The sequence below is a fragment of the Pseudomonas sp. ML2-2023-3 genome, from assembly GCF_037055275.1.
Taxonomy (GTDB): domain Bacteria; phylum Pseudomonadota; class Gammaproteobacteria; order Pseudomonadales; family Pseudomonadaceae; genus Aquipseudomonas.
Genome location: NZ_CP146343.1, coordinates 4,205,672 through 4,318,817, shown reverse-complemented (window position 1 = coordinate 4,318,817; position 113,146 = coordinate 4,205,672). Strand labels below are relative to the sequence as shown.

Below are 113,146 nucleotides of genomic sequence, written 5' to 3'. Positions count from 1 at the left end.
GGTCAAGTAATCCCGGATCTCGAAACCTGTGGGAGCGGGCTTGCTCGCGAGGGCATCACTGCGGTCATCCAGACAAACCGCGTCGCCTGCATCGCGAGCAAGCCCGCTCCCACAACAGCAGCGCAAACGCCGCATCAGATTTACAGATTGCCGTTGGGCTCCAGCGGCAACTCCAGCGTGGCAATAAACCCACCATCCGGATGATTGCCCAGCACCAGGCGCCCGCCATGACGTTCCGCAGCACGGCGTGCAATGGCCAGTCCCAGCCCGTGCCCGGCGGCCGTCTGGCCAGGCGCGCGGAAGAACGGTTCGCCCAGTTGTGCCAAGTGCTCCTCGGCGACCCCGGGCCCGTGGTCGCGTACCTTGATAGTGATGTGCTCGCCCTCGCGCGCCGCACTCAACTCGATCGGCTGACCGGGCGGGTTGAAACGTTGCGCATTGCGCAGCAGGTTATCCACCGCCCGCTCGATCATGGTTGGCCAGCCATTGAGGCTCAAATCCGGCTCGGCAAGCAATTGCACGGCTTGCTCGGGGGCCGCCATCGACGCATCCTTTTGCACCGCGGCGAGCAGGGCATTGAGCTCCACGTGCTCTGCGCTGGCCTGGTCGGCATCAACCCGGGCCAGGGTGAGAATCTCACTGATCAACGATTCAAGCCGATCGCATTCGCGGGTCAGCCGTGGCCACAGTTTTTCCCGCTCCTCAGGTCCGGCGCGCTCGGCCAGTGCCAGGGCGATTTTAAGGCGGGCCAGTGGCGAGCGCAGCTCGTGGGACACGTCGCGCAGCAACTGGCGCTGACTGCCGATCAAACTTTGCAGGCGGGCGCCCATGCGGTTGAAGTCGGTGGCCAGTACGCCAAACTCATCGCGGCGCGAGGCCAGTCGCGCCAGGCTGTTCTGCTGGTAGGTGGTTTGCCCCAGATCATGCACTGCAACTCGCAGGCGGCTCAGCGGCCGGGTGATGGAGAGGGTGACCATCAGGCTGAACAGGGTCAGTACCACCAGGGCAATCCCCAGGGCACTCAGCGGCCAGATCAGGCTCTGGCGATGCCAGGCATCCAGTTCCGGGTGTGGAATGCGATAAATCAGCAGGTAGGTTTCGGCGGTTTTTGGGCTGGTGTATTCGACCGTCAGGCGGCGCCAGGGCAACTGCTCTTCGCCCGGATGCTGGCGAGCTTCCCAGGCCGCTGCCCGGCGAGGGAACGTGCCGCGAACCACGGGGTCGCCACTTTCGTTAAGTACCTGCACGTCGATGTGATAGCGACGTTTACGCTTTTCGAGGAAGTCTTGGGCGGCGTCGGCGCCCTGGGTTTCGTAGCGCTCAGTCCATTGTTGCGCCAGGTTGGCGATCCCTGGGTGGCGGGAAAGAATCCACGCGTCCTGATTGAGCATGTGCCCCATCAGGATCGAAAGCCCTGCGACCAAGGCAATCGCCAGCCAAAAGCTGGCAAGAATGCGCCAAAACAGTGATCGCACGGTAATTCCTCGCGGGTAATGGGTTAAAACGAGTAAAGCCCAACGGCCAAAGGCCGTTGGGCTTCATGTGCGCGTGGATTATTGCGCTTTAGGAGCTTGCTGTGCTTTCCATTCCTTGAACTGCTTCCACTCAGCCTGGCGCTCGGTGCGTTTCTGTTGCATCTCGTCGAAGCGTTTTTGCTGATCAGGCTTGAGCAAGGCACGGATATCGCTCTGGGTCTTGTCGTGCTTGGCCTTTATCTCGTCTTTCAGTGCTTTTTGATCAGCGGCTGGAAGTTTTTCCAGGTACTTCTCGACCAACTGCTTGCGGTCATGCATTTGCTCGCCCATCAACTTGCCAATCTGCTGGCGTTGTTCGCGGCTCAGGTCCAGTTGGCTGTAAGGGGCTTCGCCGCGACCGTGGTGCTCGCCACCGTGACGTGGGCCCATTGAGCCGTCGCCACCAGGCATGGCCATTGCGACGGTTGGCAGTGCTGCAGCAAACATCAAAGCAATTAGAGTCTTACGCATGGTGTGTCTCCTTCGATTACGTTCCGGTGAATCCGGATGCGCCCAGTTTAGGGAGATCAAGGTCAAGCGCTGTCAGCCCTGCGTAAAGCTTTGGTAAAGACGGTTTTGCGGGGTATTTACATACGCTCCCGGCAAAAAGGGGTTATGCGCTGTAAAAGTAACCACGGCTGCGCAGCGCCACAATACGGGGGCTGCCGTCGGGGTGGGGGCCAATCTTCTTGCGCAGGTTGCTGATGTGCATGTCCAGGCTGCGGTCGTACAGGGTCAGCTTGCGGCCCAGGGCAATCTGCGCCAGTTCCTGCTTGTCCAGCGGCTCGCCCGGTTGACGCAGCAGGGCTTCAAGAATCCGGCTTTCAGACACGGTCAGCGTGATGTCGCGCTGGTCGATCGTGACCACGCCGCGCATGGGGCTGAAGCACAAATCCCCCAGCTCCATCTGGCTGGATACCGCTGCCGGGTGGCTGCGGCGCAATACAGCGCGCAGGCGGGCAGTCAGTTCCCGGGGGTCGCAGGGTTTGGCCAGGTAGTCATCGGCGCCCAGTTCGAGCCCCAGAATGCGGTCCAGGGGTTCGCCACGGGCTGAAAGCATCAGCACCGGCAAGTCCGGATGATCGCTGCGCAGTTGTTTGAGCAGCTCAAGGCCACTGCCATCTGGAAGCATGACATCCAGCACCACGGCATCGGGGCTGGACTCGTTCAACGCCTTGCGGGCGGTTGAACCGTCATGGCAAGCGCGAACCTGGAAGCCTTCCTGGCTCAGCCAACTGACGAGAAGCTCACACAGCTCCTCGTCATCATCTATCAGTAACAGGTCGCTCATGACTTACTCGATTTAACCAGTGCCGACGTTGTCTACGTCGGCTACCGGCAAAGATACCCCAGGGAGGCGGGTTACGGCAGGACTTGCTTGAACGGCTTGACGATGACACTGGCATACACGCCAGCAGCAACGAAGGGATCAGCCTCGGCCCAGGCCTGGGCGATGGTCAGGGATTCGAACTCGGCCACGATCAGGCTGCCGCTGAAGCCGGCAGCGCCCGGATCATTGCTGTCGATGGCCGGATGAGGGCCGGCCAGCACCATGCGACCTTGCGCGTTAAGCTGTTGCAAGCGCTCAAGGTGCGCAGGGCGGGCAGCCAGGCGAGCTTCAAGCGAGTTGGCGACGTCTGTTGCAATGATGGCGTAGAGCATGTCAGTCCTTGGTCTTGGGGGTGGTTGGATCGGTGTCATGCAGATGGCGCGACAGGTAGATGCCTTGGCCGATCAGGAACAGCACGGTCATGCCCAGGCTGCCGAACACTTTAAAGTCGACCCAGAAGCTTTGATAGGTGAACGCAACGTAGAGGTTGGCCGCGCCGCAAAACAGGAAGAATGCGATCCAGGCCAGGTTCAGGCGTGTCCATACCGCGTCGGGCAGGGTCAGTACATGACCCATCATGCGTTTGATCAGCAGTTTGTCGCCGATAAAATGGCTACCGGCAAACACCAGTGCAAACAGCCAGTTCACCACCGGCGCTTTCCACTTGAGGAAGGTTTCGCTGTGGAAGGCGAGGGTCAGGCTGCCGAACACCAGGCAGGCTATCAGGGTCAGCCATTGGCTTTTTTCAAGTTTGCGCTGTTTAAAAAACAGAATTCCGTACACCACCAGCGAACTGGCAATCAGCATCGCCGTAGCGCTGTAAATACCCCCGACCGACAGGCTGTGCCCACCGATTTCGATGATGCGTGGGTCGGTTTTGTAAACGATGAAAAACAGTAGCAGCGGGATGAAGTCGATGAATTGTTTCACAGTGGCAGCCAGAAGCAGGATGTGGCGGCATAATAACAAACATCAATGACAGCGAAAGTGTCAGCTAGAGGTTATTAAATCCCCGTGGAAATTGACTTGCATTGCCATAGCACAGCTTCCGATGGCGCCCTGGCGCCTGCGGTACTGGTCGCGCGTGCGTTCGAGAAAGGTGTGCGAGTCCTGGCCCTGACCGATCACGACACACTTGAAGGTCTGGACGAAGCCCGCACAGCGGCGCAGGCGCTGAACATGACCTTGATCAACGGCGTCGAATTGTCGTGTACCTGGGGCGGGGCCACGATTCATGTGCTCGGCTACGGTTTTGATGTCAATGCCCCGGCGTTGGTCGAGGCCATTGCCAAACTGCATGAGGGTCGCTGGCTGCGGGCCGAGGAGATCAGTCGCAAACTGGCGCTCAAGGGCATGCCCGGCGCACTTGAAGGCGCGCGGGCCATCCAGCAAGGGCTGGGTGACAGCGGTAATGCCCCGGCCCGTCCGCACTTTGCCGATTTTCTGGTCGAGGCCGGGTACGTCAAGGATCGCGCCGAAGCCTTTCGCAAGTGGCTGGGGGCGGGCAAGCTGGGCGACGTCAAACTGCATTGGCCGACCCTTGAAGACACGGTCGCCACCCTGCGTGCAGCCGGGGCCTGGGTAAGCCTGGCGCACCCGTCGCACTACGATTTCACCCGCAGCAAGCGCCGACGTCTGATTGGCGACTATATTCAAGCTGGGGGTCACGCTATTGAAGTGGTCAACGGGTATCAGCCAGCCGATCAGGTAGGCAGCCTGGCGATCCTTGCGCGTGAGTTCGGTCTGCTGGTCAGTGCCGGCAGTGATTTTCATGGTCCGGGAGGTTGGTCCGAGATTGGCGAGTACCGCCCGGTCCCGGAAGATCTGCCGCCATTGTGGTGTCGATTCAAATATGAACAGCCCACTGCTAACGTCTGAACAGGTAAACACTGTGAGTCAATTTTTCCAGATTCATCCGGAAAACCCTCAAGCGCGCCTGATCAAGCAGGCCGTCGAGATCATCAAAAAGGGTGGGGTGGTGATTTATCCCACCGATTCGTCCTATGCCGTGGGTTGCCAGATGGGCGACAAGGGTGCGATCGAGCGGATCAAGCGCTTGCGTAACCTGGACGACAAGCACAACTTCACCCTGATGTGCTGCGATCTTTCCCAGCTGGGGCTGTTCGCCAAGGTCGATACCGGCACGTTCCGTTTGCTCAAGGCCCACACGCCGGGGCCTTACACCTTCATTCTCAACGCCACCCGCGAAGTGCCGCGCCTGCTGCTGCATCCCAAGCGACGTACTATCGGCCTGCGGGTGCCGAGCCACCCGATTGCGCTGGCGCTGCTTGAAGAGCTGGGCGAGCCGCTGATGAGCGTGACGCTGATTTTGCCGGGCGAAAGCGAGCCGATGGAAGATCCGTACGAGATTCGCAATGCCCTGGAAAAACAGGTCGACCTGATTATCGATGGCGGTTTTGGCGGCAACAAGGCCTCGACCGTGATCAGCCTGGTCGACAGCGGTGATCCCGAGATTGTCCGTGTGGGTTGCGGCGATCCTGAACCGTTTATGGTCGAGGCCTGATGTCTGACGTTCAAGCTCCTGAGGCGGTAGAGGCCCAGGCCGGTGTCCAGCAAGAACTCTCGCTCGCTATGGTCTATGGCCAGGCGGTCATCGAAATGCCGCAAGACCTGTACATCCCTCCGGATGCGCTGGAGGTGTTCCTCGATGCCTTTGAAGGCCCGCTCGACCTGCTGCTGTACCTGATCCGCAAGCAAAACATCGATATCCTCGACATTCCGGTGGCAGAAATCACCCGCCAGTACATGGGTTATGTCGAGCTGATGAAAACCGTGCGCCTGGAGTTGGCCGCCGAGTACCTGGTGATGGCCGCCATGCTGGCCGAGATCAAGTCCCGCATGCTGTTGCCTCGCTCGGTCGAAATCGAAGAGGACGAGGGCGACCCCCGTGCCGAACTGATTCGCCGCTTGCAGCAATACGAGCGTTTCAAGGCTGCCGCTGAAGGGATTGAAGGGTTGAGCCGGGTAGGGCGCGAGGTGTTTGTGCCCAAACTCGATGCCCCTGAAGCCCGGGCCCGCAAGCTGGTGCCGGATGTGGCGCTGGAAGAGTTGCTGATGTCCATGGCTGAAGTGTTGCGCCGAACCGACATGTTTGAAAGCCATCAGGTCAGCCGTGAGGCCCTGTCGACCCGCGAACGCATGAGCGACGTGCTCGAACGCCTCAAGGGCGGCGGCTTTGTGCCTTTTGTCGAGCTGTTTACTGCCGAAGAAGGCAAGTTGGGCGTGGTCGTGACGTTTATGGCCGTGCTTGAACTGGTCAAGGAGTCGCTGGTCGAGCTGGTGCAAAATGAACCCTTCGCGCCGATCCATGTGCGGGCAAGAGCCGAATAAAGAGCTGAAACCATGAATTTGACTGAACCCCGCGAGCTTGCCTCCTTGCTTGAGGCCTTTCTGTTGGCCTCGGGAAAGTCGCAAAGCCTTGAGCGCCTGTTTGAACTGTTTGAAGAAGGTGAGCGTCCGGAACCGCCTGTATTCAGGAAGGCCCTGGAACTGCTGCGCAAATCCTGCGATGGCCGAGCGTTTGAACTCAAGGAAGTTGCCTCGGGCTATCGCCTGCAGATTCGAGAAAAGTACTCGCCGTGGGTCGGGCGTTTGTGGGAAGAGCGCCCGCAGCGCTACTCGCGAGCCATGCTTGAAACCATGGCGCTGATTGCCTATCGCCAGCCCATCACGCGGGGCGAGATTGAAGACGTGCGAGGTGTGGCGGTTAACAGCCACATCGTCAAAACCCTGCTTGAGCGAGAGTGGATCCGCGTGGTGGGCTATCGCGACGTGCCGGGCAAGCCTGCGATGTTCGCAACCACCAAGGGTTTTCTCGATCACTTCAACCTCAAGAGCCTCGACGAACTGCCGCCGCTGGCCGAGTTGCGCGAGCTTGAGCCTGATCCGATCCTCGATTTCGACGACGCTCCGGTGCCTGCGCACCTTCAGGCCCTGGCCGACGAAAGCGCCGAGCCGGAAGAGCCCAAGGATGAAACCAGCTTCCGTACCCTGCTGACGGAACTGGACTCGATGGAAGAAGGTCTCAAGACCGACTTTGACGATTTGCTGCGCGACGCTGTGCCCGTCGATGTTCCGGAGCCGGAAGCAGAGGTAGCGGTAGCGGTAGCGGTAGCGGTAGCGGTAGCGGTAGAGGTCGAAGTAGAGGTAGAGGTGCAACCACAACCGGCGCAACCCTCTGCGGCCGAGCTGGCCCGCGAGCGATTGCGCGCTGCCGTTGCGGCCCTTGAGCAGCGATCGGCCTTGAGCGATGAAGAGCGTGAGGCTCAGGCACTGGCTGAAGCCATCGAGCAGGAGCGCCGCGAGCAGCAAGATTGACAAATCTTTGTAGTCGCTGCCGAAGGCTGCGATCGAGCCCGCAGGGGTCGTGCTTTTTAAAACGAAGGTACTGCGGCAGCCTTCGGCAGCGACTACACATAAGTGGGAGGGCAGTAATGACTTCACCCAAAGACCCCTGCATCGGCGTCTGCAAATTTACCGATGACATCTGCATCGGTTGCGGGCGCACCAAGCGTGAAATCAAGGCCTGGAAGAAACCCGGCAAAGACGAAAAGCGTGCAGTACTGGCGGAGTCGGCGCTGCGTTTGCTGGCGTTTGAGGCCACCGGTCGGCGGAAAAAGAAGTAAGTCGACCACTTCGTGACTAGCCTTTGATGCGCAATGGCCAACATCAGCGTATGATTCGCGACCCTTTGGCGCTCGATAGAGCCCCAAGGCCCATTTTTAACACTTCAGGCGTTCGCCTGAATTGACACACCGGGAGGTGCCCAGATGAGTGATCTAGACCCTAAAGACAGCCAGGAAATTGGCCCAGCAGGCGAAAAACTGCAAAAAGTCCTCGCCCGTATTGGCGTTGGCTCGCGTCGCGACGTAGAGAGTTGGATCAGCCAGGGCCGTATCAAGGTCAATGGCAAGGATGCAACCCTGGGTCTGCGCGTAGACCTGCACGACGCCATCTCCATCGATGGCAAGGTGATCAAGCGTGAAGAGGCAGCCGAATCGGTTCGCCGCGTGATCATGTACAACAAACCCGACGGCGAAATCTGCACCCGTGACGACCCTGAAGGCCGTCCGACCGTGTTCGACAAACTGCCGCGTCCAAAAGAAGGCCGCTGGATCAACATCGGCCGCCTGGACATCAACACCACCGGCTTGCTGATGTTCACCACCGACGGTGAGCTGGCCAACCGCCTGATGCACCCTTCCTACGAAATGGACCGTGAATACGCGGTACGTGTACGTGGCGAAGTGGATGACGAGATGATCGAGCGCCTCAAGGCCGGCGTTGTGCTGGAAGACGGCCCTGCGCGTTTCACCGACATCAAGCAGGCTCCGGGCGGCGAAGGTTTCAACCATTGGTACCACTGCGTAGTGATGGAAGGCCGTAACCGTGAAGTACGTCGCCTGTGGGAATCCCAGGGCCTGGTGGTCAGCCGCCTGAAGCGCGTGCGTTTCGGTCCGGTGTTCCTCAACTCCGACCTGCCGATGGGTCGCTGGCGCGAAATGAGCCAGTTTGAGGTTGATATCCTCAGTGCTGAAGTTGGCCTCACGCCGGTTGCCATGCCGCAGATGAACGCCAAGAGCAAAGACAAGCTGGAGCGTATGCAGCGTAAATCCTCGCGCCCTGTGGCTCGTGGTGATCGTGTTGCCCGCGTTCTGCGTCCGGCCGAAGGTGCCCCGTTGGCTCCGCGTCCAGCCCGTCAGCCACACATCGAAGGCGAGCGCCCGGCGCGTCCTGCCCGCGATGAGGCTGCTCGTCCGGCACGCAAGCCGGCAGGTCGCACTGACCGCGTACCTGCGGGTCGTGGTGCGCCGGTTGCCGAGCGTCCGAGCGAAGTCAACAAGCGTCCAACCAAGCCAAGCCGTTCAGGCCCCAAGCTGGTTGACGATGCACCGTCGGGCAAGCGTCGTGGCGCTCCGGCCGGTTCCGGCCAGCGTCCAGGCTTTGGCCGTCGCAAGCCGCAGTAAGCGTTAAGCGCTGTACAAAAAACGCCAGCCCCTCGGGGTTGGCGTTTTTTTATGCCTGAAAAAAGCCTTCGGCAGGTGCAGCAGGCAATAAATTAGGTGGAAAATAATCGTTACAGCTCGTCAACAAATTCATACGAATTCAGCCACTTACCGCCATTAAACCGCTGAAATTACTTCGCTGTAATGAAAATTTGCCGAGTTTTATAGAATTAGGACACTTCCTACATAGATTGCGGCTTGTTTCGTCTTGCTATCGGCTGTGTGATGGGATCTTGCCTACGTGCGGGTGTACAATGCGCCGCGTTTTAACTGTGACTCAATTGCGTACCCGCGCATTTTGCCAAGGCTGCACGCCTTGAAAATTCCGCAATGCCACAAGCGTTGCGGGTTCGATTCCGTCACAGATAAAAACAAACAGGTGACGCATGACTCGTGAAACAACCTTGGATTCCTGGCGCCTGCGCTGGGGTTTGATTTGTGTTGTAGACCCTTCGATCACTGCCTCTGGTGCTCAAGCTACAACGCACTGAATCACATCAAACCTTGTGTGGGACCTTTTCAATGAGTGGAAATACCTCGCATTCGGGCGAGCTTAAACGCGGCCTGAAAAATCGTCATATTCAGCTGATCGCCCTCGGTGGCGCGATTGGTACTGGCCTGTTCCTCGGTTCGGCCGGGGTGCTGAAGTCAGCCGGTCCATCGATGATTCTGGGCTATGCGATCTGCGGCTTCATTGCCTTCATGATCATGCGCCAGCTCGGCGAAATGATCGTCGAAGAACCGGTCGCCGGTTCTTTCAGTCACTTTGCCCATAAGTACTGGGGTGGTTTTGCCGGCTTCATGTCGGGCTGGAACTGCTGGGTGCTCTACATTCTGGTGGGCATGTCGGAACTGACCGCCGTCGGCAAGTACGTGCACTACTGGTGGCCGGAAATCCCGACCTGGGCCTCGGCAGCAGCCTTCTTTGTCCTGATCAACCTCATCAACCTGACCAACGTCAAAGTGTTTGGCGAGGCCGAGTTCTGGTTCGCGATCATCAAGGTCGTGGCGATCGTCGGCATGATCGCCCTTGGCAGCTACCTGCTGGTCAGCGGCAGTGGCGGTCCTCAGGCATCGGTCAGCAACTTGTGGGAGCACGGCGGCTTTTTCCCGAACGGGACGACCGGTCTGATCATGGCCATGGCCTTTATCATGTTCTCCTTCGGCGGTCTGGAAATGCTCGGTTTCACCGCAGCAGAAGCCGACAAGCCGCGCACCGTGATCCCCAAGGCGATCAATCAGGTGATCTACCGCATCCTGATTTTCTACATCGGTGCCCTGGTGGTTCTGCTGTCGTTGACCCCGTGGGACTCGTTGCTTGAAACCCTCAACGCCGGTGGCGACAGCTACAGCAGCAGCCCGTTCGTGCAAGTGTTCTCGATGCTGGGCAGCAACACGGCGGCCCATATCCTCAACTTTGTGGTCCTGACCGCAGCGTTGTCGGTGTACAACAGCGGCACCTACTGCAACAGCCGCATGCTGTTGGGTATGGCTCAGCAGGGTGACGCACCCAAAGTGCTGGCCAAAATCGACAAGCGCGGTGTGCCGGTCAACTCGATCCTGGCTTCGGCTGCCGTCACGGTGATTGCGGTCCTGCTCAACTACCTGATGCCACACGATGCGCTGGAACTGCTGATGTCCCTGGTAGTGGCCACCCTGGTGATCAACTGGGCGATGATCAGCTTCTCCCACGTCAAGTTCCGCCAGCACATGGACAAAACGGCGCAAGTCCCGCTGTTCAAGGCCTTGTGGTATCCATACGGCAACTACATCTGCCTGGCATTTGTAGCGTTCATTCTGGTGATCATGTTGTTGATCCCGGGGATTCGCGTGTCGGTGTATGCGATTCCGGTGTGGGTGGTCTTTATGTGGGTGTGCTACCTGATCAAAAACAAGCGCGCGGTGCAGGCATCGGCTGCGGCTTACAGCTCTGCCAAATAAGCTGAGCGGTTAATCCGACAAACCCGGCCATTGCGCCGGGTTTGTTGTTTGTGGGGTATCCTGCACGCCCCGAAGACGGACCCATTTTTGATGCTGGTGATTTCCAATAACGTGCACATCCCCGATGCCGAGATCGAACTGACGGCAATTCGCGCCCAGGGTGCGGGCGGGCAGAACGTCAACAAGGTGTCGAGCGCCATGCATTTGCGCTTCGATATACCCAACTCGTCGTTGCCGCCGTTTTACAAGGAGCGGCTGCTGGCGCTGCGCGACAGTCGGATCACCAGTGATGGCGTGCTGATCATCAAGGCTCAGCAATACCGCACCCAGGAACAAAACCGGGCGGATGCGCTGGAGCGTCTGGTGGAGTTGATCGTCAGTGCGACCAAGGTGGAGAAAAAGCGCCGTCCGACCAAGCCGACCCTGGGTTCGAAGAAGCGTCGCCTGGAATCAAAGACCAAGCGTGGCAGCATCAAGGCAGGGCGGGGCAAAGTAGATTTCTGAAGGGGTCAGGCTCGGGCTCTCTGAGCCTGGCGATACAGATAAACACTCAGCAGCAATCCACTGAACGCTGCCAGTGCCGCGAACAAGAAGATCGAAGCAAAGCCAAAACCTGCCGCCACAGCGCCCACCAGCGGGCCGGTAATGCCCAGTGACAGATCGATGAACAGCGAGTACGCGCCCACGGCCGCACCGCGGCTGGAGGCGGGCACCAGGTTGACGGCTTCAACCCCCAGCGCCGGGAACACCAGCGAGAAGCCGAAACCGCTCAGGGCCGCGCCCGCCAGTGCCAGTTGCGGGTTCGGTGCCAGCCACAGCAACAGCAGGCCCAGGGTCTCGACGCTCAGGCAGGCAATCGCCACCCGAAAACCGCCGATCCTGTTGATAAAATTGCCGAACACCAGGCGTGCACCGATAAAGCTTGCACCGAACAGGCTAAGGCACAGCACCGCGTTTTCCCAGTTATTGGTCGCGTAGTAAAGGGTGATGAAGGTCGCAATGGTGCCAAAGCCGATCGAGCCCAATGCCAGCCCGGCCCCGTGGGGGAACACGCGCCCCAGGACATGCAGGAACGGCAGTCGCACACCGCTGACGATGGGTGCTGCCCGCTTGGGCCATGCCAGCAGCAAGCCCACCAGCGCCAGCAATATAATGCTTACGCCCATGCTCCACATGCCCAAGTGCCCGACCATCACCACGCCTAATGGCGCGCCAATGGCAATGGCCCCGTAACTGGCGATGCCGTTCCAGGAAATCACCTTGGCGGTGTTGGCCGCGCCGACCCGGCCAATGCCCCAGCCGATGGAGCCTGAGCCCACCAGGCTTTCGGCGCTGCCCAATACCAGGCGTCCGACCAGCAGGCTGGCAAGGCTAAGCGCCGGCATCGCGGTCAGCCAGCTGGAAGCCAGCATGAAGACGCCGCTCAGGCCGCAGCCCGCCAGGCCGTACATCACGGCGCGCTTGCTGCCCAGGTTGTCGATGATGCGGCTGGCGTAGGGGCGGCTCAGCAACGTGGCCAGATATTGCACACTGATCACCAGCCCGGCGATGACGGTGCCATAGCCCAGGTGGTTGTGTACGTATCCGGGCAGCACGGCCAGCGGAATGCCGATATTCAAATAGCCAATAAAGGTGAACAGAACGATGGAGACCACTTGCAGGGTGATCGCCATAGGACGCTGTGTTTCAGGCATGGGGTAGGGGTCCTGCGGGGTGCGGTTGACGCAGATTACAATGGTGCAACCAATTGTGTCGCGATTAAAGCGGCCAAGGCGTTTTCCTGGGTGCCGAAACGCTTGAGCAAGGTTGCTTGCTTCTCGGGGCTGAGACGCTCCCAGAGGTCGATCATTTTTTCGGCGGTGCCGATCAGGACGCTGGCTTGGGTTTCGCTGAAAGTGTCAGTCACGCTTGAATCCGGAATAGGGGGGTGGAGCGATTGTGTCAGACGGTATGAAAAACAAGATGCTTTTCGCACCGTCTGATTGTGAGCCGTCAGTCTTCGCTGTCGGCCTGGAGGCTTTCTGAGGCCTCATCCAGAGCGCTTATTTCGCCACTGGTGTGTTGCGGGACTGGCTGCTCGGTTTCGTGCAGGCTTGGGAAGGGGAGGTTTGGGATCTCGTGCATCGTCGCGCTCCTCGCAAGGTGTGTTTTAAGTAGCTTGCTAAGGATACAGGACAGAGTGTGACAATTTGTCTTTTTATTGCGTCTGGGGGGAATTGTATCGAAATTTCATCTGGCGGCGTAAGAACCCTGTAGTCGCTGCCGAAGGCTGCGTGAAGGCTGCGGTGAGCTCGAGACAACGGGTTGCTCCGCAACCCTTCGCAGCCTTCGGCAGCGACTACAGGTACAGGATCAGTACAAAATCAACGGGTACAAACCTGCGCAATCGCCTTGGCCAGCAGGCTCAGGCGGGTGCCGTCGACGCCGGCCATGTTGGCGCGGCCAGAACCGACCATGTAGACGCTGTGTTTCTCGCGCAACAACTGGACTTGTTCCTGAGTCAGGCCGGTGTAGGAAAACATTCCGCGTTGCTCATTGATGTGAGCGAAGTGTTCGGCCAGCCCGAATGGCGCCAGTGCTTCCACAAGCCCGCTGCGCAAGTGCGCGATGCGGCTGCGCATGGCTTCCACTTCGTCGATCCACAGGTTTTTAAGCGCTGCATCGCCGAGGATGGTTGCGACCACCGCCGCACCATGATCCGGCGGGTTGGACCACAGGTTGCGCGCCAGGTAGGCCAGCTGGCTGCGGATATCCGTCAGCTTTTCGGCATCATTGGCACACACGATCAAGGCGCCAACCCGCTCGCGGTACAGGCCGAAGTTCTTCGAGCATGAACTGGTGATCAGCACTTCCGGCAATTCGCTGACGAACAGGCGAGTTGACCAGGCATCTTCCTGCAGGCCGTCACCGAAGCCCTGGTAAGCGAAGTCGATCAGCGGCAGCAGTTCGCGACGGCGTACCACCTCCAGCACCTGCAGCCAGTCAGCCTGGGACAGGTCGAAACCGGTCGGGTTGTGGCAGCAGGCGTGAAGCAGAACCACATCGCCTTTTGGCGCGTGTTCCAGTGCCTGAAGCATCGCCGCGACGTTGAGCTTGTTGTCACGGCCCACATACGGGTAGTGGCTGATCTTCAGCCCGGCAGCGGCAAAGATGGTTTCATGGATCGGCCATGTCGGATCGCTCAGCCAGATGCCCCGGCCCGGCAGGCATTGCGCGATGAAGTCGGCGCTCAGGCGCAGCGCGCCGGTGCCGCCCGGGGTTTGGGTGGCTCCCGCACGTTTGCCCGCCAGCAGCGGCGAGCCCTCACCCAGTACCAGCTCGCTGATCAATTGCCCAAAACGGCTGTCGCCATGACCGCCGATATAGGTTTTGGTCAGCTGCTGATCGACCAGGCGCTGTTCGGCTTTCTTGACCGACTGCAAGATCGGCGTCAGGCCATTGGCGTCCTTGTAGACGCCCACGCCCAGGTCGAACTTGTCCGGGTTGCTGTCTTGCTGATAGGCGTCCATCAAACCGAGAATCGGGTCGCCCGGTACCCGACCTATGGCGTCGAAGTGCATTATTTGCGGCCTTCAGCGGTTTTGGCGACTTCGTCAGTGCGTGCGGCCATGATGAAATCGTTGCGGTGCAGGCCCTTGATCGAGTGGCTCCACCAGGTCACGGTCACCGAGCCCCACTCGGTCAGCAGGCCAGGGTGATGGCCTTCGGCTTCTGCGATTTCGCCCACGGCATTGGTGAAGGCCAGTGCGAACTTGAAGTTCTTGAACAGAAAGACCTTTTCCAGCTGCATGATGCCGTCGCGAACTTCGATGTTCCAATCCGGAATTTGCTTGATCAGTACCGGCAGTTCTTCGTCGCTGACCTGTGGAGCATCGGCGCGGCAGGCTTCGCAGTGGGCTTGGTTCAGTGCGTTCATGGTGGATTCCTGAATTCAGTTTTTATTGATATGTAAAAAGACGTGTTATGCCGCTTTCGGTTTAGGCGCAAATTTGGGCGCATGCAGGCCCATTGTCATGCCTTTTTCGACCATGCCCATGATGTCTTCGTGGGCCAGATCAAACAGACGCTTCAAGTCCGGCAGGACAAAATACAGCGGCTGCAAAATATCGATGCGATACGGCGTGCGCATGGCTTCCAGCGGATCGAAGGCCTGATGTTCCGGTTCTGACGACAGGCTGTAAACCGTTTCTTTGGGCGACGAAAGAATCCCGCCGCCATAAATGCGTTTGCCTTCCGGGGTGTCCACCAGGCCAAACTCGATGGTCATCCAGTACAGCCGGGCCAGATACACCCGTTGTTCCTTGCTCGCTTGCAGCCCCAGCTTGCCGTAGGTGTGGGTGAACTCGGCAAACCACGGGTTGGTGAGCAGCGGGCAGTGGCCGAAAATCTCGTGGAAAATGTCTGGCTCTTGAAGGTAATCCAGCTCTTCAGGGGTGCGAATGAAGGTCGCTACCGGGAACTGCTTATTGGCCAGCAATTCAAAGAAGGTCTGGAAGGGGATCAGTGCGGGAACGCGGGCAACTTGCCAGCCAGTGGTGGCACCCAGTACCTGATTGATTTCGCTCAGTTGCGGGATGCGATCGTGGGGCAGGCCCAGCTTTTCGATGCCTTGCATGTACTCTGGGCAGGCGCGGCCTTCCAGCAGTTTGAGCTGACGGGTGATCAGCGTATTCCACACCGCGTGTTCGGCAGGTGTGTAGTCGATAAAGCCATTGGCATCCGGCTCACGGGCGACGTATTTCGTTTGCTTCATGGGGCTCTCCGCAAGGAAATCGTTTTTATTATTCGGTGTTGTTGCGATGCCTTAGTGATACCCCAAGTGATTGCTCCGTGCAGCTAGCCTAAAGCCAGTAATGCTGGGATGATGGCGATTATTCGTAAAGTATTCGTTACGATGTGAGAGTTTGGCTGTCATTGCTCAGTTTTAAACAGCGCAACTGTCACAAAATCGTGACGATGAAATGCCTGCCAGCGCATTAAATATCCCCAAATATGGGAGCGGGCTTGTTCGCGATTGCAGCCATGAGGTGTACCCGCCAGATCGCGGTGCCTGAATCGCGAGCAAGCCCGCTCCCACCTTTGATCTTCATTTTCAGGAACTGCCGAGCCATCCCCATGCGTATCAAAGTCCACTGCCAAAACCGGATTGGCATCCTTCGCGACATCCTTAACCTGTTGGTCGCCTACGGCATCAACGTGAAGCGGGGGGAGGTCGGGGGCGATCAGGGCAACGCGATTTATCTGTACTGCCCCAATCTGATCAACCTGCAGTTCCAGGCCCTGCGTCCGAAGTTTGAAACCATCGCCGGAGTGTTCGGAGTCAAGCGCGTAGGTTTGATGCCCAGTGAGCGCAGGCATATGGAGCTCAATGCCTTGCTCGGGGCCCTGGAGTTTCCGGTGCTGTCCATTGACATGGGAGGCTGCATCGTCGCCGCCAACCGTGCGGCTGCGCAGTTGCTGGGGGTACGGGTCGACGAGGTGCCGGGCATTTCCCTGTCCCGTTATGCCGAAGACTTCGACCTGCCCGAGCTGGTGCGGGTCAACAAGTCGCGGATCAACGGCTTGCGGGTCAAGATCAAGGGGCTTGTATACCTGGCTGACATTGCGCCCTTGCAACTGGAGCACGATGAAAGCGAAGCGATGGCCGGTGCCGTCTTGACCCTGCACCGTGCCGACCGCGTGGGCGAGCAAATCTACAACGTGCGCAAACAGGAGTTGCGAGGCTTCGACAGTATTTTCCAAAGCTCCAAAGTCATGGCTGCCGTGGTGCGTGAAGCCCGGCGCATGGCGCCACTGGACGCGCCTCTCTTGATAGAAGGCGAAACCGGCACCGGCAAAGAGCTGCTGGCGCGCGCCTGCCACCTGGCCAGCCCCCGTGGGCAGTCGCCACTGATGGCGCTCAACTGTGCCGGGCTGCCCGAGTCGATGGCTGAAACCGAGCTGTTCGGGTATGGGCCGGGGGCATTTGAAGGCGCACGGGCCGAAGGCAAGCTCGGCCTGCTTGAGCTGACAGCAGGCGGTACGTTGTTTCTTGATGGTGTAGGCGAGATGAGTCCGCGCTTGCAGGTCAAACTGCTGCGCTTTTTGCAGGATGGCTGCTTTCGGCGTGTGGGCAGTGATGAAGAGGTGTATCTGGATGTGCGGGTAATGTGCGCCACCCAGGTCGACCTGTCCGAGCTGTGCGCCCGCGGGGAGTTTCGCCAGGACCTCTACCATCGGCTCAACGTGCTGTCCCTGCATATTCCGCCGCTGCGCGATTGCCTTGATGGGCTGGAGCCTCTGGTCGAGCACTTCCTGGATCAGGCCAGCCGGCAGATTGGTTGTTCGCTGCCGCGTCTGGCGCCTGCCGCAATGGACCGCTTGAGCCACTACCACTGGCCCGGCAATGTGCGTCAATTGGAGAACGTGCTGTTCCAGGCGGTTTCGCTGTGTGATGGCGGCGTGGTCAAGGCCGAGCATATTCGCCTGCCGGACTACGGCGTGCGCCAGCCGCTGGGCGAGTTCTCGCTGGAAGGCGGGTTGGACCACATTGTCGGTCGTTTCGAAAAGGCGGTGCTGGAGCAACTGTATTCCGAGCACCCCAGCAGCCGATTGCTGGGCAAGCGACTGGGGGTTTCCCACACCACCATCGCCAACAAGCTGCGTGAGTACGACATCATCAAGCCGGGCTAGTGTGTGAGGTGTCGCCTTGGGGAGTGCTCGGTAACTAGCCCTTGAAACTTCCCGCCACGCCCTTTGCCTGATCCAGCCAGCCTTTGGTTGGCTCGGCCTGGGGTGTTTGTGTTTGCAGCGCTTGTTCCAGCAGGTTGTTGGCTTCAAGTGCTTGCGCGGCCTTGAGGATCGCAATCAAATTATCCGTAGTGGCGGTTTTTTCGGTCAGTGCAGGTGGCACGGGCAGCGCCTGGGCCGCTTTCACTGCGTCGCCGGTGTTTTTGGTAAAGGCGCATACGGTTTCTATGTTTTCGATCATCGGCAGTGACAGGCGGGTCACGGTGTCAAACGCACTGATAAACGGGAACTCCACCTTGCCGCGAAGCACCGGGTGCCCAGGCTTGGCAGAATCAGCCCCACCAGATAACGCGGGTTCTGGCGCCTGATCGTCAGGCCGACACTGGCCACCGCCAGGGCCACGCCCACCACACGCCCAACGTTCACCAGCAGCGACAGTTCGTTGTTGGATTGAGTGTCGAAGAAGATCCCGCGGTACCGAAAGTAGTCGCTAAACACCTCCCGCTCGTTCAAGGCCGCGTTCATGAACCAGGCGCGGGAATCATGCACATGCTCGTCAAACAGGCCCACGATCGCCCAGGCTTTGTCGTTCACCGGCTTGCCGTTGGCGCCGAACAGCAGGGCGTAATTTTCTTCACCGGCCTGGCGCAGCTTGGCATAGTGCTCGGCCTCATCCTGGCCGTTGGTCATATACACCAGCCCGCCCACCAGGGTGTTGGCGAGGGTGCCAAAGCTGATCATCTCGCTCAAGGTCAGGTTCCACTCCGGCACGTAGTCGCGCCGAAAGTCGGCCATGGCGTTGCTCAACTGGCGGTAATCCAGGTTGGGCTCGAACACTTTGCTGGTGTTGAACGAGGCGGCAGGTTGGGTGCCGGTGCGCTTTTCATAAGCCTCTTTTGTGGCTTGATGTTTTTTTTGCGACGCCAGCTCGGCGTCGGACCAGACCGGCGCTTTAGAGCCGGCGCGCAGGGCGGCATCTTCTTCGAGCTGCATGGCGTGCAGGGCCTCGAACGCGTCGACTTCGTCGCCGTTCATATCGCTCGTGGGGCCGTTTTGCAGCACCCGCCGATTGAGACTCGTCCACTTGATCCAGTTCATGGCGTAACGGCTGATGCGCCAACCGGTAATCACCCCGGCCTCGCGGGCCATGACCTCTTCCAGCGGGCCGTTGTCCATATTGTCGAGCCAGGTGTTGAAACGTTCGATCAGGGTGGGGTCGACGTCGTATTCTCGGGCTGTTGATCCGGCCATAACTAACCACGGCCATCGTACTTCCAACTCAGCGCCTAGTGCCGACTGCGGGGCCTGCAATGGCGCCCCAACCTTGTACGCCTCGCTGTACATATGATGCAGGGCAATTTGCGATAACACCTCATGGCCACCTGCTGCAGCTTTGCCCTGATCGCCGGGCGGGTAGCCGCCGCCAACGTCGGAGTGCATGCCGGGGTAGATATATTCCGTGGTGCCGTTGCGATAGGTGGACAGGCAGTTCGGGTCATCCGGATCGGCCTGGCGCCGGATCGAGTCCAGGGGAAAGCAACTGCGCTGCTCGTGGGCTGCCACCATATGCACGCAGCGCTCCAGAAATTCTTCGGAGTCGGACAGGCGCAGGGTGCCGTCGGCCCAGCCCATGTGGCCTGCGGCAAATGGCGCCAGATAGGGGATACCCACTGAGGCCACAGTGTCGAACAGCCCCATGAACACAATCTTGATCGGCAGTCCGGCAAACAGGTAGCAAGTGGTGCCTTCCACTTCGACCTTGGTCAGGGCTTCCAGCCAGTTGGCAAATGCCCGCGCCTGGGCGGCGCCCCGTGAAAAGCCGTACACGAACAGGCGTATGGTCTTGATGGTCGGGATGGTCTTGCCGGCATGAGCGGCGTCGATCTGGGCTTTGAGTTCGGCCAGGGGCTGGGCCAACACTTCCTTGCGGCGGGTATAGCTGTTTTTGAAGACCGAAGCTGCGAGCATATCTTCGGTGAGACTGGTGCCCATTTTTTGTACCAGAGCGTAGCTTTCCGACATGGTCGGCGGCTTTTGATGGCACGCTTTTTTCAGCGCATCTATCAAACGGGTCAGCCCCCAGTTGATCCGGTTCTCTCCGCCTGTCGACATCGTCAAACCTTGGCTATCTGGTTTGAATTCGCCTATTTCCTTGAACTCGGTGCCAACGCCTTGCATGTAATAGGCATAGAAGCCTTCATTCTCAGACGTTTCCTTGTCATCCCTGCCTAAACTTGCGTGATACAGGCGTGCCACATTGGTAGTGGTCGAAGGCAAAGCCAGGCTGTCTGTTGGTTCATGGTTGTTGGTGCCGTCAAAGCAAAGGGTGATCGTCACGATTTGCATACAGGGCCGGCCCGCGTAAGCCCATCCGGCTGCATGAGCAGCGTCCATTGCTTGTTGTTCGAACGGGTCGAAGGCTTGCTGTTGCTTTCGATAATTGAAAAGCACATCTCCCGGTGTTTGGGGTAAAAGCCCGCCCATTTTGAAGTCGGGGGTCAGGCTGAGAAATTCGCCAGTGGATCTTTTAGGGCGCGGCGTCATGGTTTCGGACATGTGGCAGGCTCCTGCATTTTTTGAGGGTAATGAAACGGATAATCCGGCAGGCCGGGATAGGTCGCTCCAGCCGATACCGCGACCTGGTTACACGGCAAGAAATGCACGTTCACAAGTCCCAGATCTTCATACGGCGCAACAGCGGCAACAGCGCGATGGCGGGTGTAGTGGGTTTCGTGCTCATCCATACGTTTTCGCCACCCATCAGAAAACATCGGCTCAGGCCATCTTCCGTAGGCATACGGATCAGGGTCTTTTTCCCACTCGACCACTACGGTCAAGCCGGGGTGCCATTTCACGGGAAGCGTGGCGCAGCAGTTCTGTTTGCCGCCGCCGCCATAGGGGCTGATATTGGGCCCGCCATTACGATTGACCGAAAACCGGTTGATCGCCGCCGAGGTATGGCTATATCCCTCGATTGGCGCACCCAGTCGGTCAGGCAGGGAGTCGGCACAGCCCTGTAGCGCAATCCCGGCGATAAACATCACCAGCAGTGAGCGAGTCATGGTTTCGGACATGTGGCGGGCTCCTGCATTTTTTGAGGGAAGTTAAATGGGTAACCTGGCTGGCCGGGGAGAGCTGCAACTGCTGATACAGCCACCTGATTACAGGGCAGAAAATGCACATCTATTGCCCCCAGCTCTTCATACGGAGCCACTGCGACAACGGCGCGATGGCGGGTGTATTGAGCTTCGTGCTCTTGAGCGGCCTTGGACCAGGCATCGGAATAGCGGGGCTTGGGCCAGTCGGCATATGCATGTGGATTAGGGTCTTTCACCCACTCGACCACCACGGTCAAACCGGGGTGCCATTTCACGGGAAGCGTGGCGCAGCAGTTCTGTTTGGCGCCGCCGCCATAGGGGCTGATGTTGGGCCCGCCATTGCCATTGACCGAAAACCGGTTGATCGCCGCCGAGGTATGGCTATAGCCCTCGATTGGCGCGCCCAGTCGGTCAGGCAAGGCGTCGGCACAGCCCTGTAGCAAGAGGGCGCTGATTGATATCAAAAGATGCAAGCGGTTCATGAGTGGGTCTTGTCTCTTGTCAGGCTTATTGAAAGAACAGCGCCCAGTGCAATGCCAGTGGGTGTTTGCCAAGTGTCTTTGAAGTATCAGTGAGATTATTAAGATGCCCGCGAGCGCGGCTGAAGTTCGGGCGTCTTGTAACTATCAAGTCTGATGTCGATAAAATCAATGCTCTTTGGGCTGTTGATATAAGTTTGCCAATGCAGGGGGGTGAAGTGTTTAAACAAATAAACGAAACTTATAAAAGTGCGCAAGAAGTTGCGCAGTACTGTTCGGTTTCTTGTCTTTTAGTCGGCAGATAACTGTTCGCCAGTTTGTTCTTGTAATAAGTGTGCAACTTATTGCGCACTGGTTAATACCGAGCGTTTGCGTGAATTGTCGGCGCCAGGGTTGTCAGAGGCAGGTTGGGGGCAAGAGATGCGCAAGGCTTTGCGGTTTTTGCCTCGTCAGCGACACGTTTCTGGCCATGCATTGCCGCAACCGGCATAACCCCGCCGTTTTCATCCCGCTGATCTTGCCCCGCACCGCACCCCATCTCCTCGCAAACCCGCGCCGCACGGCGTCAAAAAATAGTTGGTGCGCAAATTGCTTTAACCACGGCAGTACAGCGGTGGGCGGCAAGCGTCCGTCAGACAGAGGAAAGACTGTGGACAAGTACCTATATGTGGCAATGACCGGCGCCAGTCAGAACGCTCTGGCGCAAAAGGCCCATGCCAACAATTTGGCGAACATCTCGACCAACGGTTTTCAGCGTGACCTGGAACAGGCCCGTTCGATGCCGGTGTTCGGTGACAGCTTTCCTGCGCGTGCCTTTGCCTTGAGCGAACGCCCCGCGACCGACTTCACTCCCGGCGCTCTGGTTGAAACAGGGCGGGATCTGGATGTGGCCGTGTCCGGCGATGGCTGGCTGGCCGTGCAGGCACCCGACGGCAGTGAAGCCTATGTGCGTACCGCGAGCATGAATGTGGATGCCCTGGGCATTCTGCGTGCTGGCAACGGGATGCCGATCATGGGCAACGGCGGGCCGATCGCGGTGCCGCCCCAGCAACAGATCGAAGTCGGCCAGGATGGCACCATCAGCATTCGTGCCCAGGGCGAAGGCCCACGGGTGATGGCGCAAGTGGACCGCATCAAGCTGGTCCAGCCAGACCTGAAAACCATGAGCAAGGGCCTGGACGGCCTTATCCACACCAACGACGGCCAACCGGCGCCAGCCGATGCCAACGTGCAGGTGGTCTCGGGGTTTCTGGAGGCGAGCAACGTCAATGCCGTCGATGAAATGACCTCGGTGCTGGCTCTGTCCAAGCAGTTCGAACTGCACATCAAAATGATGAACACCGCCAAAGAAGACGACCAGGCCATGACTCGGGTCTTGTCCATCAGCTAATTACTTGAACGCAGCGCCGAAAAACCGGCGCGCGAGGAGAGCACCATGCTTCCGGCACTGTGGGTTGCAAAAACAGGTTTGGCTGCACAAGACACCAACCTGACCACCATTTCCAACAACCTGGCCAACGTTTCGACCACCGGTTTCAAACGTGATCGCGCCGAGTTCCAGGACTTGCTCTACCAGATCAAGCGCCAGCCAGGTGCCCAGTCGACCCAGGACAGCGAACTGCCGTCGGGGCTGCAAGTGGGGACCGGGGTGCGCATCGTAGGCACGCAGAAAAACTTCTCCGCCGGTAGCCTGCAGACCACCGACCAGCCGCTGGACATGGCAATCAATGGCCGTGGTTTCTTCCAGATCATGCAGCCCGACGGGACCACGGCCTACAGCCGTGACGGTACTTTCCACCTGGATGCCAACGGCCAGATCGTCACCGCCAGCGGCTTTGCCCTGGAACCGGCGATTGTGGTGCCCGCCGATGCCCAGACCTTCACCGTCGGCCAGGACGGCACCGTGTCGGTGACCATCGCCGGCAACCCGGCCGCCCAGGTGATCGGCAACGTGCAGACCGCCGACTTTATCAACCCGGCCGGTTTGCAGTCCCAGGGCGGTAACCTGTTCCTGGAAACCGCGTCCAGCGGCGCGCCGCAAATTGGTACCCCCGGCCTCAACGGCTTCGGTTTGACCATGCAGAGCATGCTTGAGACTTCGAACGTCAGCACTGTGGAAGAGATGGTCAACATGATCACCACCCAGCGCGCCTACGAGATGAACTCGAAAGTGATCTCCACGGCTGACCAGATGTTGTCGTTCGTCACGCAAAACCTGTAATTACGTGAAATAGCGGGAGAGCTCATGAAGCGCTTGTTTTCTGTTCTGGCACTGGGCGCCATTACCTTTGTGGCCGGTTGCGTCAGTCCGCCGCCGCGGGCCAACGATCCGTACTACGCGCCGGTCCTGCCGCGCACGCCGCTGCCGGCTGCGGCCAATAACGGTTCGATTTACCAGGCTGGCTTCGAGCAGAACCTGTACAGCGACCGCAAGGCGTTCCGCATTGGCGACATCATTACCATCACCCTGAACGAGCGGACGCAGGCGAGCAAAAACGCCAACTCGGCCATCGGTAAAAACAGCAACACCAGTATTGGCCTGACTTCGTTGTTTGGCAGCGGTCTGACCACCAACAACCCCCTGGGCAGTGGTGATCTGAGCCTCAATGCCGGTTACAGCGGCAGCCGTGCCACCAAGGGCGACAGTAAGGCCGGGCAGGGCAACAGCCTCACCGGCTCCGTCACTGTGACCGTGGCCGACGTATTGCCCAACGGCATCATCGCCGTGCGCGGCGAGAAGTGGATGACCCTGAACACGGGTGACGAACTGGTGCGCATTGCTGGCCTGGTGCGCGCCGATGACATCTCCACCGACAACACCGTGTCTTCGACCCGCGTGGCCGATGCGCGCATTACCTATTCGGGGACCGGCTCGTTTGCCGATGCGAGTCAGCCAGGCTGGTTTGACCGATTCTTCCTTAGCCCGCTGTTTCCCTTTTAGTGATGAACTTCACCATGCCCAACCTCAAGCATCTGCTGGCAGCCGTGTTGCTGTTGTCGACCTCCCTGGGCGTGCACGCCGAACGGTTGAAAGACATCGCCAGCATTTCTGGCGTGCGCTCCAACCAATTGATTGGTTACGGCCTGGTGGTCGGGTTGAATGGCACGGGCGACCAGACCACGCAAACCCCGTTCACCCTGCAAACCTTCAACAATATGCTGTCCCAGTTCGGCATCAAAGTGCCGCCAGGCTCGGGCAATGTGCAGCTTAAAAACGTTGCAGCGGTGTCCATCAGTGCCGACTTGCCAGCATTTGCCAAGCCGGGGCAGGTGATCGATATCACCGTTTCATCCATCGGCAACTCCAAAAGCCTGCGCGGCGGTACGCTGTTGCTGACGCCGCTCAAGGGGATTGATGGCAACGTGTATGCGGTCGCCCAGGGCAACCTGGTGGTGGGCGGTTTTGATGCAGAAGGCCGTGACGGCTCGAAGATCACCGTCAACGTTCCGTCGGCCGGGCGCATTCCGGGCGGGGCCTCGGTGGAGCGTGCGGTGCCCAGTGGCTTCAACCAGGGCAACAGCCTGACCCTGAACCTCAACCGTTCGGACTTCACCACGGCCAAGCGCGTAGTGGACAAGATCAACGACCTGCTCGGCCCGGGTGTGGCGCAGGCGATTGATGGCGGCTCGATCCGTGTGACCGCGCCGCTGGACCCAAGCCAGCGGGTTGATTACCTGTCGATCCTGGAAAACCTCGAAGTCGATCCGGGGCAGGCGGTGGCCAAGGTCATCATCAACTCGCGCACCGGCACTATCGTGATCGGCCAGAACGTCAAGGTATCGCCTGCCGCCGTGACCCACGGCAGCCTGACCGTCACCATTACCGAAGACCCGATTGTCAGCCAGCCCGGGCCGCTGTCCAACGGCGAAACCGCTGTGGTGCCGCGCTCGCGCCTCAATGCCCAGCAGGAAGCCAAGCCGATGTTCAAGTTCGGCCCGGGCACCACCCTGGACGAGATCGTACGGGCGGTGAACCAGGTCGGCGCGGCGCCAGGGGACTTGATGGCGATTCTCGAAGCACTGAAACAGGCCGGCGCCTTGCAAGCCGACCTGATCGTGATCTGAGGCCGACATCATGGACATGCGTAAGAGCGGGGTGGTCAGTGGCAGCGATTCGGGAGCGTTTACCGACCTTAATCGGCTGAACAACCTGAAGGTCGGCGACCGTGAAAGCGATGCCAACATGCGCAAGGTGGCGCAGGAATTCGAGTCGCTGTTCCTGAATGAAATGCTCAAGTCCATGCGCTCGGCCAATGAAGTGCTGGGCAAGGACAACCCGCTCAATACCCCTGCGGCCAAGCAGTATCAGGAAATGTACGACCAGCAACTGTCGGTGACCTTGTCCCGCCAGGGCGGCGGTATCGGTCTGGCTGACGTGTTGATGCGCCAGATGTCGAAAAACAAATCCGCCGTGCCGGGGGAGGCTGCGGCGACCACGGCACTGACCGCCGAAGTCAAAACCCCGACGGCCACCGCCACCGGCGACAGCCCGTTTGTTCGTAGCAGTGGCCAGCGTCCGTTGTGGGCTTCGCGGGTCACCCTCGCGCCGGATGCGGCGGCCGGCGGGCACAAAAATGACATGGCCATGCTCAATCAGCGGCGCCTGGCGTTGCCCACCAAGCTGACCGACCGCTTGTTGGCCGGGATCGTACCTTCGGCCGACCCTGCGCGCTCAACCCTCAATACGGGCGCCGTGCCGGGCCGCACTTCGCCGGGGCTGGACGCGGTGCTCAAGGGCGGTCGCCAGCCGATGCTCAGCGCCAGTGGCGCACAAGGGCGGATGCAGATTTACGGGCGTGCCGTGGCGCAGCCGCCACTGGCCCCGGCCAAGCAGGCGTTCAGCTCCCCCGATGCGTTCGTCGCGACGATGCTGCCGATGGCGCAGCAGGCCGCCGACCGTATTGGTGTCGATCCGCTGTATCTGGTGGCGCAAGCGGCACTGGAAACCGGCTGGGGCAAGTCGGTGATGCGCCAGCAGGACGGCAGCAGCAGCCATAACCTGTTCGGCATCAAGGCCACCGGCAACTGGCAGGGGGCGCAAGCGCGGGCCATCACCAGTGAGTTCAAGGGCGGGCAGATGGTCAAGGAGACGGCGGACTTCCGCTCCTACGGTTCCTATCAGGACAGCTTCCACGATCTGGTCACGCTGTTGCAGAGCAACAATCGTTATAAAGAAGTGCTCAATGCGGCCGATAAACCGGAGCAGTTTGTACGTGAGTTGCAGAAGGCCGGTTACGCAACCGACCCTGAATACGCGAGCAAGATTTCTCAGATAGCCAAGCAAATGAAAACCTACCAGAGCTACGCCTCGACGGGTTCTCTCACGAATTTATAAGGTTTGAACCATGGCGAGTTTGATCAACATCGGGATGTCGGGGCTGAACGCCAGCCAGGGCGCATTGGCCACCGTGGGCAACAACATTGCCAACGCCAATACCTCGGGCTATTCGCGTCAGCAAATTGTCCAGGGCAGTGGCGCCTCGCAACAGGTGGGCGGGGTGTTTATCGGCACCGGCACCACCCTGGCCGACGTGCGCCGCGTGTACAACGCCTACCTCGACGCCCAGTTGCAAACCACCACCTCGCTCAATGGCGATGCCCAGGCGTATCTGGATCAGATCGGCACGGTCGACAAGCTGCTGTCGGATAAAAACACCGGGGTTTCGGCCGCACTCAGCAGCTTTTTCAGCTCGCTGCAAACCTCCGCCGCGGCCCCCGGTGATGTGTCCGCTCGCCAGTTGCTGCTGACCAGCGCGCAAACCCTGAGCAACCGTTTCAACTCGATTTCGTCCCAGCTCAATCAGCAGAACGAAGGCATCAACAGCCAGCTGGACACCCTGACCTCGATGGTCAACCAGCACACGGCAACCATTGCTTCGCTGAACAAGCAGATCGCCCAGGCCACCACCGGTGGCAATACGCCGAACAACCTGCTGGATGCGCGCAACGAAGCGGTGCGCACGCTCAACGAGCTGGTGGGCGTTACGGTTCAGGAACACGACAACGTTTACGACATTACCCTGGGCACCGGGCAGGCGCTGGTGCAAGGCTCCACCTCCAATACCCTTTCGGCGGTGCCGGGCCAGGTCGATAAAAGCCAGTACAGCATCCAGATCAATTACCAGCAGTCCAGCTCCGATGTGACCTCGGTGCTCAGTGGCGGCAAGATCGGCGGCCTGCTGCGCTATCGCGACGATGTGCTTGCACCGGCGATCAACGATTTGGGGCGCACGGCAATAGTGGTGGCCGATGCCATCAACCAGCAGTTGGGCCAGGGCCTGGATGCCAACGGCGAGTTTGGTTCGTCGCTGTTCACTAACATCAACAGCGAAAAGGCCATCACCCAGCGCAGCCTGGCGGCGACGGGCAACAGCGTCGGCTCAAGCAACCTGAACGTGAGCATCAGCGACAGCAGCCAGCTGACGGCTTACGACTACAAGGTGACATTCACTAGTGCCACCGAATACACGATCCAGCGTTCTGACGGCCAGGATGCCAAGGGCCCGTTCAAGCTTGGTGACAAGCAGGTGATTGACGGTTTTACCCTTCAGCTCCCGAAGGACGGTGCGGTCGCGGCGGGCGACACTTTCAAAGTCAGCCCCACCCGCAGCGGCGCGAGCAATATCGGTGTGCAAATGACCGATGCCAATAAGTTGGCGTTCGCCGGGCCCTTGGTGGCGGGGGCGGGCGGCTCCAACACCGGTACCGGGGCGGTGGGCGGTCTGAACCTGTCATCGGCGCTGGATATTTACAGCGGCACAAACCTGGGCCAGTCCCAGATCGAAGCCGCGATGCCGGTGCGTATTGTCTTTGATGGTGTGAATGGCGATGGCGCCCATGCTTACCGGGTGCTGAACGAAAAAGGCGAAAAAATCAGCGACGGCACCTATGTGCCGGGCCAGGACAACGCGGTCACTATCAAGGTGCCAGTCACCAACGCTGATGGCAGCGTGACCGATGTCAGCTTCGATGCAACCCTCAGCGGCTCGCCGGGCAAGGGCGACAGCTTCGATATCCAGTTCAACAAGGACGGCAAGGCCGACAACCGCAACGCCAACGAACTGCTGGGCCTGCAGACCAAAGCGACGGTGGGGGCGGACAGCCAGGGCAATGGCGGCGTGAGCATGGCCACCTCCTACAGCCAGCTGGTGTCCAAGGTGGGCGGCAAGGCCAGTCAGGCCGCCGTCGACGGCACCGCCAACGGCGCGGCGCTGGCGTACGCCAAGGAAGTGCGCAGCTCGGTGTCCCAGGTCAACCTGGACGAAGAAGCGTCCAACCTGGTCAAGTTCCAGCAGTACTACACGGCCTCGTCGCAGATCATCAAAGCGGCGCAAGCAACCTTCAGCACGCTGATCAACAGTCTTTAAGGGAGCCCGCGACGATGCGTATTTCTACTTCGCAGTTTTTTGAATCGACCAGTGCCACCTACCAGAACAACTTCTCGTCGGTGATCAAGACCCAGGGCCAGATCGATTCCGGCGTGCGTATCCAGACTGCCGCAGATGACCCAGTGGGCGCCGCGCGCCTGCTGCAATTGCAACAGCAAAAAGACATGCTGGGCCAGTATTCCACCAACATGAACAGCATCAAGTCTTCCCTGGGGGCTCAGGAATCGGTGCTCGACAGCATCAACACCGCCTTGCAAAAGGCCGGTGAACTGGCGCTTGGGGCTGGCAGCGGGAAAAGCGACGCGGATCGCACGGCCATCGCCAACGAACTGGGCAGCATTGAAGAGCAGGTGTTCAGCCTGCTCAACAGTAAGGACTCCGCAGGCAACTACATGTTCTCGGGCTCCAAGACCGATACTGCGCCCTACACCCGTAACAACGATGGCACCTACAGCTATCAGGGCGACGACACCCAGCTCAACCTGAAAGTCTCGGACACCCTGACCCTGGCCAGCAGCGACACGGCCAAAAGCTTCATGGAAGGTTCGGTCAATACGGGGCGCACCCAGGCGACTTTCGTACCGGTGCTGGACGCTGACGGCGTGGCATCGGTCAATGATGGCAAGCTTTCCGTCTCGGCTGGCCTGGTCACTTCAAGCCCGGTGTTCAACAAAAGCTTTGCCGAAGGCCAGCCGTACACGCTGACGTTCAGCAGCAGCACCCAGTACACCCTGACCGACCGCGACGGCAACGACCTGACCTCCCAGGTGGCGGGCAATGGCGTGTTCGACCCGACCAAGGATGGCTCCCAGAACATCAGCCTGCGCGGCGTGTCGTTCGACATCACCCCCAACCTCAAGGACATCCCGGCGGCGGATCTGGATGCGGCAGTGGCGGGGCGCACCTTTACCCTTGAGGCCAAGCCGGACTCGTTCAACACCTCGCGCACGCCGGGCAACGGCTCGACCGCACAGATCACCAACGCGACCGTGACCGACCCCGGGGTCTACGGCGATAGCTTTCCGAGCAATGGCGCGGTGATCAAATTCACCAGCGCCACGGAGTATGAGGTCTATGCCCAGCCGCTGACGGCCGACAGCAAGTCGATTGCCCAAGGCAACGTGACCGACGGTGCGCTGGGGATCAAATTCGACTTAACCGGTACGGCGCAAGCGGGCGACCAGTTTGCGATCAACCGCAACAACCACCAGAGCCAAAGCGCGCTGGACACCATCAGCCAACTGCGCAAGGCGCTGGTGATCCCGAGCGACAAAGACCCGCTGGCCCAGCAAACGCAAAAGGACGCGATCAACTCCGCGATCGGCAACCTGAAAAACGCCAGTGCCGGCGTCGACAGCGCCCGGGGTTCGATTGGTGCGCGCTTGAAGACGGTGGACATCCAGGCTGACGAAAACATCAGCCTGGGCCTGGCCAACGACTCCACCACGGCGGCCATTGGCAACACCGACATGGCGGGGGCATCCATCGAACTGGCATTCCAGAAAGCCATGCTCGAAGCCTCGCAACTGGCGTTCGTCAAAATCTCCCAGCTGAGCCTGTTTAACCAGCTTTGATTAACGACGGCATACCTGACCTGTAGTCGCTGACGAGGAACGAAGGCTGCGATCGAATACGCAGTCTTCGCAAGCCCGGTTCCCGCAGTGTTTCTGATGCATCGAGGGTGAATGGATTACGAGTGCTTCGCCCTCGATCGCAGCCTTCGTTCCTCGTCAGCGACTACAGGCCTGGTTCTGTGCTCTCGTAATGTTTTGTATAAAACCACACAAAATAGCGTGACCTATGAGTCATAACGGGCATCTTCACTGTATCGTGTGAAACGTACGGGCGGGTGCCGGGCCTTTTTCAGGCTGTTTTGTCTATTTTTATGCACCCACATTCGCCGCATTCCTGCGCGATAAAGCCCTTTTATTGTCAGCGCCCCTCGATTGTGCGAGCGGGTGATCTCCAGCTATTCAGTATTGGGAAGCCACAATGATTGGCATTAAAAGCATCGCCAGTTACGTGCCAGCAAGCGGTGTAGACAACTACGCGCAAGGCGCGAAGTTCTCCAAGGACGAAGAATTCATTCTGGGCAAGATCGGTTCGGCCTTTCTTCCGCGCAAAGACGCCGACCAGGAAACCTCGGACCTGTGTGTCGAAGCGGTCAACGCGCTGTTCGCCAACAATCCGCAGCTCAAGCGCGAATCCATCGACGCGCTGATCGTCGTCACCCAGAACGGCGACGCCGAAGGCCTGCCGCACACGGCCGCCATCGTTCAGGACAAGCTCGGTCTGCCGACCCACGTGGCTGCCTTTGACATTTCCCTGGGGTGCTCGGGCTATGTCTACGGCATCTACGCGATGAAAGGCTTTATGGAAGCCACGGGCCTGAAAAACGGCCTGCTGATCACCGCAGACCCGTATTCGAAAATCGTCGACCCTGAAGACCGCAACACCACTATGCTCTTCGGCGACGCGGCCACCGCCACCTGGATGGGCGAAGACGCTCCCTGGCAGCTGGGCAAGGCCAAGTTCGGCACCGACGGTTCCGGCGCTCCGCACCTGAAAGTCAGCGATGGCGTGTTCTTCATGAACGGCCGCCAGGTCTTCAACTTCGCGCTGCTCAAAGTGCCTGCGCACCTGAACGAGCTGCTGGAAGAGTCCGAGCTGACCTCCAAGGACATCGACGCCTTCTGCATCCACCAGGGCAGTGCGGCCATTGTCGACGCCGTGGCCCGCCGTTTTGAAGGCGAGCCGGAGAAATTCATCAAGGACATGGTCGAGACGGGCAACACCGTGTCGTCGAGCATTCCTCTGCTGCTGGAAAAACACGTCATGGAAGCCAGCTGGAAGCGCGTAGCGCTGAGCGGTTTTGGCGTGGGCCTGTCGTGGGGCTCGGCGATCATCTATCGCCCATAAGCTTCAAGCCGACACACAAAACGCCCGTGGCCCAAAAAGCCACGGGCGTTTTGCGTTCTGACAGGGGGGTGATGCCATCTGTGGGAGCGGGCTTGCTCGCGATGGCATCAACCCGGTTTCCCTGAAGTACCGCGCCGCCCGAATCGCGAGCAAGCCCGCTCCCACATCAAGGGATGCCTGGCAGGTCATCCCTCGCTAACCCCCTGAAATACAAGGGATGGCCTCCTGCCAGTAAAAAAATTCAAAAAACCCCTCAAGCAACCCGCTTTGACGACGATAACTATTACGAAGGTTCTCTAGGCCACACCCGGCGGTTGCCAGGGCCGGAAGCCGCAGTATTCATCCAATGAGGATTTCGTCATGGCTTTATCAGTAAACACTAACATCACGTCCCAGACCGTTCAGAAGAACCTGAACAAAGCCGGCGATGCACTGAGCACCTCGATGACTCGTCTGTCTTCCGGCCTGAAAATCAACAGCGCCAAAGACGATGCTGCTGGCATGCAGATGGCCAACCGTCTGACCTCTCAGACCAAAGGCATGACCGTTGCCATCGCCAACGCCAACAACGGCACCTCGATCGCGCAGACCGCTGAAGGCGCGATGCAAGAGTCGACCAACATTCTGCAACGTTTGCGTGAACTGGCCCTGCAGTCCGCGAACGGTGATAAAAGCGACGCCGACCGTGCGTCCCTGCAACAAGAATTTACTGCGAAAACCGGTGAACTGACCCGTATCGCACAAACCACTACCTACGGTGGTCGTAACATCCTGGACGGTTCTTTCCAGAACCAGGCGTTCCAGGTGGGTGCTGATGCCAACCAGACCATTTCGTTTGGTATGAGCGATATCAGTGCTACTGGTTTGAAAGGTTCTTACAGTGAAGCGTCTGTGGCCGGCGCGGCGATGGAAAAGCTGTCAGCCAGTACCATTGGTTCCGTGCTGAAAAATGTCGTGGTTAGCCCTACGACTACAACGACCACTGCACCTGCCACGACTACGACTACGAGTGCCACAGCTGTCGGTACAGCTGTGGCCGACCTGAAAACGGGTGGGTCATCAGCGTTCACGGTGGGTACAGACACACTGACGATTAACAACAATCCAGTAACGTTCGCGGCCACCATGACCCCGGATGAGCTTAAAGCTGCGATTGAAGCTACAGATACCAATGGAAAGCTGAAAGCGGACATTGATGGCAACGGAGTACTTACACTTACGTCGGATGCCGATATAGAAGTGGGCGGTAACGCTGTGGCTAAAGTGGGCCTTGATGCTAGAACTTATGCTGCCACTTCCACTACTACTCCCACTGTCCCTCCCTCTACCACCACCACTACCACCACAGTGGGTGTAGCTGTTGCGAGTTTGGCAACTGGCGGTACTTCGAAGTTAACAGCTGCAGACGACATCACCATCAACGGCAATAAAGTTTTAGTTACCGCTGGCATGAGTGGTGCCGATCTTGCTGACGCTATTACAGCTGCAGACACAAGTGTAAGTGCGACGTTTGATCCATCCAAAGGGGTCATGACGCTGACCTCCACGACAGGGGATATCGCTATTGGAGGGGCTGATGCCGCCAAAGCAGGCCTTGCTGCTGAAGGTCCTGCTAAAGTTGGCAGCTCTGCGATAGGGGGTGCAGGTTCTATTACCGTAAACGGTAGCGCGGTCTCTTGGAAAGCCGGTGATACGGTCGATGATCTTTTGAAGTCACTTAAGGCGGTTGATGGGATTAAGTCTGCGACCATTAATGCTGAAGGTCGTATTGAGCTTAAGTCTACCGATGGTAATGACGTTAAGTTGGCCAACGTTTCTGGCGGCTCGCTGGCTAAGCTGGGTCTGTCGGCAGGTACTTCTCAGGCCAAGCTGACAGCTGATACATCGATCGAATTGAACGGCGTCGAAGTTAAGTTCAAGAAGGGTGACACTGCCGACTCCATCGTATCTTCTATCAATAGCGCTAGTACCGGTGTAACTGCCAGCAAGAACACTGACGGCACTCTGAAGCTGTTCTCCAACAAAGATATCACCGTGAAGGATGGTGCTGCGGGTACTGGTCTGGAGGCCTTGGGTCTGACCGCTGCAGCCCAGGCGGGTACTGGCACCGGCAAAACCACAGCCACCACCGTAGAAACCACCGTCTCCGACCTGAGCGTCCTGACCGCCGCTGACTCCCAGCGTACCGTCCAGGCCCTGTCTGATGCTATCCAGCAGATCGACACCCAACGTTCCTCCCTGGGTGCCGTACAAAACCGTTTCACCAGCACCGTGGCCAACCTGCAGAGCATTTCCGAGAACTCCACCGCTGCACTGGGTCGCGTTCAGGACACTGACTTCGCCTCCGAAGCCGCCGAGCTGACCAAGCAACAAACCCTGCAACAGGCTTCCACCGCGATCCTGTCCCAGGCTAACCAGCTGCCTTCCGCTGTCATGAAATTGCTTCAGTAATTTCAGCGCTGGGTTGAGAACAAAAGGGCGCGTTTACGTGCCCTTTTGTTTTTTCAGCATTTACTGCTTGAAGGTGGCACGAATTGTGAAGCTGCCTGCACCCTTGGCACTTGCTTCGTCAATAAAGCGATAGCCACCGTACAAGGAGAATACAGATGGCCAGTTCAACGATTACCGGTGTCGGTTCGGGTTTTGACACTGTCGGGATTGTGAAAGCCTTGGTGGATGCTGAAAAAGCGCCCAAGCAAAGCCAGATTACTGCGCAACAAAAAGACACCACGATTCAGCTGTCCGCTGTGGGCACGGTCAAAGCTTCGCTCGAAACCTATCGCGCAGCCATTGCCAAACTCAACAGTGTCTCCAGTTTCAACGGTTTGACCGCTTCGTCCAATGACGAAAAAATTTCTAAAGTCACCATCGATGACAAGGCGTCCAGCGGCAAATACGCGTTGAACGTCACTCAGTTGGCGACCGCATCAAAAATCACCAGCAAGGTGTTTGAAGGGGGCGCATCGGCGTCGGTCAACTCGAGCGAGCAAGACCAGACCCTGACCATCTCCCAGTCCGGTGATAGCTATGACGTCAAGATCCCGGCTGGCGCGACCATGCAGCAGACCCGGGACGCGATCAACACGCAGCTGCAGTCCAAGGGTATCAGCGCCAACGTTCTGACCGATGCCAACGGCTCGCGTCTGGTGATCGGCTCGCAGACCACGGGCAAGGGCACCGATATTACCGTCAGCGGTGATTCGGAGCTGGCCACCGGGTATGACGCCGGTAAGCCGCCGATGAATGCCGAGTACACCATCGATGACATCGCCATGGAGTCGTCGAGCAACAAGATCACCTCGGCCATCAGTGGCGTGACCCTTGAGTTGCTCGATACCAAAGCGTCCACCATCACCGTGGCCTCCAACACCGACACCCTGAAAACTTCGGTTCAGTCGTTTGTCAGTGCCTATAACGCGCTGCTGACCAGCATCAATACCCAGACCAAAGTCACCGCCACCGGTGATGCGGCGACCACCACTGCAGGTGCCTTGACGGGTGACGCGTCGATGCGTCAGCTGGTCAACGGTTTGCGCGGCGAGCTGCTGCAAAACTCGGGTACGTCGAGTGTCGGCAACCTGTCCCAGATGGGCATCAGTACCGATCAGAAAACCGGGCTGCTGACCCTGGATGACACCAAGTGGAAAGCCGCAGTTGCCACACCCAACGGTGCAATCGAGATTGCCAAGGTGTTTACCGGCGATACCGGCCTGATAACCCGTATGACCAAGGCGACCGAAAGCTATGTCGGCAGCAGCGGGTTGCTGGCGGCGCGGGCTACGGATCTGAACATCAAGCTGACCACGCTGACCACTCAGCAAGCAGACCTGGACCGGCGCATGGAATCCATGAAAAGCACCCTGACCGCCAAATACACGGCCATGGATGGCCTGATCGCCAAAATCAACGCCAGCAGCTCCAGCATCATGACCACGCTCAACTCCTTGAATAACCCTAAATCCGACTGATTTTACCCGGCCCTGGCACTAAAGCTTTGGCCGCTTCTGTCGATAAAAAGATCAAGAACCCGCGATTTTTGCCAGTCACCGTAATGAGGTCGAAACATGAACCCGATGCGCGCCCTTCGTCAGTATCAGAAGGTTAATTCCCACGCTCAAATCTCCGAAGCCAGCCCCCATCGCTTGATTCAAATGCTGATGGAAGGCGGTCTGGATCGCATGGCCCAGGCCAAAGGCGCAATGAGCCGTGGTGATATCCCGCAGAAGGCCATGTTGATCACCAAGGCCATCGACATCATCACCGGCCTGCGTCAGGGCCTGGATGAAGACAAGACCGATGACAAGGCTGCGTTGCAGCAGCTGGACAGCCTGTATGAATTCATGACGGTCCGTTTGACCCAGGCCAATGCCAAGAACGACCCTGAAATCATCGATGAAGTGGCTCGCCTGCTGATCACTGTAAAAAGTGGTTGGGATGCCATTGCCCCGCAATAAGCCCGAGGAGTGTGTCATGAGCCAACTGCAACGAATTCAGGAAACCCGCGTAGCACTGATTGATGCTCTGGCCGAGCGCAATTGGGATGCCATCGGCGAGCTGGACTCGGCTTGTCGGATGTGTGTCGAGAGTGTTCTGGATGAGGCGCCGCTGGATGAGGCAGTGTTGCGCGAGAATCTGGAAGGGCTGTTGGTGGTGTATCGCATGCTGCTGGAAGCCGCGACCGATGAGCGTCAGTCAGTCGTTGAGCAAATGGGGCAGATCAATCAAGCAAAAAATGCGTCAAAGGTTTACCATCTATTCGGTTAAGGCCTAAAGAATATGTGGTTAATCGCTTTTTAAACCGCCATAAATTTGACTATGCACAGTTTTTTGACTTAACTAGCTCGTTATTCTGTATTCAGTCGTCTTAGATATCCAACAGGGTTAGGGCGTCTACATATGCCCTGCCATCCGGGGCATTGAGTTGACTAGGGAAGTTGCTATTGCATGTGGCGTGAAACCAAAATTCTGTTGATCGATGACGATAGCGTCCGTCGCCGCGACCTGGCGGTGATTCTGAATTTTCTTGGTGAAGAAAATTTAGCCAGTCCTAGCCACGAATGGGAGCAAGCCGTCAAAGTCTTGCCGTCCAGTCGTGAAGTACTCTGCGTGCTTGTAGGCACGGTGAGTACTGCGGGTGGTCTTTCAAGCTTGCTTAAGACACTGGCTGTGTGGGATGAGTTCCTGCCGATCATGCTTTTAGGTGAAGTTTCTTCAGTCGATTTGCCTGAAGACCAACGCCGCCGGGTGTTGTCCAGTCTTGAAATGCCCCCCAGCTACAGCAAATTGCTTGATTCCCTGCACCGTGCCCAGGTCTATCGCGAGATGTACGACCAGGCCCGCGAGCGCGGCCGTCATCGTGAGCCCAACCTGTTTCGCAGCCTGGTCGGTACCAGCCGTGCGATTCAGCATGTGCGCCAGATGATGCAGCAAGTGGCCGACACCGATGCCAGCGTCTTGATCCTCGGCGAGTCCGGGACCGGCAAGGAAGTGGTTGCACGTAACCTGCATTACCACTCCAAGCGCCGTGACGCGCCGTTTGTACCTGTCAACTGTGGGGCGATTCCTGCCGAACTGCTCGAAAGCGAGCTGTTCGGGCATGAGAAGGGCGCCTTCACCGGGGCAATCACCAGCCGTGCCGGGCGTTTCGAACTGGCCAATGGCGGTACGCTGTTTCTCGATGAAATCGGCGATATGCCGCTGCCGATGCAGGTCAAGCTGCTACGCGTGTTGCAGGAACGTACCTTTGAGCGCGTGGGCAGCAACAAGACCCAGTGCGCCGATGTGCGGATCATTGCCGCGACCCACAAAAACCTCGAAAGCATGATTGAAGTCGGCGCCTTCCGCGAAGACTTGTATTACCGCCTCAACGTATTCCCGATCGAAATGGCGCCCCTGCGCGAGCGGGTCGAAGATATTCCGCTGTTGATGAACGAGCTTATTTCGCGCATGGAGCACGAAAAGCGTGGCTCGATCCGCTTCAATTCTGCCGCGATTATGTCGTTGTGCCGTCATGCATGGCCGGGCAACGTCCGTGAGCTGGCCAATCTGGTGGAGCGCATGGCGATCATGCATCCCTATGGTGTGATTGGCGTGGTTGAGCTGCCGAAAAAATTCCGCTACGTGGATGACGAAGACGAGCAGATGGTCGACAGCCTGCGCAGCGACATGGAAGAGCGCGTGGCCATCAACAGCGCTACTACCGATTTCGTCGCCAGCGCCAATGCGATGCTGCCGCCCGAAGGCCTGGACCTCAAGGACTACCTGGGTGGGCTGGAGCAGGGGCTGATCCAGCAGGCGCTCGACGACGCCAATGGCATCGTCGCCCGCGCGGCAGAACGCCTGCGGATTCGTCGCACCACCCTGGTGGAAAAAATGCGCAAGTACGGCATGAGCCGTCGTGAAGGCGAAGAACAGGCAGACGATTGACACCTGTCTCTGTGGGAGCGGGCTTGCTCGCGATAGCATCACCGCATTATTCCTGACACTGCGAGGCGCCCAAATCGCGAGCAAGCCCGCTCCCACATAAGTCGGGGCCGGCATAGCGGTTAGCTTGTGTTATCTATTCAGGCACGGGTATTGCTTCGCTTGGTTCAACGAACCGTTTTATGACGGTCAGCCAAGCGAGCACGCACCATGCCTCAAGCCGCCGTCCAGCTTTCTTCCGTTCCTGATCCCTATAGCCTGCTCCAAGCCCGTGTTTCGGAGCTTACGGGGGAGCTGGCGGTGGTCAGCGAGCAGCGCATGGCTGAGCTGGCGGAAAAAGAGCGACTGGCCAATCGCCTGCAACACCTGCTTGATCTGCTGCCGGGCGGGGTCATCGTCATCGATGATCGCGGACGGGTGCGCGAGGCCAACCCTGCGGCCTGCGAGCTGCTGGGCCTGCCCCTTGAGGGCGAGCTGTGGCGCCATGTGATTGCCCGCTGTTTTGCACCCCGCGAAGACGATGGTCACGAAGTCTCCCTCAAGGACGGTCGGCGCCTGTCGATTGCCACCCGTTCGCTGGATGCCGAGCCGGGGCAACTGGTCTTGCTCAATGACCTGACAGAAACCCGGCGCCTCCAAGATCAACTCGCCCGCCATGAGCGTTTGTCGTCTTTGGGGCGGATGGTTGCCTCCCTGGCCCACCAGATTCGTACGCCCCTGTCGGCGGCCCTGATCTACGCCAGTCATTTGACCGAGCAGGCGCTGCCGCTGGAAACCCAGCAGCGCTTTGCCGGGCGCCTCAAGGAGCGTCTGCACGAGCTTGAGCATCAAGTACGCGACATGCTGGTCTTTGCCCGGGGCGAATTGCCGCTGACAGATCGGGTCAGCCCCAAGGTCCTGATGCAAACCCTGCAGGCCGCCGCGCAAACCCATGTTCAGGGCGTGTCGATACGCTGGCAGTGCGATGCCTATACGGGGCAGCTGCTGTGCAATCGCGACACCCTGGTGGGCGCGCTGCTGAACCTGATCGAAAACGCCCTGCAAACGGGTGCTGTGCAGGTGCGGCTTAAAGTCCATTTATACCGCCGTGATAACTGCCTGAGGCTGTGCGTGAGCGACAGTGGCAGTGGCATTGAACCTCGAGTCCTGGCGCGTTTGGGCGAACCGTTTTTCACCACCAAGGCGACCGGCACCGGTCTCGGGTTGGCGGTGGTCAACGCGGTGGTACGGGCGCATCAGGGCCACTTGCAGTTACGTTCGCGGCTGGGGCGTGGTACCTGCGCCTTGCTCAGCTTGCCGCTGATTCCCGGTGTGGCGGAGGCAAACTGATGGTGATGCGAATTAACGTGCTGTTGGTCGAAGACGATCACGCGTTGCGCGAAGCGCTGGCGGACACGCTATTGCTGGCCGGTCACGGCTTTAAGGCGGTCAGCTCGGGGGAAGAAGCCCTGGCGGCGGTCACTTCGCAGGCGTTCAGCCTGGTGGTCAGTGACGTCAACATGCCGGGCATGGATGGCCACCAGTTGCTCGCTCGCCTGCGCGCCTGTCAGCCCCAGTTGCCGGTGTTGCTGATGACGGCTCATGGCGCCGTGGAGCGTGCAGTGGATGCCATGCGCCAGGGGGCGGTGGACTATCTGGTCAAACCGTTTGAACCCAAGGCCTTGCTCGATCTGGTGGCTCGCCATGCCCTGGGCAGTCTGGGGGTGGCGGACACTGAAGGTCCGGTGGCGGTTGAGCCGGCCAGTGTCCAGCTGTTGGAGTTGGCGGCGCGGGTGGCGCGCAGTAATGCGACGGTGCTGATCTCGGGCGAGTCGGGTACGGGTAAAGAAGTGCTGGCGCGTTATATCCACCAGCATTCCCGTCGGGTTGATCAGCCGTTTGTGGCGATCAACTGCGCGGCCATCCCCGACAACATGCTCGAAGCCACTCTGTTTGGTCATGAGAAAGGTGCCTTTACCGGCGCCATTGCGGCCCAGGCCGGCAAGTTTGAGCAGGCGGATGGCGGCACCTTGCTGCTCGATGAAATTTCCGAAATGCCTCTGGGCCTGCAGGCAAAACTGCTGCGGGTGCTGCAAGAGCGCGAAGTGGAGCGGGTAGGCGGGCGCAAGCCGATTGTGCTGGATATCCGCGTGGTCGCCACCACCAACCGTGATCTGGCGGGCGAAGTGGCTGCGGGACGGTTTCGCGAGGATCTGTTCTATCGCCTTTCAGTGTTTCCGCTGGCCTGGACCCCGCTGCGCGAGCGTACTGCCGACATCCTGCCGTTGGCTGAGCGGCTGCTGGCCAAGTACATCGGCAAAATGAAGCACACGGCAGTCGGGTTTTCGCCGGATGCCCGGGCGTGCCTGGGCGCATACCCCTGGCCCGGTAATGTGCGCGAGCTGGATAACGCGATTCAGCGGGCGTTGATTTTGCAGCAGGGCGGCCAGATCGAAGCGGCAGATTTTTGCCTGGCAGGGCCTGTGGCCTGCGCGCCCTTGCCGGCACTGGCTTCGCCGGTCGAGATTGTGGAGTCGGCGGGGGCGCTGGGTGATGATCTGCGCCGACGTGAATTCCAGCTGATTATCGACACCTTGCGTGCCGAGCGGGGGCGACGCAAGGAAGCTTCCGAGCGCCTGGGCATCAGCCCGCGGACCTTGCGCTACAAGCTGGCGCAGATGCGCGATGCGGGGATGGATGTTGAGGCTTATCTGTTTGCCGCAACCTGAGAGCGCCACTAAACCAGTGTGGGAGCGGGCTTGCTCGCGATTTGATCGACGCGGGGCATCAGACGTTGCGCGGTGATGCCATCGCGGGCAAGCCCGCTCCCACAGGTTAGGTGTGATCCTTGTCTGCGACGTTTTGTAACGGTAATTGTTATAAAACGACAAAGAGCTGGCACCCTTGTTGCTATACCTCGGTAAGCGCTGTGAAAGTGTCAAAAAATTGCGGGTCGTCGGAGGCAGTTGTCCATGAGCCAGGGTATTGAATTTAATCGATTGATGTTGGACATGCGGGCCATGCAGATGGACGCCATGGCTCAGCCAAAATCGGCTGTGCAGGCGGTTCCCGAAGCCGGTGCCAGCAGCTTTTCCGACATGCTCGGCAATGCGATCAACAAGGTCAGCGACACGCAGCAGGCATCGAGCCAGTTGTCGAACGCATTCGAAATCGGCAAGACCGGCGTAGACCTGACGGATGTGATGATTGCTTCCCAGAAGGCCAGTGTTTCTTTCCAGGCGTTGACCCAAGTCCGTAACAAGCTGGTTCAGGCATACCAAGACATCATGCAGATGCCGGTTTAAGGGCGATATCAAGTCATGGCAGATGCACTCCCGGATAACGTTCCGGCCCAAACAGGCCCAGCCGGCGGCAAGCCGCCGCTGTTTGGCCTGTCTTTTCTGGACAACCTGGCCGATATGACCATGCTGCGTCAGGTCGGCCTGATGGTCGGCCTGGCGGCGAGCGTGGCCATTGGTTTTGCCGTTGTGTTGTGGTCCCAGCAACCCGATTACCGGCCGCTGTATGGCAGCCTGGCCGGTATGGATGCCAAGCAGGTCATGGAAACCCTGGCCTCCGCCGACATTGCCTACACCGTTGAGCCCAACTCGGGCGCCTTGCTGGTCAAGGCCGACGACATTGCCCGTGCCCGCCTGAAACTGGCGGCCGCAGGCGTCACGCCGACCGACAGCAATATCGGTTTCGAAATCCTCGACAAGGACCAGGGCCTGGGCACCAGCCAGTTCATGGAGGCCACGCGTTATCGTCGTGGTCTGGAAGGCGAGTTGGCGCGCACCATTTCCAGCCTCAATAACGTCAAGGGTGCACGGGTTCACCTGGCGATTCCCAAAAGCTCGGTGTTCGTGCGCGATGAGCGCAGGCCCAGTGCGTCGGTCCTGGTTGAACTCTACGCGGGCCGCTCGCTGGAGCCGGGCCAGGTGCTGGCGATCGTCAATCTGGTCGCCACCAGCGTGCCTGAATTGAGCAAGTCCCAGATCACCGTGGTCGACCAAAAAGGCAATCTGCTTTCGGATCAGGGTGAAAACTCCGAACTGACCATGGCCGGCAAGCAGTTCGACTACAGCCGCCGCATGGAAGGCATGTTGACTCAGCGCGTGCACAACATCCTGCAGCCGGTGCTGGGCAATGACCGTTACAAGGCAGAAGTGTCGGCCGATGTGGATTTCAGTGCCGTCGAGTCCACCTCCGAGCAGTTCAACCCCGATCAACCGGCGCTGCGCAGCGAGCAATCGACCAGCGAGCAACGCACCGCCAGCAATGGCCCCCAAGGCGTGCCCGGCGCCTTGAGCAATCAGCCGCCGAGCCCGGCCACCGCCCCTCAGCAAACCGGCCAGGGCGCCGCCGCAGCGGGCATGATCCAGCCGGGTCAGCCTTTGCTCGATGCCAACGGTCAGCAAATCATGGACCCCGGCACCGGCCAGCCGATGCTGGCACCGTACCCGGCAGACAAGCGCTCGCAATCGACCCGCAACTTCGAGCTGGACCGCTCCATCAGCCACACCAAGCAGCAGCAGGGCAGGGTCAATCGCCTGTCGGTGGCGGTGGTGATCGACGACAAGATCAGCGTCAACCCGGCCAACGGTGAAATCACCCAGGTACCGTGGAGCACCGATCAACTGGCACGCTTTACCCGCCTGGTGCAGGACGCCGTGGGTTTTGATGCCAGCCGTGGCGACAGTGTCAGTGTGATCAACGTGCCGTTCTCCACCGAGCGCGCCGAAGTGATCGCCGACATCCCGTTCTATTCGCAGCCCTGGTTCTGGGATGTGGTCAAACAAGTACTGGGTGTGCTGTTTATTCTGGTGCTGGTGTTTGGTGTGTTGCGCCCGGTGCTCAACAACATCACCGGCAACGGTCGCAACAAGCAAGTGGCAGGCATTGGCAGCGATGCCGAGATGGGCGGCCCGGGCGGACTCGATCGTGAGTTGGCCAACGACCGTGTCAGCCTCAGCGGTCCGCAGAGCATCATGTTGCCAAGCCCGAGTGAAGGCTATGACGCTCAGTTGAACGCAATCAAGAGTCTGGTCGCAGAAGATCCGGGCCGTGTGGCCCAGGTAGTAAAAGAGTGGATCAATGCCGATGAGTGATAACCGTGCGGGCGCCAACGCCAAGTTGACCCGGGTCGACAAGGCCGCCATTTTGCTGCTGTCCCTGGGCGAATCCGACGCGGCCCAGGTGCTGCGCCACATGGGCCCCAAAGAGGTCCAGCGGGTGGGGGTGGCGATGGCGCAAATGCGCAACGTTCACCGTGAGCAGGTCGAGCAGGTGATGAGCGAGTTCGTCGAGATCGTCGGCGACCAGACCAGCCTTGGCGTGGGCTCGGACAGCTACATCCGCAAAATGCTCACCTCGGCCCTGGGCGAAGACAAGGCCAACGGCCTGATCGACCGCATCCTGCTGGGTGGCAACACCAGTGGCCTCGACAGCCTGAAGTGGATGGAACCGCGTGCCGTGGCCGACGTGATCCGCTTCGAGCACCCGCAAATCCAGGCCATTGTGGTGGCGTATCTGGACCCGGACCAGGCGGGTGAAGTGCTGGGTCACTTCGACCAGAAGGCGCGCCTGGACATCATCCTGCGGGTTTCGTCGCTCAATACTGTGCAGCCGGCGGCGCTCAAAGAGCTGAACCAGATCCTCGAAAAACAGTTCTCCGGCAACTCCAATGCGGCGCGCACCTCTCTGGGCGGCGTCAAGCGGGCGGCCGACATCATGAACTTCCTCGACAGCTCGATGGAATCCCAGTTGATGGATTCGATCCGCGACATCGACGAAGACCTGTCGGGTCAGATCGAAGACCTGATGTTCGTGTTCAACAACCTGGCCGACGTAGACGACCGGGGGATCCAGGCGTTGCTGCGCGAGGTGTCCTCGGACGTGCTGGTGCTGGCGCTCAAGGGCTCCGACGAGAACGTGCAGGAAAAAATCTTCAAGAATATGTCCAAGCGCGCGGCCGAACTGTTGCGTGACGACCTGGAAGCCAAGGGCCCGGTACGTGTCAGTGATGTTGAAACTGCGCAGAAAGAAATCCTCACCATCGCCCGCCGTATGGCCGAAGCCGGAGACATTGTTCTCGGCGGGAAGGGCGGCGAAGAGATGATCTAAGTGAGCAGCGGTGACTCCCCCGGAGATGTGATTCGGGCCAAGGATGTGGGTGCCTTCGATGTATGGGGCCTGCCCAGCTTTGACCCTTGGCGCGAGCCCGAAGAGCCTGAGCCCGAGCCGGTCGAAGAGCTGCCGGTGGAAAGCGAAGAAGTGCCGCTGGATGAAGTCCAGCCACTGACCCTCGAAGAACTCGAAAGCATTCGCCAGGAAGCCTGGAACGAAGGCTTTGCCACGGGCGAAAAAGAAGGTTTTCACAGCACTCAGCTCAAGGTTCGCCAGGAAGCCGAGGTTGCCCTGAGCGCCAGGGTTGCCAGCCTTGAACGCTTGATGAACAGCTTGCTGGCGCCGCTTGCCGAGCAGGACCAGCAACTTGAAAAAGCCATGGTCGGGCTGGTCGAGCACATGACCCGGCAAGTGATCCAGCGTGAGCTCAAAACCGATTCGACCCAGATCGAGAAAGTGCTGCGCGAGGGTTTGAAGCTGTTGCCGATGGGTGCCGAGAACATTCGGCTGTTCATCAATCCGCAGGATTTCGATCAGATCAAGGCCTTGCGCGAGCGCCACGACGAACACTGGCGGATTGTCGAAGACGACACCCTGCAGCCCGGCGGTTGCCGGATTGAAACCGAGCACAGCCGCATCGATGCCAGCATCGAAACCCGTATCAAACAGGCCATGAACCAGTTGCTCGACCAGCTCCACGAGCAGTCGCTGCATCCGGCGGCGCCTGACATCGACATCGACCTCGATGCACCTTAAGCGCACCAGCTTTGCCAAGCGCCTGAGCACCTATGCCCCGGCTGTGTCTTTGCCTGCGCAGCCGGTGGTTGAAGGCCGATTGCTGCGCATGGTTGGCCTGACCCTTGAAGCCGAAGGCCTGCGCGCCGCCATGGGCAGTCGTTGCCTGGTGATCAACGACGACAGTTTTCACCCGGTGGAAGTCGAAGCCGAGGTGATGGGCTTCTCCGGTGGCAAAATCTTCCTGATGCCCGTGGGCAGCGTCGCCGGGATCGCGCCGGGCGCCCGTGTGGTGCCCCTGGCCGATAATGGCCGCCTGCCGATGGGCATGAGCATGCTCGGTCGGGTGCTTGACGGCGCCGGGCGTGCACTGGATGGCAAAGGGCCGATGAAGGCCGAAGACTGGGTACCGATGGACGGGCCTGCCATCAACCCCCTCAAGCGTGACCCGATCAGCGTGCCGCTGGACGTGGGCATTCGCAGCATCAACGGTTTATTGACGGTCGGACGCGGCCAGCGTCTGGGCCTGTTTGCCGGTACGGGCGTGGGCAAGAGTGTGCTGCTGGGGATGATGACCCGTTTTACCGAGGCCGACATTATCGTGGTTGGCCTGATCGGTGAGCGGGGTCGTGAGGTAAAGGAATTTATCGAGCATATCCTCGGCACCGAAGGTCTCAAGCGCTCGGTGGTCGTGGCATCGCCTGCCGATGACGCGCCGCTGATGCGTTTGCGTGCAGCCATGTACTGCACGCGAATCGCCGAATATTTTCGCGACAAGGGCAAGAATGTCCTGTTGCTGATGGATTCCCTGACTCGATTCGCCCAGGCCCAGCGGGAAATCGCCCTGGCCATTGGCGAGCCGCCAGCGACCAAGGGCTATCCGCCTTCGGTGTTCGCCAAACTGCCCAAGCTGGTGGAGCGGGCCGGTAATGCCGAGGCCGGTGGCGGTTCGATCACGGCGTTCTATACCGTGCTCTCTGAAGGCGATGACCAGCAGGACCCCATCGCCGACTCGGCGCGGGGCGTGCTCGACGGCCATATCGTGTTGTCCCGGCGCCTGGCCGAAGAGGGGCATTACCCGGCCATCGATATTGAAGCGTCCATCAGCCGGGTCATGCCGTCGGTGGTCACGCCAGAACACATGCGTCGTGCGCAGCAGTTCAAACAGCTGTGGTCCCGCTTCCAGCAAGCACGCGACCTGATCAGCGTGGGCGCCTATGTGCCGGGTGGCGACCGTGAAACCGATACCGCCATTGCCTTGCAACCGGCAATGGTGGCGTACCTGCGCCAAGGGCTGAACGACAACATCAGCCTGGCCGAGAGCGGCGGGCATCTGGGCAGCATCTTCGCCCCGGCAGAGGGTGGTTAATCGACGATGGCCGGTGATTCAAGGGCGGTGCGCCTGGCGCCAGTGGTCGATATGGCCGAAAAGACCGAGAAGGCGGCGGCCCAGCGATTGGGGCACTTTCAAGGGCAGGTCAACCTGGCGAACAGCAAGCTGGGGGACCTGGAAAACTTCCGTGGCGAGTACCAGGCGCAGTGGGTTGATCGCGGCAGCCAGGGCGTGTCGGGCCAATGGCTGCGCAACTATCAATACTTCCTTGGCCAGCTGGAAACCGCCGTCGGCCAGCAGCGCCAGAGTCTGGTGTGGCATCAGAACAACCTCGACAAGGCCCGTGAGACGTGGCAGACGGCCTATGCCCGCGTCGAGGGGCTGCGCAAGCTGGTTCAGCGTTACGCCGACGAAGCCCGCCAGCTGGAAGACAAGCGCGAGCAAAAATTGATGGACGAGTTGTCCCAGCGATTGCCGCGAAAAGACGTGTACTGACCCCTCTACACAAAGCGTCTATAGTTGCTGGGACAACCTCGGGAGCATCCACATGGCAGTGATATCTGAAGTCTCCGAAGATGGCAGCAAGCTGACAATCGCAATCAAGGGCCGGTTCGACTTTGCCAAACATCAGGAATTTCGCAGCGCCTATGAGGAATTGAACCCCAAGCCCGCTTGCGTGGTAGTGGATTTGAAAGACGCGACCTACCTCGACAGTTCGGCGCTGGGCATGTTGTTGCTGTTACGCGAGCACGCCGGTGGCGATGAGTCGGATATCCGGGTAGTCAACAGCAGTCCGGATGTGCGCAAGATTCTCGGTATTTCCAACTTTGACAAGCTGTTCGATATCAATTGAGCCGCTCAATGGAGCGCCTGCGGCGCTTGCAGCAAACCGTGCTGCAGCAGCGTGACTTGATAGCCGAGCACAACGATTACCTGCTCAACGAGCAGCGGGTAGCCAAGGCGGTATTTGATCGGGTGGCGCATTCAGGGTGTCTGGATGCCCCCAATATCCGCTTCTTGCAATCGCCCTATGCCTTGTTCAATGGTGATCTGTTATTGGCGGCCTACACCCCCGCCGGGGATACCCACCTGCTGCTCGCTGATTTCACCGGCCACGGTCTTCCTGCGGCCATTGGCGCAATGCCACTGGCCGAGGTGTTCTACAGCATGACGGCCAAAGGCTATGGCCTGGCCGAAATCCTCCGTGAAATGAACGCCAAGCTTAAGCGCATCCTGCCCGTCGACATGTTCTGCTGCGCCACGTTGCTGTGTGTCAGCGCCCAGCGCCGTTGTGTCGAGGTCTGGAATGGCGGGATGCCCGACGGTTACTTGCAGTCCGGTGGTGAGCGTACGGCATTGACGTCGCAACACCTGCCGCTGGGGGTGTTGCGCGCTGAAGTGTTTGACCATGCCACTCAAGTCTTTGCGATGCTGCCCGGTGATCAGGTGTTTTTGTTGACCGACGGCGTGATCGATACCTGTGGCCCGGATCAGCAACTGTTCGGGGTTGAACGTCTGGAGCGGGTGCTCGATGCCAATCGCCATCCGCTGCAACTGATTGCCGAGGTCGAACAGGCGTTGCGCGATTTTCAGGGGCGGGCCCGGGATGACGTGAGCATGGTGCATATCACCTCACAATTGCCGCAGTTTCTGGGTGTGCCAGCCATCGTCTATTCAGACAGCGGCCAATGCAGCCCGCGGGACTGGTCGTCCCGTTTCGAGTTTCGGGCGCGAACCCTGCAACAGTTCAATCCACTGCCTTTCTTGCTGCAATTGCTGATGGAGGTCCACGGATTGCGTGCCCAGGGGCCGGTGATCCATGCGGTGCTGTCCGAGCTTTACAGTAATGCCCTGGAACACGGGGTGCTGGGCCTCGACTCTCGGCTCAAGCGCGATACAGAAGGGTTTGCCCATTATTACCAGCAGCGCAGGGAGCGCTTGGCGACCCTCAAAAGCGGATTTGTGCGGGTGTCGTTGCAGGTCGAGCCGATCGGGGAGAGCGGACGCCTGTTTATCCAGGTTGAAGACAGTGGTGCCGGCTTTGATGTCGACAAAGTCATGTCCAGACCCCTTGATTCAGACCGTCTGTCGGGGCGTGGCGTGAGTTTGGTCCGGCAACTGTGCCCTGCGGCCCGCTGGGCACCTGATGGCCGCAGTGCGACCGTAGAGTTTTCATGGGGGGGTCTGGCATAATCCGGCCATTCTTGATCAAGGAGTGAACAAGTGTCTGACATTCATATGGATCCGAAAGTGGTCGATGCGTTGCGAGACGTGATGGAGGGCGGTTTTGCAGACCTGCTCGATACCTTCCTCTCTGACTCCGAAGAGCGCATGGGGCAATTGCACAACACCCGCGAAGCCGACGACCTGACACTGGTTGCCCACAGCTTTAAAGGCAGCAGCAGCAACATGGGTGCCATTCGTTTGGCGCACTTGTGCGGCCTGCTCGAAGAGCGTGCGCAAAAGAAGCAACTGGCCGGTATCCAGGAGCTGGTGATCAAGATCGACGATGAATACCAGATGGTTCGGCGACTTTATCGTGCCGAGCGCCATCGCTCAGGGCCTCCGTATTTTGTGATCAGCTGATTGCGCAAAGCTGGCCCGAACCTTGCTCTGACTCTCTGACCTGTACCTATGCCTGCCGTACAGCGGAGACCCGTTAATGCCCGTTGCCGCCCAACCCTTGCTTCAGATACCTGCCGTTGCTGCGCCAAAAGCAGCGGCGGGCAGCCCTGCGGAACCTGCCACGTCCCCGGCACAACCCTTTGCCGCGGTGTATGCCAGCGCGTCTGAGCCGGCGCCAGCCGTTGCCGATAGCGGCAACCCATTGCCTGGCGGCAAGACCAGGGATGCAGCCATGACTGATCAGGATGACAGCGCTGGCCAGTCGGGCGACGACTTGGCCGTTGTCGATCCACTCATGCTGCTGCCTGTGACGGCACCTCCCGCGGCGGTTGTCGAGGCGGTACCCGAGACACCAGAGGTGCCGGTAGCTGCACAGGCCCAAGCGGCACAGCCACGGGTGGCTCAAGCTCAGGTTCAGTCGCTTCTGCAACCGGCAGCCGACGACACCTTCGACCCCGAAGCGGATCCTCTCGACGCGATGCCGGCCGTGCGCCTGGCGATGGAGCAGGGCGGGCATGTATCGGCCAGCAGCCAGAGCCCGGTCAAGATCCCGTCGAACGAAACCCCACCGGCCACGGTTCAGGGGCAGGCCAGCAGCATCGCCATGCTGATCGATGGGAGTGCTGGCGAGTCAGCGACCGGTGAGGGCGGCGAGAAGGCTTTCAAGGGCTTGCTCGATGACGGTCTCAAGGATCTGAAAAGTACGTCCAGCGATACGCGGGTCGATGACTTCGCCAATCGCCTGGCGGCCCTAACCCAGGCTGCAGTGCCCAAGACCGTGAACACGCTGCCGGTCAATCAGCCCCTGGCCATGCATCAGGGCGGCTGGTCTGAAGAGGTCGTCAATCGGGTGATGTACCTGTCCAGCGCCAATCTCAAATCTGCCGACATCCAGCTGGAGCCAGCGGAGCTGGGGCGCCTGGATATTCGGGTCAACATTGCCGCTGACCAGTCGGCGCAGGTCAACTTTGTCAGTGGTCATGCTGGCGTGCGCGAAGCGCTGGACAGCCAGATGCACCGCTTGCGCGACATGCTGGCACAACAGGGGATGGGGCAGGTGGACGTCAACGTCTCCGACCAGCCGCGCAACTGGCAAGGGCAGCAGGGCCGGGAGCAACAGGCCCGCAGCGGAAGCGGTGGTCAGCGGCTGGACAGTGTCATGGATGACGAGCCAGTGGACGTCGCGGCGGTCGCGCCAAGCGTAGTACTGGGCTCCAGTGCAGTGGATTACTACGCCTGAGTAAAAATCCTGTGGGAGCGGGCTTGTTCGCGATGGCTTCGGCGCGCTGTAACGGCGGTGCCCCATAGCCTGTATCGCGAGCAAGCCCGCGTCCACAAAGTCACCCACCGTCCTGCTTCTGGCATAACACTTGCTGTGCCTACCCCGGCATCTGTGAAAACCAAATAGTGACGGATTATTGGCATGGCGACGAGCGACGCGGTAGATGAACCGGCCGGCAAAGGCAAACTCAAGCTGATTATCCTGATCGTCGTGGCTGTAATGCTGGCGATTGGTCTTTCTGTAGGCGCCACCTGGTATTTCATGCACAGCCCCAAGAGCGAGCCTGTGCCGCAAGTGGACAGCAACGTCAAACCGGCCGCCCTCTATGAGCCCATGGCCCCGGCCTTCGTGGTCAATTACAACGCCAATGGCCGCCAGCGCTACATGCAAGTGAGTGTGACCTTGCAGGCCCGCGACCCCGCCGATCTGAAGGCGCTCATGGTGCATATGCCGGTGATTCGCAACAACCTGGTGATGCTGTTTTCCGGTCAGTCCTTTGACGACCTCGCAACACCGGTGGGCCAGGAAATTCTGCGCCAGAAAACGACTGCCAGCGTGCAGGACGTAGCACAGAAAGAACTCGGCAAAGTGGTTATCGACCAGGTGCTCTTTACTAACTTTGTATTGCAGTAGGATCACGACATGGCCGTGCAAGACCTGCTGTCCCAGGATGAGATTGACGCGCTGTTGCATGGCGTCGATGACGGTCTGGTACAGGCCGAAACAGCTGCCGAGCCCGGCAGTGTCAAAAGCTATGACCTGACCAGTCAAGACCGCATTGTCCGGGGGCGCATGCCGACCCTGGAAATGATCAACGAGCGTTTCGCCCGCTATACCCGTATCAGCATGTTCAACCTGCTGCGCCGCTCGGCGGACGTGGCGGTGGGCGGGGTGCAGGTCATGAAATTCGGCGAGTACGTGCACTCGCTTTACGTGCCTACCAGCCTGAACCTGGTCAAGATCAAGCCGTTGCGCGGCACGGCACTGTTCATCCTCGACGCCAAACTGGTGTTCAAGCTGGTGGACAATTTCTTTGGCGGCGACGGCCGTCACGCCAAGATCGAAGGCCGGGAATTCACCCCTACCGAATTGCGCGTGGTGCGCATGGTGCTGGAGCAGGCCTTCATTGATTTGAAGGAGGCCTGGCAGGCGATCATGGAGGTCAATTTCGAGTACATCAACTCAGAAGTTAACCCGGCCATGGCCAATATCGTCGGCCCCAGTGAGGCCATTGTGGTGTCCACTTTCCATATCGAGCTCGACGGCGGTGGCGGCGACCTGCACGTGACCATGCCGTACTCGATGATCGAGCCGGTGCGCGAAATGCTCGATGCCGGATTCCAGTCCGACCTCGACGACCAGGACGAACGCTGGAGCAAGGCCCTGCGCGAAGACGTACTCGACGTCAGCGTGCCGCTCAGTGCCACCGTGGCCCGCCGTCAATTGCGCCTGCGGGACATCTTGCACATGCAGCCCGGCGATGTGATCCCCATCGAACTGGAAGATGAATTGGTAATGCGCGCCAATGGCGTGCCTTCGTTCAAGGTCAAACTGGGCTCCCACAAAGGCAATCTTGCCTTGCAAGTGGTTGAGCCCATCGGGCGGCGTTAAGCCGCTCCACACCCATCCAATGATTGACTGCCCGCCGAGGACACCCCATGGCTAACGAACACGATACAACTGCTGCAGACCAGGCGCTGGCTGATGAATGGGCTGCGGCGCTGGAAGAAACCGGCGATGTTGGCCAGGCAGATATCGATGCTTTGCTGGCGGCTGATGCAGTCACCAAACCGGCCCCCAACCGTCTGGCAATGGAAGAATTCGGCAGTGTGCCGCGCAACAACCAGCCGGTGACGCTGGATGGGCCCAACCTGGACGTGATTCTGGATATCCCGGTGTCGATTTCCATGGAAGTGGGCAGCACCGACATCAATATCCGCAACCTGCTGCAACTCAACCAGGGGTCGGTGATCGAGCTGGATCGCCTGGCTGGCGAACCGCTGGACGTGCTGGTGAACGGCACCCTGATTGCTCACGGCGAAGTGGTGGTGGTCAACGAAAAGTTCGGCATCCGCCTGACTGACGTGATCAGCCCCAGCGAACGCATCAAGAAGCTGCGTTAAGTGAAGCGGTTACTCGGCGGTTTAGTGGCCTTGCCCTTTAGCGTGCTGGCGGCCGAACCTGTGGCCACGGCTGTCGCGGCTCCGGTGGTGGGCACCAGTATTGGCGGGCAATTGACGCAATTGGTGCTCGGCCTGCTGCTGGTGCTGGGGGTGATATTTGCCCTGGCCTGGCTGCTGCGCCGTGTCCAGCAGGCGGGCCCGCGTCAGGGGCAGGTGATCGAGCTGATCAGTACCCGTGCCCTGGGTGCGCGGGATCGGCTGGTGCTGGTGCAGGTCGGCAATGAACAGATCCTGCTGGGCCTGACGCCGGGCCGTATCACCCCGCTGCACGTGCTCAAGGAGCCGGTGCAAGTGCCCGGCACAGCGCAACCTGCAACCCCCGAATTTGCCAAGCGCCTGATGGAAATACTGGGTCAGCAAAAGGACAAGCCGTAATGCGTTTAGTTGTCGCGCTGTTGTTGGCGCTTGTCGCGCCGTTGGCGTCAGGGGCTGACCCGCTGTCGATTCCGGCGATAACCCTGGGCACCGGGGCCAATGGCCAGCAGGAATATTCAGTCAGTCTGCAAATTCTGCTGATCATGACCGCGCTGAGTTTCATTCCGGCGTTCGTCATGCTGATGACCAGCTTTACGCGGATCATCATCGTGTTCTCGATCCTGCGTCAGGCCCTGGGCCTGCAGCAGACACCGTCCAACCAGATCCTCACGGGCATGGCGTTGTTTCTGACGATGTTCATCATGGCCCCGGTATTCGACCGGGTGAACAACGACGCCCTGCAGCCTTATCTTGCCGAAAAGCTCTCGGCCCAGGATGCGATTCTCAAGGCTGAAGTGCCGATCAAGGACTTCATGCTGGCCCAGACCCGGACCAGCGATCTGGAGCTGTTTATGCGCCTGTCCAAGCGCACCGACATCGCCACTCCGGATGCCGCTCCCCTGACCATCCTGGTGCCCGCGTTTGTCACCTCGGAACTCAAAACCGCGTTCCAGATCGGGTTCATGATTTTTATCCCGTTTTTGATCATCGACCTCGTGGTGGCCAGTGTGCTGATGGCCATGGGTATGATGATGCTCTCGCCGTTGATCATTTCGCTGCCGTTCAAAATCATGCTGTTTGTGCTGGTGGATGGCTGGGCGTTGATTATCGGCACCCTGGCCAGCAGTTTTGGCGGAGTGTGAGTCATGACCCCAGAAGTTGCGGTTGACCTGTTTCGCAGTGCGCTGTGGCTGACCACCCTGATGGTCGCCGTGTTGGTGATCCCCAGCTTGCTGGTCGGTTTGCTGGTGGCCATGTTTCAGGCGGCGACCCAGATCAACGAACAAACCCTCAGCTTTCTCCCGCGACTGCTGGTGATGCTGATCACCCTGATCGTGGCAGGGCCCTGGCTGGTGCAGACCTTTATGGAATACATCCTGCAGTTGTACGGCAGCATTCCGCAGTTGATCGGTTAAATGTCGCTTCTGGCCCTGACGGACGCGCAGATCAGTACCTGGGTCGCCAGCTTTATGCTGCCACTGTTTCGGGTGGGCGCACTGCTGACCACCATGCCGATCATCGGCACGACCCTGGTGCCCAAGCGGATCAAGCTGTTTCTGTCATTGACGATCACCCTGGCGATCATGCCCAGCCTGCCGCCGCTACCCGTCGTCAACCCGCTGGACCTCAGCGGCCTGATGCTGATTGCCGAGCAAATCATCATTGGTGCATTACTGGGGTTTTCGTTGCAGCTGTTTTTCCAGGCGTTCGTGGTGGCCGGGCAAATTGTCGCAATTCAGATGGGCATGGGCTTTGCGTCCATGGTCGATCCGGCCAACGGCGTTAACGTGGCGGTGATCGGGCAGTTTTTCACCATGCTCGTGACCTTGCTGTTTTTGTCCATGAACGGCCATCTGGTGGTGTTTGAGGTACTCACCGAGAGCTTCACCACCTTGCCAGTGGGTGGCGGGTTGCTGAGCCATCACTACTGGGAAATCGCCAACAAGCTCGGTTGGGTGCTGGGGGCGGCGCTGCTGCTGGTGCTGCCTGCCATCACCGCGTTGCTGGTGGTCAACATCGCGTTTGGCGTGATGACCCGGGCTGCGCCGCAACTGAATATTTTTGCCATCGGCTTTCCGCTGACCCTGGTGCTGGGCATGGTGATTCTGTGGATCAGCATGGCGGACATTCTCAACCAGTATCAACCGCTGGCCTCCGAGGCCCTGCAGTTTTTACGTGAGCTGGCACAGGCGAAGTAGACCGCTATGGCAGAGAGTGAAAGCGGTGCCGATAAAACAGAAGACCCCACGGAGAAACGGAAAAAGGACTCCAGGGAAAAGGGCGAGATCGCACGCTCAAAAGAGCTGAATACCTTGGCCATCATGTTGGCCGGCTCGGCGGGTTTGCTGATTTTTGGTGGTGCGCTGGCCCAGGACATGATGGAGCTGATGCGCTACAACTTCAGCCTGAGCCGCGAGGTGCTGCTCAACCCTGACTCCATGGGCCTGTTTTTACTCCACTCGGGAAAAATCGCCCTGCTTGCCCTGCAGCCGGTATTGGTCACCTTGCTGATCGCCGCTCTGGTCGGGCCGATTTCCCTGGGTGGCTGGCTGTTCGCCGCTGGCAGCCTGGCCCCTAAATTCAGCCGCATGAACCCCGCAGCGGGGATCAAGCGCATGTTCTCGGCCAAGGCGCTGGTCGAGTTGCTCAAGGCCCTGGCCAAGTTCTTCATCATCCTGATCGTGGCTTTGCTGGTGTTGAAGTCCGATATCGACGACCTGCTGCGCATCGCCCATGAGCCGCTGGAACTGGCGGTGATCCATAGTCTGCAAGTGGTGGCCTGGAGCGCCTTGTGGATGGCCTGCGGGCTGATCCTGATTGCCGCCGTGGACGTGCCGGTGCAGCTGTGGGAAAGCCATCAGAAACTGCTGATGACCAAGCAGGAAGTGCGCGACGAACACAAGGACCAGGAGGGGCGGCCCGAGGTCAAGCAGCGGATTCGCCAGTTGCAGCGCGATATGTCGCAACGGCGGATGATGGCGGCGATCCCGGATGCGGATGTCATCATCACCAACCCGACCCATTACGCCGTGGCCCTCAAGTACGACCCGGAGAAAGGCGCGGCGCCGATGTTGCTGGCCAAGGGCAGTGATTTCCTGGCGCTGAAGATTCGCGAGATTGGTGAAAAGCACAACATCCTGCTGCTTGAATCCCCTGCGCTGGCGCGTTCGATCTACCACTCCACCGAGCTGGAACAAGAGATTCCTGCCGGGCTGTACCTGGCCGTGGCCCAGGTGCTGGCCTACGTGTACCAGATCCGCCAGCACCAGGCGGGCAAGGGCAAGCACCCGGACGCGCTCAAGGACCTGCCGATCCCGCCGGATTTGAAACGCGATGATTGAGAAGCCGTCAATTCTTTCATTGCATTAGACAGTGCTTGAATGAAGTGCGTATAAGTATTCTTAAGTAATACATATATTGGAGTTGAAGTGCTTGCGATATGTTTCGTGAAAAACATATAGTTATTACTTTAGTGCGTAGGTGATTGAGAAGCTTTTAATTGTTGTTGGTTTCCTACGTTTATTTTCGAAGTTTCCTTGTGTCTTATGAAGTTGTCCTGCGTGCCGGTAATAAAGTTCCTGCGTGCTGATAGTCAATGTCTTGCATATTTTTTAATGATTTGATTGTTAAATTCCCTCCGCTCTTTTTATGGGGCTGCACTCGATCACAGCAAGAAAGTTTGACTGTGTTCTGAATCAAATAAACAACTCAAATCCATATTTGTTTTATATGGTTTAACAGTGTTTGTGTGGGAGACATTTTGATGAATGTTGTATTTAAAACAGTCGTGGCATCCATGGCTATTCTGATGGCTTCTGTATCGGGAGTTCATGCGGCTGGTGCCGGTACAGGCACGATCAGTTTCGAGGGGGAAATCCTCGAAGCGGCGTGCTCTATCGTGCCAACCAGTGTCGATCAGACGATTCCATTGGGACAGGTTGCCAAGTCGCAACTGAGCACTGGTGGTGTTACCAGCCCTAAGGTCTTTAAATTCGAGCTGACCGGATGTGTGCTGACGGGACTCACCGATAAAACAGTCACGGCCACCTTTACGGGTGCAGCTTCTACAGACGTGACAGGGGCATTGGGTATTGCCGGCACAGCCCAGGGCGCGGGCATCATGATGGTCGATGGTGCTGGCACCCCGATCGTTCTGGGCACGCCGACCAGGCCGCAACTCCTTCAGCCGGGCGAGAATACCCTGACCTATGGTGCCTACTTGAAAGGCAAGGCCACGGGCGATATCACGCCGGGCGTGTTTACTGCTGTGACCAACTTCTCCTTGGCTTATCAGTAAGTGATTACCCTGCTACCGCTCACCCGGTAGCAGGGCAACTACAGGTGGGAGTTGGGTGTGAAAATACTCTCGAGGCTGAAAGTTTTCTGCGCGTTTATTCTGTTTGCTGTTTCGTTTGATACGGTCAGTGCGCAGCAACTGTATCAGGGTGGTGGTCGAGTCACGTTGGTTGGGCAAGTTATTGATTCTGCGTGCGCACTGGATGCAAACAGTATTTATCAAGTGATTGAATTTGATCCATTGCCCATGGGGCAACTTATTCGTCTGGGTGAAAGTGCGCCGCGTACATTCACATTACGTTTGGTCAAGTGTTCATTGGTACGGCCTGATCCTGGTCGCCCGGGTGCGTTTCTGCCCGATTGGCAGCATGTCAGGGTGACCTTTGATGGGCAGGCCGACAGTGGCGGCAAGTTGTTTGCCGCTGCGGGCTCTACAAGAGGTCTGGCCTTGCGCATTACTGACGGGCAAGGGCAGCAAAGTGTACCGGGCGTACCCATGTCTCTGATGTCTCTCTCCGGAGGAGATCAGGAATTGCGCTACACCCTTCAAATGGTTGGCAACGGAAGCCCTATGGCGGTTGGATCTCATCGTGCTGCGGTGCGTTTCAGGCTGGAGTATTTCTGACATGTACGGGCTGCTTGATTTGCGAGACTACTCAGTTGCCAAAACGCTTCTGTGGACGGGCGTGTTGAGCGGGCTGATGACAATGGGAGGCAAGGTGCTTGCCGTTGAAGACATTCAGTTCAATACCGACATTCTCGATCTGAACGATCGCACCAACATCGATTTATCACAGTTTTCGCGTAGCGGATTTATCTTGCCGGGTACTTATCCAATGCAAGTGCAGATCAACTCGCAGTTGCTGCCTGAGCAGCGCATTCCCTTTTACCCTCCGGACGACGACCCCAAAGGCAGTCAGGCCTGCCTGTCACCTGATCTGGTAGAACAACTGGGCCTCAAGAGCGACAAACAAGCCGGGCTCAATTGGTGGAGGGGTACAGAGTGCCTGGATATCAGCGGCCTGCCGGGGATGGAAGTCAGCGGCGACCTGAGTACTTCCACTCTCTATATTTCCTTGCCCCAGGCTTACCTGGAGTACAACGCCTTGAACTGGGACCCGCCTTCGCGGTGGGATGACGGCGTGCCCGGTGTGTTGATCGATTACAACCTGACGGCGCAGTCCATCAACCAGCGCGACACGGCCCGGCGCACCAACTTGACGGGCAACGGTACGTTTGGTGCCAACGCAGGCCCTTGGCGCTTTCGCGCTGACTGGCAAGGTCGCATCGAAGAGGCAACTGTCAGCCGTGAGCAGCGGCTTGAGTGGAGCCGCTTTTATGCGTATCGCTCGTTGCCGTCCATCCAGTCGCGGCTGATGCTGGGGGAGAACTACCTCTACTCGGACCTGTTCGACAGCTTTCGTTTCAACGGCATTGCCCTCAGCTCGGATGACAACCAGTTGCCGCCCAACCTGCGCGGCTACGCGCCCGAAGTCGTGGGTGTGGCCAAGACCAATGGCAAGGTCATCATCAGTCAGCAAGGCCGGGTGCTTTATGAGGCGCTGGTCGCGGCGGGGCCCTTTCGCATTCAGGATCTCAATGAAGCCGTCACCGGTACGCTTGATGTCCGGGTCGAAGAGCAGGACGGCAGCGTCACCACTTTCACGGTTGAGTCCGCCAGCATTCCCTACCTCACGCGGCCCGGCACTGTGCGCTACAAGCTGGCCACCGGCCAGCCCTCAAGCCTTCATGATGGCGGGCAGGGGCGTACCTTCGGGATGGGGGAGTTTTCCTGGGGTGTCAGTAACGGCTGGTCCCTGTATGGCGGTGGCATCAGTGATAACAATTACACAGCACTTTCTGTCGGGGCAGGGCGCGATCTGCTGGCCTTCGGTGCGATGTCATTCGATGTCACACGGGCCAGCGCCACACTTCACGACAAGGCCTTGTCGGGTGACTCCTATCGCCTGAGCTACTCGAAAAAATTCGACGAGTACGACAGTCAGATCACGTTTGCCGGTTACCGTTTTTCCGAAAAAAACTACCTGAGCATGAGTGAATACCTGAACGCCCGTCATTACGGCGGGCCTGTGGGGGGCAGCAAGTCACTCTACACCGCGACTTTTAACAAGCAGTTTCGCGATGCAGGGCTTTCCGTCTATTTGAATTACAGCAACCAGTCCTATTGGGATCGCCCGGCCAGCGAGCGATGGAATCTGTCGCTGGCCCGCTATTTCAGTGCGGGCACGGTTAAGAACATGAGCCTGTCACTTAACGTGTTCAGAAATCAGGAACGCAACCAGCACAACGGCATCTCCAACAACAGCAACGGGATGTACCTGTCGCTCAGCCTGCCGCTGGGCCGCTCGGGCACCCTGACCACCACCGCCAGCAACTCGCCGGGCAAAAACAGTTACGGCGCACGTTTCAGTGACCGGCTGGATGAGCGCTACAGCTATCAACTGTCAGCCAGTAATACGTCAGTCAGCGGTTATCTGAGCCATATCGGTGATCAGGCTGAAATCTCTGCGAGTGTCGCCCAGCAAGAAAACAACTACACCAGCCTCAACGTTTCTGCTCGAGGCGGTGCCACCCTCACGTCCAGGGGCGGCGCAGGGCATAGAACGTCCGGCACCGGTGGCGCCCGGTTGCTGATCGACACCAGTGGTGTGCCCGATGTACCGGTGCGGGGGTATGGCACGCCCACCCGCAGCAATGTGTTTGGCAAGGCGGTGATCGCCGATGTCAGCAGCTTTTTGCGCACGGGCGCCAGTGTTGACCTGGAGAACCTGCCCGCCAATGTCGAAGCGACGCAGTCCGTGACCCAGCTGACCCTGACTGAAGGCGCCATCGGCTATCGCACGCTGGATGTGATTGCCGGCCACAAAGCCATGGTGTTGTTGAGTCTGCCTGACAGCAGCGTCCCGCCATTCGGAGCCATGGTGAAGAATGAAAAACAGCAGGACACCGGCATCGTCAATGACGGCGGCAGCGTCTACCTGAGCGGTATTCGCCCCGGGGAACGGATGACTGTCAGTTGGGGAGGGGTTGAACGCTGCACGCTGGTCATGCCCTCAAGCCTGCCGGATGACGGACTGACCACGACCCTGAAGCTGCCCTGCCAAATCCTCGACCCTGCGCCAGCGCCGCTGACCACACTTATCGATACGGAGAAAAAGTCCACATGATTCTGAATTTGCGCTGTGCGCCTGCGACGCTGGCCCTTTTGACGTTGAGTCTGTTCAACAACGCGAATGCAGCCATAGGCCTTGATCGCACCCGGGTGGTGTTTGATGGCAACAAAGATGCCGTCAGCATGAGCATCACCAACAACAACACCCAGTTGCCTTACCTGGCCCAGGGCTGGGTCGAGGATGAGCAGGGCAACAAGATCACCTCGCCGCTGATCGTGCTGCCGCCGGTCCAGCGCCTGGAACCCGGCAAGCGCAGTCAGGTGAAAGTCCAGTCGCTACCGGCAGTCAAATCCTTGCCCCAGGACCGTGAGACTGTCTATTACTTCAATCTGCGTGAAATCTCGCCCCGCAGCGACAAGGCCAACAGCCTGCAAATTGCCTTGCAGACCCGTATCAAGCTGTTTTACCGCCCGGCTTCGATAGTCCCTGGCCAGCAGGAGCAATCTGACCCCTGGCAGCAACAACTGACCCTTACCCGTGAGGGCGATCACTATCGAGTCAATAACCCCACCCCCTACTACATCACCCTGATCGATGCCCGTCGTGGCAAGGACGCAGAAACCGCCCCGGGCTTCGAGCCGCTCATGGTCTCGCCAAAGGATTCATTGAAGTTGGGGGCGACGGTGACTGCATTGGGTACCGCGCCCTTGCTGACGTATGTCAATGATTACGGTGGCCGTCCGACGCTGGTGTTCAGTTGTACCGGTGATACCTGCAAGGTGAACCAGCAAGCGTCTTCAACCAATGAATAGCGTGCGCAGACGCCCCGTCACACCCGGCAGGGTAACGGCGCTGAGCTGTTTGTTGCTGGCATTGCATGCCGTGCAGGGCCGTGCCGAAGTTGGAGGCATGAGCGGGATTCTGGATATATCGGGCTCACTGCACAATTCACCCTGTGTGCTGGACATGGCTTCGGCGGATCAGGCCATAGACCTTGGCAGCGTGCCGCGCAGCCAATTGATGCGCCCTGGTGATCAGGCATCGCCCGTGGCTTTTCAGTTGCGTTTCCTCGATTGCCAGCGCGCTTCCGGGAGCATCCTCAATGCCCGCACGGGCAAGCTGGTGTGGAGCGCCTATCAGCCTGTGGTGTCTGTGGCTTTTGTGGCGCCCGCCGATGCGGACGATCCGCGGCTGGTCAAAGTGCAGGGTGTTACAGGCATGGGACTGCGCCTGACCGATGCCCTTGGGCGGGACGTGCGCCTGGGGTCGGGCGGTGAACCCTTGTTTCTGGAGCGCGGCGATGACGCTCTGACGTGGCAGGTCCAGCCAACCCGCACATCGGCAGCACTGAGCAATGGTGCTTTTCGGGCCACGGTTGATTTCAGGCTTATGTATGAGTGAGGAAAAACGATGAGCATGCCATCTGTTTCGCGGGTTCTGCTCGCCTGTGGTTGTTTGCTGCTGGCCCTTTGCGAAGGGGCTCGGGCAGATGTCAGTGTGTCTATCCGTGGCGTGGTCATGGCGCCTGTGCCTTGCGTCGTCAACGGTGGCAGCACGCTTGATATCTCTTTCGGCAGCGAAGTAGTCACGAACCAGGTTGACGGTTCGAACTACCGCAAAACTGTGCCCTATACGGTGACGTGCGGGCCACAGCCAACGAACAACATGACGTTGACCTTGCTGGGCAGTGGGGCCGGGTTTGACAGTGCAGTTCTGCGCACCAGCAAGAATGATCTCGGGGTCAAGCTTCTGGTAAGCGGTGTTGCCTGGCCCCTCAATCGTGCGCTGAATTTCACATACCCCATCTTGCCGAGAATGGAAGCGGTGCTGGTGAAAAACCCTGGACGCACACTGACTGGCGGGGCGTTTTCAGCCACCGCTACGTTAGTGGTTGCCCTGCGATAAGAAGGATTCACATATGAAACGTTGGCAACTCTCTGCTTTTTTTACCCTATGCGCTTTGGGTCTTGGCCCCGACGCAATGGCAAACCTCTCGTTCCGCGGCACGCTGGTAGAGCCACCACCCTGCACCATCAGCAGCGGCAGCACGATCGATGTCAACTTCAACAACGTGGGCATCAATGCCGTCGACGGTGTGAACTACCTTCAGCCCTTGAGTTATACGATCAACTGCGCTGCCAGCCCATTGCCCTGGCGGATGATGTTGACGGTGCAGGGCACGGCAACGACGTTTGACCCGGCCGCCGTGCAGACCAGCGCTGCAGACATGGGGGTTCGACTCTTGCGAGATGGTGTGGCTTTCACGCTCAACACACCGATATCGATCAACCCTTCGAGCCCTCCGGTACTGCAAGCGGTCCCGGTCAAACGACTTGGGGGCTCGCTCGCTTCGGGCGGGTTTACGGCCTCCGCAACGTTGCTGGCCTACTACGAGTAGAGGCGGGTACTCCATGCACATTCAGATAGAAACCCAAGGTTGGAAACCCTTGGCATTGGCATTGCTGATGGGGGTGCCCTTGTCGTTGCCCGCCAGCGCCAGGGCTGCGGACAATCTGCGTTTCAGCGGGGGGCTGGTGGCCGAGGCGTGCTCGTTCAGGCCCGGCGATGAGGCGATCGTGCTGGACCAGCTGGAAGCTTCGAGCCAATACCTGTACCTGAACGCCCGCACGGTCAGCAAGCTCTTCCAGATCCACCTTGAAGGGTGCGACACCAGTATCAGCAGCTTTGTCACGACCAGATTCAGTGGTAATGAGAACCCTGCGCTGCCCGGTTTGCTGGCACTGGGCGGTGGCAGTACAGCTGCGGGAGTCGCCATCGGGATAGAAACCCCCGGGGATAATCTGGTGCCGTTAAATGTGGCCAGTGACAGGCAGCTATTAAGTAATGGCGCCAATGTAATTACCTTTAAGGCCTTTATTAAAGCTGAGCCACAGGCCATTACCAATCGATCAATTACGGCCGGAAACTTTACGGCTACTTCGATCTTTATGTTGAATTATCCTTAAAGTGGTATTCCTGTTGTCAGGCTATTTTATAGTGAAGAGATTGATATGAAGTATTTAATTGGGCTGATGATATTGATGCTGGCTCAGATTGCCAGCGCAGCGGAGTGCCGGGTAAATGGCGGCGAGTGGGTTAATCCGGCGGGCCATGGGTTTAATGTTTATGTCGAGGTGGCAGCGAACACCAGTCTCGGGAAAATTTTGCTCGATGGCTATACGATGGACTGCAGGCATGGAATGCCTAGCTCTTCAAGTCCCTATCAACACGTAGTGACCTATCCCGAAGCTGTAAGGCTGAGTCCGAATTACAGCAGTCTCGAGGGCGGGTTGAGCGTGAACGGGAGTGCTTATTATCCGATCCCTGTGAGAGGCGGTATTCTCCTTTCAGTACAGAGAAATGAGCCTTATATGAGTGTGCCGGGTCGGCCATATTTAAACATTGCCACGACGCCGGGTAGTTATATCAAGATCGACTCAGGGACACTCATCGCGACCATTACTTTGGGTATACGTCCCTTTACGTTTTGGGGGGCAGAGAGGGAGATCAGTACAATTGTCAATGTGTTTGCCCGCAATTCTCTCAACTTGAGCCCGTCAACCTGCACGATTAACAATAATAACCCACTGGATGTGGACTTTGGTCCGGTGGATCCCGTTGCGGTAGGGGAAACGCCACACAGTTCACCCAACTTGAAAATTGTCACGCTCAATTACACATGTCCTTCCCCAGGCATTTTTTCCGGCATAGAGGTTTCGTGGAGGGGGGCCGCCTCTTCGTTCAACTCAAGTGCCCTGGCCACCAGCAATGCCAATCTTGCCACCACCATGAGTCGGGGCACTTCGGTAGTGCCTGTAGGAGGCTCTTTCAGGACCACTATCAGCAACAGTTCAGGGAGGGACTCGGTAGCGTTTTCACTGATCCGCAAACCCGGCAGTTTTCCTGCCGCAGGGCCTTTCACGGGGAGTGCCACGCTGGTGTTGAGCGCGCCCTGAGTCTGGCTGGCGCTTGCACAGACGACTGTTTTAGAGGCCAGTGACGAAAGTTGGAAGGTTTCTTGCAAAGGCAGGCTTTACGGCGCACATGGCGTCAAAAGTTTGCTAAAGGTTTGTCGCAATGTCACTGGATCGCTCTCAGTTAATCAACACCGCACGCAGCGGTCTGGCCGGCCTCGGTCGGGGACAGTTGGGTGTGCCGCTGTTGTTGCTGGTGATGCTGGCAATGATGATGTTGCCCGTTCCGCCGTTTCTGCTGGACGTGTTTTTTACCTTCAACATCGCGCTGTCGATTGTGGTGCTGCTGGTGTGCGTCTACGCCCTGCGGCCGCTGGATTTTGCGGTGTTCCCCACCATTTTGCTGGTCGCCACCCTGATGCGGCTGGCCCTGAACGTGGCCTCGACCCGGGTGGTGATGCTCCACGGTCATGAAGGTCACGCGGCCGCAGGCAAGGTGATCCAGGCCTTCGGTGAAGTGGTGATCGGTGGTAACTACGTCGTCGGTATCGTGGTCTTTGCGATTTTGATGATCATCAACTTCGTGGTCGTGACCAAGGGTGCCGGGCGTATCTCCGAAGTGAGCGCCCGCTTTACCCTCGACGCCATGCCCGGCAAGCAAATGGCAATCGATGCCGACCTCAACGCCGGTCTGATCGACCAGAACCAGGCCAAGGCCCGCCGTCAGGAAGTGGCCCAGGAGGCCGAGTTCTACGGCTCGATGGACGGTGCCAGCAAGTTCGTGCGCGGTGACGCCATCGCCGGTCTGTTGATTCTGTTTATCAACCTGATCGGCGGCATGGCCGTCGGTATCTTCCAGCACGGCATGACCTTCAGCGAAGCGGGCAAGGTGTATGCCTTGCTGACCATCGGTGACGGTTTGGTGGCGCAGTTGCCCTCCCTGTTGCTGTCCACCGCTGCCGCGATCATGGTGACCCGTGCTTCGGGCTCCGAAGACATGGGCAAGCAGATCAATCGCCAGATGTTTGCCTCACCCAAGGCACTCGCCGTGTCGGCAGGCCTGATGGCTGTGATGGGGATGGTGCCGGGCATGCCGCACTTTTCCTTTCTCAGCCTGGCCGCAGTCGCCGGTGGCGTCGCGTACCTGATGTGGAAGAAGCAGAACGTGGTCAAGGTCCAGGCCCTGCAGGAGGTCAAGCGCCAACAGGAGCTGTTGCCATCGCCTGCCCGCGCCCAGGAGACCAAGGAGCTGGGCTGGGATGACGTGACGCCCATCGACATGATCGGCCTGGAGGTTGGCTATCGGCTGATTCCGCTGGTTGACCGCAATCAGGGGGGCCAGTTGCTGGCGCGGATCAAGGGTGTGCGCAAAAAGCTGTCCCAGGACCTGGGCTTTCTGATGCCCACCGTGCATATCCGCGACAACCTCGACCTGGCCCCCAGTGCGTATCGCCTGACCCTGATGGGGGTGATCCTGGCCGAGGCCGAGATCTACCCGGACCGCGAGATGGCAATCAATCCGGGGCAGGTGTTCGGCACGCTCAACGGCATTACCACCAAGGATCCGGCCTTTGGTCTGGAAGCGGTGTGGATTGAGGTCAGCCAGCGCAGTCAGGCGCAATCGCTGGGCTATACCGTAGTGGACGCCAGTACGGTAGTGGCGACCCACCTTAACCAGATTCTGTACAAACACTCCCATGAGCTGATCGGTCATGAAGAAGTGCAGCAGTTGATGCAACTGTTGGCCAAGTCTTCACCCAAGCTGGCTGAAGAGCTGGTGCCGGGCATCCTGAGCCTGTCCCAACTGCTCAAAGTGTTGCAGGCCCTGCTGGCTGAACAGGTGCCGGTGCGCGACATCCGCAGCATTGCCGAAGCCGTCGCGAACAATGCCCATAAGAGTCAAGATACTGCCGCTTTGGTTGCCGCTGTGCGGGTCGGGTTGTCGCGCGCCATCGTGCAAAGCATTGTAGGCGTTGAGTCTGAGCTGCCTGTGATCACCTTGGAGCCAAGGTTGGAACAAATATTGCTCAATAGTTTGCAGAAGGCCGGACAAGGCCAGGAAGAGGGCGTGTTGCTGGAGCCAAGCATGGCAGAAAAGCTCCAGCGCTCGTTGATCGACGCTGCTCAGCGTCAGGAGATGCAAGGTAATCCGGTGATTTTGTTGGTGGCAGGCCCGGTACGCGCGATGCTTTCGCGTTTTGGCCGTCTGGCGGTGCCCAACCTGCATGTACTGGCTTACCAGGAAATCCCTGACAACAAGCAGGTCACGATCGTTGCGACAGTAGGCCCTAACGGCTGAGGGTTTGGTTTATGCAAGTGAAGCGATTTTTCGCCGCCGATATGCGTCAGGCCATGAAGCTGATTCGTGATGAGCTGGGGGCTGACGCCGCCATTATTGGCAACCGCCGGATAGCCGGGGGCGTTGAGTTGACCGCGGCCCTGGACTACAAGCTGTCCGCGCTGGCACCCCGTGTACCGAACATTGAGCTCGAAGAAGAGCTGCGCAAGACCCAATCGCGGATTGTCTCGGCCCAGGCCGAGTTGAGCCTGCGCGGTGAGGGCGAGGCGGGGGACAACCGTCAGTTGTTTGCCGGTCTGCCGCTGACCGCCGCCGAACCGTTGATCGAGCCGACCCTTGAAGAACCGCCGCGCCCTGCGCCTGCGCCAGCCGCACCGACGATTGATCAGCGCGCATTCGACAACATGCGTCATGAACTCAACGGTTTGCGCGAGTTGCTCGAAGTGCAGCTCGGCTCGCTGGCCTGGAGCCAGTTGCAGGATGCCAAGCCTGCCCAGGCCAATCTGTGGCGTCGCCTGCAGCGTATCGGCCTGTCCGGGCCGCTGTCCCGTGATCTGCTGGCGCAAGTGGCCGGCATCGAGGAGCCGCGTCAGGCCTGGCGGATGCTGTTGGCGCACCTGGCGCGCATGATTGCCACGCCTGAGCTGGAACCGCTGGAAGAGGGCGGTGTGATCGCGATGGTCGGCCCCGCAGGGATGGGTAAAACCACCACGCTGGCCAAGCTGGCGGCGCGTTATGTGCTCAAGTACGGCGCGCAGAACATTGCCCTGGTGAGCATGGACAGCTTTCGTATTGGCGCCCAGGAGCAACTCAAGACCCTGGGCCGGATTCTCAACGTACCGGTGACCCACGTGGCCCCCGGTCAGTCGTTGGGCCAGACCCTTGAGCCACTGGTGCGCAAGCGCGTGGTGCTGGTGGACACTGCCGGGCTGCAAGCCAGCGACCCGGCGTTGCGCCTGCAGCTGGAAAGCCTCGCGGGGCGGGGCATCAAGGCCAGAAATTATCTGGTACTGGCCACCACCAGCCAGAAACAGGTGCTGACGGCGGCGTACCTCAGTTACAAGCGTTGCGGGCTGGCCGGTTGCATCCTGACCAAACTGGATGAAACGGCAAGCCTGGGCGAGGTGTTGAGCCTGGCGATCAGTCACGGGCTGCCGGTGGCGTACCTCACCGATGGTCCAAGGATTCCGGATGACCTTCACCTGCCGCGCCGTCACCAGTTGGTGAGTCGCGCAGTGAGTGTGCAAATGCAGGAAGAACCCAGCGAAGAAGCCATGGCCGATATGTTCGCTGATATCTATCACAGCCCTCCCAAGCGGGTAGGCTGAGGTAGTCAAGATTACGTTGCAATGTACCTACATCTGATGGTCTGAAGGTTTTGTTCCAATGGGGAACGGGCAGCCAACGCATGTAGCCGCGTCTAAGTAAGACAAGGTAAAAAAAGATCATGGGCAGCATGCATCCCGTACAGGTGATCGCAGTGACCGGCGGCAAGGGTGGCGTCGGTAAAACTAACGTCTCAGTCAACTTGTCCATCGCATTGGCCGAGCTGGGCAGGCGCGTTCTGTTGATGGACGCGGACCTTGGACTGGCGAATGTCGATGTCCTGCTGGGCCTGACCCCCAAATTCACCCTGGCCGATGTGGTCGAGGGGCGTTGCGAGCTGCGCGATGTCTTGCTGCAAGGCCCTGGCGGGATTCGTATCGTGCCGGCGGCTTCGGGCACCCAGAGCATGGTGCAGCTGAGCCCGGCGCAACACGCCGGTCTGATCCAGGCCTTCAGCGACCTCGGCGACAATCTGGATGTGCTGGTGATCGACACCGCTGCCGGGATTGGCGAGTCGGTGGTCAGTTTTGTGCGCGCCGCCCAGGAAGTGCTGCTGGTGGTCTGCGACGAGCCGACATCGATCACCGATGCCTATGCGCTGATCAAGTTGCTCAATCGCGATTACGGCATGAACCGCTTTCGCGTATTGGCGAACATGGCCCAGAGCCCGCAGGAAGGGCGCAATCTGTTCGCCAAATTGACTAAAGTCACCGACCGCTTTCTGGATGTGGCCCTGCAATACGTGGGCGCCGTTCCGTATGACGAATGCGTGCGCAAGGCCGTGCAAAAACAGCGGGCCGTCTACGAAGCGTTCCCGCGCTCCAAGTGCTCCCTGGCGTTTAAAGCCATCGCCCAGAAAGTCGACACCTGGCCGCTGCCCGCCAACCCCCGCGGGCATCTGGAGTTCTTTGTCGAGCGTCTGGTGCAGCAAGCAGGGGGGCGCTTTTAATGACCGCCAGTGGCTATCGCATGTACAGCAAGGCGTCCCGTGACAGCCAGTACGAGCTGATCGAGCGTTACGCCCCTTTGGTCAAGCGCATCGCCTATCACCTGTTGGCGCGCTTGCCGGCCAGCGTGCAGGTGGACGACCTGATCCAGGCCGGGATGATCGGGCTGCTCGAGGTGTCGGGCAAATACGACGCCACCAAGGGAGCGAGTTTTGAGACCTATGCCGGGATTCGCATTCGTGGCGCCATGCTCGATGAAGTGCGAAAAGGCGACTGGGCCCCGCGCTCTGTCCACCGCAATACGCGCATGGTCAGCGATGCAATTCGGGTAATTGAAGCAAAAACCGGTTGTGACGCTAAAGATCATGAAGTTGCGGCCGAACTCCAGTTAAGCCTTGATGATTATTACGCCATCTTGAATGACACCCTGGGCAGCCGCCTGTTCAGTTTCGACGACTTGTTGCAGGACGGCGAACACGAAGGGCTGCATGAGGATGGCGCAAGTGCTCACCCGGAGCCGTCCCGCGATCTGGAAGACGAACGCTTCCAGGGCGCGCTGGCCGATGCGATTGCCCATCTGCCCGAGCGTGAGCGGCTGGTGTTGGCGCTGTACTACGACGAGGAACTGAACCTCAAGGAAATCGGCGAAGTGCTGGGGGTCAGCGAGTCCCGTGTGAGCCAGCTGCACAGCCAGTGCGCAGCGCGGCTGCGTGCACGCCTGAGCCAGTGGCGAGCGCACTGACCGGAACACGCGTACTTATTGTGGGAGCGGGCTTGCTCGCGATGGGATCGACACGGTGAATCAGAAAAACCGCGCCGCCAGCATCGCGAGCAAGCCCGCTCCCACAGTCGATTCTGGCGGTGTTTGAAAACGAATTGATTGAATGGCGTGTCCCCAGACCGGGCGCGTTTAAGACTGCTTGGAGGTCGAATTGGACAAGAACATGAAAATCCTTATCGTTGATGATTTTTCAACGATGCGGCGGATCATTAAAAACCTGTTGCGTGACCTGGGGTTCACCAACACGGTCGAGGCGGACGACGGCATCACGGCGTTGCCGATCCTCAATCTGGGTCACATCGACTTTTTGGTGACCGACTGGAACATGCCGGGCATGACCGGTATCGAGTTGCTGCGCCACGTGCGCGCCGACGAAAAACTCAAGCACTTGCCGGTGCTGATGGTGACCGCCGAAGCCAAGCGCGAGCAGATCATCGAAGCCGCCCAGGCCGGTGTTAACGGCTATGTGGTCAAGCCGTTCACGGCTATCGCACTCAAAGACAAGATCGAGAAGATCTTTGATCGCATCGGTTGATCGGTTGCCTTGGGGGCGCTATGGAGCATAAAGAATCTACACAGGGCGATTTTGAGTCGACCCTGAAAAAACATGCTCACGAATTGGTCGAAAGCCTTGAAAGAGGCCAGTTTGGCGATGCAGTGCAGCTGATTCACGAACTCAACCAGACCCGTGATCGCGGGTTGTATCGCGAAGTCGGCAAACTGACCCGTGAACTGCACAGTGCAATTGTCAATTTCCATATTGATCCGAGCATGCCGCAAGCCGAAGAAGTGTCGCAGATCACGGATGCCACGGAACGCCTGGCTTATGTTGTGAAGCTCACGGAAGCGGCCGCCAATCGAACCATGGACCTGGTGGAGAACAGCACGCCGCTGGTCAACGGCCTGGGGCAGGAAGCCAAGGCCCTGAGTGCAGACTGGGGTCGCTTCATGCGCCGTGAAATCGGTGCCGAGGAGTTTCGCGAGCTGGCGCGTCGGGTTGACAGTTTTTTGACGCGTAGCGACGAGCAAAGTCAGGTCGTGTCCGCCAACCTCACCGACATCTTGCTGGCCCAGGATTTCCAGGACCTTACCGGTCAGGTCATCAAGCGGGTGACGCAACTGGTCACGGACGTTGAAAGCAATCTGCTCAAACTGGTGCTGATGGCCAGTCAGGTGGATCGCTTTGCCGGCATCGAACACGACCGTGATGCGTTGCGCGCTGAAAATAATTCGCAAAAAAACCAGGCCAAGGGTGAAGGTCCGCAGATTCATGCCGATACACGTAATGACGTCGTATCCGGTCAGGATGATGTAGACGATTTGCTGTCCAGTTTAGGTTTTTAGGACTCGATAGACGTGCGGGCGCTGTTGCCTGGCGTCGCGGGCCTTTCTCAAGGAGCACGTACATGAGCTTCGGCGCCGATGAAGAAATCCTTCAGGATTTCCTGGTTGAAGCCGGCGAAATTCTGGAGTTGCTGTCCGAGCAACTGGTCGAGCTGGAAAGCCGACCGGATGATGCGGACCTGCTCAATGCCATTTTTCGCGGTTTTCATACTGTCAAAGGGGGCGCCGGCTTCCTGCAGCTCCATGAATTGGTGGAGTGCTGTCACATCGCCGAGAACGTCTTCGACATCCTGCGCAAGGGTGAACGAGGCGTCGACGCGGAGTTGATGGACGTGGTGCTTGAGGCCCTGGATGCGGTCAACGGCATGTTCAGCGAAGTGCGCGAGCGCAGCCCGATCACCGCGGCGACCCCCGAGTTGCTGGCGGCGCTGGCGCGTCTGGCAGAGCCTGCGGCCGCTCACGTGGTTGCTGCACCTGTGCCGGTGGCGGTAGTCGCAGCTCCGGTGACTGATATCACCGACAGCGAATTTGAACAGTTGCTGGAATCCCTCGATGCGGTCAAGGCCGCTGCCCACGAGCCCGAGCCGGTTGTCCCGGCAGACATCTCGGCGGGTGACGAAATCAGCGACGCCGAATTTGAGTTGCTGCTTGACCAGTTGCACGGCAAGGGCCAGTTTTCTGCGGATGCCGCAGTGGTCGGCGCAGTGCCCGACGAAGCGCCGGTAGCCGTAGCTGAAGTCAGCAATGAAATCACCGACGATGAATTCGAGGCCTTGCTCGATCAATTGCATGGCAAGGGTGCGTTCAACACCGACGCACTGGGCGCTGCGGCCGTCGAACCTGTTGCCCCGGCCGAGGAGCCAGCGGGCGACCCGAACCTGATCAGCGATCACGAATTCGAAGCCCTGCTCGATGAGATGCACGGTAAAGGCAAGTTCAGTCCGGACTCCGCAGCCGTTGTCGCTGCGGCTGTGCCCGCCAGGCCGGTTGCGGCTGCGCGTGCTGCCCCGGCCCGGGCGGCAGCTGCACCGTCGGAAAAACCGGTTGCCTCTGAGGCAGAAACCACCGTGCGGGTCGATACCGCACGGCTGGACGACATCATGAACATGGTCGGCGAACTGGTACTGGTGCGTAACCGTCTGGTGCGCCTGGGCTTGAACAGCCATGACGAGGACATGGCCAAGGCCCTGTCCAACCTCGACGTGGTTACAGCTGACCTGCAAACCGCAGTGATGAAGACCCGGATGCAGCCGATCAAGAAAGTCTTCGGTCGCTTCCCGCGGCTGGTGCGGGATCTGGCGCGTCAGTTGAAGAAAGAAATCAGCCTGGAGTTGGTGGGCGAAGAGACCGACCTGGATAAAAACCTCGTCGAAGCCCTGGCCGATCCACTGGTCCACTTGGTGCGCAACGCCGTCGACCATGGTTGCGAAACCCCGGAAGAACGTGCTGCTGCAGGCAAGCCAAGCTGCGGTCGAGTGGTGCTGTCGGCAGAGCAGGAAGGCGACCATATCCTGCTGTCGATCTCCGATGACGGCAAAGGCATGGATGCCAATTTCCTGCGCTCCCTGGCGGTGAAAAAAGGCCTGATGGACAAGGACGCAGCCGATCGCCTGAGCGAAAGCGACTGCTACAACCTGATTTTTGCACCGGGTTTTTCCACCAAGACCGAGATCAGCGATGTGTCCGGACGTGGCGTGGGCATGGACGTGGTGAAAACCAAGATCGCCCAGCTCAACGGCTCGCTGAGCATCGAGTCGGTGCTGGGTCGTGGCTCGAAAATCGTCATCAAGGTGCCGTTGACCCTGGCGATCATGCCGACCCTGATGGTGATGCTGGGCAACCAGGCGTTTGCCTTCCCTCTGGTCAACGTCAACGAGATTTTCCATCTCGACCTGTCGCGCACCAACGTGGTCGACGGCCAGGAAGTGGTGATCGTGCGCGACAAGGCCCTGCCGTTGTTCTACCTCAAGCGCTGGCTGGTGGCGTCTGCCGCCCATGAAGAACAGCGCGAAGGGCATGTGGTGATTTTGTCGGTCGGTACCCAGCGCATCGGTTTTGTGGTCGATCAACTGGTCGGCCAGGAAGAGGTGGTGATCAAGCCGTTGGGCAAAATGCTCCAGGGCACGCCAGGCATGTCGGGCGCCACCATTACCGGTGATGGTCGTATTGCCTTGATTCTGGATGTTCCGAGCATGCTCAAGCACTACGCATCACGGCGTATTTGATTCTGGTAAGCCGGGGCTTTTGCGCCCCGCACCGCCTAACGGAGTGTTTATGGTAGTCAAGGTCCTGGTGGTGGATGATTCCGGTTTTTTCCGCCGCCGCGTCTCGGAAATTCTGTCGGCTGACCCGACGATTCAAGTGATCGGCACCGCCACCAATGGCAAGGAAGCCATCGATCAGGCGCTGGCGCTCAAGCCGGACGTGATCACGATGGATTACGAGATGCCGTTGATGGATGGCATCACGGCCGTGCGTCATATCATGCAGCGCTGTCCGACCCCGGTATTGATGTTTTCCTCGCTGACCCACGAGGGCGCCCGCGTGACCCTCGATGCGCTGGATGCCGGGGCGGTGGATTTTTTGCCGAAAAACTTCGAAGACATCTCGCGCAACCCCGAGAAGGTCAAGCAGATGCTGTGCGAGAAGGTTCACAGCATCTCGCGCAGCAACCGCCGAATGTCCAGCTACAGCGCGCCAGCGCCTGCGGTCTCAGCCCCTGCGCCTGTGCCTCGGCCTGCCCTTGGCGGTTTTGTGTCCCCCGCGCCGACCGCCTCGTTGCCCCCTGCGCGCACCACGCCGATTGCCAGCCGTGGCGCGCCTGCACCGGCATCAACGTCGGGCATGCCCAAGCGCAAGGCCTACAAACTGGTCGCCATCGGCACCTCGACCGGCGGGCCGGTGGCCTTGCAGCGGGTGTTGACCCAGTTGCCGGGCAATTTTCCGGCGCCGATTGTGCTGGTGCAGCACATGCCGGCCGCGTTTACCAAGGCGTTTGCCGAGCGCCTGGACAAGCTGTGCCGCATCAGCGTCAAGGAAGCCGAAGACGGCGACATCCTGCGCCCCGGCCTGGCCCTGCTGGCACCGGGCGGCAAGCAGATGATGATTGACGGTCGCGGCGCGGTACGCATCCTGCCGGGCGACGAGCGTTTGAACTACAAGCCGTGTGTGGATATCACCTTCGGTTCGGCTGCCAAGTCTTTTGGTGACAAAGTTTTGGCGGTGGTCCTGACCGGCATGGGTGCGGACGGCCGTGAAGGTGCGCGCATGCTCAAGCAGGGCGGCAGTCAGGTGTGGGCACAGGACGAAGCCAGCTGCGTGATTTACGGCATGCCGATGGCCATCGTCAAAGCCAACCTGGCCGACGCGGTGTACAGCCTTGATGACATCGGCAAACACCTGGTGGAGGCCTGCCACTGATGGATGTGCTCAGTCTGATTGGCATCATCATGGCGTTTGTCGCGATCATCGGCGGCAACTACCTGGAGGGCGGCCATCTCGGCGCCCTGGCCAATGGTCCGGCAGCGCTGATCGTGCTGGGCGGGACGGTGGGCGCGGCACTGTTGCAGTCGCCCATGAGCGCATTCAAGCGGGCGATGCAGACCGTAGTGTGGATCTTGTTTCCGCCGCGTATCGACATGGCGGGGGGCATTGACCGTGTCGTCAACTGGAGCCTGACGGCGCGCAAGGAAGGCTTGCTGGGCCTGGAAGGCGTGGCCGACACCGAGCCCGACAATTATTCGCGCAAGGGCCTGCAGTTGCTGGTTGACGGGGTTGAGCCAGAAACCATTCGCAGCGTGCTGGAGGTCGATTACATGACCCAGGAAAGCCGCGACATCGAAGCCGCCAAAGTATTTGAAAGCATGGGCGGTTATGCGCCGACCATCGGCATTATCGGTGCGGTCATGGGCCTGATTCATGTGATGGGCAATCTGGCTGATCCGGGACAACTGGGCAGCGGAATTGCGGTGGCGTTTGTGGCGACCATTTATGGGGTGGCCAGTGCCAACCTGGTGTTGCTGCCCATCGCCAGCAAGCTCAAGGCCATTGCCATGCGCCAGTCGCTGTACCGCGAAATGCTGCTCGAAGGCATCCTGTCGATTGCCGAAGGCGAGAATCCGCGCTCAATCGAACTCAAGCTTCAAGGCTTCACGGGTTAACTATGAGCCGTCGCCGTCGCCCTGCGGATGAACACATCAATCACGAGCGCTGGCTGGTGTCCTACGCGGACTTCATCACCTTGCTGTTTGCCTTCTTCGTGGTCATGTACTCGATTTCCTCGATCAACGAAGGTAAGTATCGGGTGATCTCCCAGGCGCTGGTGGGCGTGTTCAATGACACCGAGCGCAGCATCAAGCCGGTGCCCATTGGTCAGGAACGCCCGCTGACGGTCGCGCCTGCCGAACCCTTGATCAAAGACAGTGAACATACCGACGCGGGCCTTGGGCAAGTCCCCGATGACCCGCTTAAAACCATTGCCAATGACATCACCCATGCGTTTGGCGACTTGATCGCGTCCAAACAATTGACCGTGCGCGGCAATGAGTTATGGGTCGAAATCGAACTCAACTCAAGCTTGCTGTTCGGCAGTGGCGACGCGATGCCCAGCAATGCAGCGTTCACCATTATCGACAAGGTGGCAGCGATCCTGAAGCCGTTCGAAAACCCGATTCACGTCGAGGGCTTTACGGACGATCTGCCGATCCGTACCGCGCAATATCCCACCAACTGGGAACTGTCGTCGGCACGCTCGGCGAGCATCGTGCGCATGCTGGCGATGCAGGGCGTGAACCCGGGGCGCATGGCGTCGGTGGGTTACGGCGAGTTCCAGCCGGTGGCCAATAACGCAACCCCGGAGGGGCGTGCGCTCAACCGCCGGGTGGTGCTGGTGGTGTCGCGCAACCTGGAGGTGCGTCGCAGCCTGACCGGTACGGGAACCGCCAACGCGACACCGGATGCCGCCCTCAAGCGTGCTGGCACACAAACTGCACCGCCACAGACACAGCCACTGGTTAGAGGGAATGCCGTCAATTCCCCGTCACCAACCCTATAGTCTCGGCCGGCACGCATGCAGCCGGGAGGAACAACTGAATGAGAGTCTGGGCAGTAGCCAATCAAAAAGGTGGGGTCGGCAAGACCACCACATCCATCGCTCTGGCCGGTTTGCTGGCAGAAGCGGGTAAGCGGGTGGTTGTGGTCGATCTCGACCCGCACGGCTCCATGACCAGTTATTTCGGGTATGACCCCGATGGTCTGGAACACAGCGTGTATGACCTCTTTCTGCATCAGGGCCAAGTGCCGGAAGGTCTGGCTGCGCAATTGCTGCTGCCCACCAGCCACGAGAAGATTGCCTTGCTGCCGGCGACCACCGCCCTGGCGACCCTGGAACGTCAGGCGCCGGGGCAAAGTGGCCTGGGCCTGGTGATTGCGCGCAGCCTGGCGCAACTGTGGCAGGACTATGACTACGCCATCATCGACAGCCCGCCGATCCTGGGTGTGCTGATGGTCAACGCATTGGCGGCCAGCCAGCAATTGATCATTCCGGTGCAGACCGAGCATCTGGCCCTCAAGGGCCTGGAGCGCATGGTCCACACCCTGCGCATGATCAATCGCTCGCGGGCGCAGGAACTGCCGTTTTGTATCGTGCCGACCTTGTTTGACCGCCGTACCCAGGCCTCGATGAGCACCTTGCGGGTGTTGCGCGACGTGTATCCCGACACCCTGTGGCAGGGCTTCATCCCGGTCGACACCCGCTTGCGTGATGCCAGCCGGGCAGGGCAGACGCCTTCGCAGTTCGATGACAAGACCCGGGGGGTAATCGCCTATCGTGCGTTGCTCAAGCACGTACTGACCCGCCAGCTTGCCCCTCAGGTGGCTTGAGGTGGACGGTTATTCAAGTATCGGTCCCGTGTGGCCGATAACGTCTACAAGTCTCTGTCGCGAGGCTGTTGAGTGGGGCACTTTATGACGCAGCCGATAGCACTTTCCAACCGCTCGCAAGTGGCGTTGCAGTCGTATCTGGACGACTTGCTGTTTGATGCAACCCAGGCGCTGGAGTCGGTTGAACCCGCTGCGCCGGAACTTGAACCGGCCACTGACGCGCCTGTTGAAGCGCCGTTGGCCATGCCGGTGGAACTCTCGCAAGTGGGCGTGCCCGCCGAGGCGCTGGCCCATCCGTTGGTCGAGGTTCATCGGCCAAGTGCGCCCGGAGCGCATTTGCCGATACCCGATGATGGCCGCCCCGCGTGGGCCGCAGAACCCTTCGAATGCCTGCTGTTCGACGTGGCCGGACTGACCCTGGCGGTGCCGTTGGTGTGCCTGGGTTCTATCTATTCGCTGGCCGGTCGTGAACTGACGCCGCTGTTTGGTCAGCCGGACTGGTTCCTGGGGATACTGCCGAGCCAGAGCGGCAAGCTCAACGTGCTGGATACCGCGCGCTGGGTGATGCCCGAGCGCTATCGCGATGATTTTCGCGAGGGCCTGCAATACGTTATTTCCGTGCAGGGCTACGAGTGGGGGTTGGCGGTGCATCAAGTCAGCCGCTCATTGCGCCTGCATCCGAACGAAATCAAATGGCGCTCCCAGCGTGGGCAGCGGCCGTGGCTGGCGGGCACCGTGATTGAACACATGTGCGCATTGCTGGACGTGGCGCAATTGGCCGAGTTGATTGCCAAGGGCAAGCAGTAATTATTTAAATCAGCGGTATTCAGTCAAGGGTTTGGTGTATGAAACAGTCAGCCGCACAACAAAGTAGTGAAGATCCGATCCTGCAATGGGTGACCTTCAAGCTGGACAACGAGACCTACGGCATCAATGTGATGCAAGTGCAGGAAGTGCTGCGTTACACCGAAATTGCCCCGGTCCCCGGTGCGCCTTCCTACGTGCTGGGCATTATCAACCTGCGCGGCAACGTGGTGACGGTCATCGATACGCGTCAGCGTTTTGGCCTCTACAACGCAGAAATCACCGACAATTCGCGCATCGTCATCATCGAAGCGGACAAACAAGTGGTCGGGATTCTGGTCGACAGCGTGGCCGAGGTGGTTTACCTGCGTCAGTCTGAAATCGAAACGGCGCCTAATGTGGGCAACGACGAGTCGGCCAAGTTTATCCAGGGCGTATGCAACAAGAACGGCGAACTGCTGATTCTGGTTGAGCTGGACAAAATGATGACCGAAGAAGAATGGTCGGATCTGGAGAACATCTGATTGATCCTTGAGGTGGCGGTAATCGTCCTGGGCCTGTTGTGGGCTGTGACCCTGTGGTTGTTCGTGAGCCATGTGCGCCGTCAGCGCGTGCTCGCGGCGCAGCAGGTTGCGGGCGATGAGCAGCGTGACCGGCGCCTCAGGGAACTGGCGCGGCGGCTGGACACCTACCAGAACGGCAATGTGCAAATGGGTGAAGACCTGCACGAGCTGCGCGCGGTGGTCGCACCGCTGCCCGAAAAGCTGACCCAGCTGGAACAGCGCGACCCCACCAGCCTGTCGTTCAACCAGGCAGCGCGCCTGGTCAGCATGGGCGCCAGCGTCGACGAACTGACCCAGGCCTGTGGTTTGACTCAGGCCGAGGCCGAGTTGATGAGCAAGATGCACAAGGGCTGAGCCTGATCCTGATCCCACAGATCAGGTCATGGCGTCTTCTCCTGCAGCGCCTGTTTCAACGCTTCAACCATTCGCACCCGTGGCCCTTGTGCATGACTGATCAGCATAATCCTGCGGTCATAGCGTTCGTCACCCACAGGCTCCACGACACAACTGTCCGTCCAGCGCTCAATCCCCGACCAGCAAGGCACCAGGCTGACTCCCAACCCCTGCGCAGTCAGCAGGGCGATGGTTTCCAGCGCATCCAGATCCAGCAGGGCGGCTGGTTTCAGCCCCTGGTCTTGCAGGTACTGGACGGCATGCCGGCCCCCCCACGCATCCGGGTCATATTGAATATACGGGCAGTGTTGCAGGCGCGCGTCGATGCTTTGGCTTGAGTGCTCATTGGAGATAAACACCAAGGGTTCCTTGCGCAGCAATACCCCATTGAAGGTCTTGGCCAGCGTGAACGGCGGCGCGACCACTATCGCGGCATCCAGTTCGTTGGCCTCCAGCGCCTGATACAGCGAACGGGATGTCCCTGGAACGATCACCGGCTTCAGCTGGGGAGTTGAGCGGGTCAGGCTGCGCAAGGCCTGGGGCAGAAGGCCCGTGAGTACCGTTGAAATCGCACCGATGCGCAAGGGGCCGGTCAGGCCCAGGGCGTCGACGTCACTTGCCAGAAGCGCCACTTCATCGACGATGCCTCTGGCCCTGGGCAGCAAGTCCATGCAGGCCAGGCTGGGCTTGGCCTCGTGGCCGACCCGCACCAGAAGCTGGAGCCCCAACTGCCGTTCGAGCGCCACAATACGCTGGCTGACCGCGGCAGCCGTCAGGTTTTCCAGGCGGGCCGCCTTGGCGATTGACCCGCATTCCACCACGGCGATCAGGCTTCTGAGATAGCGCGTATCCATAAGAATTTCTTTCTTTGATGGAAAAAATAACAGGTTATCTCTTTTGAATGGCGCGCTGCATGATTTCCTGCAGGGGCATTGGGCTATTTCAAGTTTCAGGAGGTTACTGTGCAATCACTCTTTCATTTTGCTTATCACGTTCACGATCTGGGCTCGGCGCGCCACTTTTACTGCGATGTGCTGGACTGTGTTGAGGGTCGCAGTACCGAGACCTGGCTGGACATCGATTTTTTCGGCCATCAATTGTCCTTGCACCTGGGTGAGCCGTTTGCCGTCAGCAACACCGGCAAGGTGGGCGATCACTGGGTGCCCATGCCGCATTTCGGGGTGGTGCTGAGCATGCCTGACTGGCTGGCCTTGAAAGAACGACTGATGGATCGCGGCGTGGAGTTTGTGCTGGAGCCGACCCTTCGTTTTGTCGGGACCCCGGGGGAGCAGGCGACGATGTTTTTCCTCGATCCTTCGGGCAACCCCATCGAGATCAAGGGTTTTACAGAGTGGGCGTCGGTGTATGCCCAGTAACGCAGTCATGAGCAGAGGATGAATACAGCATGAGTTTTCTCGACACGGCGGACGCCCACTCGATTGCCGAACAGGTCCGTACCGCACACCTGAGCCCCGGCATTGTGGCCGAGCATTTCCTGAGTCAGACAAACGCCCGTGAGTCTACGATCCGGGCGTTCGTCGCCCTCGACCCGCAGGTGGTGCGCAAACAGGCACAGGGGCTGAGCAGCCCCGGGATCAACGGCTTGCTGGCCGGAGTGCCGATTGGGGTCAAGGACATCATTGATACCCGCGACCACCCCACGGGTTATTACTCCCCGATCTATGACAACAACTGGCCGTCGCGCGATGCCCATGTGGTTGCGCTGCTGCGTCAGGCGGGAGCGGTGATCATGGGCAAGACCCACACCACCGAGTTTGCCTATATGCAAACCGGGCCGACCCGCAATCCCCATGATCTGGACCGGACTCCAGGCAGCTCCAGTGCCGGTTCTGCTGCAGGCATGGCCGCGGGTTTCTTTCCTGTGGCGCTGGGCACGCAAACGGCGGGCTCGCTGCTCAAGCCTGCGTCCTATTGCGGGCTGTATGCGTTTAAACCTTCCTATGGGCTGGTTTCGCTGGAAGGGATCAAGCCCTTGGCGCCCAGCTTCGACACGCTGGGCTGGTATGGCCGGTCGGTTCGCGACCTGGCTCTCGTCGCTCAGGTACTGGTGCCCGGTTTGCCGCAATCGGCTCGGGAGAGCGGCAGCAGGACGTTCGGGTTTTGTCGTACTGCGCGCTGGGACCAGGTGGATCCGGTGGTGGCTGACGCTTTACTGGCGGCGGTCCAGAGGTTGAAGGCTGCAGGCCACACCGTGACCACAGTGGACCTGCCGGATGATTTTGCGAACGTGTTTGACGACCACCTGCTGATCAATGACTGCGAGGGCGCACGGTCGCTGTCCAAAGAGTGGCAATCCAGCCCTGAACTGCTAAGCCCGTCAGTGGTGGCCATGATCGAGCGGGCCAGGGGTACGACATGGGAGCAGGAGTCAGCGGCCAAGGCTCGCCTGGCTGCGCAGGCACCGAGACTGCAGGCGATTTTTGCACCCTTCGATGCGATGCTGAGCGTCACCTGCGGCATGGTTGCGCCCCTGGGGCTGGAAACGACGGGTCCTTCGGACTTTTGCAAATGCTGGATGGCATTCGGGCTGCCTCAAATCAACATTCCCTTACCCAGACAGCCGGGTGAACTGCCGGTGGGGTTGCAACTGATTGGTGGTTTTCGTCAGGACAGTGCGCTGCTTGAGGCTACGCAACAGGTGGACAGGGCTTTGCGATCGTGAGGGTGTCAAACCATGCCCGTGGGAGCGGGCTTGCTCGCGAGGGTGTCGACACGGTTTGACTGACTGACCGCTCTGTGCCGTCGATCGCAGCCTTCGTTCCTCGGCAGCGACTACAAGGTCTGAGGCTGTCAGGGGGTGATATCCCGCTCTTGCGGCTCGGCATCCGGATCAAACCCTGCCGGGAATTTGCCTTTGAGCTGCCAGGCAAAGGCAATGATTTCTGCCAGGGTTCGGTACAACTCCTGCGGGATGCTGTCGCCCAGTTCCATGCGCGCCAGTAATTTGACCAGCTCGGCATTTTCATAGATCGGCACCCCATGCTCGCGGGCCAGTATGAGGATGGCTTGCGCCAATTCATCGTCGCCTTTGGCGGTGAGGGTAGGGGCCTGTTTGCCGTCGTATTTGAGGGCTATCGCCTGGCGGGGTACGGACTCTGTGTTCATGCGGTTTCGTCCACCCAGCGTTGTTCCAGTCGGGTGTGGCCGCTCTGTGGCGGGGTGCCCTGGTGGCAGTCCAGATCGGTCACGCTCAACCCTGCGTCGTTCAAACGCTGGCGCAAGTCGCCCAGCTGGCTCTCGATCAAGTGCGCCGTAGAGGCCCGTTCGGCCCACAGCTGGCCCGACAGGTTGCCGCGCAGCAGTTGCGCCTGCACATGCAGCGGACCCAGAGGCGCGAGGTCGAAGGCCAGTTCTACCCGCCACAGCGGGTCCTTTATTTCCCGGGGCTCGGGTGTGTCTTGTGGCTCTTTTTCGGGCGGGTCTTCTCGCTGAAACTTGACCTGCAAAGGCACGATTTCGTGGGCATTGCGCATGGGGATTTCCAGTTGCCATGTGGTCAGCACGCCGCCATCGGCCGTACGTCCGCTTTGCTCAAGACTCGACAACTGATGACTTTGCAGGCGTGAAATGGCCGCCGCTGCCAGTTTCAGCAAGTTTTCCAGGCTGTCTTCATGTTCGCCGCTCTGCACCGAACGCTGGGGCAGGGGGAAACCGCCCAGCTGCGGCTTGGCGCTGACCTGGCCGAGCATGCCCAGGGCATTGCGCACAAAGGTCGGCAGTGCCTGGGCCTGGGTGCTGGCGGCCATGCCGGGATTGAAACCGGTACTGGCCGGTACGCCGGGCAGAATCTGCGCAATCAGTCGCAGCAACGTGGCCTTCATGTCCGGAGCCAGTGCTTGTACCTGACCGCTGAGCAACTTGGCTTCCAGGAATGCGCCGCTGTTGAGCAAGGCACTGCTCAGTGCTTTGGGGCTGCTCAGTTGCGAGGGTGTAGGCAATTGAGCCAACAGCGTGTCGATAGAGGCACGTAGTTCAGGAGGCATCTGTGCGTTGGGCGGCAGTTTTTGCAGGGCGCTGAGCAGTCCCTCCAGTGACCCTTGGCGGCTTTGTTGAATTGCGAGTTGCTGCGTGACGGCCAGTTGCTCCTGGCGCCCACTGAGCGGGACAAAGTTCAGGCTTTGCGCATCGTGCACCCGGGCGCTCAGCAAACTGCCGATCCGCAAAGGCTGCGGGCTGTCCAGGGTCAGGGTGCTGCCGCTCAAGGCGCTGTTGAGCAGTGTGACCAACGAGCGATAGATTGCCGGTTGCCCGGCGGGTTGGGCCAACGCCTGGGTGGTCAGCACTTTGCCCTGGAGCAGCGTGCCCACGGGTACTTGTTGCGTATCAAGGCGGGTCAGGGTGGCGACGCTGCTACTCAGTGCCTGTTGCAGGCTGATCGCAAGATTGCCTGCTGAAGTCTGGGTCACAGCCAACTGTGTGCCCACGGGCAAAGGAAAGTTGCTGCTGGCCTGGACGTTGGTTTCCCGGCCACCGGCCAGGGTCAGCTTGAGCAGCAACTGGAACGCCAGATCGTTTTGCTTGAGCGATATCACTTCTGCCTGGGCACTTTGGCCGGGTCTTATCAGGCCTTCTGCAGGCTGTAACAACTTGAGCACTTCACCGCCCACAAGACCGGGGCGCAGACTACTGGGCGTGGTTTGTGGGATAGGTGGAATATTCATGTCGCCTTTCATCGTAACAACCTGTCGAAATTGCCCTCTTTAGCGTAGGACATGGCATGTATAATGCTGCCCCGTCGTTCAGAGGGCATGAAAACATTGCAATTGTTTGATCCAGCTCTCTGAAACCGGCCGCAAATGCATTTATTCTGCATCACTTTAACGGCCGCGCCTGAGCCGACTTGAACCGTGAAGGCCTCAATTACGTGACCAGCCCTCTTTTAGAAGCCGTATCGCTCGCCTGTGAGCGTGACTGGCGGATGTTGTTCGAGAACCTCGAATTGCGTCTGGCCAGCGGTGACATGTTGCAAATCAGCGGCCCCAACGGCAGCGGCAAAACCAGCCTGCTGCGATTGTTGGCGGGCCTGATGCAGCCGACGGCGGGGGAAGTACGCCTCAACGGTCAGGCCTTGAGCAGTCAGCGCCATGAACTGACGATCAACCTGCTGTGGATCGGCCATGCCGCCGGGATCAAGGATTTGCTCACCGCCGAAGAAAACCTGGGCTGGCTCTGTGCGTTGCACCGCCCGGCCACCCGCGAAGCGATCTGGACGGCACTGGCGGCGGTAGGGCTCAAGGGCTTTGAAGATGTGCCGTGCCACACCTTGTCGGCCGGCCAGCAGCGGCGTGTGGCGCTGGCCCGTTTGTATCTGGACAGCCCGCCGTTGTGGATTCTCGACGAGCCCTTTACCGCGCTCGACAAACAAGGCGTGGCGCAACTCGAAGAACACCTGGCCCGCCACTGCGAAAGCGGCGGCATGGTGGTGCTTACCACACACCATACGTTGAGCCGGATGCCGGCCGGTTATCGCAATATCGACCTGGGACAGTGGGCTGTATGAGTGTGTTCGCAACGTTGGTAACACGTGAGGCGCGCTTGCTGTTTCGCCGTCCGGCCGAGTTGGCCAACCCCCTGGTATTTTTTGCAATTGTGATCGCCATGTTCCCTTTGGCGGTCGGACCCGAGACTCAATTGTTGCAAACCTTGTCTCCGGGGCTGCTGTGGGTCGCGGCGCTTTTAGCGGTTTTGCTCTCGCTGGACGGGCTTTTTCGCAGTGATTTTGAGGACGGATCCCTTGAGCAGTGGGTCCTTTCGTCGCACCCCCTGCCACTACTGGTCTTGGCCAAAGTGCTGGCACACTGGCTGTTCTCCGGCCTGGCGCTGGTCATCCTGTCGCCACTGCTGGCCTTGATGCTGGGGCTGCCGGTAGCCTGCCTGCCGGTGTTGCTGATGTCGTTGCTGCTCGGGACGCCGGTATTGAGCCTGCTCGGGGCCGTGGGGGCTGCGCTGACCGTTGGTCTCAAGCGTGGAGGCCTGCTGCTGGCGTTGCTGATTTTGCCTTTATATATCCCGGTGCTGATCCTGGGCAGTGGCGCCTTGCAGGCGGCACTCCAGGGCATGCCCGCAACCGGTTATCTGCTGTGGCTTGGTAGCCTGACCGCCCTGGCAGTAACCCTGACACCCTTTGCTATAGCTGCCGGCCTGAAAATCAGCGTCGGTGAATAATGAGGTCTGGTCCCCGTGGACCAGTAAAGACCCTGGCTGGCATGACACTCGACCTGTCGTGACCGGCACCGTGATGGAAACAGCGTGATGAACTGGACTTGGTTTCACAAACTCGGCTCGCCCAAATGGTTCTATGCCATTAGTGGGCGGCTGTTGCCGTGGTTAAGCATTGCTGCCGTGTTGCTGATCACCTGCGGGGTGGTCTGGGGCCTGGCGTTTGCGCCGCCGGACTACCAGCAGGGCAACAGTTTCCGGATCATTTATATCCATGTTCCGGCCGCCATGCTGGCGCAGTCCTGCTATGTGATGCTGGCGGTGTGCGGTGTGGTGGGTCTGGTCTGGAAGATGAAAATCGCCGACGTGGCGCTGCAGGCTGCCGCGCCCATCGGTGCCTGGATGACCGCCGTGGCGCTGGTCACCGGTGCCGTCTGGGGCAAGCCGACCTGGGGCTCGTGGTGGGTCTGGGATGCGCGCCTGACCTCGATGCTGATCCTGCTGTTTCTGTATTTCGGCCTGATTGCCCTGGGCAATGCCATCACTAACCGCGACAGCGCGGCCAAGGCCTGCGCGGTGTTGGCGATTGTGGGCGTGATCAATATCCCGATCATCAAGTACTCGGTGGAGTGGTGGAACACCCTGCATCAGGGCGCGACCTTCACCCTCACCGAAAAACCGGCCATGCCCATGGAAATGTGGATGCCGCTGCTGCTCACGGTGCTGGGCTTTTATTGCTTCTTTGGCGCAGTGCTGCTGTTGCGCATGCGCCTGGAAGTACTCAAGCGCGAGGCCCGCAGCAGCTGGGTCAAGGCTGAGGTGTTGAAGGCACTGGAGGGCGCGCGATGAGTTTTGCTTCTTTTGGTGACTTCATCGCCATGGGCCATCACGGGGTGTATGTCTGGTCGGCCTACGGCATTTGCCTGGCGGTACTGGCGTTGAACGTGGCGCTGCCGATCATGGCGCGCCGACGTTATTTGCAACAAGAGGCGCGTCGTTTGCGTCGGGAGAATATGAAGTGAATCCGCTGCGTAAAAAACGTTTGATCATCATCCTGGCGATTCTGGTGGGTGTGGGCGCTGCCGTGGCCCTTGCCCTGAGCGCCTTGCAGCAGAACATCAACCTGTTCTATACCCCGACCCAAATCGCCAATGGCGAAGCACCACTGGACACCCGTATCCGTGCTGGTGGCATGGTTGAAGCCGGATCGCTCAAGCGTTCGGGCGACTCGCTGGACGTACAGTTTGTGGTCACCGATTTCAACAAGTCCGTGACCATCACCTACCGCGGCATCCTCCCGGATCTGTTCCGTGAAGGGCAGGGCATCGTCGCGCTGGGCAAGCTCAATGCCCAGGGCGTGGTAGTGGCTGATGAAGTGCTGGCCAAGCACGACGAAAAATACATGCCGCCTGAAGTCACCAAGGCGTTGAATGAAAGCGGCCTGTCCGCGCCTGTGCCGGCGAGTGAGGGTAAGTACTGATGTCTGGACTCTATATTCCTGAATTGGGCCATCTGGCCATGATTCTGGCGCTGTGCTTTGCCATTGTGCAGGCCATCGTGCCGCTGCTGGGAGCCTGGCGCGGCGACAAATTGTGGATGAGCCTGGCGCAACCCGCCGCTTGGGGGCAGTTTGCCTTCTTGTTGTTCTCGTTCGGCTGCCTGACGTATGCCTTCATGGCCGATGATTTCTCGGTGGCGTACGTGGCGAGCAACTCCAACAGTGCGTTGCCGTGGTACTACAAGTTCAGTGCCGTGTGGGGCGCCCACGAAGGTTCGCTGCTGCTGTGGGCCATGATTCTGGGCGGCTGGACCTTCGCCGTGTCGATCTTCTCGCGGCAATTGCCGCAAGTGATGCTGGCGCGGGTGCTGGCGATCATGGGCATGATCAGCGTGGGCTTCCTGCTGTTTTTGATCCTGACTTCGGATCCTTTCGTACGCTTGCTGCCGCAGATTCCTTCGGACGGTAATGACCTTAACCCGCTGCTGCAGGACATCGGCCTGATTGTTCACCCGCCGATGCTGTACATGGGTTATGTCGGTTTCTCGGTGGCCTTTGCTTTCGCCATTGCCGCCTTGCTGGGCGGCCGACTGGACGCTGCATGGGCACGCTGGTCCCGCCCGTGGACCATCGTGGCGTGGGCCTTCCTCGGTATCGGCATCACCCTGGGCTCATGGTGGGCGTACTACGAACTTGGCTGGGGCGGCTGGTGGTTCTGGGACCCGGTGGAGAACGCCTCGTTCATGCCGTGGCTGGTGGGCACTGCCCTGATTCACTCGCTGGCCGTGACCGAAAAACGTGGTGTGTTCAAAAGCTGGACCGTGCTGCTGGCCATTGCCGCGTTTTCCCTGAGCCTGCTGGGTACTTTCCTGGTCCGTTCCGGCGTACTGACCTCGGTGCATGCATTCGCCTCCGACCCTGAGCGCGGCGTTTTCATCCTGATCTTCCTGCTGTTTGTGGTGGGCGGCTCGCTGACCCTGTTTGCGTTGCGTGCGCCGGTGGTCAAAAGCCACGTCAGCTTCAAGCTGTGGTCGCGGGAGACCTTGCTGCTGGGCAACAACCTGGTGCTGGTGGTGGCCGCGTCGATGATTCTGCTCGGCACCCTGTACCCGCTGATTGTGGATGCCATCAGCGGCGCCAAGATGTCGGTGGGCCCGCCGTACTTCAACGCCATGTTCATCCCGCTGATGGGGTTGCTGATGGTGGTGATGGCGGTGGGCATGCTGGTGCGCTGGAAAGACACCCCGGTCAAATGGCTGTTGGGCATGCTGACCCCGGTGTTGCTGGGCAGCGCCGCGCTGTCGGCGATTGCCGGCGTGGCTTATGGCGATTTCAACTGGGCCGTGCTGACCACCTTTATGCTGGCGTCCTGGGTGCTGCTGGCCGGGGTGCGCGACATTGGTGACAAAACCCGTCACAAAGGCCTGGTCAAAGGCGTACGTAGCCTGACCCGCAGCTACTGGGGCATGCAGATCGCCCACCTGGGTATCGCCGTGTGCGCCCTGGGTGTGGTGCTGTCGAGCCAGAACAGTGCCGAGCGCGATTTGCGCCTGGCGCCGGGCGAGTCGATGGAGCTGGGCGGTTATCACTTCATCTTTGAAGGTGCCAAGCACTTCCAGGGCCCGAACTTCACGTCGGACAAAGGCACCGTGCGTGTGATCCGTAACGGCAAGGAAGTCAGCGTGCTGCACCCGGAAAAACGCCTGTACACGGTGCAGAACTCGATGATGACCGAGGCCGGGATCGACGCCGGTTTCACCCGTGATCTCTACGTCGCCCTGGGCGAGCCCTTGGGCGATGGCGCCTGGGCGGTGCGGGTGCATGTGAAGCCGTTTGTCCGCTGGATCTGGTTTGGCGGCCTGCTCACAGGTTTGGGTGGATTGCTGGCAGCGATGGACCGTCGCTACCGGGTCAAGGTTAAAAGCCGCGTGCGTGAAGCATTGGGCATGACAGGAGCCACGGCATGAGACGCTGGTTGATGCTGATCCCCCTGGCCGTGTTCTTGGGCATGGCGTGGTTTCTCTACAGAGGCTTGTACCTGGACCCGACCGAGTTGCCGTCGGCGATGATCGACAAGCCGTTCCCGGCATTCAGCCTGCCTGCGGTGGAGGGCGACAAGGTCCTGACCGAGGCCGACCTCAAGGGCAAGCCCGCGCTGGTTAACGTGTGGGCCACCTGGTGCATTTCATGCCGGGTCGAACATCCGATGCTGACCAAGCTGGCCGAGCAGGGCGTGGTGATCTACGGCGTGAACTACAAGGACGTCAACGCGGACGCGAAAAAGTGGCTCAAGGAGTTCCACAACCCGTACCAGCTGGACATCGACGATGCTGACGGCACCCTGGGCCTGAACCTGGGCGTGTACGGCGCGCCCGAGACATTCCTGATCGACAGCAAGGGCATCATTCGCCACAAGTTTGTGGGTGTGATCGACGAAACCGTGTGGCGCGAGCAGCTTGCGGGCAAATATCAGGCACTGGTTGACGAGGCCAAACCATGAAGCGCTGGCTAGCCGCTGTGGTGTTCGGGTTGACGTTGACGGGTATTGCCCATGCCGCCATCGATACCTACGAGTTTGCCAACGACGCCGAGCGCGAGCGTTTTCGCGAACTGACCAAGGAGCTGCGCTGCCCCAAGTGCCAGAATCAGGACATTGCCGATTCCAACGCACCGATTGCCACCGACCTGCGCCGCGAGATTTTCCGCATGCTGGGCGAGGGCAAGGACAACCAGCAGATCCTCGATTTCATGGTCGCCCGCTACGGCGATTTCGTGCTCTACAAACCGGCCCTGACCAGCAAGACGGCAGTGCTCTGGTTTGGCCCGCTGGCCTTGCTGGTGGGGGGGCTGGTAGTGATTGGCGTCATCGTGGGGCGCCGTCGTCGCACAGGGCAGACCGAAAGCTCGGACACACTTTCTGTCGAGGAGCGCAAGCGGCTCGACACTTTGCTGGATAAAACCAAAGATGATTGATTTCTGGCTCGCAGCAGGCCTGCTGCTACTCATAGCCCTCAGCTTTTTATTGATCCCGGTATTGCGTGGCCGCCGCGCCCAGCGCGAAGAAGACCGCACCGCATTGAATGTCGCGCTGTACCAGGAGCGTGTCGCCGAGTTGCAGCAGCAGCGCGAAGAGGGCGTGTTGACCCCCGAGCAATTTGAAACCGGCCGCGCCGAAGCGGCCCGCGAATTGCTCGCTGACACCGAAGGCGTTGCTCCGGGTCGGGTTTCCAGCCTGGGCAAGGCCATTCCGTTGCTGGCGGCTGTGCTGGTGCCGGTGCTGGGCTTGGGGCTGTACCTGCACTTTGGTTCCAGCGATAAAGTCGAGCTGACCCGCGAGTTTTCGCAACCGCCGCAATCCCTTGAAGAAATGGTCGCGCGCCTGGAGCGTGCCGCTGCTGCGCAACCGGATTCGGCCGAAGGCCTGTACTTCCTGGGTCGCGCCTACATGGCGCAAAACCGTCCGGCGGAGGCGGCCAAGGTGTTCGAGCGCGCTGCCAACCTGGCCGGGCGTCAGCCTGAATTGCTGGGCCAGTGGGCGCAGGCGAAGTACTTCGCCGACGACAAAAAGTGGAGTGACACGCTCAAGGCACTGACCGACGAAGCCCTCAAGGCCGACCCGAAAGAAGTCACCAGCCTGGGTCTGCTGGGCATTGCCGCCTTTGAAGAGCGGCGCTTCCAGGAGGCCATTGGCTACTGGCAGCGTTTGATGGATGAGCTGCCCGATGGCGATGCTTCACGTTCTGCCCTCGAAGGCGGTATCGCGAAAGCCCGCGAGCAGCTGCAGGCCAGCGGCGCCAAGGTGGAGGCGGCGCCGGTGGTCAAGGCGATGGCGTCGATCAAGGTGAGCGTCGATCTGGCGGATGCGGTCAAGGCCAGTGCCTTGCCGGGCGACAGCGTATTCATTTTCGCCCGTGCGGTATCCGGTCCACCGGCACCGCTCGCGGTCAAGCGCGTGACCGTTGCGGACCTGCCGATCACGGTTGAGCTGGGCGATGTCGACGCAATGATGCCGCAATTGAAACTGTCCAACTTTCCTGAAGTCCAACTGATGGCACGCATCTCCCGTGCTGGTCAGCCGACGGCGGGCGAGTGGGTAGGGCGTAGCCAGCCGTTGTCCAGCAGCACTCAAGAGCTGCAACAGCTGACGATCGACAGCCCGGACAAGTAATTTCCTGATTGTGGGAGCGAGCAAGCCCGCTCCCGCAGACAGAGGTTTAGCCGGCACAATAAATAATGACTCACAAGAGAAGTCACCATGGCCGTATTTGCACGCATCACCCTGCTCAGCCTGGTCCTTGGCCTGAGCGCCTGTGCGGTTCATCAGCCTTATGAGCCGACGGCGCCCTCAACGCCGATGCCGCCGCCGACGCCCCAGCCCTCCGGCAAACCGCTGCCGGACATGCCGATCCCGAAGGCGCCGAAACCCTTGCCACGCACCTCGGCCACCTTCGCCCCGCCGCCGGGTGGCCCCAGCCACTGGGATGCGCGCATGGGCGTTTACGTGCTGGACAACCAGACCAACATTTTCTACCGCCAGCGTGCCTACTACCGTTGGGACAACGGCTGGAGCCGTTCGGTGAGCCCCAACGGGCCGTGGGAAGAGACTGACATCAGCGGCGTGCCGCCAGGGTTGAGTCGGCAATTCAAGTAGTGCTCAACGGCGACCTTCGGGTCGCCGTTTTTGTTTGTGGTCGGACGTTGGGTGCCAACCAGCACAATTTGACTCGAATCTGTATACTTCACATCCGTCCGCGTCAGGGCTTTACGCTTCTGATGCAGGACTTATCTCCCGGCACCTGCCGGCCATTGCTGCAAGCACCGGGCTCAACGTGCTAGCGCACGCTTTGCCTTTTGACCTGGGACGCCACTTGCGTTCCGTCACTTGCCAGCCATCACTCTGACAACCCACGGACCTCTGTCCGCTATCGCCTGCCTGTCAGGAATTCCGGGTTGTTGCGCTTGCCGATTCCTGGCCTTTCGTTGCGTCAGTAGCGATTGCGCGCACATAAAAAGGAGAAAGGAATGTTTCAACTTTCCACCCTCACTGTGTTGCTGCTTATGTTTTGTTTCTATGGCCTGACTTTTCTGGTTTCTTTGCGTGTGGGTCGCAAGGAAGAAAATGTCGATGGTTATATGGTTTCCAATAACTCCATCGGTTTTGGCATGTCAGCCGCCAGCATGACGGCCACCTGGATCTGGGCGGCATCGTTTTATGCCGCCGCCACTGCGGGTTACAAATTCGGGATCTCGGGGGCGCTGCACTACGGCTTCTGGGGCGCGCTGATGATTTTGTTCATTTACCCCTTTGGCCGGCGATTTCGGCAACTGGCACCCAAGGCCCACACGCTCGCTGAAATCATGCATGCACGGCACGGGCGCTCCAGCCAGATGATTCTGGCGGGTTCCAATATTGTCGGAAGCCTCATCAGCCTGATGGTCAACTTCACCGCCGCCGGGGCGTTGGTGGCGGTGCTCTCGCCGCTTAGCTTTACCCACGGCGTTCTGATTGCGGGCGTGGGTATTCTCACCTACACCATCTGGTCGGGATTTCGCTCGTCGGTGCTCACAGATTTCGGTCAGCTGTTCGCCATGATCTTCGCTGCCGTGGTGATCATTCCGATTATTTTCTTTCAGCTGGGCGGCCCGGAACTCTTTGCCCAGGGCATGCCGAAGATCACGCCCGAGCAAGCCAGCTTCTATTCCAAAACCGCGATTCTTGAGCAGGGTGCACCGTACTTCGTCGCCGTGCTGGCCTACGCCATCGGTAATCAGACCATCGCCCAGCGCCTGTTTGCCGTGCGCGAGGATTTGATGAAGTCGACCTTTGTCACGGCCACCATCGGTTATGCCTCAATCGTGATCGGGCTTGGCATGCTGGGCTTTATGGCATTGCTGGCCGGTATCGAACCGCTGGACGGCGATCTCAACAACCTGATTCCGCAAATGGCTTCGACCTATTTGCCGCCTTTTGCGGTGGGGCTGTTTTTCATCATGGTGATTGGTTCGCTGTCATCCACTGCCGACTCGGATCTGTCCGCGTTGTCGGCACTGGTCATGACCGACGTGTATGGCAAGAACATCGCCAAGGGCAAGCCAAACCCCAAAACCATGTTGTTTGTGGGGCGCCTGACCATGGTGCTGGCAACGATGCTGGCAATGATTTTCGCCAGCATGAAACTCGACATTCTGACCATGCTGATTTTTGTCGGTGCGCTGTGGGGTGCCATCGTGTTCCCTGTCATCGCCAGCCTGTATTGGGAACGGATTACCAATGCAGCGTTTACCAGTGCGGCGATCGCAGGCTTTGTGATGTTTTTGGTCGCGCGGTTCGAGTTGCTGGAGATGCAGGGTTTGGTGGCGCTGTTTTTCGAATGTTGCGCCTCGATAGGTGGCGGGGTGGTGATCGGACTGATGGCATTCGGCTTCTTGGGTAAGCGCGCCGGGTTTGTGCTGGGTGCGCTGGCCTTTATGGTGTTTGCGCCCTTTGCGTTTGGTTTTTTACGTGATTACCCGGTACTGCTCAGCTCATTGACGGCCTATGGCGTCAGTACGGTGGTGTGTGTGCTGGTGAGTTTGCGTTCCAACCAGACATTTGATTTTGACTGCATCAACGAACGGGTGGTGGCTTTTCACCACAACCCTGAACCTGACACTGAAAACGGAGCCTCCCCATGTCCAGTTTCGCTTTGACTGCTTATGTATTGATCTGGCCGGCCATCGCGGCCGTGGTGATGCTGACACTGTGCGTGAGCCTGTGGCGCGACATGCGCAAGGCCAGGCGTGACGGTACAGATCTGGTTTAACCCGTGTAACAGGGGTTAAGACGAGAAGGCCGCGATCTGCTTGTACAGCCGATCGCGGCTTTTGTGTTTCTGCACCCGCGACAAAATCGCGCCATTTTTCCCCTGATTGTGTAGGGTGCTACGGGTCGTTATCAGGAGCTGGCCATGAGCCCATTTGAATTCAAGCAAGTTGATGTCTTCAGTACGGTTGCACTCAAGGGCAACCCGGTTGCCGTGGTGTTGAACGCTGACAGCCTGACCGACGGGCAGATGGCCGACTTTGCGCGCTGGACCAATCTCAGTGAAACCACCTTCGTGCTGAAACCGCAAAATCCTGAAGCGGATTACCGCTTGCGCATCTTTACCACCCTGAAAGAACTGCCGTTTGCCGGGCACCCGACGCTGGGCAGTTGTCACGCCTGGCTGGAAGCCGGGGGCACGCCCAAGGGTGAAGAAATCATTCAGGAATGCAGCGCAGGCTTGATCAGAATCCGCCGCGACGCCGGGCAACTGGCCTTTACGGCGCCGCCTCTGTTGCGTACCGGCGCTGTCGAGAGTGAATTGCTGCAACGTATCTGTGGTGGCCTGGGTATCGAGTTGCAGGCGGTGGTGCTGGCGCGTTGGGTCGACAACGGTCCCGGCTGGGTGGCGCTGATGCTGCGCGACCGCGAGCAGGTACTGGCTTTAAACCCTGATTACGCACAATTGATGGGCCTGTCCATCGGGGTGGTCGCGCCCTGGAATGCCGGGCGTGATGGCGATGAGGCGCAGTTTGAAGTGCGTGCGTTCTGTGCCGGTGAAGGCATGCCCGAAGATCCGGTCACTGGCAGCCTGAATGCCGGGCTGGCCCAGTGGTTGATCGGCGACGGTCTGGCCCCGGCGCGCTATGTGGCCAGTCAAGGGACGGCAATGGGACGAGCAGGGCGCGTAGCCATTGAGCAGATCGGGGACGATATCTGGGTGGGCGGCTCAGCAGTGACCTGTATTTCGGGGCAACTCTCGCTTTAGCATTCATGCTCCCTTGGCTTTCACCGCCCGTTTTGGCTTGGCCTTGCCGGTTGCGGCCTTGCGTTTCTTTTTCCAGGCAGGTGCCGCACCTGCCGGGCTGGCCGGGCCGCTGATGGTCAGCGTCAGGGCGCTGCAACGCTCGATGTGCTTGCTCATCCAGGCCGCCTGCTTGGCGACGAATACGTCGAGGGTCATTTCGCCGCTTTGCACCATGTCCAGCGCCTGTTCCCAGATGGCCGTGGTGCCGGGGTCGGCGATGGCGCGGGGCACGGCGTCGATCAGGCTGAAGGCGGGCGCCGTGGCGGCCAGGGCCTTGCCGTTTTTGATCAGGTAACCGCGGTCCAGCAAGCCCTGGATGATGCCTGCCCGGGTGGCTTCGGTGCCGATGCCGGTGGTGTCCTTGAGTTTTTGCTTGAGCAGTGGGTCTTGCACCAGCTTGGCGACGTTTTTCATCGCCTTGATCAGGTCGCCTTCGGTGAAGGGCTTGGGTGGCTGGGTCCACAGGTCTTTGAGGTTGACCCCGACAATCGCGCAGTCCAGGCCTTCGCGCAATACAGGCAACGGTTGTGGTGCCGGGGCTTCGCGGCCCTTGGCCGGGGCCAGGGCTTCGGGCAGTGCGCGCTTCCAGCCGGGCTCGACGATTTGCTTGCCGACGGCACGCACATTTTGTCCCGCGCAATCGAAGTCGGCCTGGGTGCGGTCGTATTCGTGGTTGGGCAGAAATTGCGCCAGGTAGCGTGCGCGAATCAGCGTATACACGGCGCGGTGTTTGCCGCTCAGGCGTTCGAGGTTTTTGGCAGCCGCCGTGGGGATGATGCCGTGGTGGGCGCTGACCTTGGCATCGTTCCAGGCCCGTGAACGGCGCTGGGGGTCCAGATGCGCGGCCAGTGGCCCCAATGCCGGGTCTGCGTGCTGCAGGGCGCTCAGGATCGACGGTGCTTCGCCGTGCTGGCTTTGTGGCAGGTAGCCACAGTCGCTGCGCGGGTAGGTGATCACTTTGTAGGTTTCGTACAGGGCCTGGGCGACGTCCAGGGTTTCCTGGGCGCCCAGGCCGAGTTTTTTTGAACACACCTCTTGCAGCGTGCCCAGGTCGAACGGCAAGGGTGCCACTTCACGCATGCGCTCGGTGCGCAGCTTGATCACCCGGGCGCTGCTCGCGTTGTTCATTGCGGCGGCGGCCTGCTGTGCATGGGCCTGGTTGAGGCAGCGGTCCTGGTCGTCGCACGTGTCGGGATCCGCGCGCCATTGCGCGGCGAACAACTGCCCGTCGTGTTTGAGTTGCACATCAATGGCCCAGTAGGCCACGGGGATAAAGTCGCTGATGCTGCGGTCACGGTCGACCACCAGGCGCAGCGTCGGGGTTTGCACCCGGCCCACCGGCAACACGCCCTGATAGCCGGACTGGCGACCGAGCAGGGTGAACAGGCGGCTCATGTTCATGCCGATCAACCAGTCGGCCCGTGAGCGTCCCAGTGCCGAGTGGTAGAGGTTGAAGGTTTCGGCCCCCGGTTTGAGTGCGGCCAGGGCCTTGCGAATGGAGGCGTCGTCCAGGGCTGACAGCCACAGGCGCTGGATCGGGCCGCGATAGCGGCAGTGCTCGACCAGCTCGCGGGCGATCATCTCGCCTTCACGGTCGGCGTCGGTGGCGATCACCAGTTCGCTGGCTTCCCCGAGCAGGCGCTTGACGGCCTTGAACTGGCTGGCGGTCTTGGGCTTGACGCGCATTTTCCATTTTTCGGGAACGATCGGCAGGTCGGCCAGTACCCAGCGCTTGTAGCGCTCGTCGTAGGCGTCGGGCGGGGCGGTTTCGAGCAGGTGGCCGATGCACCAGGTGACGGTGGCAGCGGGGCCGATCCAGCAGCCATCACCGCGTCGGCTGGCACCGAGTACGGCGGCGATATCTTTGGCCTGGGAGGGTTTTTCACACAAAAACAACCGCATCGCTCAACTCATTCAGGGTGCGCAGAAGACGCACAGCATGGGCAGAGACGGGCGCGAGGGCAAGTGTTTTTACTGGTTTTTTGTACAGCTATTGCGGGGAGGGTAATGCTCTTCCCGTAGGCGCTGCCAAGGAACGAAGGCTGCGAGCTTTTAACTTGCAGCGACGGGAGTCATGAGCTCGCAGCCTTCGTTCCTCGGCAGCGACTACGGCGCTGTCGAGGTTGGTGGGATTATTGACCGTTATAGATCTGGTCGAACACGCCACCGTCGTTGAAGTACTTTTTCTGCACGTCGCGCCAGTCACCGAAGGTTTTCTCAACCGACAGGAAGTCGACTTTCGGGAAGCGGTCGTTGTATTTGGCCAGTACTGCCTTGTCACGTGGACGCAGGTAGTTGTTGGCGGCGATTTCCTGGCCTTCAGGGGACCACAGGTACTTCAGATAGGCGTCAGCGGTTGCGCGGGTGCCTTTTTTGTCGACCACTTTGTCAACCACGCTCACTGGCGGCTCGGCTTCTGCCGATACGCTCGGGTAGATCACTTCGAACTGGTCGCGGCCAAATTCACGGGCAATCATTTCAGCTTCGTTTTCGAAGGTCACCAGCACGTCGCCGATCTGGTTGGTCATGAAGGTGGTGGTGGCTGCACGGCCGCCGGTGTCGAGTACCGGCGCTTGCTTGAACAGCTTGGCGACAAAGTCTTTTGCCTTGGTTTCGTCACCGCCGTTTTTCAGCACATAACCCCAGGCCGAGAGGAAGGTGTAGCGGCCGTTGCCCGAAGTTTTCGGGTTGGGCACGATTACCTGTACGCCGTCCTTGAGCAGGTCAGGCCAGTCGTTCAGGGCTTTCGGGTTGCCTTTGCGCACGATAAACACAGTGGCCGAGGTGAACGGCGCGCTGTTGTCGGGCAGGCGTGTGACCCAGTTTTGCGGGACCAGCTGGCCGTTGTCGGCCAGGGCGTTGATGTCGGTGGCCATGTTCATGGTGATCACGTCAGCCGGCAGGCCGTCGATGACTGAGCGGGCCTGTTTGCTGGAGCCGCCGAAGGACATTTGTATGTTGAGCTTTTCGCCGTTGTGCTCTTGTGCCCAGTGCTTCTGGAAGGCCGCGTTGTAGTCCTTGTAGAAGTCACGCATCACGTCGTAGGACACGTTCAGCAACGGCGGAGGAGTCGCTGCGTGAGCGACGCTGCCGAGGGCCAGGCCTACGGCCAGAATTGAAGCACTAAAGAGTTTTTTCACTGCGAATTCCTTGTTATGGAGAGCAATAAGGGCAATTTGCCAGCAACTATAGCGGCTGACGCATAGTCCTTAAAAGATTAAAAAGTGCTGTGGTTATGCATTTTTAGCAAAGAGTGCATTGCCGCAACGGGAACAAAAAGAAGCCGATTGTTCGTGGGTGTTTTTCTTGCAGGTGGGGCAGTCGTGCTTGAGCTGTTCGCCGCGCATGGCATTGGCCAGCTCGGCGGTGAAGATGCCGGTGGGCACGGCAATGATCGAGTAGCCGGTGATCATTACCATGGCCGAGATCACTTGGCCCAGCACGGTCTTGGGCACGATGTCGCCAAAGCCCACGGTCGTCAGGGTGACGATGGCCCAGTAAATGCTCACCGGGATGCTGGTAAAGCCGTTTTCCGGGCCTTCGACCACGTACATCAGGCTGCCGAACACCGTGACCAGGGTCGAGACACTGACCAGGAACACGATGATTTTCTGCTTGCTGCCGCGCAGGGCCGCGAGCAGGTAGTTGGCCTGGCTCAGGTAGGGTCGCAGCTTGAGGATGCGAAAAATGCGCAGCATGCGGATGATGCGGATAATCAGCAGGTACTGCGCGTCGCTGTAATAGATCGCCAGGATCCCCGGCACGATGGCCAGCAAATCCACCAGCCCGTAGAAGCTGAAGGCGTAACGCAGCGGTTTGGGGGAGCAATACAGGCGCAGGCCGTACTCGATGGCAAAGACAAAGGTAAAGCCCCATTCGATATAGGCCAGCATGTTGGCGTAGTCGCGGTGAATGCTGTTGATGCTGTCGAGCACCACCACCACCAGGCTGCACATGATGATCAGCAGCAGAGCGGTGTCAAAGCGCCGTCCTGCGGGTGTGTCGGCCTGGAAGACCATGATGTACAGGCGCTGGCGCCAATCCTTGTTGTCCATGCAGGTTGCTCGATGCCCAAATGTCAGAAGGTTCGAGTATTAACGCTCAATGCGCAACCTGCATTGTTCTTCGGTATCGAGTGCCTGGGGGCTGAGTATCCGTACGCTGGCATGTACCAGCCAGCAACTGAGAATAAACGGCGCCGTTAATGGCGCAAGCCCCAGGGCGGTAAACCCGGGTGTAAGCAACAGGGTGACGAGGATGCCGACTAATGGAAGCCACGGCCGACGTCGCTGCTGGCTCAGGGCCAATGCGGCGAGTAAAGGGTTGTAGCCTGCCAGCCCGTCCAGTGCGGCGGCCGTGTCCTGTTGATACAGCCCAAATGCCAGGCCCGCCAGCGAACCCGTAATGGCCCATAGCGCCGCCCGATGACTGCTCAGGCACAGGCCGAGCACAATCAGCAGCCCGGCAACGGGGTGCTGTAGCAGCATCACTTGGGCCACGCCTTTGAACACGGCCTGTACCAGCGTCAGGCTGTTGACGGCCTGATCGGGGTTCAGGGCAGGGGCAGGGGTGTTGTTCAGGTGCAGCAAGATCCAGCCAAGTGCCACAAACGGCGCGGTATAGGCCAACAGGCTTTGCCCGTGGGCGGCGCGTTTTAGCCACTGGTGAACGAGCATCGTGCTCAATCCTGCACTGGCAATAATCAGCAGGGGCAACAGGGCGGACCACTCCAGTTGGTGGCTTAACAGCAACCCCAGCAAGATGCCGTTGTAACTGTAGAGCCCGGCCTGGCGTTCGGCTTTGGGGTAGTCGCGACGTTGTGCGGTCAAGAGCCCCGCAACACCGCCCAGCAAGGCGCCACCGAGCAGGGTGGGAGCACTGAGCAGAATCGCCAGCAGGCACATCACTCCGCACAGCGGATGGCGCTGGAGGAAGATTTGGCTGAAACCGGCGCACAGGGCAGTCGCCCAGTCGGGGCAGGGGTGTGAACTCATGATTGTTACCTGGTAGTCGCTGCCGAGGCACGAAGGCTGCGAGCTCTTGATTGGCTCCCTGCATGATCAAGAACTCGCAGCCTTCGTGCCTCGGCAGCGACTACAGGTAGTGCGGTCTCCCCAAAAAAGGGCAGACCGGCGGGGTTACTTGTCGCGAATCGAGAAGTTGGCCATGTGTTCCAGGCCTTTGATCAGCGCCGAGTGGTCCCAGTTGCTGCCACCGATGGCGGCGCAGGTGCTGAACACTTGTTGGGCGTTGGCGGTGTTGGGCAGGTTGATCCCCAGTTCGCGGGCGCCTGCCAGGGCCAGGTTGAGGTCCTTCTGGTGCAGGCTGATGCGGAAACCCGGATCGAAGGTGCCCTTGATCATGCGCTCGCCGTGGACTTCAAGGATTTTTGACGAAGCAAACCCACCCATCAGGGCTTCGCGAACCTTGGCCGGGTCGGCACCGTTCCTGGCGGCAAACACCAACGCTTCAGCCACTGCCTGAATGTTCAGGGCAACGATGATCTGGTTGGCCACCTTGGCGGTCTGACCGTCGCCGTTGCCGCCGACCAGGGTGATGTTTTTGCCCATGCTCTGGAGCAGGGGAAGGGCGCGGGCGAAGGTTTTTTCGTCGCCGCCGACCATGATGCTCAGGCTGCCGGCCTTGGCGCCCACTTCACCGCCAGACACTGGGGCGTCCAGGTACTGCGCGCCCTTGGCGTTGATTTTTTCAGCGAAGGCTTTGGTTGCCGTCGGCGAGATCGAACTCATGTCGATCACCACCTTGTTCGGGCTCAGGCCTGCGGCGATGCCGTCTTCACGGAACAGCACGTCTTCGACCTGAGGGGTGTCCGGCACCATGACAATAATGAATTCGGCTTCCTGGGCCACTTCTCGCGGGCTGGTCAGGGCGATTGCGCCTGCGGCGACCAGATCGGCCGGTGCTGCTCCGTGATGGGTCGACAGAAACAGGCTGTGCCCGGCCTTTTGCAGGTTGCTGGCCATAGGCGAACCCATGATGCCTGTGCCGATAAATCCGATTTTAGCCATGACAAATCCTCTTGTTTTATGGGGTCTTTGTAGTCGCTGCCGCAGGCTGCGATAAGGCCCGCAGGGCCTTCAAGGGGGACTGCTGCGCAGTCCATCGCAGCCTTCGGCAGCGGCTACAGTGTTTTGTGGTTACACCGCGTTATGGGTCTTGAGCCACACCAGACCGGCTTCGGTGCTGGTCAGTGGCTTGTATTCGCAACCCACCCAGCCCTGATAGCCAATGCGGTCCAGGTGATCGAACAGGAAGCGGTAGTTGATTTCGCCAGTGCCCGGCTCATGGCGGCCCGGGTTATCGGCCAGCTGGATATGGTTGATGTGCCCCAGGTGCGTTTGCATGGTGCGGGCCAGATCGCCCTCCATGATTTGCATGTGGTAGATGTCGTATTGCAGGAACAGGTTGGTGCTGCCGACCTTTTCCTGAATGGCCAGGGCCTGTTTCGTGTTGTTCAGGTAAAAGCCCGGAATGTCGAGGGTGTTGATCGACTCCATGACCAGCTTGATGCCCGCCGCCTGAAGCTTGTCGGCCGCGTATTTGAGGTTGGTGACGAAGGTTTTTTCGATCAGCGCTTCGTCTGCGCCTTGTGGGCGAATCCCCGCCAGGCAGTTGATCTGGTCGTTGCCCAGTACCTGGGCGTAAGCAATGGCCAGGTCAACCCCGGCACGGAACTCCTCGACCCGGTCCGGATGGCAGGCGATCCCGCGCTCACCCTTGGCCCAGTCACCGGCCGGCAGGTTGAACAGCACTTGGGTCAGCTTGTTGGCATCGAGCTGCGCCTTGATCTCGGCAGAGCTGTAGTCGTAAGGGAACAGGTATTCAACGCCATGAAAACCAGCGTTGGCAGCCGCTTGAAAACGGACAAGGAAATCCTGTTCGGTGAACAGCATGGACAGGTTGGCGGCAAAACGCGGCATGGTGAACTCCTGCAAATAGGTGGCCCCTCTCCCTTAAGGAGAGGGGCAGTCAATTAATCCAGCATCGAAATGGCGGTCGGTGCATCGTTGCCCACCAGCGCCAGGTCTTCAAATTCGTTCACGGCGTTGATTTCGGTGCCCATCGAGATATTGGTCACGCGCTCCAGGATGATTTCCACCATCACGGGTACGCGGAACTCCTTGATCAGCTCCTGGGCCTTGCGCAGTGCAGGCTGGATTTCACTCGGTTCGAACACACGCAAGGCCTTGCAGCCCAGGCCTTGAACGACGGCAACGTGGTCAACGCCATAGCCGTTGAGTTCGGGTGCGTTGAGGTTGTCGAAAGCCAACTGAACGCAGTAGTCCATTTCAAACCCGCGTTGCGCCTGACGAATCAGCCCAAGGTAGGAGTTGTTCACCACGACGTGGATATACGGCAGGTTGAACTGTGCGCCCACGGCCAGTTCTTCGATCATGAACTGGAAGTCATAGTCGCCGGACAGCGCCACGACATTACGGTCGGGGTCGGCCTTGACCACGCCCAGCGCCGCAGGAATGGTCCAGCCCAGAGGGCCGGCCTGACCGCAGTTGATCCAGTGACGCGGCTTGTAAACGTGCAGGAACTGCGCACCGGCAATCTGCGACAAACCGATGGTGCTGACGTAGCACGTGTCTTTGCCGAATACCTGGTTCATCTCTTCGTACACGCGCTGGGGTTTGACCGGCACGTTGTCGAAGTGAGTCTTGCGGTGCAGCGTGGCCTTGCGTTGCTGGCAGTCTTGCAGCCAGGCGCTGCGGTTTTTCAGCTTGCCGGCGGCCTTCCATTCGCGGGCCACTTCGAGGAATACCTTGAGCGCGGAACCTGCGTCGGAAACGATGCCCAGATCCGGGTTGAACACGCGGCCGATCTGAGTTGGCTCGATATCAACGTGTATGAACTTGCGACCCTCGGTGTAAACGTCGACCGAACCGGTATGACGGTTGGCCCAACGGTTGCCGATGCCCAGTACCACGTCGGACTTGAGCAGGGTGGCGTTGCCGTAGCGGTGGGACGTCTGCAGGCCGACCATGCCCACCATCAGCGGGTGATCGTCGGCAATCGTGCCCCAGCCCATCAGGGTCGGGATGACCGGGATGCCGGTCAACTCGGCGAATTCCACCAGCAACTCACTGGCGTCGGCGTTGATGACGCCCCCGCCACTGACCAGCAGCGGGCGTTCGGCCTGATCGAGCAGGGCCAGGACTTTTTCAGCCTGCAACCGGGTCGCCGACGGCTTGGCCAGTGGCAGCGGTTCGTAGGCATCGATGTCGAATTCGATCTCGGCCATTTGTACATCGAACGGCAGGTCGATCAGCACCGGGCCTGGACGCCCGGAGCGCATTTCGTAAAAGGCTTTCTGGAAGGCGTAAGGCACCTGGCCTGGTTCCATCACGGTGGTCGACCACTTGGTGACGGGTTTGACGATGGTGGTGATATCGACTGCCTGGAAGTCTTCTTTATGCATCCGCGCCCGTGGTGCCTGGCCGGTGATGCACAGAATCGGGATCGAGTCGGCCGAAGCGCTGTAAAGGCCCGTCACCATGTCGGTGCCTGCCGGGCCCGAAGTGCCGATGCACACGCCGATATTGCCGGCCTTGGTACGGGTGTAGCCCTCGGCCATGTGCGAGGCGCCTTCCACGTGGCGAGCAAGGACGTGATCGATGCCACCGACCTTTTGCAGGGCCGAGTACAACGGGTTGATTGCGGCACCCGGGATACCGAATGCGGTATCGACACCTTCGCGACGCATCACCAGAACGGCGGCTTCGATTGCTCTCATTTTGCTCATTGTTTTGTGCCTCTTTCGTTTTGTAATTGTATACAAGTGGCTGTTGAGCGAGTGTATTCATCCTCCGCGGTGCAGGTCAATGGCTTTTGTTGAATCTGTGACTGATGAGTCCCAGTCCCTGTATTCAGGCACTGCCGGTATTTTTTAAATGATTGGCTTATTAAAATTGTATACAAAACAATTTTATATTGTGTTCTATTGACTGCATTGAATGCGCCTTGAAACGGCGCGCGAAAGGCTTTCCATAACAAGATAAGGACGGCAACCATGAGTGCTTTAACCTTGAAAGTCGCTTTAGACCTTACTGCTCAGGCCTTGAGCACAGGGCGCCAGATCAGCGCGGCACCGTTAACGGTGGCGGTGCTCGACAGTGGCGGACATCTGTTGGCGCTGCAGCGCGAGGATGGCGCCAGCCTGTTGCGTCCCAGCATCGCGATTGGCAAAGCCTGGGGCGCGATTGCCCTGGGCAAGGGCTCGCGTTTGCTGGCGCTCGACGCACAGCAGCGCCCGGCGTTTTATGCCGCCCTTAACGGGATGGGGCAGAGCGACGTCGTACCGGCGCCTGGTGGGGTGTTGATACGTGATCAATCGGGGCAAGTGGTCGGCGCGATCGGGATCAGCGGGGATACTTCGGACATTGACGAGCAGTGCGCGATCAGTGCAGTGGAAGCGCTGGGCTTGCGGGCGGATGCGGGGGTGGTGGTCTAAACGCAGAGACCGTATTGAGGCGGGGCGGGCCTTGTGGGAGCGGGCTTGCTCGCGATGCAAACGGCGCGGTCCCTCAGGAGTGCGCGGTGATGCCATCGCGAGCAAGCCCGCTCCCACAGGTTTCTAAGAGGGGCTCAGTCTGGAGTACAACCCTTGAGCACCAGCCGGATGATGGTCTGGGTCGCGGCTTCGTAGTCGCTGTCTTCGAGTTTGGCCTTGCCGGTGATGGCGGTGATCTGCCAGTCAAAATCGGCGTAGGTCTGGGTCGCCGCCCAGATGCTGAACATCAGGTGATGGGGGTCGATCGGGGCTATCTGGCCACGGTCGATCCAGATCTGGATGCAGTCGATGTTGTGCTTGGCCTGGACGTTGAGCTGTTCGACCTGTTTTTCGCTCAGGTGCGGGGCGCCGTGCATGATCTCGCTGGCAAACACCTTGGAGGCAAACGGCAAGTCGCGGGAAATGAGGATTTTTGAGCGGATGTAATTGCTCAGCACTTCGTTCGGTTCGCCATCGGCATTGAACGGTGTCGAAGCCCGCAGAATCGGGTCGATAATGCTCTCAAGTACCTCGCGATAGAGGTTTTCCTTGGATTTGAAGTAGTAGTAGACGTTGGGCTTGGGCACGCCTGCCTTGGCCGCGATGTCGCTGGTTTTGCTGGCGGCGAAACCCTTGTCAGCGAACTCTTCGCTGGCGGCACGCAAAATCAGTTCTTTATTACGCTCGCGGATACTGCTCATAAACCCGATATGTCCTTGCCTTCTGGGGCGGTCGGGCATGGTAGCACCGGGCTTGCAAGTGGCTCAAGATTGCAGCTTTCGGGCTGTCACGCGCTATGCTTGTGGCCATTCAATCCCAAAGGACGTTTTTCTATGGCTGGCAGTAGCTTGCTGATGTTGCTCGACGATATTGCCGCCGTGCTCGATGACGTCGCACTGATGACTAAAGTGGCCGCCAAAAAAACCGCCGGGGTGCTGGGCGACGATCTGGCACTCAACGCCCAGCAGGTCTCGGGCGTGCGGGCCGACCGGGAGTTGCCGGTGGTGTGGGCCGTGGCCAAGGGCTCGTTTCGCAATAAGCTGATCCTGGTGCCCGCAGCACTGGCCATCAGCGCATTTGCGCCGTGGGCGGTGACACCGTTGTTGATGGTGGGCGGTGCATATCTGTGTTTTGAGGGTTTTGAGAAGGTTGCCCATAGCCTCACACACAGCAAGGCTGACGCCCAAAACCAGCGCCAGGCATTGCAAGAGTCGCTGGCCGGCGCTGAAGTCGACCTGGCGGCGTTTGAAAAGGACAAGGTCAAGGGCGCAGTGCGCACGGACTTCATTCTGTCGGCCGAAATCATTGCCATCACCCTGGGAATCGTCTCCGAGTCACCGCTGATGCAGCAAGTGGTGGTGTTGTCGGGGATCGCGATTGTGATGACGATCGGCGTCTATGGCGTGGTGGGCGGTATCGTCAAGCTCGACGATGGTGGCTTGTACTTGAGCAAAAAAACCGGCGACGGTGCATGGCCGCGGTTCCAGCGCAGTTTTGGCCGCGGCGTGTTGAGCGCTGCGCCTTACATGATGAAAAGCCTGACAGTGATCGGCACGGCGGCGATGTTTATGGTCGGCGGCGGCATCCTGACCCATGGCGTGCCGGCGCTGCATCACTGGGTTGAAGGCGTGGCGCAAGGCAGCGCGCAATGGCTGGGCGTGGCCTCGGCAATCGTGCCGACCTTGCTCAACGCCGTGGCCGGCATTATTGCCGGCGCAGTGGTGCTGGCGGTGGTGTCTGGTGTGAGCAAGGTCTGGCGTACGGTCAAAGGCTAGGCCGCTATGGCGCGGGGTACGGTGCTGTCCTGCAGCAGGCGGTAGCCGAGCACGGCGAACAGCACCATCACGCCACCGGCAGCCAGGGACACGGTAAAGCCCGCCTGGGCGCCGTAAGCGTCCACCACCCAGCCACCCAGGACGGCGCCAAGGGCAACCCCCATGCCCAGGCCGGTAATCATCCAGGTCAGGCCCTCGGTCAGTTTGGCGGGCGGTACGATGTTTTCCACCAGGCCCATGGCGGTGATCAGGGTTGGCGCAAAAAACAGCCCGGCGACCAGCATCCCCAAGGCCAGCGTGGCGACGCTGTCGACCCACATCAGTGGCACCATCGTGACCGATGTGGCCAGTGCCCCCAGCACAAACAGTTTGGGCAGCGGCATGTTCAGTTTGAGCGTGCCGAAGATCAGCCCGGCGACACAGGAACCGAAGGCGTACATCGACAGTACGATGCTGGCAGCCGCAGGCTGGCCCTGTTGCTGGGCAAAGGCCACGCTGACCACGTCCACTGTGCCTACAATCGTCCCCAGCCCAAGCAAGGCCAGCAGCAGGATCACCACGGCGCCCTGGCGCAGTACGCTGCCACCGTGTTCGTTGCTGCGCGGATGTACCGGAGGTTCGGTTTTGCGTTGCAGCACAAACACGCTGACGCCAATGGCCAGCAGGATGGCTGCCGCCAGTGGCCCGGCCTGGGGGAACAGGGCGACGCTCAGGCCTACGGAAATCGGCGGGCCGATAATGAAGCTGACCTCATCGAGTACCGACTCGAATGAAAACGCGGTGTGCAATTTGGGCGAGCCGCGGTACAGCTCGGTCCAGCGTGCCCGGACCATCGCCGACATGCTGGGCATGCAGCCCGACAGTGCGGCGAACACAAACAGCGTCCAGTCCGGCGCGCCAAAGTGGCTGCACAGCAGCAGGGCCAGCAGGCCGCTGACGCCAATGGCGGTGACGCCTGGCAGGATACGGCTCTGGCCGTAGCGGTCGACCCAGCGTGAGATCTGCGGCGCCAGCAGGGCAGTGGCCAGGGCAAAGGTGGCGGCCACGCCGCCGGCCAGCCAATAGGAGCCCTGCAACTGCGCAAGCATGGTGATTATGCCGATGCCGACCATGGATATCGGCATCCGTGCGATCAGGCCCGCGCCGCTGAAAGCCTTGGTGCCGGGGGCGCTGAAAATCTCGCGATAAGGGTTAGCCATACAAGCTCCGGAACATTGGGTGGACACACTTTGATTCTGTAGTCGCTGCCGCAGGCTGCGAAGGGTTGCTCTGCAACCCGTTTTCCAAAACGCTCCGCGGCTCCCTTCGCAGCCTGCGGCAGCGACTACATATTTTCGTGAATGCTACATACGCGGCGTATGTAGAAATATACGCATACATGGCGTATGTCAATTAACATACGTCGTGTATCCCAAATTAAAGGTGGCAGGCATGGCGCCCAAAGCGCGGTCGCAAATGATCGAAGAAACCCGTGGCAAGCTGCTTGAAGCTGCACGGCTGGCCTTTGGTTCGGTGGGCTACGCCCAGACCTCGATGGATGAGTTGACGGCTTCGGTGGGCTTGACGCGCGGCGCGCTGTATCACCATTTCGGTGACAAGAAGGGTTTGTTTCAGGCGGTGGCCCAGCAAATCGATGCCGAGCTGGATGCGCAACTGGCTCAGGTGCTTGAGCAAGCCGACAGCCAGTGGCAAGGGTTTCAGGATCAGTGCCGGCTGTATCTGGAGATGGCTCTGCAAATCGAAGTGCAGCGTATTTTGTTGCGGGATGCGCCTTCGGTGCTGGGCTCGCAATACGTGCAGAACACTCAGTCAGTGTGCTGTCTGTCGATGGCGGCGATGCTGCAGGGCTTGATGGATACACACGTGATTCAACGCACCGACCCCGAGGCGTTGGCGCGCCTGATTCAGGGCGGCTTGATGGATGCGTCGTTCTGGATTGCCGAGGCCGACAACCCGCCGCAGCGTCTGGCGGCTGCGCTGGACAGTCTGGACCTGATGCTGCGGGGTTTGTTGCAGGTGCCCCAGGCGCGATAAGGCGCCCGGGGCTCGCGCATCAGAAGTGGTACTTGACCAGCAGGCTCGCAGTGTCCTGGTTGGTTTTGAATGAACCGCTGTCTTCGATGCCGTACTTGTTTTTCCAGTAGTCGTATTCAACGCCGACGTACAACTGCTTGGCGCCCCAGCTCAATGCCTTGCCCAGGTCATATTTGATCTGCGGGTTGAAGTGCAGGTTGGCGTGGTAGGTGCCGCGTGAGTTCTGGTCGTTGTCCACCACCCAGTCCATGTAGCCGTCGATCAGCACATCGGAATTGCCCAGGGGCAGGGTGTAGGACCACACCGGGGTGATCTGCCAGACGCCTTTGCCAGCACGGTTGCCTTCAGGGAAGCGCTGGTAGAAGTTCAACTGGAAGTAGTCAAAACCCGGCACGTTCAGGTCGAAACCCGGGCCGATCAGGTAGGCCTCGGTGTCGCCTTCGCCAAACTCGTAAGTCATGGCCAGCAGCACGTCTTTGATCGGGCCAAATTCAAACTTCTGGTCGAAGATTTTGCCGAACGACAAACGAGGCGTGAACTCGCCGTAATAGGTGTTCGGGCCAACGTTACCGTCTTCTTTGCCGTTGTAGAAAATGCGGTCGAGGAAGAAGAAGTTATCGCCGTACTTCCAGCTGTCAGCATGCTCGAAGGTGAGGGTTTGCTGAATCTTTGGATTGACCTGGAAGTCCTTGCCATACAAGTAAGTCAGGCTGTTGGTTTGCCATTGCAGCAGGTCGCCGGCGACTGCCGGAGCCCCGCCCAACATGCTCCCCGCAAGCATCAGGCTGGTAAGAGTGCGCTTCATTCGGTTAGCTCCAAAAAAGTAAAAAGTCGTGCAGTAGTGAGAACGTGGCGCTCTGTATTGGCGCCTTGGTCCGTGCTTTAAAACAGTCAGTAAGCCTTTGATTTAAAGGTTTAAAGTTGCCTCTTGAGTCAACTTTAAATATTACTGGCGTTCGAGCGGGCGCGGAGAATACTGGCTCAGGCGTTTGCACTCAAGCGCTCTGTTATCACCCTGGGTGAGGGACAACAGAGCGTGCACTGTCTTTAACTTAAAAGTGGACTTTGATCAGGGCGCTGGCGGTGTTCTGGTTGGTGTCCAGGCGGCTGCTGCTTTCGATGCCGTACTTGTCCTTCCAGTAGCTGTATTCAATACCGACATACAGCTGTTTTTCACCCAGGTTCAGGGCCTTGCCCAGGTCATATTTGATCTGGGGGTTGAAGTGCAGGTTGGCGTGATAGGTGCCGCGTGAGTTCTGGTCATTGTCCACCACCCAGTCCATGTAGCCGTCGATCAGCAGGTTGGAACGGCCCATGGGGATGGTGTAGGAAAACGACGGGGTGATCTGCCAAACCCCGGTACCAGGGCGCGGCCCTTCGGTATGACGACGATAGAAATTAAGGGTGAAGTAGTTAAAGCCCGGCACCGCCAGATCAAAGCCGGGGCCGATCAGATACGCCTCGCTGTCGCCTTCGCCGTACTCATAGGTCATGGCCAGCAGCACGTCCTTGATCGGGCCGTACTCAAGCGTGCGGTCGAAGATCTTGCCGAACGACAGGCGTGGGCTGAACTCGCCGTAGTAGGTGTGCGGGCCTTTGTTGGGGTCATCCTTGCCGTTGTAGAAAATGCGGTCGACAAACAGGAAGTTGTCGCCGTATTTCCATTTGTCGGCATGTTCGAAAGTGACGGTTTGCTGGATCGAAGGGTTGATCGCGAAATTCTTGCCGTACAGGTAAGTCAGGCTGTTGGTTTGCCACAGAAACAGATCCCCCGCCATTGCCTGGCTGGCAGCCAGAAACCCACCCGCGAGCGTGACGCCCCAGTGTTTGCAGTTCATGGATAACTCCCTTTTATTATTGTTTTGTGTCAGATGCTGGCAAATCTGTGGGAGCGGGGTTGCTCGCGACTCAGGCACTGCGGTTGTTCAGGTAAACCGCGGTGATCCGATCGCGAGCAACCCCGCTCCCACAGGTCAGTGCTGATGCACGTGCCCGCTCATGGCTGCGCGCTCGGCGCCGCCCAGTACGTTGAACATCAGGTTCAGGCATACCGCGCTGACGGCGGCCATGGCGATGCCGCTGTGGGTGATGGGGTCCATCCACAGTGGCAGGTGGGCGAAGAACTCGGGGCGTACCACCGGGATCAGGCCCATGCCGATGCTGACGGCCACCAGCAATTGATTGCGGCGGTCGGCAATGTCGGCTTCCTGGAGGATCTTGATGCCTGTGGCCGCGACCATGCCGAACATGGCGATGGCGGCGCCACCCAAAACTGCAGGCGGAATCGAGGCCACCAGATACGCCGCCTTGGGCAGCAGGCTCAGGGTGATCAGAAAGACACCGGCCATGATCGTCACCGAGCGGCAACGCACGCCGGTCATCTGTACCAGACCAATGTTCTGGGCGAATGAGGAGTGGGTAAAGGTGTTGAAGAAACCTGCAATGAACGACGCCCCGGCATCACACAGCAAGCCGCGACGCAGCATGCGTGGAGTGACTTCCTGGTCGGTGATTTTGCCCAGTGCCAGGAACATCCCGGTGGACTCGACAAAAATGATCACCACCACCAGGCACATCGAGAGGATCGGGGCCAGATGAAATTCCGGCATGCCGAAGTGCAGCGGCGTGACGACCTGAAGCCAGGGGGTGTTGTCCAGGCCGGAGAGGTCGACCATGCCAATGGCGCCTGACAGGACATAGCCCAGGGCCATGCCGATCAATACCGAAATGTTGACCCAGAAGCCACGCATGAAGCGGTTGATCAGCAGGATGGTTCCCAGCACCAGTGCCGCAATGGCCAGGTACGTCGGGGAACCGAACTGCGCAGCAGCACTGCCGCCACCGGCCCAGTTGACCGCAACGGGGAACAGGGACAGGCCGATCGATGTAATCACGGTGCCGGTGACCAGGGGTGGAAAGAAGCGAACCACCTTGGACATGAACGGCGCAATGATCATCCCGAAAAAGCCTGCGGCGATGGTCGCGCCGAAGATCCCGGTCAGGCCGATGCCCGGCATCCCGGCCATTGCCACCATACTGCCGACGGCCGCAAAGCTGGCCCCCATCATGACCGGCATGCGAATACCCATGGGGCCGATCCCCAACGATTGCACGATGGTGGCGACACCCGCCACCAGCAGGTCGGCGTTGATCAAAAAGGCGATTTCTTCCCGACTCAGGCCTGCGGCCTGTCCGATGATCAGCGGCACGGCCACGGCGCCGCCATACATCAGCAGCACATGCTGCAAACCGACCAGGATCAGTTGCAGCATGGGTAGCCGCGCCAGCGGGGGCGGCGCGGTTATGGCGGGTATGCGCGGTTCGGTTAAATCGGACATGCAACACCTCGGTCATTTTTTATTGTTGTGAGCTAGTGGTGTGTACTTGCGGGCGCAACCAGGCTGCGCCCGCAAAGTATGTGCATCAGTTGGTCTGGGCTCCCGCACTGATCCAGGCGCCAATCAGGTCACGTTCCTGCTGGGTCATCTGGGTGATGTTGCCCAGCGGCATGATCGGGGTGGCGACGGCCTGGGCCTGAATACGTGGGGCCATGAGCTTGATCTGCTGCGCGGTGTCGAACATCACGCCTGCCGGGGCTGCACTGAACAGCGGGCTGGTAGGGGTGGCGGAATGACAGACCGTGCAGCGTTCCTGGATCACCGAATGGACCTTCTCGAAATCGATGGTGGCCACCGGTGCTGCCGGGGCAGCGGGCGCGGTGACCGGGGCCGGAGCATCCGCGGCTTTGACACCGCCCAGCGCGGTTTCTGGAAGCGGCTGGTACTTGATGACCTTGGCCGTTTCGGGCGCGGTCGACACCGGTTTTGGCCCGGTGACGTAAGCCAGGCAGATCATGCCCAGCGCTGCCACAGGCAAGGTCCAGGCATATTTGTGGCTGTCGTGACGGGTGTTGAAGTAATGACGCACCAACACCGCCAGCACCGCAATCCCGGCCAGGATCAGCCAGTTGTACTGGCTGCCATAGGTGCTCGGGAAGTGGTTGCTGATCATGATGAACAGCACCGGCAAGGTGAAGTAGTTGTTGTGTCGCGAACGCAGCAGTCCTTTGGCCGGAAGGGCTGGATCGGGGCTGCGGCCTTCCTTGATCGCGGCTACCAGAGCGCGTTGTGCGGGCATGATGGTGCGGAACACGTTACCGACCATGATGGTGCCGATAATGGCGCCCACATGCAGGTAAGCACCGCGCCCGCTGAACACCTTGCTCAGGCCGAACGCTGCCGCAACCAGCAACACAAACAGGACGAAACCGAGCAACGCCGGGCGCTTGCCCAGGGCGGAGTCGCAGAGAAAGTCGTAAATGAACCAGCCGGCGATCAGCGAACCGATCCCGATGGCCACTGCTTCGGGACCGCTCAGGCTGCTGCCGGGAGCAATCAGGTACAGCGCGGGGTTGAAGTAGAAGACCAGGCAGAGCAGGGCGATGCCTGACATCCAGGTGAAATAGGCTTCCCATTTAAACCAGTGCAGGTTTTCCGGCATGGTGGGTGGGGCCAGCTTGTATTTTTCGAGGTGGTAAATGCCTCCGCCGTGAATCGCCCATAGATCGCCTGCCAGGCCATCCTTGGGGTTGGCACGGTTGAGATTGTTCTCCAGCCAGACGAAATAAAACGATGCGCCGATCCAGGCCACACCAGTGATCATATGAATCCAGCGCACGCTCAGATTCAGCCATTCCATTAGATGTGCTTCCACAGTCTTTACCTCTTGCCCGTCACTCTTTTATGAGTGTTGGACCTTCTCTTATTGGTGGGGGGCGAGGAACAGCAACTGATCCTCTTTAAAGAAATGCTCATCGCAGTTATTGCCTGTGCCACTGCGATCAACCACCAGGAAGTCATCCCGCTTTTCGATCGTCAGCACCGGATGGTGCCAAACGCCGCGATGGTAATTAATGCCCTGCCTGCCATTACTGACAAAGGCGCGGACCAAGCCTGATACAGGTTCATCGCCAAGTGGCGCGACCACGATCAGAAAGGGGTTGCCGAGCAGCGGTATAAACGCCTGGCTGCCCAGCGGATGGCGCTCCAGCATGCGAACGGTAAATGGCATGTCCTGCGCCTCGGCGCGGAAAATGCTGATGATCGCCTTGTCTTCTGGCGTAGCCGTTTCGACTTCTGCCAGACGGTGAAAGCGCATGGTCGAACCGTTATTGATCATGAAGTGGTCGCTGCCATCGGTTTCAATCACATCGCCGAAAGGGGCGAAGGCTTCTTTGGTCAGCGGTTCAATCATCAATGTGCGCATGGTGGTCTTCTTATTCGGGTTTCTGTCAGGTCATCGTGTTGCTTTTGTTGTCGCTGCCGCAGGCTGCGAGTGAGATAACGGGTTGCTCCGCAACCCTTCGCAGCCTGCGGCAGCGACTACAGGCTCAGCATTACTTCGCTACTTTGCCCAGTACGCGAATGCGGCTTACACCACCGTCCGGGAACAGGTTCAGGCGAATATGGGTAATCGGGCCGAGGTTTTTGAGTTGCTCGCTGTAGGTGTGCTCAGCGTGCATTTCCATTTTTTGACTCGGCAGCAGCTCACGCCAGAACAGCGACTGGGTTTCGATCTGGCTGTCGGTACCGCCCTTGACGAACGCGCCCTGGATCGAGCAGCTGTCGGGGTAGTTGCCTTTGAAGTGCAGGGTGTCGACGATGATTTTTTCAATCTCGCCTGCATGGCCCAGCGCCACGATGACCCAGTCATTGCCCGGAGTACGGCGGCGTGCGGTTTCCCAACCGTCGCCCATGTTGATGCCGCGGCCCGGGTTGAGGATGTTGCTCATGCGGCCGAAGTGCTCGTCGGAGCAGGCGAGGGCGCGGCCACCGTTGAGGGCGGCTGCCAGGTCGATCTGCTCGTTGTCACCCACTGCCGACCAGTCACGGAACGGCACGCCATACACGCGCAGACGCGCTACGCCGCCATCCGGGTAGATGTTGAAGCGCAGGTGGCTGAAGGCCTGGTCATTGCTGATTTCGTGGTAGTGATGGCTGTTGCCTTGCAGCTCGACAGCCGACAGCACTTCAACCCACTGGGTGTTTTCGTTGGGTTCGCCCGAGGCCAGGAAACAGGCTTCCAGCGAGGCAGACGGCGGAAAGTTGCCGGTGAAGAATGAAGTGTCGATGTCCACACCCTTGATCGAGCCCGGAACGCCCAGGCGGATCACTGCGCTGTCATAGCCTTCGAAGCGCTTGCGGCGGGACTCCCAGCCGTCCATCCACTTGCCGTTGTCATCGAAAACGCCCTCCTTCCATACGGCCGGGGTCGGCTGGAACAGGCGGTTGGCGTCGGCGAACCAGTCATCGGTGACCGAAACGATTTTGGTGCCCAGGCGGGCATCGGCCAGGTTGACGAACTTCTCGAAAGGTACGGCGTAAGCTTTCATTCTTCTTGTCTGCCTTTAATTAAGTGGCTGGAGATGCGTCACCGGCACGTGCCGGTTCGGCTTAGAGCTGGAGTAATCGGAACAGGGCAATCTTGTTGATTTCTGCCAACGCGCATTTGAACTCGACGTCTGCCGGGTTATGGATGCGGGTCTCG

117 protein-coding genes and 1 pseudogene (2 of these 118 cut by a window edge) are annotated in these 113,146 nt (G+C 59.5%); 84 read left to right on the top strand and 34 right to left on the bottom strand.

The window, feature by feature from the left end; all coding sequences use genetic code 11:
* Positions 1-10: the end of an NAD(P)H nitroreductase gene (locus V6P94_RS19930; protein WP_338648433.1), read on the top strand. It extends 554 nt beyond the left edge of the window; 10 of the gene's 564 nt are visible here — the last part of the coding sequence; its start codon lies off the left edge, out of view; it ends in the stop codon at positions 8-10.
* 130 nt (positions 11-140) lie between these two features.
* Here V6P94_RS19930 and V6P94_RS19925 read toward each other — a convergent pair whose 3' ends face one another.
* The 5 genes from V6P94_RS19925 to V6P94_RS19905 all read right to left on the bottom strand — a co-directional run bounded on the left by V6P94_RS19925 (position 141) and on the right by V6P94_RS19905 (position 3,774).
* Positions 141-1,475 carry a HAMP domain-containing sensor histidine kinase gene (locus tag V6P94_RS19925; RefSeq protein WP_338648431.1) on the bottom strand — a complete coding sequence of 445 codons (1,335 nt, stop codon included), beginning with the start codon at positions 1,473-1,475 and terminating at the stop codon, positions 141-143.
* Positions 1,476-1,553: 78 nt separating this feature from the next.
* Positions 1,554-1,985, bottom strand: coding sequence for a Spy/CpxP family protein refolding chaperone (locus V6P94_RS19920; protein ID WP_133079010.1), 432 nt, complete (start codon positions 1,983-1,985; stop codon positions 1,554-1,556).
* 142 nt (positions 1,986-2,127) lie between these two features.
* Positions 2,128-2,805, bottom strand: a complete 678-nt coding sequence (locus V6P94_RS19915; RefSeq protein ID WP_338648429.1) for a response regulator transcription factor — start codon at positions 2,803-2,805, stop codon at positions 2,128-2,130.
* A 71-nt stretch (positions 2,806-2,876) separates the two neighbouring features.
* A complete protein-coding gene (locus V6P94_RS19910; protein ID WP_133079012.1) occupies positions 2,877-3,176 on the bottom strand; it encodes a YciI family protein in 300 nt (99 codons plus the stop codon).
* 1 nt (position 3,177) lies between these two features.
* The gene (locus V6P94_RS19905; RefSeq protein ID WP_133079013.1) at positions 3,178-3,774 is read right to left on the bottom strand and encodes a septation protein A; all 597 of its coding nucleotides are present in this window, start codon (positions 3,772-3,774) and stop codon (positions 3,178-3,180) included.
* Positions 3,775-3,858: 84 nt separating this feature from the next.
* Here V6P94_RS19905 and V6P94_RS19900 point away from each other — a divergent pair, with 84 nt between their 5' ends.
* From V6P94_RS19900 to arfB, 8 genes are all read left to right on the top strand, one after another.
* The gene (locus V6P94_RS19900) at positions 3,859-4,722 is read left to right on the top strand and encodes a PHP domain-containing protein (RefSeq protein WP_133079014.1); all 864 of its coding nucleotides are present in this window, start codon (positions 3,859-3,861) and stop codon (positions 4,720-4,722) included.
* Positions 4,723-4,735: 13 nt separating this feature from the next.
* Complete coding sequence (locus V6P94_RS19895; protein WP_133079015.1) at positions 4,736-5,368, top strand: L-threonylcarbamoyladenylate synthase; 633 nt, start codon at positions 4,736-4,738, stop codon at positions 5,366-5,368.
* Positions 5,369-5,496: 128 nt separating this feature from the next.
* Positions 5,497-6,195, top strand: a complete 699-nt coding sequence (locus V6P94_RS19890) for a ScpA family protein (protein WP_162207958.1) — start codon at positions 5,497-5,499, stop codon at positions 6,193-6,195.
* A gap of 12 nt (positions 6,196-6,207) precedes the next feature.
* Positions 6,208-7,182: an SMC-Scp complex subunit ScpB gene (scpB, locus tag V6P94_RS19885; protein WP_338648425.1), complete on the top strand. Its 975-nt coding sequence runs from the start codon at positions 6,208-6,210 to the stop codon at positions 7,180-7,182.
* Positions 7,183-7,298: 116 nt separating this feature from the next.
* Entirely contained in the window at positions 7,299-7,490 is a 192-nt protein-coding gene (locus V6P94_RS19880; protein ID WP_338648423.1) for a DUF1289 domain-containing protein, read from the top strand.
* Positions 7,491-7,634: 144 nt separating this feature from the next.
* Positions 7,635-8,831: a 23S rRNA pseudouridine(2605) synthase RluB gene (gene rluB, locus V6P94_RS19875; RefSeq protein WP_133079019.1), complete on the top strand. Its 1,197-nt coding sequence runs from the start codon at positions 7,635-7,637 to the stop codon at positions 8,829-8,831.
* A gap of 561 nt (positions 8,832-9,392) precedes the next feature.
* Positions 9,393-10,811, top strand: coding sequence for an amino acid permease (locus V6P94_RS19870; RefSeq protein ID WP_133079020.1), 1,419 nt, complete (start codon positions 9,393-9,395; stop codon positions 10,809-10,811).
* Between the two features lie 90 nt (positions 10,812-10,901).
* Positions 10,902-11,315, top strand: coding sequence for an alternative ribosome rescue aminoacyl-tRNA hydrolase ArfB (gene arfB / locus V6P94_RS19865; RefSeq protein ID WP_019828782.1), 414 nt, complete (start codon positions 10,902-10,904; stop codon positions 11,313-11,315).
* A gap of 5 nt (positions 11,316-11,320) precedes the next feature.
* Here arfB and V6P94_RS19860 read toward each other — a convergent pair whose 3' ends face one another.
* The 6 genes from V6P94_RS19860 to phhA all read right to left on the bottom strand — a co-directional run bounded on the left by V6P94_RS19860 (position 11,321) and on the right by phhA (position 15,564).
* Positions 11,321-12,505, bottom strand: coding sequence for an MFS transporter (locus tag V6P94_RS19860; protein WP_219262959.1), 1,185 nt, complete (start codon positions 12,503-12,505; stop codon positions 11,321-11,323).
* 35 nt (positions 12,506-12,540) lie between these two features.
* On the bottom strand, positions 12,541-12,717 hold the full coding sequence (locus tag V6P94_RS19855; RefSeq protein WP_019828784.1) for a hypothetical protein: 177 nt from the start codon (positions 12,715-12,717) through the stop codon (positions 12,541-12,543).
* Between the two features lie 86 nt (positions 12,718-12,803).
* Entirely contained in the window at positions 12,804-12,935 is a 132-nt protein-coding gene (locus tag V6P94_RS19850) for a hypothetical protein (protein ID WP_257623040.1), read from the bottom strand.
* Between the two features lie 239 nt (positions 12,936-13,174).
* Positions 13,175-14,371 carry an amino acid aminotransferase gene (locus V6P94_RS19845; protein ID WP_405046706.1) on the bottom strand — a complete coding sequence of 399 codons (1,197 nt, stop codon included), beginning with the start codon at positions 14,369-14,371 and terminating at the stop codon, positions 13,175-13,177.
* Positions 14,371-14,727 (bottom strand): 4a-hydroxytetrahydrobiopterin dehydratase, encoded by a 357-nt coding sequence (locus tag V6P94_RS19840; RefSeq protein WP_048360736.1) that lies wholly within the window; start codon positions 14,725-14,727, stop codon positions 14,371-14,373. The genes V6P94_RS19845 and V6P94_RS19840 overlap by 1 nt, the downstream gene beginning before the upstream one ends.
* A gap of 45 nt (positions 14,728-14,772) precedes the next feature.
* A complete protein-coding gene (gene phhA / locus V6P94_RS19835) occupies positions 14,773-15,564 on the bottom strand; it encodes a phenylalanine 4-monooxygenase (protein ID WP_133079023.1) in 792 nt (263 codons plus the stop codon).
* A gap of 362 nt (positions 15,565-15,926) precedes the next feature.
* Here phhA and V6P94_RS19830 point away from each other — a divergent pair, with 362 nt between their 5' ends.
* Positions 15,927-17,483 (top strand): sigma 54-interacting transcriptional regulator, encoded by a 1,557-nt coding sequence (locus V6P94_RS19830; protein WP_133079024.1) that lies wholly within the window; start codon positions 15,927-15,929, stop codon positions 17,481-17,483.
* A gap of 34 nt (positions 17,484-17,517) precedes the next feature.
* Here the strand turns inward: V6P94_RS19830 and V6P94_RS19825 are convergent, their stop codons facing one another.
* From V6P94_RS19825 to V6P94_RS19810, 4 genes are read right to left on the bottom strand one after another with little or no spacing between them, the layout of a single operon-like run.
* Positions 17,518-17,850, bottom strand: a complete 333-nt coding sequence (locus V6P94_RS19825; RefSeq protein WP_338648410.1) for a hypothetical protein — start codon at positions 17,848-17,850, stop codon at positions 17,518-17,520.
* Positions 17,799-20,096: a DUF2235 domain-containing protein gene (locus V6P94_RS19820; RefSeq protein ID WP_338648408.1), complete on the bottom strand. Its 2,298-nt coding sequence runs from the start codon at positions 20,094-20,096 to the stop codon at positions 17,799-17,801. The genes V6P94_RS19825 and V6P94_RS19820 overlap by 52 nt, the downstream gene beginning before the upstream one ends.
* Positions 20,081-20,614, bottom strand: coding sequence for a DUF3304 domain-containing protein (locus V6P94_RS19815; protein ID WP_338648406.1), 534 nt, complete (start codon positions 20,612-20,614; stop codon positions 20,081-20,083). The genes V6P94_RS19820 and V6P94_RS19815 overlap by 16 nt, the downstream gene beginning before the upstream one ends.
* The gene (locus V6P94_RS19810) at positions 20,599-21,120 is read right to left on the bottom strand and encodes a DUF3304 domain-containing protein (protein ID WP_133075985.1); all 522 of its coding nucleotides are present in this window, start codon (positions 21,118-21,120) and stop codon (positions 20,599-20,601) included. Before V6P94_RS19810 ends, V6P94_RS19815 begins: the two co-directional genes overlap by 16 nt.
* A gap of 646 nt (positions 21,121-21,766) precedes the next feature.
* Between V6P94_RS19810 and V6P94_RS19805 the strand changes: the two genes are divergently transcribed.
* The 56 genes and pseudogenes from V6P94_RS19805 to V6P94_RS19530 all read left to right on the top strand — a co-directional run bounded on the left by V6P94_RS19805 (position 21,767) and on the right by V6P94_RS19530 (position 77,728).
* Positions 21,767-22,507, top strand: a complete 741-nt coding sequence (locus V6P94_RS19805) for a flagellar basal body rod protein FlgF (protein WP_019828794.1) — start codon at positions 21,767-21,769, stop codon at positions 22,505-22,507.
* A gap of 45 nt (positions 22,508-22,552) precedes the next feature.
* Positions 22,553-23,338, top strand: a complete 786-nt coding sequence (flgG, locus tag V6P94_RS19800) for a flagellar basal-body rod protein FlgG (RefSeq protein WP_133075986.1) — start codon at positions 22,553-22,555, stop codon at positions 23,336-23,338.
* A 24-nt stretch (positions 23,339-23,362) separates the two neighbouring features.
* Positions 23,363-24,058 (top strand): flagellar basal body L-ring protein FlgH, encoded by a 696-nt coding sequence (gene flgH / locus V6P94_RS19795; protein ID WP_133075987.1) that lies wholly within the window; start codon positions 23,363-23,365, stop codon positions 24,056-24,058.
* 14 nt (positions 24,059-24,072) lie between these two features.
* The gene (locus V6P94_RS19790) at positions 24,073-25,182 is read left to right on the top strand and encodes a flagellar basal body P-ring protein FlgI (RefSeq protein ID WP_133075988.1); all 1,110 of its coding nucleotides are present in this window, start codon (positions 24,073-24,075) and stop codon (positions 25,180-25,182) included.
* Between the two features lie 10 nt (positions 25,183-25,192).
* Positions 25,193-26,452 (top strand): flagellar assembly peptidoglycan hydrolase FlgJ, encoded by a 1,260-nt coding sequence (gene flgJ, locus V6P94_RS19785; protein WP_338648398.1) that lies wholly within the window; start codon positions 25,193-25,195, stop codon positions 26,450-26,452.
* Positions 26,453-26,462: 10 nt separating this feature from the next.
* The gene (gene flgK, locus V6P94_RS19780) at positions 26,463-28,484 is read left to right on the top strand and encodes a flagellar hook-associated protein FlgK (protein WP_338648396.1); all 2,022 of its coding nucleotides are present in this window, start codon (positions 26,463-26,465) and stop codon (positions 28,482-28,484) included.
* Between the two features lie 14 nt (positions 28,485-28,498).
* A complete protein-coding gene (locus V6P94_RS19775; protein ID WP_338648393.1) occupies positions 28,499-30,079 on the top strand; it encodes a flagellar hook-associated protein 3 in 1,581 nt (526 codons plus the stop codon).
* 418 nt (positions 30,080-30,497) lie between these two features.
* Complete coding sequence (locus V6P94_RS19770) at positions 30,498-31,424, top strand: ketoacyl-ACP synthase III (RefSeq protein WP_019828801.1); 927 nt, start codon at positions 30,498-30,500, stop codon at positions 31,422-31,424.
* 360 nt (positions 31,425-31,784) lie between these two features.
* Positions 31,785-33,875, top strand: coding sequence for a flagellin (locus tag V6P94_RS19765; RefSeq protein WP_338648390.1), 2,091 nt, complete (start codon positions 31,785-31,787; stop codon positions 33,873-33,875).
* A gap of 155 nt (positions 33,876-34,030) precedes the next feature.
* A complete protein-coding gene (gene fliD / locus V6P94_RS19760) occupies positions 34,031-35,392 on the top strand; it encodes a flagellar filament capping protein FliD (RefSeq protein ID WP_338648388.1) in 1,362 nt (453 codons plus the stop codon).
* A gap of 96 nt (positions 35,393-35,488) precedes the next feature.
* Entirely contained in the window at positions 35,489-35,878 is a 390-nt protein-coding gene (gene fliS, locus V6P94_RS19755; protein ID WP_019828806.1) for a flagellar export chaperone FliS, read from the top strand.
* A 16-nt stretch (positions 35,879-35,894) separates the two neighbouring features.
* Complete coding sequence (locus tag V6P94_RS19750; protein ID WP_338648385.1) at positions 35,895-36,188, top strand: flagellar protein FliT; 294 nt, start codon at positions 35,895-35,897, stop codon at positions 36,186-36,188.
* A gap of 180 nt (positions 36,189-36,368) precedes the next feature.
* Complete coding sequence (locus tag V6P94_RS19745) at positions 36,369-37,850, top strand: sigma-54 dependent transcriptional regulator (protein ID WP_133075994.1); 1,482 nt, start codon at positions 36,369-36,371, stop codon at positions 37,848-37,850.
* 207 nt (positions 37,851-38,057) lie between these two features.
* Positions 38,058-39,176: a PAS domain-containing sensor histidine kinase gene (locus V6P94_RS19740; RefSeq protein WP_219262977.1), complete on the top strand. Its 1,119-nt coding sequence runs from the start codon at positions 38,058-38,060 to the stop codon at positions 39,174-39,176.
* A gap of 5 nt (positions 39,177-39,181) precedes the next feature.
* On the top strand, positions 39,182-40,555 hold the full coding sequence (locus V6P94_RS19735) for a sigma-54 dependent transcriptional regulator (protein ID WP_338649459.1): 1,374 nt from the start codon (positions 39,182-39,184) through the stop codon (positions 40,553-40,555).
* Between the two features lie 243 nt (positions 40,556-40,798).
* Complete coding sequence (fliE, locus tag V6P94_RS19730) at positions 40,799-41,131, top strand: flagellar hook-basal body complex protein FliE (RefSeq protein ID WP_019828811.1); 333 nt, start codon at positions 40,799-40,801, stop codon at positions 41,129-41,131.
* 15 nt (positions 41,132-41,146) lie between these two features.
* Positions 41,147-42,934, top strand: a complete 1,788-nt coding sequence (gene fliF, locus V6P94_RS19725; protein ID WP_133075997.1) for a flagellar basal-body MS-ring/collar protein FliF — start codon at positions 41,147-41,149, stop codon at positions 42,932-42,934.
* On the top strand, positions 42,927-43,949 hold the full coding sequence (gene fliG, locus V6P94_RS19720; protein WP_133075998.1) for a flagellar motor switch protein FliG: 1,023 nt from the start codon (positions 42,927-42,929) through the stop codon (positions 43,947-43,949). Before fliF ends, fliG begins: the two co-directional genes overlap by 8 nt.
* Positions 43,950-44,708, top strand: a complete 759-nt coding sequence (fliH, locus tag V6P94_RS19715; RefSeq protein ID WP_133075999.1) for a flagellar assembly protein FliH — start codon at positions 43,950-43,952, stop codon at positions 44,706-44,708.
* Positions 44,698-46,056, top strand: a complete 1,359-nt coding sequence (gene fliI / locus V6P94_RS19710) for a flagellar protein export ATPase FliI (protein ID WP_133076000.1) — start codon at positions 44,698-44,700, stop codon at positions 46,054-46,056. Before fliH ends, fliI begins: the two co-directional genes overlap by 11 nt.
* A 6-nt stretch (positions 46,057-46,062) precedes the next feature.
* Complete coding sequence (gene fliJ / locus V6P94_RS19705) at positions 46,063-46,515, top strand: flagellar export protein FliJ (RefSeq protein ID WP_133076001.1); 453 nt, start codon at positions 46,063-46,065, stop codon at positions 46,513-46,515.
* A 52-nt stretch (positions 46,516-46,567) separates the two neighbouring features.
* Positions 46,568-46,873: an STAS domain-containing protein gene (locus V6P94_RS19700; RefSeq protein WP_133076002.1), complete on the top strand. Its 306-nt coding sequence runs from the start codon at positions 46,568-46,570 to the stop codon at positions 46,871-46,873.
* 2 nt (positions 46,874-46,875) lie between these two features.
* Positions 46,876-48,213 (top strand): annotated as a pseudogene (locus tag V6P94_RS19695) (SpoIIE family protein phosphatase); the annotation flags it as partial.
* 30 nt (positions 48,214-48,243) lie between these two features.
* Positions 48,244-48,606, top strand: coding sequence for an Hpt domain-containing protein (locus V6P94_RS19690; protein WP_133076004.1), 363 nt, complete (start codon positions 48,244-48,246; stop codon positions 48,604-48,606).
* Between the two features lie 76 nt (positions 48,607-48,682).
* Positions 48,683-49,885 carry a flagellar hook-length control protein FliK gene (locus V6P94_RS19685; RefSeq protein ID WP_338648372.1) on the top strand — a complete coding sequence of 401 codons (1,203 nt, stop codon included), beginning with the start codon at positions 48,683-48,685 and terminating at the stop codon, positions 49,883-49,885.
* Between the two features lie 183 nt (positions 49,886-50,068).
* Positions 50,069-50,560 (top strand): flagellar basal body-associated protein FliL, encoded by a 492-nt coding sequence (gene fliL, locus V6P94_RS19680; protein WP_338648369.1) that lies wholly within the window; start codon positions 50,069-50,071, stop codon positions 50,558-50,560.
* 9 nt (positions 50,561-50,569) lie between these two features.
* Positions 50,570-51,538: a flagellar motor switch protein FliM gene (gene fliM, locus V6P94_RS19675; protein ID WP_019828822.1), complete on the top strand. Its 969-nt coding sequence runs from the start codon at positions 50,570-50,572 to the stop codon at positions 51,536-51,538.
* Between the two features lie 47 nt (positions 51,539-51,585).
* Positions 51,586-52,050, top strand: coding sequence for a flagellar motor switch protein FliN (fliN, locus tag V6P94_RS19670; protein ID WP_219262982.1), 465 nt, complete (start codon positions 51,586-51,588; stop codon positions 52,048-52,050).
* Positions 52,051-52,485 (top strand): flagellar biosynthetic protein FliO, encoded by a 435-nt coding sequence (gene fliO / locus V6P94_RS19665; protein ID WP_133076008.1) that lies wholly within the window; start codon positions 52,051-52,053, stop codon positions 52,483-52,485.
* On the top strand, positions 52,485-53,228 hold the full coding sequence (gene fliP / locus V6P94_RS19660) for a flagellar type III secretion system pore protein FliP (protein ID WP_133076009.1): 744 nt from the start codon (positions 52,485-52,487) through the stop codon (positions 53,226-53,228). Before fliO ends, fliP begins: the two co-directional genes overlap by 1 nt.
* Positions 53,229-53,231: 3 nt before the next feature.
* Entirely contained in the window at positions 53,232-53,501 is a 270-nt protein-coding gene (gene fliQ / locus V6P94_RS19655; RefSeq protein ID WP_019828826.1) for a flagellar biosynthesis protein FliQ, read from the top strand.
* Positions 53,502-54,284, top strand: coding sequence for a flagellar biosynthetic protein FliR (gene fliR / locus V6P94_RS19650; RefSeq protein WP_338648361.1), 783 nt, complete (start codon positions 53,502-53,504; stop codon positions 54,282-54,284).
* Between the two features lie 6 nt (positions 54,285-54,290).
* A complete protein-coding gene (gene flhB, locus V6P94_RS19645; protein ID WP_133076011.1) occupies positions 54,291-55,427 on the top strand; it encodes a flagellar biosynthesis protein FlhB in 1,137 nt (378 codons plus the stop codon).
* Between the two features lie 422 nt (positions 55,428-55,849).
* On the top strand, positions 55,850-56,383 hold the full coding sequence (locus tag V6P94_RS19640; protein ID WP_338648358.1) for a fimbrial protein: 534 nt from the start codon (positions 55,850-55,852) through the stop codon (positions 56,381-56,383).
* 57 nt (positions 56,384-56,440) lie between these two features.
* The gene (locus V6P94_RS19635; RefSeq protein ID WP_338648356.1) at positions 56,441-57,007 is read left to right on the top strand and encodes a fimbrial protein; all 567 of its coding nucleotides are present in this window, start codon (positions 56,441-56,443) and stop codon (positions 57,005-57,007) included.
* Position 57,008: 1 nt separating this feature from the next.
* Complete coding sequence (locus V6P94_RS19630; protein ID WP_338648354.1) at positions 57,009-59,570, top strand: outer membrane usher protein; 2,562 nt, start codon at positions 57,009-57,011, stop codon at positions 59,568-59,570.
* Positions 59,567-60,328: a fimbria/pilus periplasmic chaperone gene (locus tag V6P94_RS19625; protein WP_338648350.1), complete on the top strand. Its 762-nt coding sequence runs from the start codon at positions 59,567-59,569 to the stop codon at positions 60,326-60,328. The genes V6P94_RS19630 and V6P94_RS19625 overlap by 4 nt, the downstream gene beginning before the upstream one ends.
* A 1-nt stretch (position 60,329) precedes the next feature.
* On the top strand, positions 60,330-60,917 hold the full coding sequence (locus V6P94_RS19620; RefSeq protein WP_405046704.1) for a fimbrial protein: 588 nt from the start codon (positions 60,330-60,332) through the stop codon (positions 60,915-60,917).
* A 9-nt stretch (positions 60,918-60,926) separates the two neighbouring features.
* Positions 60,927-61,421, top strand: a complete 495-nt coding sequence (locus tag V6P94_RS19615; RefSeq protein ID WP_219262989.1) for a fimbrial protein — start codon at positions 60,927-60,929, stop codon at positions 61,419-61,421.
* Positions 61,422-61,434: 13 nt separating this feature from the next.
* Positions 61,435-61,914, top strand: coding sequence for a fimbrial protein (locus V6P94_RS19610; protein WP_133076016.1), 480 nt, complete (start codon positions 61,435-61,437; stop codon positions 61,912-61,914).
* A gap of 13 nt (positions 61,915-61,927) precedes the next feature.
* Positions 61,928-62,482, top strand: coding sequence for a fimbrial protein (locus V6P94_RS19605; RefSeq protein ID WP_338648345.1), 555 nt, complete (start codon positions 61,928-61,930; stop codon positions 62,480-62,482).
* Positions 62,483-62,527: 45 nt separating this feature from the next.
* Positions 62,528-63,472: a fimbrial protein gene (locus tag V6P94_RS19600; protein WP_326397648.1), complete on the top strand. Its 945-nt coding sequence runs from the start codon at positions 62,528-62,530 to the stop codon at positions 63,470-63,472.
* A gap of 127 nt (positions 63,473-63,599) precedes the next feature.
* Positions 63,600-65,729 (top strand): flagellar biosynthesis protein FlhA, encoded by a 2,130-nt coding sequence (gene flhA, locus V6P94_RS19595; protein ID WP_133076257.1) that lies wholly within the window; start codon positions 63,600-63,602, stop codon positions 65,727-65,729.
* Positions 65,730-65,740: 11 nt separating this feature from the next.
* A complete protein-coding gene (flhF, locus tag V6P94_RS19590) occupies positions 65,741-67,057 on the top strand; it encodes a flagellar biosynthesis protein FlhF (protein WP_095021423.1) in 1,317 nt (438 codons plus the stop codon).
* A gap of 119 nt (positions 67,058-67,176) precedes the next feature.
* Positions 67,177-68,004 (top strand): flagellar synthesis regulator FleN, encoded by an 828-nt coding sequence (gene fleN / locus V6P94_RS19585; protein WP_095028721.1) that lies wholly within the window; start codon positions 67,177-67,179, stop codon positions 68,002-68,004.
* Positions 68,004-68,744 carry an RNA polymerase sigma factor FliA gene (gene fliA / locus V6P94_RS19580; RefSeq protein WP_019828842.1) on the top strand — a complete coding sequence of 247 codons (741 nt, stop codon included), beginning with the start codon at positions 68,004-68,006 and terminating at the stop codon, positions 68,742-68,744. Before fleN ends, fliA begins: the two co-directional genes overlap by 1 nt.
* A 202-nt stretch (positions 68,745-68,946) precedes the next feature.
* Positions 68,947-69,318, top strand: coding sequence for a chemotaxis response regulator CheY (locus V6P94_RS19575; RefSeq protein ID WP_019828845.1), 372 nt, complete (start codon positions 68,947-68,949; stop codon positions 69,316-69,318).
* 20 nt (positions 69,319-69,338) lie between these two features.
* Positions 69,339-70,127, top strand: a complete 789-nt coding sequence (locus V6P94_RS19570; protein ID WP_133076019.1) for a protein phosphatase CheZ — start codon at positions 69,339-69,341, stop codon at positions 70,125-70,127.
* Between the two features lie 62 nt (positions 70,128-70,189).
* Positions 70,190-72,352: a chemotaxis protein CheA gene (locus tag V6P94_RS19565; RefSeq protein ID WP_338648334.1), complete on the top strand. Its 2,163-nt coding sequence runs from the start codon at positions 70,190-70,192 to the stop codon at positions 72,350-72,352.
* Positions 72,353-72,401: 49 nt separating this feature from the next.
* Positions 72,402-73,547, top strand: coding sequence for a chemotaxis response regulator protein-glutamate methylesterase (locus tag V6P94_RS19560; protein WP_133076021.1), 1,146 nt, complete (start codon positions 72,402-72,404; stop codon positions 73,545-73,547).
* A complete protein-coding gene (locus V6P94_RS19555) occupies positions 73,547-74,287 on the top strand; it encodes a flagellar motor protein (protein WP_133076022.1) in 741 nt (246 codons plus the stop codon). Before V6P94_RS19560 ends, V6P94_RS19555 begins: the two co-directional genes overlap by 1 nt.
* Positions 74,288-74,289: 2 nt before the next feature.
* On the top strand, positions 74,290-75,180 hold the full coding sequence (motD, locus tag V6P94_RS19550) for a flagellar motor protein MotD (RefSeq protein WP_219261014.1): 891 nt from the start codon (positions 74,290-74,292) through the stop codon (positions 75,178-75,180).
* Positions 75,181-75,218: 38 nt separating this feature from the next.
* On the top strand, positions 75,219-76,007 hold the full coding sequence (locus V6P94_RS19545) for a ParA family protein (protein ID WP_133076024.1): 789 nt from the start codon (positions 75,219-75,221) through the stop codon (positions 76,005-76,007).
* 84 nt (positions 76,008-76,091) lie between these two features.
* Positions 76,092-76,814: a CheW domain-containing protein gene (locus V6P94_RS19540; RefSeq protein WP_133076025.1), complete on the top strand. Its 723-nt coding sequence runs from the start codon at positions 76,092-76,094 to the stop codon at positions 76,812-76,814.
* A 38-nt stretch (positions 76,815-76,852) separates the two neighbouring features.
* A complete protein-coding gene (locus tag V6P94_RS19535; protein ID WP_133076026.1) occupies positions 76,853-77,335 on the top strand; it encodes a chemotaxis protein CheW in 483 nt (160 codons plus the stop codon).
* On the top strand, positions 77,336-77,728 hold the full coding sequence (locus V6P94_RS19530) for a DUF2802 domain-containing protein (protein WP_133076027.1): 393 nt from the start codon (positions 77,336-77,338) through the stop codon (positions 77,726-77,728).
* Between the two features lie 26 nt (positions 77,729-77,754).
* On the opposite strand, the gene V6P94_RS19525 is transcribed toward V6P94_RS19530, so the two are convergent.
* Complete coding sequence (locus V6P94_RS19525) at positions 77,755-78,621, bottom strand: LysR family transcriptional regulator (protein ID WP_338648323.1); 867 nt, start codon at positions 78,619-78,621, stop codon at positions 77,755-77,757.
* 108 nt (positions 78,622-78,729) lie between these two features.
* On the opposite strand from V6P94_RS19525, the gene V6P94_RS19520 reads away from it, so the two are divergent.
* Entirely contained in the window at positions 78,730-79,143 is a 414-nt protein-coding gene (locus tag V6P94_RS19520) for a VOC family protein (RefSeq protein ID WP_133076029.1), read from the top strand.
* 29 nt (positions 79,144-79,172) lie between these two features.
* The gene (locus tag V6P94_RS19515; RefSeq protein WP_133076030.1) at positions 79,173-80,450 is read left to right on the top strand and encodes an amidase family protein; all 1,278 of its coding nucleotides are present in this window, start codon (positions 79,173-79,175) and stop codon (positions 80,448-80,450) included.
* Positions 80,451-80,578: 128 nt separating this feature from the next.
* Here V6P94_RS19515 and V6P94_RS19510 read toward each other — a convergent pair whose 3' ends face one another.
* Entirely contained in the window at positions 80,579-80,893 is a 315-nt protein-coding gene (locus tag V6P94_RS19510) for an EscU/YscU/HrcU family type III secretion system export apparatus switch protein (RefSeq protein ID WP_133076031.1), read from the bottom strand.
* Positions 80,890-82,461, bottom strand: a complete 1,572-nt coding sequence (locus V6P94_RS19505) for a flagellar hook-length control protein FliK (RefSeq protein WP_338648320.1) — start codon at positions 82,459-82,461, stop codon at positions 80,890-80,892. The genes V6P94_RS19510 and V6P94_RS19505 overlap by 4 nt, the downstream gene beginning before the upstream one ends.
* 245 nt (positions 82,462-82,706) lie before the next feature.
* Here V6P94_RS19505 and ccmA point away from each other — a divergent pair, with 245 nt between their 5' ends.
* The 13 genes from ccmA (at position 82,707) to V6P94_RS19440 (ending at position 93,235) form a co-directional block, all read left to right on the top strand.
* Positions 82,707-83,288, top strand: coding sequence for a cytochrome c biogenesis heme-transporting ATPase CcmA (gene ccmA / locus V6P94_RS19500; protein WP_405046756.1), 582 nt, complete (start codon positions 82,707-82,709; stop codon positions 83,286-83,288).
* The gene (ccmB, locus tag V6P94_RS19495) at positions 83,285-83,953 is read left to right on the top strand and encodes a heme exporter protein CcmB (protein ID WP_133076033.1); all 669 of its coding nucleotides are present in this window, start codon (positions 83,285-83,287) and stop codon (positions 83,951-83,953) included. The genes ccmA and ccmB overlap by 4 nt, the downstream gene beginning before the upstream one ends.
* Before the next feature lie 84 nt (positions 83,954-84,037).
* A complete protein-coding gene (locus V6P94_RS19490; RefSeq protein WP_219261020.1) occupies positions 84,038-84,796 on the top strand; it encodes a heme ABC transporter permease in 759 nt (252 codons plus the stop codon).
* On the top strand, positions 84,793-84,969 hold the full coding sequence (gene ccmD / locus V6P94_RS19485) for a heme exporter protein CcmD (protein WP_133076035.1): 177 nt from the start codon (positions 84,793-84,795) through the stop codon (positions 84,967-84,969). The genes V6P94_RS19490 and ccmD overlap by 4 nt, the downstream gene beginning before the upstream one ends.
* Positions 84,966-85,427 (top strand): cytochrome c maturation protein CcmE, encoded by a 462-nt coding sequence (ccmE, locus tag V6P94_RS19480; protein ID WP_133076036.1) that lies wholly within the window; start codon positions 84,966-84,968, stop codon positions 85,425-85,427. The genes ccmD and ccmE overlap by 4 nt, the downstream gene beginning before the upstream one ends.
* Positions 85,427-87,412 (top strand): heme lyase CcmF/NrfE family subunit, encoded by a 1,986-nt coding sequence (locus tag V6P94_RS19475; protein ID WP_326397656.1) that lies wholly within the window; start codon positions 85,427-85,429, stop codon positions 87,410-87,412. The genes ccmE and V6P94_RS19475 overlap by 1 nt, the downstream gene beginning before the upstream one ends.
* Positions 87,409-87,945, top strand: coding sequence for a DsbE family thiol:disulfide interchange protein (locus tag V6P94_RS19470; RefSeq protein WP_133076038.1), 537 nt, complete (start codon positions 87,409-87,411; stop codon positions 87,943-87,945). The genes V6P94_RS19475 and V6P94_RS19470 overlap by 4 nt, the downstream gene beginning before the upstream one ends.
* Positions 87,942-88,418, top strand: a complete 477-nt coding sequence (locus V6P94_RS19465; RefSeq protein WP_133076039.1) for a cytochrome c-type biogenesis protein CcmH — start codon at positions 87,942-87,944, stop codon at positions 88,416-88,418. The genes V6P94_RS19470 and V6P94_RS19465 overlap by 4 nt, the downstream gene beginning before the upstream one ends.
* Entirely contained in the window at positions 88,411-89,613 is a 1,203-nt protein-coding gene (gene ccmI / locus V6P94_RS19460; RefSeq protein ID WP_133076040.1) for a c-type cytochrome biogenesis protein CcmI, read from the top strand. Before V6P94_RS19465 ends, ccmI begins: the two co-directional genes overlap by 8 nt.
* Positions 89,614-89,700: 87 nt before the next feature.
* Entirely contained in the window at positions 89,701-90,096 is a 396-nt protein-coding gene (locus V6P94_RS19455; protein ID WP_133076041.1) for a hypothetical protein, read from the top strand.
* Between the two features lie 371 nt (positions 90,097-90,467).
* Entirely contained in the window at positions 90,468-92,135 is a 1,668-nt protein-coding gene (locus tag V6P94_RS19450) for a sodium:solute symporter family protein (RefSeq protein ID WP_133076042.1), read from the top strand.
* Positions 92,117-92,248 (top strand): putative transporter small subunit, encoded by a 132-nt coding sequence (locus V6P94_RS19445; RefSeq protein WP_219261025.1) that lies wholly within the window; start codon positions 92,117-92,119, stop codon positions 92,246-92,248. The genes V6P94_RS19450 and V6P94_RS19445 overlap by 19 nt, the downstream gene beginning before the upstream one ends.
* A 144-nt stretch (positions 92,249-92,392) precedes the next feature.
* Complete coding sequence (locus V6P94_RS19440; RefSeq protein ID WP_133076043.1) at positions 92,393-93,235, top strand: PhzF family phenazine biosynthesis protein; 843 nt, start codon at positions 92,393-92,395, stop codon at positions 93,233-93,235.
* Positions 93,236-93,238: 3 nt separating this feature from the next.
* Here V6P94_RS19440 and V6P94_RS19435 read toward each other — a convergent pair whose 3' ends face one another.
* The 7 genes from V6P94_RS19435 to gcl form a co-directional block, all read right to left on the bottom strand.
* Entirely contained in the window at positions 93,239-95,176 is a 1,938-nt protein-coding gene (locus tag V6P94_RS19435) for a DNA topoisomerase 3 (RefSeq protein ID WP_133076044.1), read from the bottom strand.
* A 230-nt stretch (positions 95,177-95,406) separates the two neighbouring features.
* A complete protein-coding gene (locus V6P94_RS19430) occupies positions 95,407-96,414 on the bottom strand; it encodes a sulfate ABC transporter substrate-binding protein (protein ID WP_133076045.1) in 1,008 nt (335 codons plus the stop codon).
* Positions 96,415-96,507: 93 nt separating this feature from the next.
* The gene (locus tag V6P94_RS19425; protein ID WP_133076046.1) at positions 96,508-97,329 is read right to left on the bottom strand and encodes an ion transporter; all 822 of its coding nucleotides are present in this window, start codon (positions 97,327-97,329) and stop codon (positions 96,508-96,510) included.
* Positions 97,330-97,368: 39 nt separating this feature from the next.
* Positions 97,369-98,268: an urea transporter gene (locus tag V6P94_RS19420; RefSeq protein WP_338648308.1), complete on the bottom strand. Its 900-nt coding sequence runs from the start codon at positions 98,266-98,268 to the stop codon at positions 97,369-97,371.
* 144 nt (positions 98,269-98,412) lie between these two features.
* Complete coding sequence (locus V6P94_RS19415; protein ID WP_326397662.1) at positions 98,413-99,303, bottom strand: 2-hydroxy-3-oxopropionate reductase; 891 nt, start codon at positions 99,301-99,303, stop codon at positions 98,413-98,415.
* Positions 99,304-99,432: 129 nt separating this feature from the next.
* Positions 99,433-100,215 (bottom strand): hydroxypyruvate isomerase, encoded by a 783-nt coding sequence (gene hyi / locus V6P94_RS19410; RefSeq protein WP_133076049.1) that lies wholly within the window; start codon positions 100,213-100,215, stop codon positions 99,433-99,435.
* Positions 100,216-100,268: 53 nt separating this feature from the next.
* Positions 100,269-102,044 (bottom strand): glyoxylate carboligase, encoded by a 1,776-nt coding sequence (gcl, locus tag V6P94_RS19405; protein ID WP_326397663.1) that lies wholly within the window; start codon positions 102,042-102,044, stop codon positions 100,269-100,271.
* A 267-nt stretch (positions 102,045-102,311) separates the two neighbouring features.
* On the opposite strand from gcl, the gene V6P94_RS19400 reads away from it, so the two are divergent.
* Complete coding sequence (locus tag V6P94_RS19400; protein WP_048360808.1) at positions 102,312-102,752, top strand: heme-binding protein; 441 nt, start codon at positions 102,312-102,314, stop codon at positions 102,750-102,752.
* Positions 102,753-102,886: 134 nt separating this feature from the next.
* Here the strand turns inward: V6P94_RS19400 and V6P94_RS19395 are convergent, their stop codons facing one another.
* The gene (locus tag V6P94_RS19395; RefSeq protein ID WP_219261031.1) at positions 102,887-103,492 is read right to left on the bottom strand and encodes a TetR/AcrR family transcriptional regulator; all 606 of its coding nucleotides are present in this window, start codon (positions 103,490-103,492) and stop codon (positions 102,887-102,889) included.
* Between the two features lie 132 nt (positions 103,493-103,624).
* On the opposite strand from V6P94_RS19395, the gene V6P94_RS19390 reads away from it, so the two are divergent.
* Positions 103,625-104,566, top strand: a complete 942-nt coding sequence (locus tag V6P94_RS19390; protein ID WP_326397664.1) for a DUF808 domain-containing protein — start codon at positions 103,625-103,627, stop codon at positions 104,564-104,566.
* Here V6P94_RS19390 and V6P94_RS19385 read toward each other — a convergent pair.
* Positions 104,563-105,765 carry an MFS transporter gene (locus V6P94_RS19385; RefSeq protein ID WP_326397665.1) on the bottom strand — a complete coding sequence of 401 codons (1,203 nt, stop codon included), beginning with the start codon at positions 105,763-105,765 and terminating at the stop codon, positions 104,563-104,565. The two genes, V6P94_RS19390 and V6P94_RS19385, sit on opposite strands and share 4 nt — an antisense overlap.
* 232 nt (positions 105,766-105,997) lie before the next feature.
* On the opposite strand from V6P94_RS19385, the gene V6P94_RS19380 reads away from it, so the two are divergent.
* Complete coding sequence (locus V6P94_RS19380; protein ID WP_133076054.1) at positions 105,998-106,600, top strand: TetR/AcrR family transcriptional regulator; 603 nt, start codon at positions 105,998-106,000, stop codon at positions 106,598-106,600.
* Positions 106,601-106,619: 19 nt separating this feature from the next.
* Here V6P94_RS19380 and V6P94_RS19375 read toward each other — a convergent pair whose 3' ends face one another.
* The 7 genes from V6P94_RS19375 to uraD form a co-directional block, all read right to left on the bottom strand.
* Positions 106,620-107,405 (bottom strand): outer membrane protein OmpK, encoded by a 786-nt coding sequence (locus V6P94_RS19375; RefSeq protein WP_133076055.1) that lies wholly within the window; start codon positions 107,403-107,405, stop codon positions 106,620-106,622.
* A gap of 247 nt (positions 107,406-107,652) precedes the next feature.
* The gene (locus tag V6P94_RS19370; RefSeq protein ID WP_133076056.1) at positions 107,653-108,438 is read right to left on the bottom strand and encodes an outer membrane protein OmpK; all 786 of its coding nucleotides are present in this window, start codon (positions 108,436-108,438) and stop codon (positions 107,653-107,655) included.
* A 135-nt stretch (positions 108,439-108,573) separates the two neighbouring features.
* Complete coding sequence (locus V6P94_RS19365; protein ID WP_133076057.1) at positions 108,574-109,938, bottom strand: solute carrier family 23 protein; 1,365 nt, start codon at positions 109,936-109,938, stop codon at positions 108,574-108,576.
* A gap of 85 nt (positions 109,939-110,023) precedes the next feature.
* Positions 110,024-111,313, bottom strand: a complete 1,290-nt coding sequence (locus V6P94_RS19360; RefSeq protein WP_326397666.1) for a urate hydroxylase PuuD — start codon at positions 111,311-111,313, stop codon at positions 110,024-110,026.
* A 48-nt stretch (positions 111,314-111,361) separates the two neighbouring features.
* On the bottom strand, positions 111,362-111,865 hold the full coding sequence (locus tag V6P94_RS19355; protein WP_133076059.1) for an ureidoglycolate lyase: 504 nt from the start codon (positions 111,863-111,865) through the stop codon (positions 111,362-111,364).
* A gap of 130 nt (positions 111,866-111,995) precedes the next feature.
* Positions 111,996-112,991 carry an allantoicase gene (gene alc / locus V6P94_RS19350; RefSeq protein WP_019826615.1) on the bottom strand — a complete coding sequence of 332 codons (996 nt, stop codon included), beginning with the start codon at positions 112,989-112,991 and terminating at the stop codon, positions 111,996-111,998.
* Between the two features lie 61 nt (positions 112,992-113,052).
* Positions 113,053-113,146, bottom strand: partial view of a 2-oxo-4-hydroxy-4-carboxy-5-ureidoimidazoline decarboxylase gene (uraD, locus tag V6P94_RS19345; protein WP_133076060.1) — the 3' end only. The gene runs 422 nt beyond the window's last position; the window shows 94 of its 516 coding nt (coding positions 423-516); the start codon falls outside the window, past its right edge; its stop codon occupies positions 113,053-113,055.

Excerpts from the sequence above, each read along its gene's own strand:
- V6P94_RS19920 (WP_133079010.1), bottom strand. The coding sequence starts at position 1,985 with ATGCGTAAGACTCTAATTGCTTTGATGTTTGCTGCAGCACTGCCAACC.
- V6P94_RS19915 (WP_338648429.1), bottom strand. The coding sequence starts at position 2,805 with ATGAGCGACCTGTTACTGATAGATGATGACGAGGAGCTGTGTGAGCTT.
- V6P94_RS19910 (WP_133079012.1), bottom strand. The coding sequence starts at position 3,176 with ATGCTCTACGCCATCATTGCAACAGACGTCGCCAACTCGCTTGAAGCT.
- scpB (WP_338648425.1), top strand. The coding sequence starts at position 6,208 with ATGAATTTGACTGAACCCCGCGAGCTTGCCTCCTTGCTTGAGGCCTTT.
- V6P94_RS19880 (WP_338648423.1), top strand. The coding sequence starts at position 7,299 with ATGACTTCACCCAAAGACCCCTGCATCGGCGTCTGCAAATTTACCGAT.
- rluB (WP_133079019.1), top strand. The coding sequence starts at position 7,635 with ATGAGTGATCTAGACCCTAAAGACAGCCAGGAAATTGGCCCAGCAGGC.
- V6P94_RS19870 (WP_133079020.1), top strand. The coding sequence starts at position 9,393 with ATGAGTGGAAATACCTCGCATTCGGGCGAGCTTAAACGCGGCCTGAAA.
- arfB (WP_019828782.1), top strand. The coding sequence starts at position 10,902 with ATGCTGGTGATTTCCAATAACGTGCACATCCCCGATGCCGAGATCGAA.
- V6P94_RS19860 (WP_219262959.1), bottom strand. The coding sequence starts at position 12,505 with ATGCCTGAAACACAGCGTCCTATGGCGATCACCCTGCAAGTGGTCTCC.
- V6P94_RS19850 (WP_257623040.1), bottom strand. The coding sequence starts at position 12,935 with ATGCACGAGATCCCAAACCTCCCCTTCCCAAGCCTGCACGAAACCGAG.
- V6P94_RS19845 (WP_405046706.1), bottom strand. The coding sequence starts at position 14,371 with ATGCACTTCGACGCCATAGGTCGGGTACCGGGCGACCCGATTCTCGGT.
- V6P94_RS19840 (WP_048360736.1), bottom strand. The coding sequence starts at position 14,727 with ATGAACGCACTGAACCAAGCCCACTGCGAAGCCTGCCGCGCCGATGCT.
- phhA (WP_133079023.1), bottom strand. The coding sequence starts at position 15,564 with ATGAAGCAAACGAAATACGTCGCCCGTGAGCCGGATGCCAATGGCTTT.
- V6P94_RS19830 (WP_133079024.1), top strand. The coding sequence starts at position 15,927 with ATGCGTATCAAAGTCCACTGCCAAAACCGGATTGGCATCCTTCGCGAC.
- V6P94_RS19820 (WP_338648408.1), bottom strand. The coding sequence starts at position 20,096 with ATGTCCGAAACCATGACGCCGCGCCCTAAAAGATCCACTGGCGAATTT.
- V6P94_RS19815 (WP_338648406.1), bottom strand. The coding sequence starts at position 20,614 with ATGTCCGAAACCATGACTCGCTCACTGCTGGTGATGTTTATCGCCGGG.
- V6P94_RS19810 (WP_133075985.1), bottom strand. The coding sequence starts at position 21,120 with ATGAACCGCTTGCATCTTTTGATATCAATCAGCGCCCTCTTGCTACAG.
- flgG (WP_133075986.1), top strand. The coding sequence starts at position 22,553 with ATGCTTCCGGCACTGTGGGTTGCAAAAACAGGTTTGGCTGCACAAGAC.
- flgH (WP_133075987.1), top strand. The coding sequence starts at position 23,363 with ATGAAGCGCTTGTTTTCTGTTCTGGCACTGGGCGCCATTACCTTTGTG.
- V6P94_RS19790 (WP_133075988.1), top strand. The coding sequence starts at position 24,073 with ATGCCCAACCTCAAGCATCTGCTGGCAGCCGTGTTGCTGTTGTCGACC.
- flgJ (WP_338648398.1), top strand. The coding sequence starts at position 25,193 with ATGGACATGCGTAAGAGCGGGGTGGTCAGTGGCAGCGATTCGGGAGCG.
- flgK (WP_338648396.1), top strand. The coding sequence starts at position 26,463 with ATGGCGAGTTTGATCAACATCGGGATGTCGGGGCTGAACGCCAGCCAG.
- V6P94_RS19775 (WP_338648393.1), top strand. The coding sequence starts at position 28,499 with ATGCGTATTTCTACTTCGCAGTTTTTTGAATCGACCAGTGCCACCTAC.
- V6P94_RS19770 (WP_019828801.1), top strand. The coding sequence starts at position 30,498 with ATGATTGGCATTAAAAGCATCGCCAGTTACGTGCCAGCAAGCGGTGTA.
- V6P94_RS19765 (WP_338648390.1), top strand. The coding sequence starts at position 31,785 with ATGGCTTTATCAGTAAACACTAACATCACGTCCCAGACCGTTCAGAAG.
- fliD (WP_338648388.1), top strand. The coding sequence starts at position 34,031 with ATGGCCAGTTCAACGATTACCGGTGTCGGTTCGGGTTTTGACACTGTC.
- fliS (WP_019828806.1), top strand. The coding sequence starts at position 35,489 with ATGAACCCGATGCGCGCCCTTCGTCAGTATCAGAAGGTTAATTCCCAC.
- V6P94_RS19750 (WP_338648385.1), top strand. The coding sequence starts at position 35,895 with ATGAGCCAACTGCAACGAATTCAGGAAACCCGCGTAGCACTGATTGAT.
- V6P94_RS19745 (WP_133075994.1), top strand. The coding sequence starts at position 36,369 with ATGTGGCGTGAAACCAAAATTCTGTTGATCGATGACGATAGCGTCCGT.
- V6P94_RS19740 (WP_219262977.1), top strand. The coding sequence starts at position 38,058 with ATGCCTCAAGCCGCCGTCCAGCTTTCTTCCGTTCCTGATCCCTATAGC.
- V6P94_RS19735 (WP_338649459.1), top strand. The coding sequence starts at position 39,182 with ATGCGAATTAACGTGCTGTTGGTCGAAGACGATCACGCGTTGCGCGAA.
- fliE (WP_019828811.1), top strand. The coding sequence starts at position 40,799 with ATGAGCCAGGGTATTGAATTTAATCGATTGATGTTGGACATGCGGGCC.
- fliF (WP_133075997.1), top strand. The coding sequence starts at position 41,147 with ATGGCAGATGCACTCCCGGATAACGTTCCGGCCCAAACAGGCCCAGCC.
- fliG (WP_133075998.1), top strand. The coding sequence starts at position 42,927 with ATGAGTGATAACCGTGCGGGCGCCAACGCCAAGTTGACCCGGGTCGAC.
- fliI (WP_133076000.1), top strand. The coding sequence starts at position 44,698 with ATGCACCTTAAGCGCACCAGCTTTGCCAAGCGCCTGAGCACCTATGCC.
- fliJ (WP_133076001.1), top strand. The coding sequence starts at position 46,063 with ATGGCCGGTGATTCAAGGGCGGTGCGCCTGGCGCCAGTGGTCGATATG.
- V6P94_RS19700 (WP_133076002.1), top strand. The coding sequence starts at position 46,568 with ATGGCAGTGATATCTGAAGTCTCCGAAGATGGCAGCAAGCTGACAATC.
- V6P94_RS19685 (WP_338648372.1), top strand. The coding sequence starts at position 48,683 with ATGCCCGTTGCCGCCCAACCCTTGCTTCAGATACCTGCCGTTGCTGCG.
- fliL (WP_338648369.1), top strand. The coding sequence starts at position 50,069 with ATGGCGACGAGCGACGCGGTAGATGAACCGGCCGGCAAAGGCAAACTC.
- fliM (WP_019828822.1), top strand. The coding sequence starts at position 50,570 with ATGGCCGTGCAAGACCTGCTGTCCCAGGATGAGATTGACGCGCTGTTG.
- fliN (WP_219262982.1), top strand. The coding sequence starts at position 51,586 with ATGGCTAACGAACACGATACAACTGCTGCAGACCAGGCGCTGGCTGAT.
- fliP (WP_133076009.1), top strand. The coding sequence starts at position 52,485 with ATGCGTTTAGTTGTCGCGCTGTTGTTGGCGCTTGTCGCGCCGTTGGCG.
- fliQ (WP_019828826.1), top strand. The coding sequence starts at position 53,232 with ATGACCCCAGAAGTTGCGGTTGACCTGTTTCGCAGTGCGCTGTGGCTG.
- fliR (WP_338648361.1), top strand. The coding sequence starts at position 53,502 with ATGTCGCTTCTGGCCCTGACGGACGCGCAGATCAGTACCTGGGTCGCC.
- flhB (WP_133076011.1), top strand. The coding sequence starts at position 54,291 with ATGGCAGAGAGTGAAAGCGGTGCCGATAAAACAGAAGACCCCACGGAG.
- V6P94_RS19640 (WP_338648358.1), top strand. The coding sequence starts at position 55,850 with ATGAATGTTGTATTTAAAACAGTCGTGGCATCCATGGCTATTCTGATG.
- V6P94_RS19630 (WP_338648354.1), top strand. The coding sequence starts at position 57,009 with ATGTACGGGCTGCTTGATTTGCGAGACTACTCAGTTGCCAAAACGCTT.
- V6P94_RS19625 (WP_338648350.1), top strand. The coding sequence starts at position 59,567 with ATGATTCTGAATTTGCGCTGTGCGCCTGCGACGCTGGCCCTTTTGACG.
- V6P94_RS19615 (WP_219262989.1), top strand. The coding sequence starts at position 60,927 with ATGAGCATGCCATCTGTTTCGCGGGTTCTGCTCGCCTGTGGTTGTTTG.
- V6P94_RS19610 (WP_133076016.1), top strand. The coding sequence starts at position 61,435 with ATGAAACGTTGGCAACTCTCTGCTTTTTTTACCCTATGCGCTTTGGGT.
- V6P94_RS19605 (WP_338648345.1), top strand. The coding sequence starts at position 61,928 with ATGCACATTCAGATAGAAACCCAAGGTTGGAAACCCTTGGCATTGGCA.
- V6P94_RS19600 (WP_326397648.1), top strand. The coding sequence starts at position 62,528 with ATGAAGTATTTAATTGGGCTGATGATATTGATGCTGGCTCAGATTGCC.
- flhF (WP_095021423.1), top strand. The coding sequence starts at position 65,741 with ATGCAAGTGAAGCGATTTTTCGCCGCCGATATGCGTCAGGCCATGAAG.
- fleN (WP_095028721.1), top strand. The coding sequence starts at position 67,177 with ATGGGCAGCATGCATCCCGTACAGGTGATCGCAGTGACCGGCGGCAAG.
- fliA (WP_019828842.1), top strand. The coding sequence starts at position 68,004 with ATGACCGCCAGTGGCTATCGCATGTACAGCAAGGCGTCCCGTGACAGC.
- V6P94_RS19575 (WP_019828845.1), top strand. The coding sequence starts at position 68,947 with ATGAAAATCCTTATCGTTGATGATTTTTCAACGATGCGGCGGATCATT.
- V6P94_RS19570 (WP_133076019.1), top strand. The coding sequence starts at position 69,339 with ATGGAGCATAAAGAATCTACACAGGGCGATTTTGAGTCGACCCTGAAA.
- V6P94_RS19565 (WP_338648334.1), top strand. The coding sequence starts at position 70,190 with ATGAGCTTCGGCGCCGATGAAGAAATCCTTCAGGATTTCCTGGTTGAA.
- V6P94_RS19560 (WP_133076021.1), top strand. The coding sequence starts at position 72,402 with ATGGTAGTCAAGGTCCTGGTGGTGGATGATTCCGGTTTTTTCCGCCGC.
- V6P94_RS19555 (WP_133076022.1), top strand. The coding sequence starts at position 73,547 with ATGGATGTGCTCAGTCTGATTGGCATCATCATGGCGTTTGTCGCGATC.
- motD (WP_219261014.1), top strand. The coding sequence starts at position 74,290 with ATGAGCCGTCGCCGTCGCCCTGCGGATGAACACATCAATCACGAGCGC.
- V6P94_RS19545 (WP_133076024.1), top strand. The coding sequence starts at position 75,219 with ATGAGAGTCTGGGCAGTAGCCAATCAAAAAGGTGGGGTCGGCAAGACC.
- V6P94_RS19540 (WP_133076025.1), top strand. The coding sequence starts at position 76,092 with ATGACGCAGCCGATAGCACTTTCCAACCGCTCGCAAGTGGCGTTGCAG.
- V6P94_RS19535 (WP_133076026.1), top strand. The coding sequence starts at position 76,853 with ATGAAACAGTCAGCCGCACAACAAAGTAGTGAAGATCCGATCCTGCAA.
- V6P94_RS19525 (WP_338648323.1), bottom strand. The coding sequence starts at position 78,621 with ATGGATACGCGCTATCTCAGAAGCCTGATCGCCGTGGTGGAATGCGGG.
- V6P94_RS19515 (WP_133076030.1), top strand. The coding sequence starts at position 79,173 with ATGAGTTTTCTCGACACGGCGGACGCCCACTCGATTGCCGAACAGGTC.
- V6P94_RS19510 (WP_133076031.1), bottom strand. The coding sequence starts at position 80,893 with ATGAACACAGAGTCCGTACCCCGCCAGGCGATAGCCCTCAAATACGAC.
- V6P94_RS19505 (WP_338648320.1), bottom strand. The coding sequence starts at position 82,461 with ATGAAAGGCGACATGAATATTCCACCTATCCCACAAACCACGCCCAGT.
- ccmA (WP_405046756.1), top strand. The coding sequence starts at position 82,707 with ATGTTGTTCGAGAACCTCGAATTGCGTCTGGCCAGCGGTGACATGTTG.
- ccmB (WP_133076033.1), top strand. The coding sequence starts at position 83,285 with ATGAGTGTGTTCGCAACGTTGGTAACACGTGAGGCGCGCTTGCTGTTT.
- ccmD (WP_133076035.1), top strand. The coding sequence starts at position 84,793 with ATGAGTTTTGCTTCTTTTGGTGACTTCATCGCCATGGGCCATCACGGG.
- V6P94_RS19475 (WP_326397656.1), top strand. The coding sequence starts at position 85,427 with ATGTCTGGACTCTATATTCCTGAATTGGGCCATCTGGCCATGATTCTG.
- V6P94_RS19470 (WP_133076038.1), top strand. The coding sequence starts at position 87,409 with ATGAGACGCTGGTTGATGCTGATCCCCCTGGCCGTGTTCTTGGGCATG.
- V6P94_RS19465 (WP_133076039.1), top strand. The coding sequence starts at position 87,942 with ATGAAGCGCTGGCTAGCCGCTGTGGTGTTCGGGTTGACGTTGACGGGT.
- ccmI (WP_133076040.1), top strand. The coding sequence starts at position 88,411 with ATGATTGATTTCTGGCTCGCAGCAGGCCTGCTGCTACTCATAGCCCTC.
- V6P94_RS19455 (WP_133076041.1), top strand. The coding sequence starts at position 89,701 with ATGGCCGTATTTGCACGCATCACCCTGCTCAGCCTGGTCCTTGGCCTG.
- V6P94_RS19450 (WP_133076042.1), top strand. The coding sequence starts at position 90,468 with ATGTTTCAACTTTCCACCCTCACTGTGTTGCTGCTTATGTTTTGTTTC.
- V6P94_RS19445 (WP_219261025.1), top strand. The coding sequence starts at position 92,117 with ATGTCCAGTTTCGCTTTGACTGCTTATGTATTGATCTGGCCGGCCATC.
- V6P94_RS19440 (WP_133076043.1), top strand. The coding sequence starts at position 92,393 with ATGAGCCCATTTGAATTCAAGCAAGTTGATGTCTTCAGTACGGTTGCA.
- V6P94_RS19435 (WP_133076044.1), bottom strand. The coding sequence starts at position 95,176 with ATGCGGTTGTTTTTGTGTGAAAAACCCTCCCAGGCCAAAGATATCGCC.
- V6P94_RS19425 (WP_133076046.1), bottom strand. The coding sequence starts at position 97,329 with ATGGACAACAAGGATTGGCGCCAGCGCCTGTACATCATGGTCTTCCAG.
- V6P94_RS19420 (WP_338648308.1), bottom strand. The coding sequence starts at position 98,268 with ATGAGTTCACACCCCTGCCCCGACTGGGCGACTGCCCTGTGCGCCGGT.
- V6P94_RS19415 (WP_326397662.1), bottom strand. The coding sequence starts at position 99,303 with ATGGCTAAAATCGGATTTATCGGCACAGGCATCATGGGTTCGCCTATG.
- hyi (WP_133076049.1), bottom strand. The coding sequence starts at position 100,215 with ATGCCGCGTTTTGCCGCCAACCTGTCCATGCTGTTCACCGAACAGGAT.
- gcl (WP_326397663.1), bottom strand. The coding sequence starts at position 102,044 with ATGAGCAAAATGAGAGCAATCGAAGCCGCCGTTCTGGTGATGCGTCGC.
- V6P94_RS19400 (WP_048360808.1), top strand. The coding sequence starts at position 102,312 with ATGAGTGCTTTAACCTTGAAAGTCGCTTTAGACCTTACTGCTCAGGCC.
- V6P94_RS19395 (WP_219261031.1), bottom strand. The coding sequence starts at position 103,492 with ATGAGCAGTATCCGCGAGCGTAATAAAGAACTGATTTTGCGTGCCGCC.
- V6P94_RS19390 (WP_326397664.1), top strand. The coding sequence starts at position 103,625 with ATGGCTGGCAGTAGCTTGCTGATGTTGCTCGACGATATTGCCGCCGTG.
- V6P94_RS19385 (WP_326397665.1), bottom strand. The coding sequence starts at position 105,765 with ATGGCTAACCCTTATCGCGAGATTTTCAGCGCCCCCGGCACCAAGGCT.
- V6P94_RS19380 (WP_133076054.1), top strand. The coding sequence starts at position 105,998 with ATGGCGCCCAAAGCGCGGTCGCAAATGATCGAAGAAACCCGTGGCAAG.
- V6P94_RS19375 (WP_133076055.1), bottom strand. The coding sequence starts at position 107,405 with ATGAAGCGCACTCTTACCAGCCTGATGCTTGCGGGGAGCATGTTGGGC.
- V6P94_RS19370 (WP_133076056.1), bottom strand. The coding sequence starts at position 108,438 with ATGAACTGCAAACACTGGGGCGTCACGCTCGCGGGTGGGTTTCTGGCT.
- V6P94_RS19365 (WP_133076057.1), bottom strand. The coding sequence starts at position 109,938 with ATGTCCGATTTAACCGAACCGCGCATACCCGCCATAACCGCGCCGCCC.
- V6P94_RS19355 (WP_133076059.1), bottom strand. The coding sequence starts at position 111,865 with ATGCGCACATTGATGATTGAACCGCTGACCAAAGAAGCCTTCGCCCCT.
- alc (WP_019826615.1), bottom strand. The coding sequence starts at position 112,991 with ATGAAAGCTTACGCCGTACCTTTCGAGAAGTTCGTCAACCTGGCCGAT.